Source organism: Pseudomonas sp. MWU12-2319 (genome assembly GCF_023242525.1).
In the GTDB taxonomy this organism is placed as follows: Bacteria; Pseudomonadota; Gammaproteobacteria; order Pseudomonadales; family Pseudomonadaceae; genus Aquipseudomonas; species Aquipseudomonas gingeri_D.
Map to the genome: position 1 here is coordinate 57,672 of NZ_JALJES010000005.1, position 110,325 is coordinate 167,996.

The window sequence follows — 110,325 nt, forward strand, 5'->3', positions numbered from 1 at the left end:
GGCAAGCCGGCGCAGTTGAGGGCCATCAACGGCGCCTGTCCCCGCGGGCTGGCCAGGTGGCAGGCCCGCGCCAGCAATTCCTTGCCGGTCCCGGTCTCGCCTTCAATCAGCAGCGGTGCATCCAGCGGTGCCATGCGCCGGGCCTCGCGAACCACCGCGGCCATGACTTTCGAGCTCTGGAAAATACTGTCAAAGCCGCGCAACTCCTGCTTGCGCACGTTGTAGATGCGCTCGCCGACCTGGTCGGCGCGATGCAAGGTCAGCACCGCGCCGGCCATCGCCTCGCTGTCATCGTGTTCAGACTGCAAAGGCGCGATATCCGCCAGGAAAACGTCACCCTTGATCTTGACCCGCAGGCCATTGATCCGCGACTGGTTGGCGCGCACCAACTCCGGCAGGTCGAAATCCGGTGCATAACGCGCCAGCGGGATGCCCGGCACCTCGTCAACCCTGACCCCGAGCAACTGCGCCGCCGCGCGGTTGGCCGCGACAATCGAGCCGCCCATGTCGATGGACAGCACCGGAAACTCCAGGGCCCCGAGCAAGGCGTTGAGCTCCATATGCCGACGCTCGCTGGGCATCAGGCCGACGCGTTTGACGCCGAAAACCCCGGCGATGGTTTCGAACTTCGGCCGCAGGGCCTGGAACTGCAGGTTGATCAGATTCGGGCAGTGCAGGTAGATGGCATTGCCCTGATCACCGCCGACTTCGCCACGGGCGACGTTGATGCCGTAGTCCACCAACAGATTGAGAATGTCGCGAAGAATGCCGATGCGGTTCTGGCAGTGCACTTTGATACGCATGGAAAGGCTCGAAAAGGGTGATAGCCGGGCCCCATGGGCCCCTGCGGAGCGGGCACTTTTTTCAGTACGCCGCAGTTAGTCGTAAAGATTATGTGACGAAAACCCGCTTGATCGCCACGTAAAAACGCCTTACGCAGCAGCAAAACGCCATTTCGTAACGATTTCTTTACGAAATATCGGCATGCATCCTACCCCTTCGCGCTTTGCCCTGGATGCGCACACCCCCTCAACGGGTTAACACTAAGCCCATCGCAGCACATAACAAGAACGAATCCCCCAGCAGGAGAGCGGTATGAAGCAGACGCACTACGTGGCTCGCGAGCCCGATGCGCAAGGTTTTATCGACTACCCGGCCGCCGAGCATGCCGTGTGGAACACCCTGATCACTCGCCAACTGAAAGTGATCGAAGGCCGCGCGTGCCAGGAATACCTCGACGGCATCGAAAAACTGGCCCTGCCCCACGACCGGATTCCGCAACTCGGCGAAATCAACCAGGTCCTCGGCGCCACCACCGGCTGGCAAGTCGCCCGGGTGCCGGCGCTGATTCCGTTCCAGACTTTTTTCGAACTGCTGGCCAACAAGCAGTTTCCGGTGGCGACCTTCATTCGCACCGAAGAAGAGCTCGACTACCTGCAAGAGCCGGACATTTTCCACGAGATCTTTGGCCACTGCCCGCTGCTGACCAACCCCTGGTTCGCCGAATTCACCCACACCTACGGCAAGCTCGGCCTGCAAGCCAGCAAGGAGCAACGGGTGTACCTGGCGCGCCTGTACTGGATGACCATCGAATTCGGCCTGGTGGACACCCCGCAAGGTCGGCGCATTTATGGCGGCGGCATTCTCTCCTCGCCGAAGGAGACCGTGTACAGCCTGTCCAACCAGCCCGAGCATCAGCCCTTCGATCCGCTGGAAGCCATGCGCACGCCGTATCGCATCGACATCCTGCAACCGCTGTACTTTGTCCTGCCGAACCTCAAGCGCTTGTTCGACCTGGCCCACGAAGACATCATGGGCATGGTCGAGCGCGGCATGCAGCTGGGTCTGCACGCCCCGAAATTCCCGCCCAAGGCCGCCTGATCCGCGACATTGAGCGCTACGTGCGTCTTTCTCGAACCGACGTTTTCGAATAGCGTATTCGAACGGCGTCCTTGAATAAAAAAACGATTTCAGGAATCCATCATGAACACCTTGAACCAAGCCCACTGCGAAGCCTGCCGCGCCGATGCCCCCCAGGTCAGCGACGAAGAACTGCCGCTGCTGATCAAACAGATTCCGGACTGGAACATCGAAGTGCGGGACGGCATCATGCAGCTGGAGAAGGTCTTCCTGTTCAAGAACTTCAAGTTCGCCCTGGCCTTCACCAATGCCGTCGGCGAGATTTCCGAAGCCGAAGGCCATCACCCGGGTCTGCTGACCGAGTGGGGCAAAGTCACCGTCACCTGGTGGAGCCATTCGATCAAGGGCCTGCACCGTAACGATTTCATCATGGCGGCACGCACCGACGAGGTCAGCCACGCCGCCGAGGGCCGTAAATAATGCATTTCGACGCCATCGCGCGTGTACCCGGCGACCCGATCCTCGGGTTGCTGGAGGCTTATGCCCAGGACACCAATCCTCGCAAGTTCGACCTGGGCGTAGGCGTCTACAAGGATGCCCAGGGCCTGACCCCGATCCTGCGGTCGGTCAAGCTGGCTGAACAGCGGCTGGTGGACGAGCAGCGGACCAAGTCCTATATCGGTGGCCACGGCGACCTGCGCTTTGGCAGCCTGCTCAACGAGCTGGTGATGGGTGCGGACTCGCCGCTGATCGCCGCCCAACGTGTCGGCGCGACCCAGACCCCGGGTGGCACCGGCGCCTTGCGCCTGAGTGCCGACTTTATCGCCCACTGCCTGCCGGGTCGCGGCATCTGGCTCAGCGATCCGACCTGGCCGATCCACGAGACCATCTTCGCCGCCGCCGGTTTGAAGATCGGTCACTACCCTTACGTCGACAGCGATAACCGCCTGAACGTCGAGGGCATGCTCGCCGCCCTGGAGCAGGTGCCGCAGGGTGATGTGGTGCTATTGCACGCCTGCTGCCACAACCCGACCGGTTTCGACCTGTCCCACGACGACTGGTACAAGGTGCTGGACATCGTCCGTCGCCGCGAACTGCTGCCGCTGATCGACTTCGCCTACCAGGGCTTTGGCGATGGCGTGGAGCAGGATGCCTGGGCAGCGCGGTTGTTCGCCCGGGAATTGCCGGAAGTGCTGATCACCAGTTCCTGCTCGAAGAATTTCGGCCTGTACCGCGAGCGCACCGGCGCACTGATCGTCTGCACCGGCGATGCTGAAAAACTGCTGGATGTGCGCAGTCAACTGGCGGCGGTGGCCCGTAACCTGTGGTCGAACCCACCGGATCATGGCGCGGCGGTGGTCACCACCATTCTCGGCACCCCAGAGTTGAAGAGCCTGTGGGCCGATGAAGTGGAAGCCATGCGTTTGCGTATTGCGCAACTGCGCAGCGGCCTGGTGGAAGCCCTGCAGCCCCATGGCCTGGCCGAGCGCTTCGCGCATATTGGCGTACAGCGCGGCATGTTCTCCTACACCGGTTTGTCACCGGCCCAGGTCAAACGCCTGCGCGACGAGCACAGCGTGTATATGGTCAGCTCCGGCCGGGCCAACGTGGCGGGGATCGACGCGACGCGCCTGGATGCGCTGGCGCAGGCGATTGCCGCGGTCTGCAAGGACTGACACAAACGACACGTGCTGGCTGGACATGGTCCTGTAGGAGCTTGCTAGCGATGAACGATAACGCGGTCTGTCTGAGACACCGCAGCGTCTGAATCGCCAGCAAGCCCTACAGGTTTTGTTGTGCGCTCACGATCAGATCAGACACTTACCCACCCTTCTCGATCAACTGCCCGAACCCCTCGAGCTCGCCCTTCTCCAGGTCTGAGACCAGGATGAAACGCAGGTGATCACGCCGCCACGACACCACGTTGTAGCCCCGCAAAGACAAGCTCTCCCGAGCCCGATCAGCTTCGGCCGTCGGCAGGATAAACAGGTTGATGGTGTGCTTGGCATGCCGATACGCCAATGCTGCGGCGGTCTGGTGTTGCAGATAATCCAATCGCCCGCCCAACAACGGGTAACCCTGCGCCGCATAATCGAAGACCGGCGGCGCGAAATCGAGCTTGCCGGTAAACCAGGGTTTCACCGTATGCCGGTCGGACGACACCACATCGTTCAAATGCTCGGCCATCAGCGAACGCACATGACTGGACACCGCCTCATCCAGCCAGGGTTGTTCGGCGGACGGCGTCACCACATAGAGCATGACCGCCAGGCTCAACGCCAGGGTTGAAAACGCCGGCGCCCACCAGCGCCCCGATAGCGCCCGCAACCCCTGCATGAAACCCGCCATGGCCGAAGATCGCTCTGGGGCAGCGCCCAACAGGCTCAGGTTCAGGGCCTCGGGCGCGCGGTAATAGGGTGCGCGATTTTTGACGTCGTCGATCAATTGACGGGCCTGCTCATACCGGCGTGCGCACTCCGCGCAGCCCGCCAGGTGCCCGGCCACCCGCGCCCTGGTCGCCGCGTCCAGCTCATGGTCGAGGTAGCCATGGATCAATTCATCACAGGTCTTGCAGTCGAGGTCATTCATAAGGGTGCAACTTCAGCAGTTCGCGCTTGAGCATCGCGCGGGCCCGGGCCAGCCGCGACATGACGGTGCCCAAGGGGATATCGACGATTTTCGCTATGTCCTTGTAGGGCATGTCTTCCAACTCCTTCAGGACGATCACTTCGCGAAACGCCGGCGCCAACGCCAGCAGTGCCAGGCGGACCTGCTCGGCCGCCTGGGCGCGGATGATCTGTGACTCGGGTGTGCACACATCGGCCATTGCCGGGTCGTCCTGCAACCACTCCTCATCAAGGGTCACCCAACGCGATCCCATCGAGGCCTTGAGCCAGTTGTAGCTTTCGTTGCGGACAATGGTCAGGAACCAGGCCTTGGCATTGCCGTCGACAAAACGGTGCTGGAACTTGAAGGCCCTGAAGGCACTTTCCTGGACCACATCCTGCGCGGCGCTCTCACTGTCGGTGAGCCAGCGCGCGAGGTTATAGGCCGCATCCAGATGCGGCGCAAACAGCGCCTCGAATCGCTTCATAGTGGCTCCGATACCTTTGTTCCTATAACGGTGAAAGGTCCTGTTTTATTCCCGAAAGAATTTTTTTATTTCCTGGAATAAAGACCCGCGCCGCCCGGTTTTACAGATGTGAGCTCAATCACTGTAGACCGCCAGCGAGGGCGTTCCCATGGACCTGCACCCAACACCCCACGACAAACGTACCGACGGCCCGCTCGACCCCGACCGCCGGACCCTGCTCAAATGCTCGGCCTGGGCCGGCGCCGGGGTCCTCTGGGCCCTGAGCGGCGGCATCCCGCGGGCCTTTGCCCTGGACCAGAATGGCCAGACCAGCGACCCGGCCGCGCTGGCCGCGAACTTTCACTTCGTGCAAATCAGCGATTCGCATATCGGTTTCAACAAGGAGGCCAATCCCGAACCGGTGAAGACCCTGCAAGTGGCCATCGACAAGGTCATCGCCCTGCCCAAGCGGCCGGCGCTGATTCTCCACACCGGGGATATCACCCACCTCAGCAAGCCGGAGGAATTCGACACCGCCGCACAATTGCTCAAGGCCCTGCCCGCCACCGTTCACTATGTGCCAGGCGAGCACGACACCCTTGACGAAGGCGGCGGCCAGCTCTACCTGCAGCGGTACGGCAAGGGCACCAAGGGCAACGGCTGGTACAGCTTCGACGACCACGGCGTGCATTTCATCGCGCTGGTCAACGTCTTCAACTTCCAGGCCGGCCATGAAGCCAACCTCGGCGCCGAGCAGATCGCCTGGCTGGCCGATGACCTGCGGGCGGTGTCGACGAGCACACCGATCGTGGTGTTTACCCATATTCCGCTGTGGACCATTTACCAACCCTGGGGCTGGGGCACGGAGGACGGCGACCAGGCCATTGCCCTGCTGCGCAAATACGGTTCGGTGACCGTGCTCAACGGCCATATCCATCAGGTGATCCAGAAGGTCGAAGGCAATATCACCTTTCACACCGCGCGCGGCACGGCCTACCCGCAACCAGCACCAGGGGCGGCACCGTCACCGGGGCCGATGACCGTGGCCGCCGATCAGCTACGCAATTACCTGGGGATTACCGATGTCCGCGCGACACAAGGCGATCACCCATTGGCACTGATTGATTCGACACTGATTTAGGAGAACATTCGAATGAAAAGACTTTTGCACGGACTGGCGCTGATTTGCCTGACGGTCTCGATCCCGGTGTGGGCGCAAGATGTGAAGATCGATATCAAGGAATTCATGTTCGGGCCCAAGGACCTGACCGTTGCGCTCGGTACCAAGGTGACCTGGGTCAACGACGACCAGATCCCCCATACGGTGGCCGAAACCCACAAGCTGTTCCGCTCGGGCGCGCTGGACACCAATGACAGCTTTTCCTATGAGTTCAAGACTGCGGGCACCTACGAGTATTTCTGTGCCCTGCATCCACAGATGATCGGGAAAATCATTGTCACACCTTGACCCTTGTAGGAGCCGGCTTGCCGGCGATAGCCTCCGTAAGATCGATGCAAGACTTGCCGGCCTCATCGCCGGCAAGCCGGCTCCTACAGATTTCGTACTCCAGTTTGAAAAGGTACCGGTCCTGACGAATGGCTGTCGAAGCCGGGGCGAAAAAATCTTTCTGTCATTTCCCCTGCTGTATCCTGCCCAGGCTTTTTAAAAGCGCGGATCTACCCAGCGATTTAAAAAACAGACCTTGCGAGGAGCGACGACGATGCATGAGATACCCAACTTCCCCTTCCCAAGCCTGCACGAGACTGAGCAGAAAAACCCGCCACAAGCCGCTGCCCAGCAGCCGGTAAACAACGAGGCCGCAGAAAGCCTCAAGGCCGACAGCGAAGACTGAACGCTTGCTCAACCGGTCGCGTGAAAAGCCCGTTCCCTGGTGTTTTTCACGCAACCGGATACAGGCGCCCGCCAAGCTTTTTTCGATTTAACTCCCCTGCAACCCACCTCGCACCGTTATCATAAGCCTCCTATCTTTTTTCTCCGCGGCAACGGTGGTTCTTGTCCATGTCTGATACCCAGCGCCCCCTGGCGGTCACGCTGCAAGTCGTTTCCATTGTCCTGTTTACCTTTATCGGTTACCTGAACATCGGCATTCCCCTGGCCGTGCTGCCCGGCTATGTCCACAGTGACCTGGGCTTCGGCACGGTGATCGCCGGGCTGGTGATCAGCGTCCAGTACCTGGCGACCCTGTTGAGTCGTCCCTATGCCAGCCGGATCATCGATAACCAGGGCAGCAAGCGCGCGGTAATGATCGGCCTGCTCGGCTGCGGCCTGAGCGGTGTGTTCATGCTGGTCTCGAGTGTTCTCCAGGCGATGCCGTTGCTGAGCCTGATCAGCCTGTTTATCGGCCGCCTGGTGCTGGGCAGCGCGGAAAGCCTGGTGGGCTCCGGGTCCATCGGCTGGGGGATCGGCCGGGTCGGTGCGGCGAACACCGCCAAGGTGATTTCCTGGAACGGCATCGCCAGCTATGGCGCGCTGGCCATCGGCGCACCACTGGGCGTGTGGCTGGTCGGTCAGTTGGGCCTGTGGAGCATGGGCGTGAGCATCCTGTTGCTGGCCACGCTGGGGCTGTTGCTGGCCTGGCCGAAACAGGCAGCACCGATTGTCGCCGGCGAGCGCCTGCCCTTCCTTCATGTACTGGGCCGCGTACTGCCCCACGGCACCGGCCTGGCCCTGGGCTCCATCGGTTTCGGCACCATCGCGACCTTTATCACCCTGTATTACGCCACCCAGCACTGGGCCAACGCGGTGCTCTGCCTGAGTCTGTTCGGCGCCAGTTTTATCGGTGCGCGGCTGCTGTTCGGCAACCTGATCAATCGCCTCGGCGGCTTTCGCGTGGCGATCGCCTGCCTGTCGGTGGAAACCCTGGGGCTGCTGCTGCTGTGGCTGGCACCGGATGCCCATTGGGCACTGGCGGGGGCGGCATTGAGCGGGTTCGGTTTCTCGCTGGTGTTCCCGGCACTGGGAGTGGAGGCGGTGAACCTGGTGCCGGCCTCCAGTCGCGGCGCGGCGGTGGGTGCCTACTCGTTGTTTATCGACCTGTCGCTGGGCATCACCGGGCCCTTGGCCGGGGCCATTGCCGCGGGCCTGGGCTTTGCCTCGATCTTCCTGTTCGCCGCCCTGGCGTCGTTTTCCGGGTTGCTGCTGAGCCTTTATCTCTACCGGCAGGCACCGAAGCAGCGAGCGTTGCGGGAAAAAACCTGAAGGCCTAAAAATCGATCTTGCCGCGCCCGGCCTTTATCGCACCACGCTGGGACTTGCCTTCCAGGCGGCGCTTCTTCGAGCCGAGGGTCGGCTTGGTCGGGCGGCGTTTCTTCTCCACCTTGGTGGCAGTGAGGATCAGTTCGACCAGGCGTTCCAGGGCATCGCTGCGGTTCTGCTCCTGGGTCCGATATTGCTGGGCCTTGATCACGATCACCCCTTCGCTGGTGATGCGACTGTCGCGCAGGGCCAGCAGGCGTTCCTTGTAGAACGGCGGCAGGGACGAAGCCGGAATATCGAAACGCAGGTGCACCGCGCTGGAGACCTTGTTGACGTTCTGCCCGCCCGCGCCCTGAGCACGAATGGCCGTCCATTCGATCTCGGCATCCGGCAGATGCACATTGTTGGAAATCACCAGCATTTGAAAAGCGTCCGACATCAGGGCGTTCAGGATACCTGATCTGTACCACGGCGAGCCGGTTCGCCCGTGTCCCGACCGTGCAGAAACGACAAACCCGGCGGCCGCCGGGTTTGTGCTTGCAACGGATAAAAGCCTACTTCACCGCCAGCAATGCCTGCTGGGCACTGCGCCGATTCTTGATGCCGTAGCAGACCCACATGAACGCCACCCAGACCGGAATCGCGTACACCGAGACCTGGATCCCCGGAATCATCAACATGACGCCAAGGATGAACACCACAAACGCCAGGCACACATAGTTGCCATAGGGGTACCACAGGGCCTTGAACAGCGGGCTCTGTTGGGTGCTATTCATGTGCTGGCGGAACTTGAAGTGCGAGTAGCTGATCATCGCCCAGTTGATCACCAGGGTCGCCACCACCAGGGACATCAGCAATTCCAGGGCCTGTTGCGGCATCAGGTAGTTCATCACCACCGCGATGAAGGTCACCAGCGCCGAGGCCAGGATCGAGCGCACCGGCACGCCGCGCTTGTCGATCTTGGCCAGCGCCTTCGGCGCATCACCCTGCTCGGCCATGCCCAGCAGCATGCGGCTGTTGCAGTAGGTGCCGCTGTTGTAAACCGACAGCGCCGCCGTCAGCACCACGAAGTTGAGGATATGCGCCGCCGTGTTGCTACCCAGCATCGAGAACACCTGGACGAACGGGCTGCCGCTATAGGAGTCGCCGGAAGCGTTCAGCGTGCTCAGCAGGCTGTCCCAGGGTGTCAGCGACAGCAGGATCACCAGGGCGCCGATATAGAAAATCAGGATCCGGTAGATGACCTGGTTGATGGCCTTGGGAATCACGGTTTTCGGCTGGTCGGCTTCAGCGGCGGTGAAACCGAGCATTTCCAGGCCGCCGAAGGAAAACATGATGATCGCCATGGCCATCACCAGGCCGCTGACGCCATTGGGGAAGAACCCACCGTGTTCCCACAGGTTGCTCACCGAGGCCTGCGGACCGCCGTGGCCGCTGACCAGCAGGTAGCTGCCCAGGGCAATCATGCCGACGATCGCCACCACCTTGATAATCGCGAACCAGAACTCCGCCTCGCCGAAAACCTTGACGTTGGCCAGGTTGATCGCGTTGATCAGGACGAAGAAGGCTGCTGCCGAGACCCAGCTCGGGACATCGGGCCACCAGTAGTGGATGTACTTGCCGACGGCGGTCAGCTCCGACATGCCCACCAGGATGTAGAGGATCCAGCAATTCCAGCCCGACAGAAAGCCGGCGAAACCGCCCCAGTACTTGTGGGCAAAGTGGCTGAACGAACCGGCGACCGGCTCCTCGACGATCATCTCGCCCAACTGGCGCATGATCATGAAGGCGATAAAACCGCAGATGGCGTAGCCGAGGATCATCGACGGACCGGCGGACTTGAGCACCCCGGCCGAACCGAGGAACAGGCCGGTACCGATGGCGCCACCGAGGGCGATCAATTGGATATGACGATTTTTCAGGCCGCGTTTAAGCTCGCCCGAAGCAAGGGGTGTATCAGGGGTCATGCGTCACCTGTTTGTTTTTATCTGTGACGAAATCGAACCCATCACGCTTATGACGCGATGGAGTGAACAAGGCGGGTAGCCTTGAGTGCACGGGCTTTCGGAGCATCGCAAGGCCGCCGTCGAAAGCCACAAAAATGCGCGGGTACGCAGTTGAGTCACAGGTAAAACGCCGCGCATTGTACACCGCCAGACCACCACTGGCAGGCATCCGCGCATCTCACCGCCCCCAGCGCGGGAGGACAAGGGGCCTTTTCGCCATAAAGAAAAATCCTACAGAGCCCCTCGGCAACTATTCCTTACGCCCATTCGAACCTCGGGTTTTCAGGCGCTTTTACTGTCCAGATCGTCAGGTTTTCCTGACAAAGTGTCACGTTTTCTTGCCAACAAAGCCGTATACGGCTCCCGTTCGAAAATTGACAGACAGACTGTTTAGCACGGGCTTTAGCGGGTGAATCGCTGTTTTTCCAGAAGAAGTTTTTTTGCTCTGCAAGGCTGAAAAAAATTTGAAAATATTTTTTTGCGCCTATCGAGATACTGCACTAGGTTTTCAGCCACTTGCCGAAGCCTACAGTCGGCAAGCCGGAGAATCGGTTTTTATGCATAGGAATTTTCCTAGCAAAAAGCCTTTTCGACCGTCCAGCAATAACATTCCCAAGGAGATTCACCATGCAAGTCTCGGATCAGGACGTGAGCACTGAACTGCAACTGGACGATTGGTTTGAAGCCCCGACCCACGACGCGGCCGTGGAAATGATGCAAGCCGATGCTGTCGTGCCCTTTGGCACTGCGATGTGGCCTTTCTAAGGCCTCCAGGTGGGTGCGGTTTACCGCACCTACCCTCTGTTGCCCCAGGAACGACGTCATGGACAAGACCCGCGCCCTCGAACACTTTCTCTACTACCTCGCCCGCCATCCGGCCCTGGAAGGGCTCGACCAGCCGAAAGTCCTGCTCGGCCATACCCCGGATTACAGCGAGATCACCGCGGCCATCATCGAGCAGGACGCCGAGCGCCGACAGTTCGGCTTCAGCGCGTTGCGCCTGGACCTTGAGCCAGCCCCGAGACTGATCGAGGCCATCAGCGACAGCGACCTGTATATCTTTTTCTACGACTCCTCGATGCTCTCCCCGCCTCGCCCGCAAGGCCCGGAGTTCCTCCACGCATTGCATGGGGTCATGGCCGAGCAATGGCGCAAATCGCTGCTGTTCAAGGATTACGGCGATTACTTCTACGACACCTTCAGTGTCAGCCCGCAACGCATTGCCGACCTCAACGACAGCCTGATCCGCCGCATGTCCCGGGCCACCACCCTGAGCTTCAAGGACCGCCACGGCTCGCACCTGCAGGCGCCGCTGAGCAGTATCCGCAAGTGGACCAATATCAATGGCGTGGGCAACCACGACCTGGCCCCGGGGGAGATCGCCACCCACAGCGACGCCATCAACGGTTGCGTGAAGTTTGTCGGGACCTTTCTCGGCACCATTCCCTTTGCCCGCAAGTACGGAGTGCTGGAGTCGCCGTTGGCGCTGTGGATCGAGGATTCGACCATCCGCCGCATTGCCACCGAAGTGCCTGGGCTGGAGGCGGATTTCAACAAGTACCTGAATGCCAATCCATCCAACCGTCGGGTCGAGGAACTGGGGATCGGTACGAATGAGGGGGTCAAGGCCCTGTATGCGCGCAACTCGGGTTTCGAGGAGCGCCATTGCGGCCTGCACCTGGGGTTGGGCGGTGGCGCCAAGGGCAGCCATCACCTGGACCTGATCTTTGCCAGCGGCGTGCTGGCGCTGGATGACAAGCCGGTGTTTGACGGGCAGTTTGCGTTTTGACGGTAACCGGTTAGACCTTGAGAACGCAACGGAACCTGTAGGAGCAGGGCTTGCCCGCGAAGCTTTTGGCGTCCTTGAGGGCGCCTTCGCGGGCAAGCCCTGCTCCTACAGGTTAGCGCCGTCCGAACCCCGGACGCTGGCCGGAACCGGCCGGGGCGCCACGACGCTTGCCCGACGGCGCGTCCTTGTCCAGGACCAGGCTTGGACGCTTGGTCTTGGGTGCCGGCTTGGCCGGACGCTTGCTGTCCGTCGGACGATCCGCCACTGGCGTACCACGGGTCGACTCACCACGACCGGCCGCCGGACGCGGGGCACGCGGTGCGCGCTCGCCATCCTGACGAGGAGCCGGCTTGCGGGCTGGACGCTCGCCTTCGATCCGCGGCTCGCGCTCACTGCGCTCGGCAGGTGCACCGGCGGCCGGACGCAGGGTCCGCACACGCTCGCCCTTGCCCACCGGACGAGAGGATTTGCGCTGCATACGCTCCAGCTTGTCCTTGCTCTTGGCATTGAGCTGCGGCATCGCTACCGGCGTCAGGCCGACCTCGGCACTGAGGATGTCCACTTCGTACTGGCTCATTTCACGCCAGCGGCCCATCGGCAGGTCGGAGTTGAGGAACACCGGACCGAAACGCACACGCTTCAGACGGCTGACCACCAAACCCTGGGATTCCCACAGACGACGCACTTCGCGGTTACGACCTTCCATCACCACGCAGTGGTACCAGTGGTTGAAACCTTCACCGCCAGGCGCTTCCTGGATATCGGTGAACTTCGCCGGGCCGTCTTCGAGCATCACGCCGGCCTTGAGACGGGCAATCATCTCTTCGTCCACTTCACCACGGACTCGGACCGCGTACTCGCGGTCCATTTCGTAGGACGGGTGCATCAAGCGGTTGGCCAGCTCACCGTCGGTGGTGAACATCAGCAGACCGGTGGTGTTGATGTCCAGGCGACCGATATTGATCCAGCGGCCTTCTTTCGGACGCGGCAGCTTGTCGAACACGGTCGGACGGCCTTCCGGGTCGTCACGGGTGCAGATCTCGCCGTCGGGTTTGTTGTACATGATCACGCGGCGAACCGATTCGGACGCCTCTTCGCGCTTGATCACCTTGCCATCGATGGTGATGGCGTCATGCATGTCGACGCGCTGGCCGAGGGTGGCGTCTTTGCCGTTGACCTTGATCCGACCTTTGCTGATCCAGCCTTCCACATCGCGGCGCGAGCCGACGCCGATACGGGCCAGGACCTTCTGCAGTTTTTCGCCTGCTGGGCCGATTTCCTGGTCGTCTTTCTGCTTGATATCACTCATCTGGGCACCTCCCGGTGTGTCGATTCAGGCCTTGGCCTGAAGAAATTGAATCTGTTGCCTGGGCGAAGGGATCGCCGCGGGGGCGCGAATCATACGCCGATGTTGGCCATTATGCACTCTCGCAATCAATCATCGAGCAAGCGGCGTTCCTGTTCGATCGCCTCGGCCAGGGCCAGGGCTTCGGCTTCTTCATCGGTCAGCTGCGGCCGGCCGGCGGCCTTGTCCAGGGCCGCGACCGCCGCGAGCAATTGTTCCCGGGCCTGCTGGGCACCGACGAGATCCGGCTCCGGTACTTCTGGCACTGCGGGTTCTTCGACTGTTTCCGGCTCTTCTTCGAGCACTTCGTCGGCCTCGACTGTCACAGCGGGCTCAACAGGTTCAGCTCTTTCAAGCCCAGATTCCTGCAGCGGCAACTCGCCCGTCGGCACCATTGCGCCGTCACGCAGCAAATCGTCAAAGTCGGTCTTGATCCCCTCTTCCATGGAGTCCAGCTCCAGCAACAGGGTATGGAAGCTGGTTTCCTCCTTCGGCGCCTCGGCCCCCTCCGGATCGAGACTGGCATCGGCCAGGGCCTGCAGGCTCGCGGGCACCGGCGCATCCTCGACATCGAACAGCGGCTCGGGCTCCATCTCCCGCAGTTCGGCCAGGGGCGGCAGGTCGTCGAGGTTCTTCAGGTTGAAGTGATCGAGAAACGCCTTGGTGGTGGCGAACATTGCCGGTTTGCCCGGCACCTCGCGGTAACCGACGACCCGAATCCACTCGCGCTCCAGCAAGGTCTTGACGATCTGGCTGTTGACCGCCACGCCACGCACATCCTCGATCTCACCCCGGGTGATCGGTTGACGATAGGCGATCAGCGCCAGGGTCTCGAGCATCGCCCGGGAATAACGCTGCGGACGTTCTTCCCAGAGCCGCCCGACCCAGGGAGCGAATTTCTCGCGCACCTGCAGACGATAGCCGGAGGCCACCTCCCGCAGCTCGAAGGCCCGCCCTTCGCAGGACTTGGCGAGGATCGTCAGGGCTTTCTTGAAGACCGGCGGCTCGGGCCGTTCGCCCTCCTCGAACAGCTCGAACAGCCGCTCCAGGGATTGCGGCTTTCCCGAGGCCAACAGAAAGGCTTCAAGCAGCGGGGCCAGCTCGCGGGGTTCACTCAGGTTCATGGATTGTGCTCGTTATTCAGCGCGCGCCCGCACATGGATCGCCGTAAAGGGTTCATTCTGCACCAGTTCGACCAGGGATTCCTTGACCAGCTCAAGAATCGCCATAAAGGTCACCACCACCCCCAGCCGTCCTTCCTCGGCGGTAAACAGCTCGACAAAGGGCACGAAGCCGCCGCCCTTGAGGCGTTCCAGTACATCGCTCATGCGCTCGCGGGTCGACAGTTGCTCACGACTGACCTGATGGCTTTCGAACAGGTCGCCACGGCGCAGGACCTCGGCCATGGACATCAACACTTCTTCCAGGCTCACGTCCGGCAACAGCTTGCGCGCCCGGGCCTCGGGGGCATCGAGCTTGGGCACCAGCACATCGCGGCCGACCCGGGGCAAGGTGTCGAGGCCCTCGGCGGCGCTCTTGAAGCGCTCGTATTCCTGCAGGCGACGGATCAGTTCGGCCCGCGGGTCGTCCTCTTCCGCCTCGATTTCGGCCGAACGCGGCAACAGCATCCGCGATTTGATCTCGGCCAGCATCGCCGCCATCACCAGGTACTCGGCGGCCAGCTCCAGGCGCACCGACTTCATCAACTCGACATAACCCATGTACTGGCGGGTGATTTCCGCCACCGGGATGTCGAGGATATCGATGTTCTGCTTGCGGATCAGGTAGAGCAGCAAGTCCAGCGGGCCCTCGAAGGCTTCAAGGAAGACTTCCAGGGCGTCCGGCGGGATATACAGGTCCAGCGGCATCTCGGTGACCGCCTGGCCATAGACCAGGGCGAACGGCAGTTCCTGCTGGGCATCGGCCTGGCTGTCGACGTTTTCCACGGCGGACATTCAGGCCTCGACCATGAACGGCGCGGGATCGCCACAGCCCACGCGGATCACTTCCGGCTCGCCGTCCGCCAGGTTGATCACGGTCGAGGCCTTGATCCCGCCGAAACCGCCGTCGATCACCAGGTCGACCTGATGTTCGAGCAACTGGCGGATCTCGTAGGGATCAATCATCGGATCGGTCTCGCCGGGCATGATCAGGCTGACGCTCATCAGCGGCTCGCCCAGTTCTTCGAGCAGCGCCAGGGCAATCGGATGGCTGGGGATGCGCAGGCCGATGGTGCGTTTTTTCGGATGCAGCAACAGCCGCGGGACTTCCCGGGTGGCATTCAGGATAAAGGTGTAGGGCCCCGGCGTATGGGCCTTGAGCAGGCGAAACAGGCCCGTGTCGACCTTGGCGAACAGCCCCAACTGCGACAGATCGCTGCAGATCAGCGCAAAGTTGTGCTTGTCGTCCAACTGCCGCAAACGGCGCACCCGCTCGACCGCATTCTTGTCGCCGATCTGGCAACCGATGGCATAGGACGAGTCGGTGGGATAGATCACCACCCCGCCCTTGCGAATGATTTCCACCGCCTGTTTGATCAGGCGCGCCTGCGGGTTTTCCGGATGAATCTGGAAAAATTGACTCACGTTTTCTACCTGTTCAGACGACGGCAGTAAGTTGCTCATGTTTGAAGCGACACCAGAGTGGCGGCAGATCTTCAGGAACCGGGCGGTATTCACCGATCTCGGACCAGCCTCCAGGACCATGGAAATCACTGCCGGCACTGACCAGCAGCCCGAACTCACGGGCAAGGATCGCCAGACTGCCTACCTGCTCGGCGGGTTGATGCCCATTGACCACTTCGATAGCGTGGCCACCTGCTTGAATATAGTCGCCAATCAGCTTGCGGCGCTTGCTGCGGGTGAAATCGTAGTGCCAGGGATGGGCCAGACTGACCCAGGCGCCGGACTCGCGCAGGGTGCCGACGGTGTCTTCCAGGGTCGGCCAGTGCAGCTTGACGTCCCCCAGTTTGCCCGCGCCGAGCCACTTGCGAAAGGCTTCGGCACGGTCCTTGACGAAACCGGCACGCACCAGGAAATCGGCGAAATGCGGACGCGCCGGGGCATTGCCGCTATCGCCCAGTTCCTGCTGGATCGCCCGCGCGCCTTCCAGCGCGCCGGGCATACCCTTGAGCGCCAGCTTGCGGCTGATTTCCTCGGAACGCAGCCAGCGGCCCTCGTGCAAGCGGGCGATGGCCTCGACCAGCGCCGGCGCCTCGACGTCGAAGCCATAGCCCAGCACATGGATGGTCGCGCCACCCCAGGTGCAGGACAATTCGACGCCGTTGACCAGCCGCATCCCCAACGCATCCGCCGCCGCACGGGCTTCGGCCAGGCCTTCGAGGGTGTCGTGATCGGTCAGGGCCAGGACCCGCACGCCTCTCTCGTGCGCACGGGCGACCAGGATCGCGGGCGCGAGGGCACCGTCGGAGGCCGTGCTATGGCAGTGCAGATCGATTTCCACGGGGATTGAATAACCTCTAGGCGGCGCTTTCGCTGGCAATGATGTTTGTTATTATGCCGTCACATCCTGCTTCTGGCTGCCACTGTGAAACAATTCATCGATTTCATCCCGCTCTTCCTGTTCTTCATCGTCTACAAAATCGAACCGCGGGTCATGGAGATCGCCGGCCACAGCCTGACCGTGGGCGGTATCTACAGCGCCACGGCCATGCTGATCATCAGTTCCCTGGTGGTCTACGGCACCCTCTTCATCACCCACCGCAAACTGGAAAAAAGCCAGTGGCTGACCCTGATCGCCTGCCTGGTATTCGGCAGCCTGACCCTGGCCTTCCACAGCGAAACCTTCCTCAAGTGGAAAGCCCCGGTGGTCAACTGGCTGTTCGCCCTGGCCTTTGCCGGCAGCCACTTCATCGGTGATCGCCTGCTGATCAAGCGCATCATGGGCCACGCCCTGAACCTGCCCGAGCCGATCTGGACCCGCCTGAACCTGGCCTGGATCGTGTTTTTCCTGTTCTGCGGCGGCGCCAACCTGTTCGTGGCGTTCACCTTCCAGCAGTACTGGGTCGACTTCAAGGTGTTCGGCAGCCTGGGCATGACCCTGCTGTTCCTGGTCGGTCAGGGCATCTACCTGTCCCGCCACCTGCACGACACCGACCCGACCATCCCGAAAACCGAGGACTGACATGCTCTACGCGATCATCGCCACCGACGTCGAAAACTCCCTGGACAAACGCCTGGCCGTGCGCCCGGCGCATCTGGAACGGCTGCATCAGCTCCAGGCGCAAGGGCGCCTGGTCCTGGCCGGCCCGCACCCGGCCGTGGACAGCAACGACCCGGGCGCCGCCGGTTTCAGCGGCAGCCTGATCGTCGCCGAGTTCGACAGCCTGAGCGCGGCGCAAGCCTGGGCCGAGGCCGATCCGTTCGTCGCCGGCGGGGTCTACGCCCAGGTGCTGGTCAAGCCGTTCAAGCAAGTCCTGCCATAAATTTCTCCCCTCGCGATGAACCTTCAGGGTTCATCGCGGCCCAATCGCTCATTATTCTCGTTCAGCAGCCGACAACCTGCCCAATGCCGATTGGAATCAGGAGTTTGCGATGCGCCAGGGTCCGTTGTTGCTGCTAGTGGTCATCTTGTCGATAGGGGCCGCCGCCCACGCCGAAGAGAGTCAGGGGTCGAGTAATTCCACCCCCCTGTCCTTGAGCGCCGGTAGCCAGATCACCGATTTGCAGCAACGCTTGAAAGAAAGCGAGCGACAACGAGAAGAGTTGAGCAAACAATTGCAGAGTGCCGACGCCGAGCGCGAAAGTGCCCAGTTGAGCCGCCTGCGCCAGGAAAACCAGCGCCTGAAGCTGCAACTCAAGGAAGCCCAGGCCAGTGCCGGACCGCGCCTGCTGACTGATCAGCAGCAATGGTTTGTCACTGGCGGGGGAGTTGCACTCGTGGCCCTGCTCTGCGGTATCTTCGCCAGTGGCGGACGTAGACAACGTCGGCAATGGCTGAATTGAGCGGCCAATAGCGATCCGTAATCGAGAGAGTCATGAGCGACCTGTTACTGATAGACGATGACCAGGAGTTGTGTGAACTCCTGACCAGTTGGTTGAGCCAGGAAGGCTTCCAGGTACGCGCCTGCCACGATGGCCAGAGCGCGCGCAAGGCCCTGGCGGACAGCGCCCCGGCCGCCGTGGTGCTGGATGTGATGCTACCCGATGGCAGCGGCCTGGAACTGCTCAAGCAATTGCGCAGCGATCACCCGGAGTTGCCGGTCGTAATGCTTTCGGCCCGTGGCGAACCCCTGGACCGTATCCTCGGCCTGGAGCTGGGCGCCGATGACTACCTGGCCAAACCCTGCGATCCCCGGGAACTGACCGCGCGCCTGCGCGCCGTACTGCGCCGCAGCCACCCGACCGCGACTCCGAGCCAGATGGAGCTGGGTGACCTGTGCTTCAGCCCGGTGCGTGGCGTAGTCACCATCGACCAGCAGGACTTCACCCTCACCGTCTCCGAAAGCCGCCTGCTCGAAGCCCTGCTGCAGCAACCCGGCGAACCCCTGGACAAACAGGAACTGGCGCAGATCGCCCTGGGCCGCAAGTTGACCTTGTACGATCGCAGCCTGGACATGCACGTGAGCAACCTGCGCAAGAAGATCGGTCCGCACCCGGACGGCCGCCCACGCATCGTCGCCCTGCGTAGCCGCGGTTACTACTACAGCCTGTAAACCCCTGTGGGAGCTGGCTTGCCAGCGATGACTGACGCAAGAGCGATGCAGGATTCAACCTCATCGCTGGCAAGCCAGCTCCTACAAGGGTCGGCATTGCCAGTCAGGCAAGTGTCAACCCGGGGCAAAAACCTCTTTACTCAAGCTTTACCCTCCCCTGACCGCCGCTGACCTTGAACTCCTTAATCTGTACTCATCCGGACTGACCGGAATCGAGACAAGGAGAAACACCATGCGCAAGACCCTTATCGCCCTGATGTTCGCTGCTGCACTCCCTACCGTGGCCATGGCCATGCCTCAAGACGGTGGCCCGATGGACGGCCCGGCATACGGTCACGACCAGCATCACGGCAAAGGTGGCTTCCAAAAACTGGACCTGACCAAGGAGCAGCGCCAGCAGATCCGCAAACTGGTGGGTGAACAACGCCATGATCGCAAGGCAATCGCCATCAAGTATCTGGAAAAGCTCTCGCCTGCCGACAAGGCTGCCTTCAAAGGCGAACTGGATGCCGCTCACCAGAAGACCCAAGGCCAGATCCGCGCCCTGCTGACGCCTGAACAGCAGAAGACCTTCGACGAAATGCAGAAAAAGCAGGCCGAGCGCCGTGCCGAATGGACCGAATTCAAAGCCTGGAAGGCGCAGCAGGCGCAAAAAGCGCAATAATCCGCTTATGCTCCAGCCCGACGGCCAACGCCGTCGGGCTTTCTTCGTTTGTACCGTTTGGTTGAGGACTTGCTGTGCGATCACTGTTCTGGCGCATCCTGGCCAGCTTCTGGCTGGCCATTGCCCTTGTCGCGGGCCTATCGATTCTGCTCATGCACATCCTCAACCAGGACAACTGGATTCTCAGCCGTCATCCGGGGTTGAACACGCTGGCCGAAGAGTGGACGCAAACCTACGAAAGCCAGGGCGAAGAAGCCGCCCAGGCAATTCTGGAACAGCGCAAGCAGCGTTATCACATTGATGTGCAAGTGCTCAACGAAGGCGGCGATCCGCTGGTCCGCGGAACCTTTCCACGTCGGGCCGCGGCCTTTGAAGCACGCCAGAACAACGATGACCGCAAGCTGCCCTGGCGGCGCCTGACGGTCGAATACACCAGCCCGAAAAGCGGCGAAACCTACCTGCTGATCTACCGTATTCCCCACCCGGAACTGGACGCCTGGCACCGCGAAAGCCTGCTACGCCCCCTCAGTGCCTTGGGCATTGCCCTGGTGGTGCTGACCTTGTTCAGTTTGCTGGTGACCTTGTCCATCACCCGCCCCCTGAGCCGTCTGCGCGGTGCCGTGCATGACCTGGGGCAGACCACCTACCAGCAAAACAGCCTGGCGAAACTGGCGGGGCGGCGCGACGAATTCGGTGTGCTGGCCAAGGACTTCAACCTGATGGGCGCGCGCCTGCAAAGCCTGATCAGCAGCCAGCGCCAATTGCTGCGGGATGTCTCCCACGAATTGCGCTCACCACTGGCACGCCTGCGCATTGCCCTGGCCCTGGCCGAACGCGCCGGTCCCGAGGAGCGCGAACGACTCTGGCCACGCCTGACCCGCGAATGCGACCGGTTGGAAGCGCTGATCAGCGAGATTCTCACCCTGGCCCGGGTCGACTCCGACCAGGCCAGCGCCGAAGAGGTCGACCTCACCGAGCTGATCACCACCTTGCAGAAGGACGCCAACCTGGGCTGCCCGGAACAGCCGGTGCACTTCGACGGCGAACCACCGTTGAGCTTCAAGGGCTGGCCGACCATGATCGAACGGGCTGTGGATAACCTGCTGCGCAACGCCCAGCGTTTCAATCCCGAGGGCCAGGCCATCGAGCTGACCGCGCAACGTCAGGGTGAGCGCATCGAAATCAGCGTGCGCGACCATGGCCCCGGCGTGGAGCCCGACCATCTGGCACAACTGGGTGAACCCTTCTACCGGGCGCCCGGGCAAACCGCCCCGGGCCATGGCCTGGGACTGGCCATTGCCCGGCGGGCGGCGGAACGGCATGGTGGCAGCCTGGTGCTGGCGAATCACCCCGAGGGTGGGTTTATCGCAAAACTGGATCTGCCTTTGGAGCCTGGGGCACTGGTTTAAGTGGCTATCAGGGATACTCTTGCCGGGCGTGCAGCACGGTGACTATCTCGATGAAATCTGTAATGCGGTAAACCACCAGATAGTTTGGATGCACGATGATTTCACGAGTGCCAGGCACACGACCAAACCGATACAAGCAGGGGTGTCGAGGAAGAGCTGAGGTCGCTGCCTCAATGGCGTCGTTTAAATTCTCGGCCGCCACAATATTTCGATCAGCGATGTAATTCAGGATCTCACGGAGTTCGGCCCGAGCTTCGGGCCGCCACTCAACCCGCATCGTTCCGATTGCGCTTCGAAGCGATCAAGGCACGCATTTCCGCCATCACATCATCATGTGGAACGTTAGGACGAGGGTCATCCAGGGAAGCCTGCACCTTGGCACGAAACCAACGGTCATAGCTGGCTGCCTGCTCTTCAGTCTCGAATTCCGACACTATGGGGGATAGTTGGGCGCTCATAAGGGCCTCCGGTGTAGATGCAAACCAGTTTACGCCCTATGAACGCCTGCTGTCTCAGCCTGAAGCTTCAGAAAACATTTCAAGCCGACCAGGCGCTGACAAACTGCGTCAGATCGACCTTCGGTGGCTGGCGCAGTTCGTTCTGCGGCGTGCCCAGGTACAGGAAGGCGATCACTTCCTCGTCATCGCCAAGCCCCAAACCCTTGGCCACATGGCGTGAATAGGACAGCTCGCCGGTGCGCCACACCGCGCCGATCCCCTGGGCATGGGCCGCCAGCAGGATGCCGTGGGCCGCACAACCGGCGGCCAGCAACTGCTCGGACTTCGGGACCTTGAAGTGCTCCTGCAAACGCGCCACCACCACAATCACCAAGGGTGCGCGCAAAGGCATGGCGTGGGCCTTGTCGATGGCCGCGGGGTTCGCATCACCCTCTTGCAGGCGCACGGCTTCAGCCAGCAGGCTGCCCAATTGCTCGCGGGCCGCTCCCTCAACGGTCAGGAAACGCCAAGGCCGCAGTTGCCCGTGATCCGGTGCGCGCATGGCGGCGGCGAAGAGGATATCGCGCTGGGCCTGGGTCGGTGCCGGATCGAGCAGGCGCGGTGCGGATACACGGTTGAGCAAATTGTCGAGAGCCTCCATCGGCCACCTCCTCTGGAAAATGATCGGGCTATTCTAGCCAGATCCCAGGCGGCCGTGCCGGTTTACATGATCGGGGTCACAGGTAAAATGGCGCCCGTCCCCCTTTCCCGAGCCTATTTCATGGCGATGCCGACCCTGCGCATCATTGGTTTCATCATCGGCATTTTCCTGATCACCCTGGCTGTCAGCATGGTCATCCCCATGCTGGTGCTGGTGGCTTTCGAACGCACCGGCGACCTGCCGGCCTTTCTCTGGGCCAGTACGATCACCTTCCTCGCCGGCCTGGCACTGGTGATCCGCGGTCGCCCGGAACAGGTACAACTGCGCCCCCGGGATATGTATCTGCTCACCGTCTCGAGCTGGGTGGTGGTGTGCATTTTCGCCGCGCTGCCCTTCGTGCTGACCCTGCACACCAGCTACACCGACGCCTTTTTCGAAAGCATGTCGGGGATCACCGCCACCGGTTCGACCGTGCTCAGCGGCCTGGACAGCATGTCCCCGGGCATCCTGATCTGGCGCTCGCTGCTGCATTGGCTGGGTGGGATCGGCTTTATCGGCATGGCGGTGGCGATCCTGCCGCTGCTGCGCATCGGTGGCATGCGCCTGTTCCAGACCGAATCCTCGGACCGCTCGCAAAAGGTCATGCCGCGTTCGCACATGGTGGCGCGCCTGATCGTCACCGCCTACATCGGCATCACCCTCCTCGGCAGCCTGGCGTTCTGGTGGGCCGGCATGAGCCTGTTCGATGCGATCAACCACGCCATGTCGGCGATTTCCACCGGCGGTTTCTCCACCTCGGACCAGTCCCTGGCCAAGTGGAGCCAACCGGCAGTGCACTGGGTGGCCGTGGTGGTGATGATTCTCGGCAGCCTGCCATTCACCCTCTACGTGGCGACCCTGCGCGGTCACCGCAAGGCACTGATCAAGGACCAGCAGGTGCAGGGCTTGCTCGGCCTGCTGCTGGTCACCTGGCTGGTACTCGGCACCTGGTACTGGTGGACCACCCAGCTGCACTGGCTCGATGCCCTGCGCCACGTCGCACTGAACGTGACCTCGGTGGTCACCACCACCGGCTTTGCCCTGGGCGACTACAGCCTGTGGGGCAACTTCTCGTTGATGCTGTTTTTCTACCTGGGCTTCGTTGGCGGCTGCTCGGGCTCGACGGCCGGCGGGATCAAGGTGTTCCGCTTCCAGGTCGCCTATATCCTGCTCAAGGCCAACCTCAACCAGTTGATCCATCCCCGGGCGGTGATCAAGCAGAAATACAACGGTCACCGTCTCGACGAAGAGATCGTGCGTTCGATCCTGACCTTTTCGTTCTTCTTCGCCATCACCATTTGTGCTATCGCCCTGGCCCTGTCGCTACTGGGCCTGGACTGGATGACCGCGCTTACCGGTGCCGCCAGTACCGTCTCCGGCGTGGGGCCGGGCCTGGGCGAGGTAATCGGGCCATCGGGGAATTTCTCCACCCTGCCGGACGCTGCCAAGTGGATCCTGTCCCTGGGCATGCTGCTCGGCCGACTGGAAATCATCACGGTGTTCGTTCTGTGTATCCCCGCATTCTGGCGTCATTGATCGAGGCCACCGCCCCCAACATCCGCGCCCGGTATTCGCCGGGCGTGACCTCGAACCAACGGCGGAAGGCGCGAAAAAAGTTGCTCGGGTCAGCGAAGCCCAGCAGATAGGCGATTTCCAGCAAGGTCATGCGCGGCTGCGCCAGGTATTGTTCGGCCAACTCACGGCGGGTGTCGTCGAGCAGCGCCTGGAAACTGGTGCCCTCCTCCTGCAAACGGCGCTGCAGGGTGCGCTGGGACAGGTGCAGGGTCTGCGCCACCACCTCGCGCTTGGGCTCGCCCTGGGGCAGCAGGCGACACAACACCTGGCGCGCCTTGTGGGTCACCCGGCTTTCCGAGAAGCGTGCCAGATATTCGCCGGCAAACCGGTCGTGGAGCAAGGCCATGGCCTCATTGGCGGTCGGCAACGGCGCTTCCATGTCGGCCTGCTCGAAGATCAGCGCATCGTAAGGTGCGTTGAATACCAGCGGCGCATGGAACACTTCCTTGTAAGGACCGAGATCCTCCGGCTCCGTCCCCTGCAGCAACACCTTGCGCGGCTGCAAGGTGCGCCCGGTCAGCCAGCCGCACAGCGCCAGGGCACAGGCCAGGGACGCCTCGGCGCTCTGGCGGGTGGGCGGCAGATGGTCGCCGTGCACCGTCAGGATCAATGCATAACCCTCGGGCAAGAGGCGAAAGCTCAAGTCGGCGCTTTCGGCGATGATCCGCTGATAACGCACCAGGCGCCGGAAACCCTCGGCCAGGGTCTGGCTGGACATCAGCGCGTAGCCGGCAACATGAAAGGACGCCGGGCGTACCACCCGGCCCATGTTCAAACCAATCGCCGGGTTGCCGGAAAGCTCCACCGCGCGCTGCCAGAGGCGCGTCATCGAATCCTGGGGAAAACGCGCATCGGGGTCGTCCAGGGCTGCATAATCGAGCCCCAGCTGCCGGAACAGGACGCGACAGTCCAGGCCATCCATCTCCAGCGCCTTGACAATCCCCATCGCCCAGCTTGCAGAAGTCGTTCTCTCGCTCATGGCCTTTTCTTGCATGATAAGTCGTATAGGACGACTAATGGCCTAAGGATACTAAAGTGGCGTCTATTGTCACTGGTCGCCGCTGCCAATCACTCTAGACTCAAATAAGCTCCCCGTGGAACCCTCCATGGGCGAGGTCGCCAACGCGGAGAGTACCCCGTGGAAAACATCAGAAAATTCAACAGCTTCGCAGAGTTCTACCCCTACTACCTGAGTGAACACGGCAACAGTACCTGCCGTAGGTTGCATTTCGTCGGCACCAGCCTGGTGATCTTTTTCCTGGCATTGGCCATCGGTCGCGCCTCGGGAGGGTTGCTGCTGGCGGTGCCCGTGGCCGGTTATGGCTTCGCCTGGGTCGGCCATTTTTTCTTCGAGAAGAACCGTCCGGCCACCTTTGAACACCCCTTCTACAGTTTGCTCGGCGATTTCGTCATGTTTCGCGACATGATCCTCGGCAAGGTACCGTTTTAGGCCCGGGGGGCCAGCAAAGCGTCCTGCGCAGCCACTGCCAGGACGCGGGCAAGCCCTAGACTGAGTCCGGCAGCGATAAAAACCACAAGAGGACAGCCGATGACCGGACAAGCCCGCTTTACCCATATGCAGGACGGCACCCAGGAGGATTGGGCGGTGATTGCCGCCGACTTCAGCGCCTACGCACGACAACTGCCGGCACGGATCCTGACTCACCTGAAGCTGCTGGAGGGTGATTTCGGCGGTTTCCCGGTGGATCGCCTGACCCATTCGCTGCAAACCGCCAGCCGGGCCTGGCGCGACGGACGGGACGAGGAGTACGTGATCTGCGCGCTGCTCCACGATATTGGCGACACCCTGGGTTCCTATAACCACCCGGACATCGCCGCGGCGATCCTCAAGCCCTTCGTCAGCGCGGAAAACCTGTGGATGGTGGAAAAGCACGGAATTTTCCAGGGCTACTACTTCTTCCATTACCTGGGAATGGATCGCCATCTGCGCGAGCAGTTTCGCGAGCACCCGCAGTATCTGGCGACCATCGAGTTCTGCGCCAAATACGACGCGGCGGCCTTCGACCCGGACTACGAGAGCCTGCCCCTGAGCTTTTTCGAACCTATGATGGAGCGCGTATTCGCCCAACCCCGGCAGTCGATCTACAAGGCCGCGATGGCGCAGAACCAGACGGCCTGATAGGGGCTAACCCGGCTCGGCGACTTTTTCCAGCTCCAGCTTGAGCTGCGCCTCTTTCGCCTGGGCATCCGCCAGGCGATACAGCTCGATGGTGCCATCCCAGTGTTCGATCAGGGCGGTGCAGGACTCGACCCAGTCACCGCAGTTGAGGTAGTCCACTTCGCCGACCTTGCGGATCTCGGCATGGTGGATATGCCCGCACACCACCCCATCGAGCCCGCGCTTCACGCATTCGTGGGCGATCGCCTCTTCGAAGTCGCTGATAAAGCTGACCGCGGTCTTGACCTTGTGCTTGAGGTAGGCCGACAACGACCAGTAGCCATAACCGTAGCGGGCCCGCCAATGGTTCAGCCAGCGATTGAGGGTCAGGGTGAACTCGTAGGCCGAATCGCCGAGGAACGCCAGCCAGCGGTGATACCGGGTGATCACGTCGAACTGGTCGCCATGGATCACCAGCAGCTTGCGCCCGTCGGCGGTCTGGTGCACCGCTTCGTCGACCAGCTGGATATTGCCCAGGATCAGTTTGGAGTAACGGCGCAGGAACTCATCGTGGTTGCCGGTGACATAGACCACCTCGGTGCCACGCTTGCTCATGGTCAGCAGCCGGCGGATCACGTTGGTGTGCGCTTGCGGCCAGTACATGCCGCCACGCATCTTCCAGCCGTCGATGATATCCCCCACCAGGTAGATACGGTCGGCCTGATAGCCCTTGAGAAACTGCGACAGGTGTTCGGCCTGGCAGTCGCGGGTCCCCAGGTGCACGTCGGAAATCCACAGGGTTCGCACACGCTGCTTACGGCTGGGTTTGGCAAGCTCCGCACGGGTCATGGGCATTCTCCGGATTTTTCCTGAGCTTGCACCGGGGCAGTTAATAGTCCATGACAGCTACATGGCAGTCCGATGACAACCGCCCGAACGGCAAGCGGTGTAGACTGCGACGATGCCAAGGAGACCGCGATGGGACCGATCCTGACCCTGCGCCACTACAGCCCCGACCTGATCAACCACAGCCATGCCCATGCGCAGCTGGTGTTTGGCCTGTCCGGCCGGCTCGACTTCGAGATCGAGGGGCACGGCAGCCAGGTGGTACAGCAAAGCGTCGCGGTGATTCCCTGCGATGCCCATCACGTCTGCGCCAGCCCCAACGGCAGCCGCTGCCTGGTGCTGGATGTGCCCGACGAACGCTGGTTGCTGAACACCCTGGGCGACCATGCCGAGGCCAGCCGGCGTCTGCTCGACACCGCCGGGCCACGCACCCTCGACGCCGCCCAGGGCCAACTGGTGCAGTGGCTGGCGGCCAGTCCCGTGGACGACCCGTTGATCGCGCAACAGGGCGCCGTGCTGCTGCTTGCCAGCCTGAACAGCCCCGGCAACCGCCCATTCGCTGGCAAGCGCCTGCCCCTGGCCGCCCTCAACGCGCACATCGATCGCCATCTGGCCCACCCGCTGCAGGTGACGGACCTGGCGCGTATTGCCGACCTGTCCAGCGCCCGCCTGCATACGCGCTTTGTCGCCGAATGCGGGCAGACGCCCATGGACTATGTGCGCAGCCGTCGCCTGCATATCGCCCTGGGACTGCTGCGCGAGTCGACCCTGCCGATTGGCGAGATCGCCAGCCGCGTCGGCTACCAGTCGCAAAGTGCCTTTGCCGCCGCCGTGCTCCGCGAGTTCGGCCGCACACCCGGCGCGTTGCGACGCGAGTCCTGAGACAAACGACAGCAGGCACGCGACAGACAGGCACACTGGCCGCCCTCTAGACTGCGGCTCTGTCTGTCAGCGTTTTCAAGGACCACCATGACTCCCCGTTCCGCCCTGGGCGCCCTGCATATCGGCGCATTGATGTTTGGCCTGACCGGCGTGTTCGGCAAACTCGCGAGCGCCGCCCCGGCGATCATCGTTTTCGGCCGTGCGGTCTTTGCCGTGCTCGCCCTCGGCCTGTTCGCCCGCCTGGCCCGCAATCATCACTGGCAACCGCTGCAGGCACAGGACTGGCGGCGCCTGCTGCTCAGCGGCCTGCTGCTGGCCGGGCACTGGGTCAGCTTCTTCATTGCAGTAAAAGTCGCCGGTGTGGCCGTGGCGACCCTGGGTTTCGCCAGCTTTCCGGCCTTCACGGTGATTCTGGAAGGCGTGATCTTTCGCGAGCGCATCCGCTTCAATGAAATCCTCCTGGTGGTGCTGGTCAGTATCGGCCTGGTGCTGGTCACGCCCGACTTCAACCTTGCCAGCCAGGCCACCGGCGGTTTGCTCTGGGCCGTACTGTCCGGCCTGCTGTTCTCATTGCTGTCACTGGCCAACCGGGCCGGCTCCGGGCGGATTCCCGCCGTACAGGCAGCGTTGTGCCAGAACCTGGTGGTCGCCGCCTGCCTGCTGCCCTGGGCCGCCCCGGATCTTGCGCAAGTACCAAAGCTGGACTGGGTCTGGATCGGCCTGCTCGGGGTGTTCTGCACAGCCGTGGCCCACAGCCTGTTCGTGGCCAGCCTCGCGGTGATCAAGGCGCGTACCGCGGCGGTGGTCTTTGCCCTGGAGCCGGTGTACGGGATCACCGCGGCCTGGCTGCTGTTCGGCGAAAACCCGACCCTGCGCATGTTGATCGGCGGCGCCCTGATCATTCTCGCCATCGTGGTGTCCAGCCGCCTGGGCGCCGCGGCGGCACCGCGGGAACACCAGGAAGCCGCGTCAGTTCATTGACGAAAACCCAATCCGCCTATACTGGTGACATCCGCAACAGTTTGCTGTCGTTCACGGAGATCAGGGTTTCTCGACGACAGCTGCAGTGATTCCCCCCCTGAATCGACTCGATTCGAGCGGCCCTCCCCATCAACATGTTGGAGGGTTTCATCCATGGACATCGTCAGTCTTTTGATTCAAGCCATCAGCGGCGCCGTGGGCGGTAACGTGGCCGGGTCGGTCCTGCAGAAATACAACCTGGGCCCGGTCATCAATTCCATCCTCGGCATACTCGGCGGCGGTCTCGGCGGGCAGTTGCTCGATCTCTTCACCAACGGCAGCGTGGGCAGCGGTAGCGGCGCACTGGACCTGACCTCGATCCTCGGCAGTATTGCCAGCGGTGGCGTGGGCGGTGGGGTGCTGATGGTCATCGTCGGGCTCATCAAGTCGAAGCTGAGCCCGTCGTAAGTCCGCGCCTATCGGGGCCGGTCGTTGTGCCCGAGGTCGCGCTCGGGATCGATCCGGTCCCGTACCCGCTGCTTGAGTACCTTGGCTTCGGGAAAGCCGCCGTCTTCCTTGCGCTCCCAGATCTGCACCTCGTCGCAGGTGATCCGGAACACTCCGCCGGTCCCCGGCTCCAGGGCCACCTGGCCGAGATCATCGGCGAAGGTGCTGAGCAGTTCCTGGGCCAGCCAGGCGGCACGCAGCAGCCATTGGCACTGGGTGCAGTAGGTGATGACGATATGCGGTTTACGTGTGGTCATGATTGCATCCGGCTGTGGAAGGAAAGGTCGTCGCTATAATAACGACCTTTTTATCGCCCCTCCCGAGATCATGATGCGCCGCCTGTTGTCCTGCCTGCTCCTCTGTCTACTGCCCCTGGCGCTGCAAGCCGCCGAACCGCCGCGACCGAAGATCGGCCTGGTGCTGTCCGGCGGTGCCGCCCGTGGCCTGGCCCATATCGGCGTGCTCAAGGCCCTGGAAGAACAGGGCATCAAGATCGACGCCATCGCCGGCACCAGCATGGGCGCGGTGATCGGCGGGCTCTATGCCTCGGGCTACAAGATCGACGAGCTGGAAAAGCTCGCCCTGGGCATCGACTGGAAACAGGCGCTGTCCGACGCCCCGCCACGGGAAGACATCCCGTTTCGGCGTAAACAGGATGACCGCGATTTCCTGGTCAAACAGCAGCTCAGCTTCCGCGACGACGGCAGCTTGGGCCTGCCGCTGGGAGTGATCCAGGGCCAGAACCTGGCCTTGCTGCTGGAAAGCACGCTAGCCCATGCCAGCGGCACCCGTGACTTCGACAAGCTGCCGATCCCCTTTCGCGCGGTTGCCACCGATATCGCCAGTGGCGAAAAAGTCGTGTTCCGCCGCGGCCACCTGCCCCAGGTGGTCCGCGCCAGCATGTCGATCCCGGCGGTATTCGCCCCGGTCGAGCTGGACGGGCGCCTGCTGGTGGATGGCGGCATGACCGACAATATTCCGCTGGATGTGGTGCGCGAAATGGGCGTCGACATCGCCATCGTGGTGGATATCGGTACCCCGCTGCGCTCACGCAAACAACTGGCGACCGTGGTCGACGTCCTCAACCAGTCGATCACCCTGATGACCCGGCGCAACTCCGAAGAACAGCTGGCCACGCTGCACCGCAATGACATCCTGATCCAGCCGGCGCTGGCCAGTTACGGCAGCACCGACTTCGGCCGCGCCCAGGACATCATCGACGCCGGTTATCGCGCCACGCGCATTCTCGACGCGCGCCTGGCCGGCTTGCGTTCGCCGCCCAATCCCGACGCCGAACTGGTCGCCGCCCGTGCGCCCGAACAGCGCACCCCGGTGATCAATACGATCAGGATCGAGAACGACTCCAAGGTCAGCGACGCAGTGATCCGCTATTACATCCGCCAACCCCTCGGCGAGCCGCTGGACCTCGAGCGCCTGCGCATCGACATGGGCACTCTCTACGGCCTGGACTACTTCGAGCAGGTGCAATACCGGGTCGCGCGCAAGGGCCAGGAACACACCCTGGTCATCAGCGCCCGGGGCAAACGCAGCGGCACCGACTACCTGCGCCTGGGCTTGAACCTGTCGGATGACATGCGCGGCGACAGCGCCTTCAATCTCGGCGCCAGTTATCGGGTCAACGGCATCAACAGCCTCGGCGGCGAGTGGCTGACCCGGGCCCAGATCGGCGATCAGCAGGATCTCTACAGCGAGTTCTATCAACCGCTGGACACCGGCTCGCGCTACTTTGTCGCGCCCTATGTGAACCTGCAAACGCAGAATGTGGAAGCGACCCTGGATAACGATCCGATTGCCGAATACCGCCTGGAACGTTATGGCTTCGGCTTGAACATCGGTCGCCAGATCGCCAACAACGGCGAGATCCGTCTCGGTATCGGCGAAGCCTGGGGCCAGGCCGACGTGAAGATCGGCGATCGCAGCCTGCCGCGGGTGAGTTTCAGCGAAGGTTTCTACGCGCTCAAATACTCCTTCGACTCGCTGGACAACGTCTACTTCCCGCACACGGGGGAAAACATCAACCTGACCCTGCGCGAGTTCGACCCGAGCCTGGGTTCGACCCAACGCTACCGGCAGTGGGAGCTCACCCTGGACAAGGCCCTGAGCCAGGGACCGAATACCTGGATCCTGGGTGGGCGCTACGGACGTACCCTGGACGACGCCGAAGTGGTCACTTCGAGTTTCCTGCTGGGGGGCGCACGGCAGCTATCGGGGTTCCGCCAGGATTCGATTGCCGGGCAGAACATCAGCCTGATGCGCGCGGTCTATTACCGCCGGCTGACACCCCGGGCCTACCTGCCACTGGATTTCCCCCTGTACCTCGGCGCCTCCCTGGAACGCGGGCGGGCCTGGAACAACGACAATCAATTCGACACCGGCTACATCAACGCCGCCAGCGTGTTCCTGGGCTTCGATACGCCACTGGGGCCGTTGAACTTCAGCTATGGCCTCAATGACGACAATCAGAAGGCGCTGTACCTGAATCTGGGACAGACCTTCTGATGTTCGCAGGGGCGAGCCGTATCAGCGAATACTGGCGAGCAAGGTGCGCGCCGTCTGCTTCAGGGGTTCATCGCCTTCGCGCAGCAGCTCGAGGAGCAGTTGACTGGCATGGTCCAGGTCGCCGACATTGATGCAGGTTTGCGCCTGCTCAAGCTTGCTGGCCGAAGCCTGCTCGCGCTCCAGGCTGTCGAAGTCGACTTCCAGGGGCTCGATGTCCAGGGGCTCGGAATCACTCATGAAACCATCGAGAAACGCGTCGTCCAGTGAGTCCCCGTCGTCGGGCAGGCTCAACTCCACTTCGCCCACAGGCGCAGGCACAGGCTCTGACTCAAGCTCGGAAAAATCGCTGAGGAACTGCTCGTCCGGCATCTCGAACACTTCCGGCAGCTCATTGAAGCTCTTGGTGAAGATCGGCTCGGGCTCAGGCTCCAGCTCGACAGGCAAAACCGGCTCTTCGGCGGTCTTGCTGCGGGGATGGGGCGTATTGTCGAACGGGCTGACCAGGTCCCAGTCGGCATCCATGGACAGATCATCGAGGTTGAGCTGGAATTCGTCCTCCAGCGGCTTGTCCGCTACAGGGGCGGTTGCAGTCGTCTCCTCAGCCGGCTCTTTCCAGTGTGCCGCCAGTACTGGCGCGACCGCTGCCACGGCGCCGGCCGCCGCCAGAACGGCGACCGGGGACGCAGCGGCTGGAGCTTGGGCTGGCGTGGCGGCAGCGCTTTGCAGTTTCGGATACTTGGCGCGCAATTCCTGCAGGGCCGACTCACTGAACCCGGCCTCCAGCAGCTTGCGCTCCTCCGTTGCGTAAGCCGCACTGTCGCCCTGCTGGGCCAGCACATCGAGCAAGCGCAGGTGCAAGTCCGTGCGCTCGGGTTCCTTGAGCATGGCCTCGCGCAGAATGCCCGCCGCTTCGCTGAAGCGACCATAGGCGATGTAGATACTCACGCCTTCAAGGGCATCAGGCACTTCGCTGGACTGACGCGAGGCCACTGCGGCCACCGGCGCCACCACCGGCTCGACCCGCGTCGACGCGGGCGTTGCCGGCTTGGTCGGCGGGGCCGGCGTTACCACTCGGCTGACCATCGGCTCCGGAACCGGAGCCACCGGAGGTACCGCCTCGGGCACCTGTTCAGCCTGCTGGCGGTTGCGGCGCAGGATAAAGGCCACGGCCAGCAGCGCGATCAGCAACAGCACCGCCCCCCACAGCAGCCAGTTCGGGCCATCGGCAGTCTCGGCGGCCGGTGTCGGCGCTACCACTGGCGCGGCCACCACGGCGGGGGCCGGCGCAACAGCCTTGGTCTTGAGTTCCGCGAGTTGTGTCTGCAGTTCAACGGCCTGTTTCTGGCTGCTGGCAATCATCTCGTCCTGCGCCTTCAACCTGACCTGCAGATCCTCGACGGTCTTCTGCAACTGCTGGTTTTCCAGGGCGGCCTTGGCCAGCTCCTCGGCGTTTTGCGCTGTCTCGGTCACGGCAGCAACCGCATTCTGCGTGGCGGCAGCCGCGGTGGCCGTAGCCGCGGCGGCCAGGGTCGGGGCAGCGGAAGACGCCGGGGCCGCAACCACTGCGACGTCCGGCAACAACAGGCTCTGGCCGACCCGCAAACGGTCGCTGCCCGGGTTCAGCGCACGAATGCCCTGGGACAATTCATTGACCGACGCCTGACTGCCGGCTTCGCGCAGTCGCTTGGCAATAACCCAGGGGTTATCCCCCTTGACCACGGTGTAGTGTTTGCCTTGCAGCGCAGGCGGCGGTGGGATATTCGCCACCGAAGCCGGTTGCTCAAGGGCAGCGCTGCGAGCAGGCAGGTTGTAACCGGCCGGCAGGTTGCCCGGCGGATCGAGCAGCACGGTGTATTCGCGCAGCAGGCGCCCGTTGGGTCGGTTGACCTGCACCAGGAAATTCAGAAAAGGTTCGCTGACCGGCTTGTTGGTCTGCACCTGGATAACACTGCTGTTGCCCCGCAGCACAGGGGTAAAGCGCAGGTCATTGAGGAAGAACACCCGCTCGACGCCCGCCCGGGCGAACTCCTCGGGTGTTGCCAGGCTGACCGACAGTTCGCCGTCGGCCAGGTCGCCCGGCTCGATCAAGGCGATTTCCGCGTTCAACGGCTGATTGAGCGCCGAATGCAGGGTGATATCCCCCAACCCCATGGCCGGGGCCAACGCCGAATACAACAACCCGCCGGCCAGCACGGCCAACAGGCGAGCCCGGTTCAGGGTGGATTTTCCAATGGAGCACCGCAACGCGGACTGCAAACTCTCGAGCATGAGCATCCCTTACTGGCGTGACGGCCCGCGCACGCGGGCCGGACACCGACACAATACACAGAACCAGTAACTCTTATAGTCTGCGGCGCAAAGACTATCAAAATTCGTTGAAGGCTTTACAAACTCGCTGAGGACTGCCAAGCCCGGCGGCCTGGGAATGCCTCAAGATTTTTCCAGGTTCGCCAGGATCCGGCTATGGACCCGCATGCAGATCCTCAGTTCTTCATCGTCGACACCGACGAACAGCTCATGGCGCAACGCAGTGGCGATGGTCTCGATCTGTTCAATCAGGGGCCGTGCCGAGGGACTCAGGACGATTTTCTTCGCCCGCCGGTCTTCCAGCACGGCCTGGCGCTGGACCAGCCCCTGGGTTTCCAGGCTGTCGAGCAGACGGGCCAGGGTCGGCCCTTCAACCCCCACACTCTGGGCCAGCTCGCGCTGGGTCGGGGCCTCGGTAAAACGCGCCAGGTGCAGCAAGACCAGCCAGCGCGCCTGGGACAAGCCCAGGCCCGCCAGACGGCGATCCAGTTCCGCACGCCAGCCTCGCGACATGTGCGCCAACTGCATGCCAAAACGGTGTTCATCGGTCAACGGCATAAAACACTCAGGGTTAGACTTAAAATAGACAAAACTAATTATTAGTCAGCTAAGCATGACCCATGCCCGGAGGCAAGGCTTGCTCAGCGCTGAATCGTTACTTGTCGTGAATAAGACAGTGACCGGGGACAATACCGACCTCACATTTCAAATTCCGCCTGCAAGGCGGCCCGCACGCAGTACAGCACCCCTTCCGGCACACGGCCGGCAAACAGTTCGGCAATCGCGGTCACCGGAGGCAATTCGCCTTCGCCGTCGAGGAAGGCGTCCTGGATTTCCCCCAGCAGATCCTCCGGCAAGTCCAGCGCCTGCTCCAGCGACAGTTGCTGGCGGCCGACGGCCTCGGCCAGCAAGGTATAGACATTCTTTTCCGAACACTGCAACTGGCCGGCGATCTGCAACGGCGTCATACCGGCCCGGGCCAGGCTGATCAGTTCGTGGCGGATATCGGCCACGGTTTTCGGGGTTTCTGCCTCGCCGCCGAGGACTTCGAGGAACGCCTCGCCATAACGCTCCAGCTTGCGCGCGCCGATACCGCTGACCTTGGCCATTTCCGCCAGGGAAGTCGGCTGGCTGCGGAGCATTTCCAGCAAGGTGGAGTCGGGGAAGATGACATAGGGCGGCACGCCATGTTCCTGGGCCAGCTTGCGCCGCAGGGCACGCAGGGCTTCCCACTGTTCGCGCTCCTCGCCACGCACCAGCTGGCTGGCAGGGCTGGCGGAGACACTTTTGGCCGTGGTCTGCGGCTTGAGGTCGCGGCGCAGCTCCAGGCTCACTTCGCCCTTGAGCAGGGGCCGGCAGCTATCGCTCAGACGCAGGCCGCCGTAGCCTTCCAGGTCGATATCGGCCAGCCCGCGGGCCACCAGCTGGCGGAACAGGGTGCGCCATTCGCCTTCGGCCAGCGCCTTGCCGACACCGAATACCGTCAGGTGCTGATGACCGAAACTGCGCACCTTGTCGTTTTCCTTGCCCAGCAGCACATCCACCAGGTGTCCGACGCCATACCGCTGGCCGGTACGAAAAATCGCCGACAGCGCCTGGCGCGCCGGTTCGGTGGCGTCCCAGGTCTGCACGCCATCGACGCAGTTGTCGCAATGCCCACAGGGTTGCGGCATGTCTTCATCGAAATAGGCCAGCAGGGTCTGGCGACGGCAGCGGGTTTCCTCACACAAGGCCAGCATGGCGTCGAGCTTGTGGTGCTCCAGGCGCTTGTGCCGCTCGTCACCTTCAGAGTTCTGCAGCATCTGCTTGAGCATCACCACATCCTGCAAGCCATAGGCCATCCAGGCATCCGCCGGCAGGCCGTCGCGGCCGGCACGACCGGTTTCCTGGTAGTAGGCTTCCAGGGACTTGGGCAGATCCAGGTGGGCGACAAAGCGCACGTTGGACTTGTCGATGCCCATGCCGAAAGCAATGGTCGCCACCATGATCAGCCCTTCCTCGTTGAGGAAGCGCTTCTGGTTGGCGGCACGCACATCGCTGGCCAGCCCGGCGTGGTAAGGCAACGCCGGATAGCCTTGCTCGCAAAGCATCGCGGCCACTTCATCGACCTTCTTGCGCGAGAGGCAATAGACAATCCCGGCATCGCTGCGGCGCTGCGAAAGGAACGCCAGCAGCTGTTTGCGCGGCTGCTCCTTGGGCACGATGCGGTAGAAGATGTTCGGCCGGTCGAAGCTGGAGAGAAAGCGCTCGGCATTCTGCAGGTGCAGGCGATTGACGATTTCTTCGCGGGTCCGCTTGTCGGCGGTAGCGGTCAGGGCGATACGCGGTACATCCGGGAACAGCTCGGCCAACTGGCCGAGTTGCAGGTACTCGGGACGGAAGTCGTGACCCCATTGCGACACACAGTGGGCTTCATCGATGGCGAACAGGGCGATCTGGAGGTTCTGCAGGAACGACAGCATGCGCGGCTGCACCAGGCGCTCGGGGGCCAGGTAGAGCATTTTCACTTCGCCGCGACGAATCCGCGCCGCCAGGTCACGTTGCTGTTCGGCGCTCAGCGTGGAGTTCAAGGCCGCGGCAGCGACGCCCAGTTCCTCGAGGGTCGCCACCTGGTCGTCCATCAGTGCGATCAAAGGCGAGACCACCACCGTCAGGCCCTCGCGCAGCAACGCCGGAACCTGGAAGCACAGGGACTTGCCGCCGCCGGTCGGCATCAGCACCAGGGCGTCGCCACCATTGGCCACGCGCTCAATAATGGCACCCTGGCGACCACGGAAGCTGTCGTAACCGAAGATGTCCTTGAGGACGCGTTGAGCCTGTTCGAGCATAACCACTCCAAAAATCATCGAAACGCTTGTTCAAAGGCTGGCTGAAGATTCACCGTTTTCACGAAAAAAACCGTAAGCAGGCATTTCCCAGCGGCCCCGAGGGTCAGCAGCGCATCACAAAACGCGGCAGTATACCCGAGCGTCCGACGGCAATGGGCGGTGCCGGTCGGTTAAGGGAATTCAGTGCTTGCTGGCCTGAGGGCTCAAGAACGCCTAGAATTGTTTATCGTTTATTCCCAAGGTAGCCCCTCAATGTCCTTCGCTGAGCAACTCACCCGCCTGCAAGCCTTCCTCGACGCCGACGAGCTGCACGAAGAGGCGCTGGACTATGTCGCCGCCCACGGCTACCTGACCGCGTTGTCGATCTGCGCCGAGATCGTCCCCGATCGGGAATGGATCGACGCCCTGTTCGCCGAGGAGCCGCACTACAGCGACGCCGCCCAGCGCGAAGAGATCGAAGCCACGCTGATCCAGCTCAAGGCCCATATCGCCCGCCAGCTGGCGTCCGATGAAGAATTCGAGCTGCCGTGCGACCTGGACCTGGGCGACGACCCGGACGACTCCGAGCTGCGCGGCTGGTGTATCGGCTTCATGGAAGGCGTGTTCCTGCGTGAAGAGGCCTGGTTCGAAACCGCCGAAGACGAAGTCAGCGAAATGCTCCTGCCGATCATGGTCGGTTCCGGCCTGTTCGACGAACAACCCGAGTTCGCCGATATCGCCGCCGATGCCAACCTGATGGACGACATGATCGTGCAGATCCCGGAAGCCCTGACCGCGCTGTACCTGCTGTGCAACGCCCCGGACGAAAAACCGGCCATCCTCAAGCCACGTCATCACTGAGTCGGCTGACGACATGAACTCAATCGCCCGGCACTGCCGGGCGTTTTTTTTCGTGGTTGCGCAGGAAAGTCTCTTCACCCATCGCCCGAATCTGCCCTTCGATCAGTGCTTCGAATGGCCGCAGCAACGCCGCGAACGAAACCGGTGCCTCCAGGGTTTCGAGCGCCTGGACAATCGCCTCCAGCGTCGACAAGGCGCCCGGCTCCGGCGCCTTGCGCAATCGGTAGCGCGACACCGCCCCCGCCTCCAGCGTCACCCGTGGCAACGCCGCCAGCAATGGATTGAGGTAGAGCATCTTGCGCGCCTTGCGCCAGGTGCCGTCGGGTACCACCAGCAACAGCGGCAATTCACTCGGTGCGGCCGCATAAACCTGCAAGGGCTGTGCATCCTCTGCCGGGAACAGCAATTTCGCCTGGTAACCGGGCTGTTGCAGCAACTGGGGCAGGTCCTCGAAAACCTCACCCACCCGCAACTCGGCATTGGTCAACCCCAATGCCGCCAGCCGGGCGGTGTTCAAGGCATGGTTGACCTCGCTGGGATGCTGCAACAGCAGCACGCGGGTGCGGCTGTCCAGCTGTGGGATCAGTGCGCACAGGCAGTGGCTTTCGGGACGCAGGCAGCGTTCACAACGGGCTCTGGACATTGAGTTATACCGATCAGGGCTGGTTGAGCTGGGCTTTGAGCAGGTCGCGAAACGTCTGGATCAACGGCTCGCGACTGCGGCCCCGGCGCAGGATCATGGAAAACGGCGCCTGGTAGCCGAAGGTCGCCGGCAGCAATACCCGCAGGTCACCCTTGTCGGCCCAGGGCTGGGCGTAGTGCTCCGGCAGGTAGCCGATATAGGCGCCGGACAGCACCAGGATCAATTGCGCCTCCATACTTTCCACGGTCGCCGCGCTGTGCTTGAAACCATGGCGCGCCAGCTCGGCCTGGCTCCAGTAACCGCGTCCGACCATGCGTTGCTGGGTAATCACCTGTTCCGGGATACGCCGTTCGTTGTACAGCGGATGCCGGTTGCTGCAATACAACCAGTGCTGCTCACGGTACAGCGGCTGGTAGACCAACCCGCTCATGCGCGTGGAAAAGGCGCCGATGGCCAGGTCGAGACGATTGTCCTGCACGCCGAGCTGCAATTCGTAGGGACTCATCACCGACAGGTGCAGGTGCACGGCCGGGTGCTCCTGGCTGTAGGCGCCGATGGCCTCGGCCAGGGGCAAGGCCGGCTCGCTGACCGTGGAATCGATCACCCCCAGGTTCAAGGTGCCGCGCAACTCACCCTTGAGGGCCGCGGCGTATTGCTCGAAACCTTCGAGCTCGCCGAGCAGACGCAGGGTTTCCTGGTGGAACAGTTCGCCCTTGCTGGTCAGGCTGAAGCCGCCGCGCCCGCGATGACACAGGACCAGGCCCAGGGACGCTTCCAGCTGGCTCATGTAGGTGCTGATCGCCGAGGTCGATAGATTGAGCTCCTGCTGGGCGTTGGCGAAGCCCTGGTGCCGGACCACGCTGACGAAGATGCGCAATAGTTTGAGGTCGGGTAAAGCGTTGGCCATGGGAGTTCCTGGGGAAAGTCTGCATTGCCGGAAACAATTCTGTCCGCCCAGTTTCCCATTAGTTTAGAAAAATCTGAACTAACTATTTGCCGTCAGCGATTCTTCCCGCCCGGCACCTTTCGCAGAATCGCCCCCTGATAACCAAAATAAATGATGAGGCTTACCCGTGGACAAGATTCTTCACCAACCACTGGGCGGTAACGAAATGCCGCGCTTCGGCGGTATCGCCACCATGATGCGCCTCCCGCACCTGCAATCGGCCGCCGGCCTCGACGCCGCGTTCATCGGCATCCCGCTGGACATCGGCACCTCGCTGCGCGCCGGGACCCGTTTCGGCCCGCGGGAAATCCGCGCCGAGTCGGTGATGATCCGCCCCTACAACATGGCCACCGGTGCCGCGCCCTTCGATTCGTTGTCGGTGGCCGACATCGGTGACGTGGCGATCAACACCTTCAACCTGCTGGACGCCGTACGCATCATCGAAGAGTCCTACAACGCCATCCTCGAACACCCGGTCATCCCGCTGACCCTGGGCGGCGACCACACCATCACCCTGCCGATCCTGCGCGCCATCCACAAGAAGCACGGCAAGGTCGGCCTGGTGCACATCGACGCCCACGCCGATGTCAACGATCACATGTTCGGCGAGAAAATCGCCCACGGCACCACCTTCCGCCGCGCCGTGGAAGAAGGCCTGCTGGACTGTGACCGGGTGGTGCAGATCGGCCTGCGCGCCCAGGGCTACACCGCCGAAGACTTCAACTGGAGCCGCAAGCAGGGTTTCCGGGTGGTCCAGGCCGAAGAGTGCTGGCACAAATCCCTCGCTCCGCTGATGGCTGAAGTGCGCGAAAAAGTCGGCGGCGGCCCGGTGTACCTGAGCTTCGACATCGACGGCATCGACCCGGCCTGGGCGCCCGGTACCGGCACCCCGGAAATCGGCGGCCTGACCACCATCCAGGCGATCGAGATCGTCCGCGGCTGCCAGGGCCTGGACCTGGTCGGCTGCGACCTGGTGGAAGTCTCGCCACCCTACGACACCACCGGCAACACCTCGCTGCTCGGCGCCAACCTGCTGTACGAGATGCTCTGCGTACTGCCCGGCGTGGCCCACCGCTGAGGAGTCGCCATGAACGACCGTGACCAGGTACTCGAGGCCGCCGCCGAGCTGGTGGCCGCCTTCGCCGCCAATGATCGCGAAGCCTACTTCGGCGCCTTCAGCGCCGATGCCAGCTTCGTTTTCTACACCCTCGAACAGCCCTTGCTGTCACGCGATGCCTATCAGGCGCTGTGGGACAACTGGCGGGCGGAGGACGGCTTCGAGGTGATTTCGTGCACCTCAAGCAACGCTTTCGTCAGCCTGCAGGGCGATGTGGCGATTTTCATCCATGACGTGGCCACCGAGCTGCGCATGCAAGGGGAGCTTCTCTTTAGCCAGGAGCGCGAAACCATTGTGTTTCGCAAACAACGAGAATCAGGCCCATGGCTGGCCTGCCACGAGCATTTGTCAGCGAAACCCCAGGGAATGCCCTCCCCTTAGCCAACCCCGGTAGCCCTCGCGGAAGACGAAGGCACCGCAGTGATCGGAGCGATCATGAATAAAAACAACAATGAAAAAAGCCTTGGCAGCATTGAAACCAACGGGGTCGAACAGATCCCCGACCACGAACGCGATGCCCGACCCAGCGACCTGTTTCGCCTGATCTTCGGCGGTGCGAATACCTTTGCCACCGCCGTGCTCGGCAGTTTCCCGGTGCTCTTCGGCCTGTCCTTCCAGGCCGGTGTCTGGGCGATCGTCCTGGGCGTTGTACTAGGCGCGCTGATCCTCGCGCCCATGGGCCTGTTCGGTCCGATCAATGGCACCAACAACGCCGTGTCCTCCGGGGCGCACTTCGGTGTGCACGGGCGGATCGTCGGCTCGTTCCTGTCGCTGTTGACCGCCATCGCGTTCTTCTCGCTCTCGGTGTGGAGCTCGGGGGATGCCCTGATCGGCGGCGCCAAGCGGCTGGTCGATATGCCGGAAACCGACCTGACCCTGGGCCTGGCCTACGGCCTGTTCGCGATCCTGGTGCTGACGGTATGCATCTACGGCTTCCGCTTCATGCTGTGGGTCAACCGCATCGCCGTATGGGCCGCAAGCCTGTTGTTCCTGCTGGGGATCTTTGCCTTTGCACCGGCCTTCGACAGTCACTTCGCCGGAACCGTGGCGATGGGTCAGGCCGGTTTCTGGGCGGCCTTTATCGGCGCCGCGCTGGTGGCCATGAGCAACCCGATTTCCTTCGGGGCGTTTCTCGGCGACTGGTCGCGTTATATCCCCCGCGAAACCTCGAAAGTCCGGATCATGCTGGCGGTGATCGCCGCGCAGATCGCCACCTTGATCCCCTTCCTGTTTGGCCTGGCCACCGCGACCATCGTGGCGATCAAGGCACCGGACTACATCACCGCGAACAACTATGTCGGCGGCCTGCTGGCCGTCTCGCCGACCTGGTTCTTCCTGCCGGTGTGCCTGATCGCGGTGATCGGCGGCATGTCCACCGGCACCACCTCGCTGTATGGCACCGGGCTGGACATGTCCAGCGTGTTCCCACGGCTGCTGTCGCGGGTCAAGGCGACCCTGCTGATCGGCGTGCTGTCGATTGCCTTTATCTTCATCGGACGCTTCGCGGCGAACCTGGTGCAGAGCGTGTCGACCTTCGCCGTGCTGATCATCACCTGCACCACCCCGTGGATGGTGATCATGATCATCGGCCTGCTGGTACGTCGTGGTTACTACTGCCCGGATGACCTGCAAGTCTTCACCCGCGGCGAAACCGGCGGGTGCTACTGGTTCAGCCACGGCTGGAACTGGCGCGGCCTGGGCGCCTGGATCCCCAGCGCGCTGGTGGGCCTGTGCTTCGTCAACCTGCCGGGGCAGTTCGTCGGCCCGCTGGGCAACCTGGCCGACGGCATCGACATCAGCCTGCCGATCACCCTCGGGCTGGCGTCGCTGATGTACCTGGCGCTGCTCAGCCTGTTCCCGGAGACGGCAGAGGTTTATGGACCGCGGGATGCGCGCAGCCGGGATGGCAAAACATTGAAGCCCGGGATGCGCCAGGCGGCCTGATAGTGCCGTGGCGAGCCCCCTCGCCACAGCATGTGCCTTGAACTTTGCTCGACCATAAAAAAGATAATCGGAGACACGCCGTCATGGCTTTGGATTTATTGGTTGTACTCATTTATGCCGCCGGCATGCTCGTGCTCGGTTACTACGGCATGCGCAAGGCCAAGACGCACGAAGACTACCTGGTGGCCGGACGCAACCTGGGCCCGACGCTGTATATGGGCACCATGGCCGCCACGGTACTGGGTGGTGCCTCCACCGTCGGCACCGTACGCCTGGGCTATGTCCACGGCATTTCCGGCTTCTGGCTCTGCGCGGCCCTGGGTTTCGGCATCATCGCGCTGAACCTGTTCCTCGCCAAACCGCTGCTTAAACTGAAGATCTTCACCGTGACCCAGGTCCTGGAGAAGCGCTACAACCCCATGGCCCGTCAGGCCAGCGCGGTGATCATGCTGGCCTACGCGCTGATGATCGGCGTGACCTCGATCCTCGCCATCGGCACCGTGCTGCAAGTGCTGTTCAACCTGCCGTTCTGGCTCTCGGTACTGCTGGGCGGCGGCGTGGTGGTGGTTTACTCGACCATCGGCGGCATGTGGTCGCTGACCCTGACCGATATCGTCCAGTTCGTCATCAAGACCGTGGGCCTGATGTTCATCCTGTTGCCGATCTGCCTCTACCGCGTCGGCGGCTGGGACCAACTGGTGAGCAAGCTGCCGGCAAGCAGCTTCAGCTTCACCACCATCGGCTGGGACACCATCATCACCTACTTCCTGATCTACTTCTTCGGCATCCTGATCGGCCAGGACATCTGGCAACGGGTGTTCACCGCCAAGGACGAGAAAGTCGCGAAGTATGCCGGCAGCGTCGCCGGGGTCTACTGTATCGCCTACGGCCTGGCCTGTGCCCTGATCGGCATGGCCGCCCATGTGCTGATTCCCGACCTGGCCAACGTCAACAACGCCTTTGCCGCCATCGTCAAACAGTCGCTGCCCGATGGCATTCGTGGCCTGGTGATCGCCGCGGCCCTGGCGGCCATGATGTCCACCGCCAGTGCCGGCCTGCTGGCCGCCTCCACCGTGCTGACCGAAGACCTGCTGCCGAAACTGCGCGGCGGCAAGCAGTCGAGCCTGGGGATCAACCGCCTGTTCACCTGCCTGACCGGGATCGTCGTGCTGGGTATCGCCCTGGTGGTCAGCGACGTGATCAGCGCCCTGACCCTGGCCTACAACCTGCTGGTGGGCGGCATGCTGATTCCGCTGATCGGCGCAATCTTCTGGAAGCCCGCCACCACCAGCGGCGCCATTACCAGCATGGCCCTGGGCTTCATCACCGCCCTGGTGTTCATGATCAAGGACGGCCTGGACGCCAATACCCCAATCTACTACAGCCTGGCCATCGGCCTGATCAGCTTCGTCGTGGTCAGCCTGTTGTCTCCGCGCCCGGCCAGCGTCGCCAGCGCCATCTGATACCGCGGTTACTTCAGCGGGTGCGACGTCGGTTGTCGCACCCGTTTTTTTTGCCTGCCGCCTTCCCCCATTGAGCGCCCTGCGCACGCTCAGGGAGATGAACGGTCAGGTCCCGCGCAAAACTTGTGCTGTACTGGCCTATAGCGACTACCTTTTTGATTAACCGGAAGGTACAAGGATCGCGGGTGTCGTAGTTTGGCCACTATCGCAATGCCCCAGGAAAGGGTCGAACAATAAGAAACCCTTCTTCGAGGCTCTTATGAACAGACTCGAGATTCATCAGCAAATCTGCCATTCCATTGAAGAACAACTGTCGCTGAAATGGTCGCAAGATCCGTCAAAGGCCACGGACAACACCTGTTCCCTTGATCTCGTCGAGTTGTTCCACAACCTTGAGTGCCTGTTCGATGTGCGGCTGGATCTGAACCGCGACCTGATAGGCATCACCACCCTTGGCGATCTCAGTCAATTTATCTATGAAAAAACCCGGCCTGCCGAACCCGCCGGATTCCCTCCCCCAGGCACACTCCCGCGGCCCTGCCCGCAAAGGCAACCGGGGAGACCGGGCGCATGAAAAGAGCCGATATTCGCAAGAGCGTGCATGATTTCGTCAGCCAACGGCTCGACGACCACCAGGCGTTCGCTGACGATCAGAGCTTGCAGGGATTGGGATTCGACACCCAGGACATTGAAGACCTGATGTTCCATCTTGAAGATGAGTTTGATTTGACGGCGTTTACCGAAGAGGAAGACCGCTTGCTCAAGGAAGCGGTCACGGTCAACGACTTGAGTCGTTTCCTGGAGAAAATCGCCAGGCATTGAACTTCGCCAACACGGCACGGCGAACAGCGCTGAACCCTGTTGCCGGCCCGTGGGCGCTTAGCGACGCGGCTGACGGCGACGGCGATCATCGTCGGTACGAATAGGTACCGGCTGCAGTGGCGGTTCGATCAGACCCAGGGCAACACCGAGGTCATGGAGCCAGGTTTGCAGTTTGTCTTTCATATAGCCCCCTTCAGGGTAATGCGAGCGACGGGATTCTGTAGCCGCTTCACACAGATCATAGCCCTAAGTCCTACGCAATGCTGTCCCTTGCAGCAGGATCTTTGATTTAAATCATGGCAAAACGCTTCAAGCCGACGCACGGAGCCCTTCGGCACTGTCCGCCAGGGGCAGCAAGGCGCTTTTCTGCAGCTCGATCCAGGCCGCCAGGTTGGCGCCGACCATGCCTTTGCGCCACATCAGCCAGGTGGTGGCGCTGGCAAAAGGCTCGACCAGCCGATGCACCGACACGCTTTCCCGCCCGGGCAGGCTGGCCAGCATCGACTCGGACATCATCGCCACGCCGGAGCCGGCGGTGACACAGGCGAGCATTCCGGGATAGGACTCGATCTCGATGGCCCGGCCCATGGCCGCGTGATAGTGGCCGAACCAGGCCTCCAGGCGCAGACGGTAGGCACAGCCGCGGCGGAAGGTGAAAACCGGCTGCCCCTGCACCTCCAGGGCACTGCGCACCGGCGGGTGATCGGCCGGTGCGATCAGCACCAGGGTTTCATCGCAGAATGCAAGGCCGTCGAGCCCCGCCAACTGCAGCGGGCCATCCACCAGGGCGGCATCCAGGCGCCCGGAGACCAGCCCTTCGAGCAATTCGCCGCTGGGCGCGGACTGCACCTGCAGGTTCACTTCGGGATAGGTGCGGTGATAACGCGCCAACATCGACGGCAGGTAAATCGCCGCGGTGCTGTACATGGTGCCCAGTACGAAGTCCCCCGCCGGTTGCCCGCCACGCACGGCCGCCTGGGCCTCGTCATGCAGCGAAAACAGCCGGTTCGAGTAATCGAGCAGGACCTTGCCGGCCGGAGACAATTGCAGGCGCTGGCGTTCACGCAGGAACAGTTCGACCCCCAATTGCTCCTCGAGCTGCCTGATGCGCGTGGACAGGTTCGACGGCACCCGGTGCAGGCGCTCGGCGGCGCGAGTGATGGAACCCTCCTCGGCGACCGCGTGGAAGATCCGCAATTGGCTGAACTCCATGACCCTCTCCAAAACTGAACAAGTTACTCACTATTATTCATTTTTAAAGAAAGTCAATCGATCCTAGCCTGACGGTCATAGTCCTCTGTCGGGAAATGACGCCATGTCACCTCTGATTCGTTTAACCGCCTGCTTTATCGCCCTGATGATGGCCATGGGGGTGGGCCGCTTTGCCCTGACCCCGCAACTGCCGCACCTGATCAGCGAAGGCCAGATCGACCTGACCGCCGGCGGCCTGATCGCCGCCGCCAATTACCTGGGCTACCTGCTGGGCGCGGTGGACGCCATGTTCGCCCGGCGCGCGCACCATGTCCGCCTGCGCCTGCTCGCCGGCCTGTGGTTATGCGTGCTGTTGACCCTGGCCTCGTACTGGGCCCATGGGTTCTGGTCACACTGGCTGCTGCGCTTCGGCACCGGGGTGGCGAGTGCCTGGGTAGTGGTCATGATCACCAGCCTGAGCCAGCCGCTGGCCCATGCCGTCGGCCGTCCGCGCCTGGGTGCCTGGGTGTTTGCCGGTCCCGGCCTGGGCATCGTGCTCACCGGCTTGCTGGCGCTGGGCTCGAACCTGCGGGGAGAGAACTCGTCGACCCTGTGGCTGGTGTACGCTGGCGTCGGCCTGCTGATGTTGCTGTTGATCCTGCCCTTCCTGCCGCTGCCGAGCGCCACACCCGTGGCCACAACCACGGCCGACCCCGTGATCGTGGACACAGAACAGCAGTCCATCGGTCATCTGGGCCTGGTCTATGCCTTGTACGGCCTGGGCTACATCATTCCGGCGACCTTTCTTTCGCAGATGGCCAGTGCGCGCTTCCACGGGCAATGGCAGGCCGATCTGTTCTGGCCCGGCTTCGGCTTGGTCGCGGCCCTTGGCGTGGTGCTGGTGAGCCTGCGGCGCGCCAAACCCGACAGTACCCGTCGCTGGTTGATGGTGACGCTCTGGCTGCAGGCCGCCGGGGTCTTCGCCTGCCTGTTGTCGAGCGGCCTGGGGCTGGTGCTGGGGGTGATTCTCTGCGGTACGCCGTTCCTCGCCTGCATGCAGTTGGTCATGCAGCGCTCGCGGGAACTGGCGCCGCACGCCACCCATCGCAATGCCGGGTGGCTGACCGCCTGTTTCGCCATCGGCCAGCTCTGCGGGCCGTTGCTCGCGGCCTTGAGCAGCCACTTCAGCGGTGGCCTGCAACCGGCCTTGATCGTGGCGGGCAGCGGCCTGGTACTGGCGGGATTGGTGGTGTTGCGGCCGGTGGCGGCCGCAGCGCCCGGGGTGGCCCTGGTACGACGCTGAGCCTTGCAGGGTTGCGACAGGCAGGACAGCTACGCAGTCCATCGCCAGCAAGCCGGCGCCTACAGAATCACGCTGAAACGCGATTATTGTGGGAGCTGGCTTGCCGGCGATGACGTCAGCCCGGGCAACATCCACACTCAGCTCAATTCGATGCGATCGGCATGGATCACAATCTGCCCTTGCTTGTAGAGCGCGCCAATGGCTTTCTTGAAGTTGCCTTTGCTGACCCCGAACAAACCGCTGATCACGGTCGGATCGCTCTTGTCGCTGACCGCCAGCACCCCGTTGTTTTCACGCAACTTGGCGAGGATCTTGCTGTTCAGGCTACCGGAAGCCTCTTCGCCGACGGGTTGCAGGCTCAGGCTGATCTTGCCGTCGGCGCGGATCTCCTTGATAAAGCCCTTTTCCTCTTTGCCGGCCCGCAGGAACTTGAACACTTCGTTCTTGTGAATCAGCCCCCAATGCTTGTTGTTGATGATCGCCTTGAAGCCCATGTCGGTGGCTTCGGCCACCAGCAGGTCGACTTCCTGTCCGGGCGTGTAGCTGGCCGGAGTCTTGTCCAGGTAGCGATCCAGGCGGGCCGTGGCGGTAATACGACGGGTATGCTTGTCGAGATAGACATGCACCACGCAATAGTCGCCGGCGCTCAACTGGCGCTTCTCTTCGGAATACGGCAACAGCAGATCCTTGGGCAATCCCCAATCGAGGAACACACCAATACTGTTAACTTCCTTGACTTTGAGACTGGCGAACTCACCGACCTGAACTTTGGGTTTTTCCGTGGTGGCAATCAACTTGTCAGCACTGTCCAGATAAATGAAAACATTCAGCCAGTCTTCATCTTCACTGGGAATATCCTTGGGGATATAACGGTTGGGAAGAAGAATCTCGCCGTCCGCGCCGCCGTCCAGATACAAACCGAAATTAGTGTGTTTAACCACTTGCAAGCTGTTATAACGCCCGACTAAAGCCATTTCCAATACCCTCATTGCGTGGCTGGCATTCTACCCGAGTTTGACGACGCTGTTTCACAGCCCTTGCCCCCGGCTGAAAAGCCCGCTGCAAGGCTTGATTTTCAAGGGGTTGCCGACAGAAACAGGTCCGTTCGTCAGACCGACGACTGTGCTCGCCCTCGAAATTCGACCCTCGCGTGGAAAATATCGAGGCCGGGTTACGAGTCAAAACAGTAGCTTAGCCAATAATAACAAGGCCCCCACCACGTCTTGGCGAACACCCCACTACCTTTGCCCTGGATATTTATCAAGCAATTGTCAAGTCTTTCAGGTAGAATAATCGATCCAGTTAATATCTACACAGGTTAATGGCCGCCATGCGCGTAAAAGCATCGAACAGCAAAGCAAAGCCCGCTCCAGCCGTTGAAACCAGCGATTCGATCAACGAGCAAATTGCGGCTTTCCTGAAATCCGGCGGCGAGATCCAGCAAATTGCCAAAGGCGTCAGCGGCCAGACTTTCGGCCCGTCGAAACAGATCACCCTCGGCAAAAAGTAATTCCCCCCGCGCAACACCCAAGCCACTCTGCGCTTTGAACCTCAAGGCGCAGGGCTGAAGCAACACTCCCGCCCCCATTGCAGATACCGCGCCGATCACCCGTGCACAAGTCCCCTTGCGCCCGTATCAGCCGCCATGGTCATCGATGGAAACCATTGAGCGGTTGAACCACTGGCCGCAGAAGCGTTCCATGGAGAGATGTCCCCATCAGGATTCATCCATGTCGTACCGGCTGACCTCCCTCTTCTGGTTGCTGCTCCTGAGCCTGACCATCGGCGCCTGCTCGCGGGCAGGCCTGGCCTACCGCAACCTCGATGTGATCATTCCCTGGACCCTCGGCGACTACGTGGACATGAACCGCGGGCAGAAAGACTGGTTCCGCGAACGCCTCAAGGAGCACCTGCACTGGCATTGCACCACGCAACTGCCGGACTACCTGGACTGGCTCGAGCGCGTGCAGCAGATGGTCGAAACCCGTCAGGTCACCGATGCCAACGTGCAGGCCCGCACCGCCGAGGCCCGCCAGGCGATTGCCCAGGTCACGCGCACCGTCACGCCCTCGGCGGTCGAGTTGCTGCGGGGCCTGAGCGATCAACAGGTAAGCGAGATGAGCCAGGCTTTTGCCAAGGATCAGCGTGAACATCGAGCGGAGTACGTGACCCCGCCCGTCGACGAACAGATCCGCGACCGCGCCGAGCGCATGAGCAAGCGCCTCAAGGGCTGGCTGGGGCCATTGAGCCTGAGCCAGCAACAGCGCATCACCACCTGGTCCACCAGCCTCGGGGAACAGAACCGGCTATGGGTGGCCAACCGGATGAACTGGCAGATGCAATTGAGCGAGGCGGTCGAACAGCGCCAGCGCGCGGACTTCCCGCAACGGATCGAACAGCTGCTGCAAGATCAGGACAGCCTGTGGACCACCGAGTACCGCCAGGCCCACGAGCGTGCGGAGCAGGCCACCCGCAGCCTGCTGGTGGCGCTGATGGCCGAGAGCAACGCCGACCAACGGACGCGGCTACTGAAGAAGATCGACGAAATGCGCCAGGACTTCTCGCAGCTCAAATGCCTGAAAACCGCTCAGGGCGGTTGAGCAAAAGCCGTCGTCTGTTGGCCCAGGGCTCAGGCGATCTGCACCTTGGCGGCCAACTGATCGAAGGTGGCCGGGTCCAGCGCATCAACCTGCTCGTCGAGTACCTGCAAAGGGTGATCGTTGCCGGGAATGCTGCTGTCAAGCAGGCTCAACAGGGCAGAGCCACGCGGCGTAAGGATAAAGTTCTCGCCATTACCGCCCTCGTCCTCCGGGCGGCTCTCGATATAGTCGTGCTTGAGCAGCAGCCGTTCGTAATCGGCCGCCAGCACCTTCAGGTCATCGAGATTGCCCGTCGCCTGTCCCTGCGCGGCCTGGGCCGTGGCGTGCTCCTCGGCGTAGGCCCGGGGGGCGAAGCTATGACCGGCGCTGTTCTGCACCTCATGGAGCAAACGTTCGATCAGTTCCCAGTTGTAAGTCGTCATCCTGATTAACCCTTCACGTGTGAGAGTGAGAAGCCCTGCATAAGGATAGAGTAGTGTCGGCCATGACGGTTCAGCCGGTTTGCACCCACGGATGACCATTGGGCGGAAACCGCCCGACGCCTGGCCGATCGAGCCCGGGAGAAACGACACGGGGCAGCCTGCGCTGCCCCGTCCTTGTTCCGTCAGACCTTTCGATCTAGAGACTGTCGCTGGTGGAGAACCCGCCGCCACTCCCTGAGCTGGAAGAACCGGACGAGCTAGCGGAACTGGAACCGCCCGACGAACCGCCCCCAAAGAAGCTGCCCGAACTGCTGTGCGAACCGCGGCTCCGACTGCTGCTCGAACGGGCACTGCTGCTCGGGCTGGGAGCAACCCTGATGAACTCGCGGTTATTGTCCACCTCACTCACCACCTGGGAGAGCGACAGGGCGCCCCGCATGAACCCGACGAGCAAGCCATCAAGATCCACGTTCTGATAGTCGTAGCGGGAACTGATGAGTCCCCCTGACTGCAACGTACGCTCCAGTTGCTTGGCCAGCTCATAGCTGGCCTCGGCGTCCCGGCACTGCCGCTCCAGAGAAGGCACGCGCAACCGCAACACCTCCAGCTCAGCGCGCAGATCACGTACCCTGCGCACCAGCTCGTCATCCTGCGCACCCTGGGTCTGTCCGGCCAGGTGCTCCAGGGTCAGGTCATTCATCTCGGCCAGTTGCCGGGACAACAGCTCGGAGGCCTTGGCGAAACCCTCGTCACGCTTGCTGACGTAGGGCGCCAGGCGCTGATGGAGCGCATTGGCCTGCGCCTTGCCCGCTTCCAGCGCCTGCTGCGCTTGCCGCTGACGCTCTTGCAAGACCGGCAGATCGCTGGCGGACAGGGCACGTTGATGCAGCCGCGCGCGCTCGGCCTCCTGGGCCGCCCGATTTGCCTGACGCTCCTTGCCAACTGCTTCATTGGCCCGCTGCATGGCCAGCAGCGTGCGCTCGGCGGCACTGTTCTGGGTGAAATTGCACAGTCGCGCCACCCAACGGTCCAGCCCGCGCCAGACAAACCGACCGACATAACCCTCGGTACCGAATCCGCGGTCGCGCAGATAGACATAAAGCGGGTCGGCCTGGAATGCCTGGAGCTTGAGCCGACATTCATCGCGCAGTTCCTTGTAGGACTGCTCGTCGGCCTCGCTGATCAAGGCGGCCTGCTGCTGGTCCCGGAGGTCCTGCTCGACTTGCTGATCAAGGTCCGCCACCTGGGTCTCAAGCGCCTCGGCCAAGCCCGAGATCACCTGCAACTGCCCGGCAATGCCCTCCTCCACCTGCGCCAGCTCCTGACGCAAAGCGGCCTCCGCCTGCTCGCGCTGGTCGAGCAAACGCTGAACCTCGACAGACAGCGGGGCACCGCCGGACAGCTGATAATTGGCGATATGCGGAAAGGCGTTGCCGAGCCCCTGCTGCAGGCGCAACTCCTGATCGTGGGCAGCGGACAACTCGAGCTGCAGTTGGCGCAGCTGTGCCTCCAGGTTCCGGGAGTTGTCGCGGATGGAAGCTTCTATGCGGCTCGCGTTCATTACCACTCCAGGATGTAATCAGGTTTGGTTTTGACCGGTCCTTTGACGAACGTAAAGGACAGCGAGTTGGCCGCCTTTTTCCCCATCAGGCGATCATCGACAAGGCCATCCGCCTGCTTGTCATTCTTGGCCGCCTGGTAGGTGGCCTGATTGACCCGCACGCCAAATATCGAGGCATAACGCCGCTCCCCGGTCTCGACACTGGTGATGGGCAACGGGACGACATTGCCCGAGGCGTCGAGCGCCTCGGCCAGCAGGTACCAGGACTTGCCCCCGGTCGGATCGAAATTGCGCTCAACCATCGACTTCTCGCCGGTACGGCTGACCACTTCCAGGGTCAAGGGTGTCGCCGCTATCGCCCGCAGTTGCTCAACCTCCTTCAATCCCTGTTCGGCGGCCGTCGCATCCATGACCTTGACGGCCTGATCGACCTTGGCAAACAGCGGTTGGAACTGCCCGGCATCGGCGTTGCTCAAGCCCATCTTGCGCACTTGTTCCTGCGCATCCTGCAGCTTCGTCAACCAGGGCCTGATCGTGTCCGTTTGCGCGCTCAGCGTATCCAGCTGAGTCGCCAGTGCCTTCATGTCGGCACTGTCCTTCTTCAGGCTCTTGACCGCCGAGGCGGCCAGCTTGGAGTCCTCTTTGTAACTCTGTTCCGTGACGTGCACCGGCAGCGTGATCCGTTCTGCTGCACGCGCGGTCTCCAGCACCGGCCCGGTCTGTTCAAATACCTGCCGCGCCGCCGGCAAATTCGCCACAAGCCCATCGGCCTTCAGCGTGGAGACACGCTTTTCCAACTGCTCACGCTGCCCGGCATGGCTTGCAACCAGCGCCCTAGCCTCATCCACTCGACCCTGTGCTGCGCTCAGCGACGCCTGAGCAGAAAACTCCGAGACCGACGGCGCAACCAACAGCACCCACAACCCAACTCCCAGGACACCTACCGTAGGCAGCAGCCAGCGTCCACGAGTGATATAGACCCGTGCCAGCAGCCGGGTCATCGAGCCGAAAGTTGCCGGAGCCTGATACGTCAGGCGGTTGGCGAAGAAGTTGCGAACGCCCTCTTCGACCAGGGCATCCTCCACCTCGATGCCCTTGGCCCGGTAAAACTCACGAATCTGCTCTGCCACCCGCAGGCGATGCTTGGGGAGGTCCAGCTGTTTCTGCAGTTCGGCCTGGCTGAAACGCATCTCGTCGATCAGCGCCATGGCCCCCATCTGCTCGGTGAGGGAAACAACGTTGCTCACTTCAGATCCCCTTTTGCAGGAGCGCGCTGAAGCGACGCTTGCTGTCCTCGGTGATCGACTCGATTTCCGCCGCCGCCGCGGAAGACTCCTTGCGCAACTCCTGGATCAGGCTCAGGCTGCTGGCCTGGAAATCCACCACGGCATCGGCCAGGGCCTTGACCGAACTGGCCTTCAGGGTCGAGCCATAGCCGGCCTTCAACGCTGCATTCAACTGCTCGCCGCCGACCTTGGCCTGGATCTCCAGGCTGGAGTTGATCCCCTGGTTCATCGCATTCAGGGTGTTGGTCACCTCGGCCAGCCCGCCAGACGAGGTAAAGCCCGCCGCCAGGCCGGTCAGGACGATTTCGTTGGTGGCGAAAAAGCTCACGGCACGCTGGTACAGCCGCTCTTTGACGCTGTGGTACTGGCTCAGGCGCGCAAACACCAGCTCGGCCGCGTTGTAGGCGGTCTTCAACTGATCGGCGATATCGGTGATGATCTGGTAACGCTTGTCCTCGTCCTGCAGGTCGCGCAAGGCGACATCCCGTGCCAGTTCGAGCTTGGCCCGTTCGGTCGCTTCCAGCTCGGCACCCTCCAGGGCCGCGCCAGCCTCGGTCAGGCCCTGGCGCCCGCTATCCATCTTCGCCTGGGCGATTTTCTGCACTTCGCAGGCATCTATCTCGGCCGTTTTCATCGCCAGGCGATAGTCCTGATAGGCTTCGAGAATCAGGGTTTCCAGCTGTATCTGCTCATTGGCCGACTTCGCCACATCCAGGTAGTTCTTGCGAATGCTCTCGAAGCGATCCGGGATCGAACCGCGGCGCATATTCATCCAGCCCAGTTGGATGCGCTCGGAGAACTGCAGCTTGCCGTCGGCCATCCATTCCATCATCTGCCGGGCATCGGCCTGGATCGAATCGAAGCTGGCGGCGATATCGGCATAACGGGTGCTGACGTCCATGCTCTGCAACTTGTCGCGGACCACGGCATTGAACACCGTGGACTGTTGCAGCGTGGCGGCGATGGCGGTGACGCGGGTGGCGTCATACACCGACACCTGGTCCAGCAGTGCCAGCACGGGAGCATTCTGGTCCGGGAAAGTGATGCCGATGGAGCGCAAGGCAGACATGGAGCGTTCGAGGTAGTTCATGAGCATATTCCCTATACGGAGCCTTCCAGGGCTCCATCATCCTGCCAACGTGAGCGCGAAATAATACCAGAGCGTCGTTGTTGAAGTTCCCATCTGACTGCCGTTTTTTAGCAAAGTGCCACTACCGCCCTTCACTATTTGAAGGGCAGCTGCGCAAGCATCGCCCCACAAAAACGCCAATGCCCCGACAAGTCGGGGCATTGGTGGGAGAGCAACCGCTTCACTGCGTTTTCACGCAACCGATAGCGGGTTATTCGGCAGCCGGGGCTTCCGGCTTGCGGCGCTTGAGCGGCGCCATGCCGTCCTTGCTGACCAACGACAGGGCATCGGTCTTCGGCCGGTTGGCGATCTTGCGTTTGGTCGGTGCCTTGGCGGCCGACTTCTTCTTGTCGCCCTTGGCGTCGGTCTTTTTCTTCTTCACGCCGACAGCCTTGCCCGAAGCCTTGACCTTCTTCGGCCCGCCATAGGTGCCCTTGACTTCCTTGATGGTGCGGCGCTCGAAGCTCTGCTTGAGGTAGCGCTCGATGCTCGACATCAGGTTCCAGTCGCCATGGCAGATCAGCGAGATCGCCAGGCCGTCGTTACCGGCACGCCCGGTCCGACCGATACGGTGCACGTATTCGTCGCCGCTGCGCGGCATATCGAAGTTGATCACCATGTCCAGGCCGTCCACGTCCAGGCCGCGAGCGGCGACGTCGGTGGCCACGAGGATCTTCACCCCACCCTGCTTCAGGCGGTCGATGGCCAGCTTGCGGTCCTTCTGGTCCTTCTCGCCGTGCAGGACGAAAGCCTTGTATTCCTGAGCCACCAGGCGGCCGTAGATACGGTCGGCCATGGCCCGGGTGTTGGTGAAGACAATGGCTTTCTGATAGGTCTCGTTGGCCAGCAACCAGTTGAGGATCTGCTCTTTATGCTGGTTGTGGTCGGCGGTGATGATCTGCTGGCGCGTGGTGTCGTTCAGCTGGCTGACCGCATTGAGCTGCAGGTGCTCAGGGTTGTTCAAGACCTTGGCGATCATGTCGCGCAGGCCGGAACCGCCGGTGGTGGCGGAGAACAGCATGGTCTGCTGGCGGTTGGTGCATTCGTCCACCAGGCGCTGCACGTCTTCGGCAAAACCCATGTCGAGCATGCGGTCGGCTTCGTCGAGCACCAGCACTTCGACTTCTTTCAAGTCCAGGTTGCCGGCGTTCAGTTGCTCGATCATCCGCCCCGGGGTGCCGATCAGGATATCCGGCACCTTGCGCAGCATGGCGGCCTGGACCTTGAAGTCTTCACCACCGGTGATCAGGCCGGACTTGATGAAAGTGAACTGGGAGAAACGCTCGACTTCCTTGATGGTCTGCTGGGCCAGCTCACGGGTCGGCAGCAGGATCAGGGTCTTGATGCTGACGCGAACCTTGGCCGGGCCGATCAGGCGATTGAGGATCGGCAGGACGAACGCGGCGGTCTTGCCACTACCCGTTTGCGCCGTCACCCGCAGGTCACGCCCCTGCAACGCCAGTGGAATGGCCGCGGCCTGCACGGGCGTAGGCTCGACAAATTTAAGCTCGGCCACGGCTTTGAGCAGGCGTTCGTGCAGGGCGAATTCGGAAAACACGGGTGCTACCTCGAAGAAATACAAAATATCAGCGGCATAGGGTAACGGTTTCGAGCGCCGAGGCCGAGTTTCTTTGTGAAAAGCGCGACAAACAGCTCTGTTTTTGTGAGTGGATTTGTCTGTAACAGTCATCTTTGAAGTGTTAAATGCTCTAATCCCCCAGTTATTTCCTTCAGAAGATTCGTCATCCCCCATGGATATCAAACAGCTCTGGCTGCGCGCCCAGGACTTTTTCAGCGCCCTCGATCAACATCCCCTGCTGCAAACCGGGCTGGGCCTGGCCTTGTTGCTGATCGTGGCGCTGGTGCTCGGCCGGGTGGCGCGTTATGTGATCCTGCATACCGCCCGTCTGCTCGGGCGCCAGCCGGCGCTGCACTGGGTCAATGACCTGCTGCAGAACAAGGTCTTCCATCGCCTGGCGCAGACCACGCCCTCGCTGGTGATCCAGTTCGGCCTGCACCTGGTACCGGAACTGAGCAAGAACGGCCTGATCTTCTTCGGCAATGTCGCGCTGGCCTTTACCTTCCTGTTCCAGGTACTGGCCATGAGCGCCCTGCTCAATGCCCTGCTGGATATCTACGCACGCACCGAACATGCGCGCACGCGCTCGATCAAGGGTTATGTGCAGTTGGCGAAGATGGTGCTGTTCGTATTCGGCGCCATTGTGATCGTCGCCACGCTGATCGACCGTTCGCCGCTGTTGCTGCTCTCGGGCCTGGGCGCCATGTCGGCGGTGATCCTGTTGGTCTACAAGGACACCCTGCTGTCCTTCGTCGCCAGCGTGCAGTTGACCAGCAACGACATGCTGCGGGTCGGCGACTGGATCGAGATGCCCCAGGTCGGCGCCGACGGCGATGTGGTGGACATCACCCTGCACACGGTCAAGGTGCAGAATTTCGACAAGACCATCGTCTCGATCCCGACCTGGCGGCTGATGTCCGAGTCGTTCCGCAACTGGCGCGGCATGCAGCAATCCGGTGGCCGGCGGATCAAGCGCAGCCTGTTTATCGACGCCGGCGCCGTGCGTTTCCTCCACGATGACGAAGAACAGCGGCTGAGCCGGGTGCGCCTGCTCACCGACTATATCGCTCGCAAGCAGGCCGAGCTCAAGGCCTGGAACGAAGCCCAGGGCAATGTCGCGGCGATGGCGGCGAACCGTCGACGCATGACCAACCTGGGGACCTTTCGCGCCTACGCCCTGGCGTATCTGAAGAGTCATCCGGAAGTACAGCCGGACATGACCTGCATGGTCCGCCAGATGCAGACCACGGCCCAGGGTGTACCGCTGGAGATCTACTGCTTCACCTCCACCACCGCCTGGGCCGACTACGAACGTATCCAGGGGGATATTTTCGATTACCTGCTGGCGGTGCTGCCGGAGTTCGGCCTGAGCCTGTACCAGCAGCCGAGCGGCAACGACCTGCGGGTCGGGATGTTGCCGGCGCTGTTGGGCGCCAGCCATATTCCCGAGCCGCAGGAGCACGCGCTCTAGGCTTTGAGCGGACGCGCGCCCAGGCGGCTGATCCAGACTGCCGCAAGAATCACCAGGCCGCCGAAGAACAATCGCCCCAAGGGTTCATGCTGGTTCCAGATCAACAGGTTGATCAGCAGCCCCACCGGCACATGCAGGTTGTTCATCACCGCCAGCGTGGCGCCATTGACCAGGCACGCGCCCTTGTTCCACCAGTACATCCCCAGCGCCGTGCTGACCAGTCCGAGGAACACCAGCACGCCCCATTGCAGCGGCCCCTCGGGCAGGTAATTAGTCTTGCCGAACAACAGGAACGCCGGCAATGCCACCGCCAGCGCGCCCAGGTAGAAATAGCCGAAACGCCGGTAATGCGGCAGGTCGCTGGGATGACGCGCCACCAGGTGCTTGTAGAGCACCTGTCCGGCGGCATAGGTGAAGTTGGCCAATTGCAGCAGCAGGAAGCCCATGAAGAAATCCGGATTGATCCGGTCGTAGCGGATCACCGCCGCACCGGCCACCGCCACCAGTGCCGCGAGCAAGGCCCAGGGATTGAAGCGTCGGTTCAAGGCATCTTCGATCAGGGTCACGTGCAACGGTGTAAGGATGGTGAACAGCAGCACCTCCGGCACCGTCAGCACCCGGAAGCTCAGGTACAGGCAGACGTAGGTGACGCCGAACTGCAAGGCGCCGATCAGCAGCATGCCGCGCATGAACGCCGGCTCCACCTGGCGCCAGCGGGTCAAGGGAATGAACACCAGCCCGGCCAGCAGCACCCGCACCAGCACGGCAAAGTAGCTGTCGACATGACCGGCCAGGTATTCACCGATCAGGCTGAAGGAAAACGCCTGGAGCAGCGTGACGAAAAGTAGATAACCCATAAGCCCTCACATATTGCCGCCCATCCCACAAAATGAACGGGCCTGCCATCGAATGGCCGCGACCTTAGCGACTTTCTGCCGCACAAGGAATCCGAGGCGAAAAAAAACCCGATCGGGCTGGGCGGCCGGATCGGGTTGCATGCACTCAGGGAGCAACCAGTGCAAAGGGAGGTTCTGCGCGTACAACTTGAAGGGGTTACTTGAAGAACTGTTGCTACTAAAACAATCGGCGATTAGCTGAACATTAAGCCCTCAAGCAACTTGGGCAATCCGCGCCTTGGCCTGGTTCAGGCCTTTTTCCTGGAAGTCGCCGCCCATGTTCAGGCCTTCGGCATGAATGAAGGTGACGTCGTGGATACCGATAAACGCCAGCACCTGGCGCAGGTAGGGTTCCTGATGATCGTTGGTGCCACCGGCATACAACCCGCCGCGCGCGGTCAGGACATAGGCTCGCTTGCCGACCAGCAGCCCTTGCGGGCCGGTGTCGGTGTACTTGAAGGTCAGGCCGGCCCGCAGCACATGGTCGAGCCAGGCCTTGAGGGTGCTCGGGATCGCGAAGTTGTACATCGGCGCGGCCAGCACCAGCACGTCCGCCGCCAGCAGCTCGTCGGTCAGCTGGTTGGAGCGCTCCAGCGCCGCCTTCTCGATGGCCGTACGTTGCTCGACGGGTTTCATCCAGCCGCCCAGCAGGTGGCTGTCCAGATGCGGCACCGGATCGGTTGCCAGATCACGGACAGTGATCGGATCGGCCGGGTGAGCGGCTTGCCATTGACCGATGAATTGCTGGGTCAACTGGCGGGAAACCGAGTCTTGCTGGCGGGCGCTGCTTTCGATGATCAGTACGCGGGACATGGGATGTAGGCTCCATCGCTAGGGGCTGTAAGTCGATGGAGTGAAGATTAAACAGCACTTAGCCGATAAAAAAGCCGAAAAAATGACTACAACCTATCTATAAATTTGTTGATAGGCGGAGCATGCTTGGCAGAATGCTCCTGGAGGGTCATTTCGCTACGCAAGTCAGTCCCAGGCTCAACCGGATGATGCTGCGGGTGAATTTGGCGCTGGCATTCTTGCTCTTCCCGGCCGGCAGATCGAGCTTGCGGGTCCGTGGGGCCTCGGGGCCGTTACGGAACACCACGGTGCACAACGCGTCGGTTTTCCCGTAGTTGTTCACCTGGATGGAACCGATATCCGTATCGGTATCGAAGGTCGTGTAGTCGATGCTCAGGCCGTTGAGTTGTTTTTCGACCTCGATGGGATAGGCGAATGCCGTCAAGGGCAGCATGGCCAGCAACACACAACAGATTTTTCTCATTCGGCGGTCTCCATTAGGGACCGCCAGCTTAGGACAAGAGGAACCCAACTTGAAAGCGCCACGCGTGACCCTTGATCAATGGCGAACGCTGCAGGCCGTGGTCGATCACGGCGGCTTCGCCCAGGCCGCCGAAGCCCTGCATCGTTCGCAGTCGTCCGTCAGCTATACCGTGGCCCGCATGCAGGATCAGCTCGGGGTGCCACTGTTGCGCATCGATGGGCGCAAAGCCGTGCTCACCGAGGCCGGCGGCGTGCTGCTGCGGCGCTCCCGGCAACTGGTGAAACAGGCCAGCCAGCTGGAAGACCTGGCCCACCATATGGAGCAGGGCTGGGAAGCCGAAGTGCGCCTGGTGGTGGACGCCGCCTACCCCAATGCCCGTCTGGTCCGGGCGCTGACCGCGTTCATGCCGCAAAGCCGCGGTTGCCGGGTGCGCCTGCGCGAAGAAGTGCTGTCGGGGGTGGAGGAAGTCCTCCTCGAAGGCGTCGCGGACCTGGCCATCAGTGGCTTCAATATCCCCGGTTACCTGGGCACCGAGATGAGTGCGGTGGAATTCGTCGCCGTCGCCCACCCGGAACACGCCCTGCACCGCCTGCAACGCACCTTGACCTTCCAGGACCTGGAAAGCCAGCTGCAGGTGGTGATCCGTGACTCCGGCCGCCAGCAACCGCGCGATGTCGGCTGGCTCGGTGCCGAGCAGCGCTGGACCGTCGGCAGCCTGGCCACCGCCGCCACCTTTATCGGCAACGGCCTGGGCTTTGCCTGGCTGCCGCGGCACATGATCGAACGGGAAATCCGGGAAGGTCTGCTCAAGGTGCTACCGTTGGATCAGGGCGGCAGCCGCCATCCGACGTTCTATCTGTACTCGAACAAGGACAAACCCCTGGGGCCGGCCACGCAGATTCTCATCGAACTGCTGCGCACCTTCGACACCGCGCCGCTGGACGCCCCCTTCGCTGCTCCCCAGCAAGCCTGACAGGACGTTGACCGATGGCCTATTTCGAACACGAAGGTTGTACGCTGCACTATGAGGAATACGGCCAGGGCACACCGGTGCTGTTGATACATGGCCTGGGGTCCAGCACCCTCGACTGGGAAATGCAGATACCGGCATTGTCAGAGCAGCACCGGGTAATCGTCATGGACATGCGCGGCCACGGTCGCTCCGACAAGCCTCGCCAGCGCTACAGCATCGCTGGGTTCAGCGCCGATGTAACGGCCCTGATCGAACACCTGAAACTGGACCCTCCGCACCTGGTGGGCCTGTCCATGGGCGGGATGATCAGTTTCCAACTGGCAGTGGATCAGCCGCAAATGTTCAAGAGCTTGTGCGTGGTTAACAGCGCGCCCGAAGTCAAGGTCCGCAAGCCCGGCGACTACCTGCAATGGGCCAAGCGCTGGAGCCTGGCCCGGCTGCTGGGTCCGAAGCGCATCGGCAAGGCCTTGAGCGTGATGCTGTTCCCAAAACCCGAGCAGGCAGAATTGCGGCGCGAGATGACCGAGCGCTGGGCAAGAAACGACAAACGTGCTTATCTCGCCAGCTTCGACGCCATCGTCGGCTGGGGTGTCCAGGAACAACTTTCACGGATTGCCTGTCCAACCCTGATCGTCAGCGCCGACCATGACTACACACCGGTCGCGTTGAAGGAAAGCTATGTCAAACTGATTCCCGATGCGCGTCTGGTGGTGATCGCCGACTCACGCCACGCCACGCCGCTGGATCAACCCCAGGTCTTCAACCAAACCCTGCTTGAGTTTCTAACCGCAGTCGAAACCACCACCCAGGATCACTGAACCATGCTGAAAAAAATCGCCCTGTTCACCGGCTCCGTCCTCTTTGCCGCCAACCTGATGGCCGCCACCGATGCCGCCAAGGCGCCCCATGTGGAACTGGTGACCACCAACGGCACCATTGAAATCGAGCTGGACCCGGTGCATGCGCCGATCAGCACCAAGAACTTCCTCGCCTACGTGGACAGTGGTTTCTATAACAACACCATCTTCCACCGGGTGATTCCGGGCTTCATGGTCCAGGGCGGCGGTTTCACCGCGCAAATGTCGCAGAAGCCGACCCAGGCGCCGATCAAGAACGAAGCCAGCAACGGCCTGCACAACGTGCGCGGCAGCTTGTCGATGGCGCGGACCTCGGACCCGAACTCGGCCACCAGCCAATTCTTCATCAACGTGAAGGACAATGACTTCCTCGACCCGGGCCGTGACGCCGGCTATGCGGTCTTCGCCAAGGTGGTCAAGGGCATGGAGGTGGTCGATATCATCGTCAACTCACCGACCACCACCAAGCAGGGCATGTCGGACGTGCCGTCGGACCCGGTGTATATCAAGTCGGCCAAACGGATCGACTAATGGCAGGCGCAAGCTTCAGGCCGGATGCCCGTGGCTTGCGCCGCTTCATCTTCAAGGAGAGCCCGCCTGACGGGCGTCAGAACCCATGCTCTATCGTCGTTTTGAACAACTGATCGATATTTTCCGCGACGCCCCCACTGCCGCTCCGCCAAACACTGTCCTGCCCTTCTACCTGTATTACCTGCGCCAGGTCTGGCCAAGCTTCGCCGCACTGTTGATCGTCGGCTTGTTCGCCGCGCTGATCGAAGTGGCGCTGTTCAGCTACCTGAGCCGGATCATCGACCTGGCCCAGGGCACGCCCAATACCGAATTCTTCCAGGTCCATGGCCGCGAACTGCTGTGGATGGCCGTGGTCGCCCTGATCCTGCGGCCGATCTTCTTCGGCCTGCACGACCTGCTGGTGCACCAGACCATCAGCCCGGGCATGACCAGCCTGATTCGCTGGCAAAACCACAGCTATGTACTCAGGCAGAGCCTCAACTTCTTCCAGAACGATTTCGCCGGACGCATCGCCCAGCGCATCATGCAGACCGGCAACTCGCTGCGTGACTCCGCCGTCCAGGCCGTCGATGCCATCTGGCATGTGCTGATCTACGTCATCAGCTCCCTGGTGCTGTTCGTCGAAGCGGACTGGCGCCTGATGATCCCGCTGCTGATCTGGATCGCCTGCTACATCGGCGCGCTGTACTACTTCGTGCCACGGGTGAAGGCGCGCTCGGTGATTTCCTCCGAAGCCCGTTCCAAACTCATGGGCCGGATCGTCGACGGCTACACCAACATCACCACCCTGAAGCTGTTTGCCCACACCCGTTTCGAGCAGCAATACGCCCGTGATGCCCTGGTGGAGCAGACCGAAAAAACCCAACTGGCGGCCCGCGTGGTGACCAGCATGGACGTCGTCATCACCAGCCTCAACGGCCTGCTGATCGTCACCACCACGGGCCTCGCGCTGTGGCTGTGGACCCAGTCGCTGATCTCGGTCGGCGCCATTGCCCTGGCCACCGGACTGGTGATCCGTATCGTCAACATGTCCGGTTGGATCATGTGGGTGGTCAACGGCATTTTCGAAAATATCGGCATGGTCCAGGACGGTCTGCAGACCATCGCCCAACCGGTCAGCGTCACCGACCGCGAGCAGGCGCCGCGCCTGCGGGTCACCCAGGGCGAGGTGCGCTTCGAGCATGTGGACTTCCACTACGGCAAACGCAGCGGGGTGATCAGCGACCTCAACCTGACGATTCGTCCCGGGGAGAAAATCGGCCTGATCGGTCCGTCGGGGGCCGGCAAGTCGACCCTGGTCAACCTGCTGCTGCGGCTCTATGACCTGCAAGGCGGGCGGATCCTGGTGGATGGCCAGGACATTGCCGAAGTCGCCCAGGAAAGCCTGCGCGAACGCATCGGCATGATTACCCAGGACACTTCGCTGCTGCACCGTTCGATCCGCGACAACCTGCTCTACGGCAAACCCGATGCCAGCGACGCCGAACTCTGGGAGGCGGTGCGCAAGGCCCGGGCCGATGAGTTCATCCCGCTGTTGTCGGATGCCGAGGGCCGCACCGGCTTCGACGCCCATGTCGGCGAGCGCGGGGTGAAACTCTCCGGTGGCCAGCGCCAGCGCGTCGCGATTGCCCGGGTCCTGCTCAAGGACGCGCCGATCCTGATCATGGACGAAGCGACCTCGGCCCTGGATTCGGAAGTGGAAGCGGCGATCCAGGAAAGCCTGGAAACCCTGATGGAAGGCAAGACCGTGATCGCCATTGCCCACCGTCTGTCGACCATTGCCCGCATGGACCGCCTGGTGGTCCTGGAAAATGGCCGGATCGCCGAAACCGGCAGTCATGCCGAGCTGTTGGCCCATGGCGGCCTATATGCACGCCTGTGGCAGCACCAGACCGGCGGGTTTGTCGGTATCGATTGAACGTCACCGTCGCCCCCGGAAGGGGGCGGTTGCCCCATCAGGCCTGCCGGTAAGGCAGTGCCGCCTTCGCCTCTTCGGCATAGGCCAGAATGCCCACCCGTTCCTGTGCAAGGAAATCCTTCACCGCCGTGCGCAACCCCGGATGACGCAGGTAATGCCAGGAGTGGGTGATCACCGGCTCGAAACCGCGAATCAACTTGTGCTCGCCCTGGGCACCGGCATCGAAGCGTTGCAAACCCTGGGCGATGGCGTAGTCCATGCCCTGGTAGAAGCAGGTCTCGAAATGCAGCCGGTCGAACTCCGCCAGACAGCCCCAGTAACGTCCGTAGAAACTGTCGCCGCCGATCAGGCTGAAAGCCATCGCCACGGGCCGCCCGCCCTGCTTGGCCAGGACCACGCGGATCGACTCGGGCATGCGCTCGGCCAGCAGGCTGAAGAATTCCCGGGTCAGGTAGGGCGTCTGGCGTCGCACCGCATAGGTATTGGCATAACAGGCGTAGACGAAGTCCCACTGGGCCTCGCTCAACTCGCGCCCTTCCAGCCATTGGAAATCGAAGCCCTGTCCGGCGACCTGCTCGCGCTCCTTGCGCATCTGCTTGCGCTTGCGCGAACTCAGGGTATCGAGGAAGTCCTGGAAATCCCGGTAGCCGCGGTTCTGCCAATGAAACTGGCAACCGTAACGCAGCAGCCAGCCGGGTTGTTCGCCCAGGGCGGCATCGGCCAGGGCATCGGTGAAGTTGATATGGGCGCTGGAAAGCTCTTCGATCTCCAGATAACCCGGCAAGGCGGCCAGCAACTCGAAACCGTCCTCGGCCTTGGCCGCCAGCAATCGCGCGCCGCCCACCGGACTGAACGGTACGGCGGTCAACAGCTTGGGGTAGTAGGCGATGCCCGCGCGCTCGCAGGCCTCGGCCCAGCCGTGATCGAACACATATTCGCCATAGGAATGCCATTTGCGATAACTCGGCAGGGCCGCCAGCAGACGACCGTCCTCCACATGCAACAGATGCTCCGGCTGCCAGCCCGAGTGCGGACCGAGGCTGCCGCTGTCTTCCAAGGCACTCAGGAACCCATGGCTGAGGAATGGCTGGCCGTCGGGTACCAGCGCATCCCATTGCTCGGCAGCGACCTCAGAAAGGCTTTGCAGACGTTGTAACGGCATCGATATCCCCAGGCAGGTGCAACATGCAGAGCGAGTATCGCGCATGTGTGGCAGGAAGGGCGACAGGTAGAACGGAAAACCGATAGCGGTCTGAAAGTCCGCCGGGAAGGGAATCTTAAAAACTATTTCATTGGACTTGAAAGTCGCCTGGGAACACCATTCCAGAAGGTTACAGAACAGCGGCCGGGCTGTTCGACCGAGGGCTTTGAGGGCAGGTATCGCGCACGGACAGAACCCCTGGGCGCGTCCAAAAGCCAGACAAAAAAACGCCCCGCGCGACAGAGCGTCGAGCGGGGCGCCAAAAGAGCGGAGCTTACAACAGTGGAATCGAGTAGCTGACGATCAGACGGTTTTCGTCCTGGTCGCCGCTGGAGGCAACAATGGTGTTGGTACGCCACATGGCGTTTTTCCAGGCGAAGCCGAGGTTCTTGAGGGGGCCTTCAGGAATCACGTAGGACAGGCTGATATCGCGTTCCCACTCGCTCTGGTTGCCTGCGGTGTTCTGAATATTGTCGCCATGCAGGTAGATGATACCGGCGGTCAGGCCAGGTACGCCGACCTTGGCAAAGTCATAGGCGTAACGAGCTTGCCAGGTACGCTCGCCAGCACGGGCGAACTTCTGGATCTGCATGTCGGTGATGGTGCTGTTGGACGAGCCGTCACCCTGGTTCAACCATGGGAAGTCGCTGTCGCCTTTGGTGTACTGATAACCAGCGCCGAAGGTGTGACCGGAAACCGAGTACAGGGCCAGGTAGCTGTACAGGTCATTATCGACCTTGCCCTTGGTCACAGGTGCGTTATCAGGGAAGTAACCAGTGGTGTAGTAAGCAGAGGTGTTACCGTTGGCACCGTTGTCGCGGCTACGATAGTAACGCAGGTCGCTTTTCAGCACGCCCGGACCGATGGCCCAGTTGTGTACCAGACCCAGGAAGTTCTGCGAGTAGAAATCTTTCAGCTCGCCGAAGTAGTACGAAGCGACCAGGTCTTTGGTGATCTTGTAGTCGGCACCGGCGTACTGGAACTTGTTGCTGAACCGACCCGCAGTACCCTGGGAGTAGTTCGAGCTGGCATTGGCACCGGCAATCGACAGATCTTCGTCGTTGCTCGAGTTACGGCCCTTGGCTTTCTCGACCTGACCGAGGGTCAGGGTCAGATCCTTGATCTCGTTCGAAGTGATCTGGCCACCGGTGAAGGTTTGTGGCAGCAGACGACCATCGTTGTACTTGATCACCGGGTTGTTCGGCAGCAGGGTACCGATCTTCAGTTCGGTCTGCGAAACGCGGACTTTACCGGTCAGGCCCAGGCTACCGAAATCATTGACTGCCTTGGCATTGTTGCCGTTGGTGGCTTCGGTCGGGAATACCGTGCCGCCAGCAGAGGTTTTGCTCGCGCCGTTGGTACCACCACCGGTGTCCAGACGAATACCTTCCAGGGCAATAACATCAAGGCCGAAACCTACGGTACCTTGTGTGTAACCAGAGTTGAAGCGCAGATCGAAGCCTTGGCCCCATTCCGAGTTCAGGTTCTGAGCGGGCTTGCCGCTACGGTTATCGGTGTTGATGTAGAAGTTACGCAGACCCAGGGTCGACGTAGCGCCTTCGATAAAACCTTTCGCATCAGCTTGCCCATCGGCGTACGCCTGCTGGGACAAAACCCCTACGGCCACTGCCAGGGCCAAGGTGCACTTGTTCATTGTTTCGCTCCTCTGGATTCAAACTTTTTCGGGTCTATTTGTGGCGTCCGTTGCCATCACGCGGGTGCGCAGCCATTGCCGGGGCCTGACCTGCTTTGTTGGGAGGGAATCTTGGCGTGGGGTTATTTCAGAGCGGTTTCTGGTCGATTAAGGTTTTGTGACAGCGGAACTTTTTCCGACAGGCACAAATAATCGCAAAGCCCCGGTTTACGGGGCTTTGGCAGAAAAATAGTGGCTTTTTAGAACTATGGTTTTCCAGCATCCTGGCGCTGAGCCGCCAACTGGGCGGACAAGGCCTCGAGATTTTCGACCGGCGGTTCGGGCATATGCTTCAGGGTGGCCTGCATCAAGCGCATCTGACGGATAAAACGCCGGCAGTTGGGGCAGAACATCAAGTGATGGCGCACCATCAGGCGCTCCCGAAAGCTCAGCTGGCCATCGAGATAGTCGCTGGAACGTGCCACTTGTTCCTTGCAGGTCAGCATTCGCCGGTCTCCTCAAAATGCTCCACGGTCGCGAAAACTTTCAAGCGTGCCCTGTGCAGCAGCACCCTGACATTGGAGAGCGAGATCCCCAGAAGATTACAGATCTCCTCCAACTCCAACCCCTGGCGTTCGCGCAACAACAAGACACTGCTCTGCAACTCGGACAAACTCAACAGCGTGTGCTCCAGGCACTGGCGCAGTTCATCCTCGCTGAGCAGGGCCTCGGGAGTGTCCTCATGCCAGGCGTGGGGGGCCAGTGCCCAGTGGCCGTCAGCGGCAAAGCGTTCGTCGCCGATGGTGCCGTGGGGCGACGGCAGGTCATCGAGCAGCACTTCGCGGCGGTTCTGCTTGTAGCGATTCTTCGCCGCGTTGGCGGTGATGGTCAACAGCCAGGTCTTGAGACTGGAGCGTCCCTGGAAGCCCGCCAGGTTGCGCACCACGGCCAGCCAGGCATCCTGGACCGCTTCATCGGCCTGGCGGCTGCCGACAATGGCATAGGCCACCGCGCGCATCGCGCTCTGGTAGGTGCTGACCAACTCCTTGTAAGCCCGTTGTTCGCCTGCCAGCAAGCGTTCGAGCAGTTGACTATCGTCCATTGCCGCCATTCACAACCTCGCGTTCGGATTTCCGGGACGTCATAGAGCATCAGTTTTTTTGCCGCTGCTCCATCCCCATGTTCAACACGAGAATAGCGATCGCTCCCTGAAACGCATCGGAACAAGGAAGCCCCCCTTCCCGCCTGGCGCGCACACGATGCCAGACGGGAGGGCGCCGATCAACGCTTGCGCAGGATCACGCTACCGATCGAATAACCGGCGCCGAACGAACTGAGCACGGCCAGCGAACCCGTCGCCAGATCGTCCTGGTTCTTGTGGAACGCAATCACCGAACCTGCAGAGCTGGTGTTGGCGTAAGTGTCGAGAATCACCGGCGCCTCTGCTTCCGTGGCCTCACGGCCCAGCAGCTTCTTGACGATCAGATGGTTCATGCTGAGGTTGGCCTGGTGCAGCCAGAAGCGCTTCACATCGCCGATGTTCAGCTGGTTTTCCTGCAGATGCGCGGCAATGAGTTCGGCCACCATCGGGCAGACGTCACGAAACACCTTGCGACCTTCCTGGACAAACAGCTTGTCCGGAGCACCGATGCCCTCTTCCGCCGCGCGGTTGAGGAAACCGAAGTTGTTACGGATGTTGTTGGAGAACTGGGTCAGCAGCTTGGTGCCGACAATCTCGAACTGATAAGGCGAGGTCGCCAGGTCAGCCCGCTCCACCACCACCGCCGTCGCCGCATCACCGAAAATGAAATGGCTGTCACGGTCGCGGAAGTTCAGGTGACCGGTGCAGATTTCCGGGTTGACCATCAGGATCGCCCGGGCCTGGCCCAGTTGAATGCTGTTGCTGGCGGTCTGGATACCGAAGGTCGCCGAGGAACAGGCGACGTTCATGTCGAAACCGAAGCCCTGGATACCCAGGGCTTCCTGGACCTCGATGGCCACCGCAGGGTAGGCCCGTTGCAGGTTCGAGCACGCCACGATGACGCCGTCGATGTCCGCGGCGGTCTTGCCCGCGCGTTGCAGGGCCTGTTCGGCGGCACCGATGGCCATCTGGCAGAGAATCGACCATTCGTCGTTGGAACGCTCGGGCAGGCGTGGGCGCATGCGCTGGGGATCGAGAATGCCATCCTTGTCCATGACAAAACGGCTCTTGATACCGGACGCTTTCTCGATGAACGCGGCACTCGACTCGATCAGGGCCTGAACTTCGCCGCGCTCGATGGCAGCGGCGTTTTCGACGTTGAACTGCTGCACATAGCTGTTGAAAGACTGCACCAGCTCCTCGTTGGAAATGCTGTTGGCCGGGGTGTACAGGCCGGTGCCGCTGATGACGACGTTATGCACGCTCGTTCCTCTATTCTGTTCAGGCAGAAGGCATTGGCACATTCGTACCAATACGTAAAAGGGCCAATCCCGTCAAAACGGCAAAGGGCCTGGAGTCGTTTTCTTCCGTCCTGGTCGGGCAAGCAGCGCTCAAACCATGGAATCGGCATTTATAGCCGCCAAGTGTGCCATAAACATTGGGATTTGGCCCTAGGGCCGAGATCAAAGGAGCACAACCGGGCCCCTGGGAGCCCGGCCATAAAAACCTGCATCAGGCTTCCACCTGGCTCCATTGCTTGCTCAGGCGCTTGTCCGAAATCGGTGCCTTGGTCCCCAACTGCTGGGCAAACAGCGACACCCGATACTCTTCCAGCCACCAGCGATACAGCTCCAGTTGCGGATCGCGCTTGCCTTCCTGGGCATGCTTGGCCGCGCGCGCCTGGTATTGGGCCCAAAGTCCAGCCAGCTCAGTGCTCCAGACCCGGTCCTTCTGCACCTGGGACGGCAATTTTTCCAGGCGCAGCTCAATGGCCTTGAGGTAACGCGGCAGCTCCTTGAGCCAGACACCCGGCGTCTGCCGGACGAAACCGGGATAAACCAGCTGGCTCAGTTGCTGCTTGATGTCATTGAGTGCCACTGCCTGGGCCAGGTCGATCTTGCCCTTGAAGCGTTTTTGCAGACCGTGCCAGAGCTTGAGGGTCTCCAACGTCAGGCGCGCCAGGCGTTCGGCATGCTCGGTCCAGGCACCGCGCTTGCGTTCGGCCAGGGACGCCAGCCCGACGCCATCGCGCGGCAGGTTGTCCTCACCTTCCAGCACGCAGCTGTCGAGGCTCGCCAGCAGGATATCTTCGACCAGCGCCTCGACCCGACCCAGTTCGCGATAGAGCAAACCCAGTTCGGTCAGGCCCGGCAACTTGCCACGAAGAAATTTCGCCGGCTCGGCCAACTGCTGCAACAGCAGGCGCTGCAAGGCCCGGCGATGCTGGAACTCGGCTTCGGCCGGGGTGGAGAAACGCCCTTCCTTGACCGTACCACCCTCTTCAACCAGCGCCGGGTATACCGTCATCGACAGCCCGGCGATCTTCTGCTGGGTGCTCTGGGCCACCGCGGCGAATTCCTTCGCCTGCACCGGCTGCTGGCTTTTCGCCGTCTGCGGCACGGCCAGGGCCGCCTGGCTGGCTTCGGCAAAGCGCGCCGTCAGCTCGGCCAGATCACGACCTTCGCCGAGGAACTTGCCCTGGGCGTCGACGATTTCCAGGTTCATCCGCAGGTGGCTTTCCACCTGCTGCGCCGCTTCGGCCCAGGCTTCATCGCTGACCCGCGCGCCGGTCATGCGCAGCAGCTCGCGGCCCAGGGCCTGGGGCAAGGAGCCCTCGGCAAACTCGATCCGTTGCAACGCCGCCTTGACGAAATCCGGCACCGGCACGAAGTTCTTGCGCAAGGCCTTGGGCAGGTTGCGCACCAGGGCGATGCACTTGGCTTCGATCACCCCCGGCACCAGCCACTCCAGACGCTCGCCGGGCAAGGCCGGCAGCAGCGGCGCCGGCACCCGCAAGGTCACACCGTCACGCGGATGGTTGGGCTCGAAGTGATAACTCAAGGCCAGGGCCAGGTCGCCCAGGTGCAGGGTATCCGGATAGTGCGCGGCGGTGACTTCACTGGCTTCGCGGGCGAGCACATCCTCTTCGCGCATGATCAACAGTTGCGGGTCTTTCTGGCTGTGGACCCGGTACCAACTGTCGAAGGTCGCGGTCTGGTGAATCTCCGCCGGCAGGCGCGCGTCGTAGAAGGCGAACAGGGTTTCTTCATCGGCCAGGATATCGCGACGGCGGGCCTTGGCCTCCAGCTCGTCGAGTTGTTCGAGCAATTGCTGGTTGGCGCTCAGGCACCGGGCTTTCGATTGAATCTCGCCGCGCACCAAGCCTTCGCGGATAAACAGCTCGCGGGAAGCGACCGGCTCGATGGGACCGAAGTGCACCGGACGGCGGCCGACCACGATCAGGCCGAACAGGGTGATCTGCTCGAAAGCCACGACCTGGCCGCGCTTCTTCTCCCAATGGGGCTCGAAGTGGTTCTTCTTGATCAGGTGCCCGGCCAGGGGCTCGATCCAGTCCGGCTCGATCTTGGCGACCATCCGCGCATAGAGCTTGGTGGTTTCCACCAGTTCGGCGGCCATCAGCCATTGCGGACGCTTGCGGCCCAGGCCCGAGGACGGGTGGACCCAGAAACGCCGCTGGCGGGCGCCCAGGTAGTCGCCGTCTTCGGTCTTCTGGCCGATCTGGCTGAGCAACCCGGACAACACCGCCTTGTGCAGCTTGGGATAGTCCGCTGGCTCCTTGTTGACGCTCAACTGCAGGTCGCGGCAGATCAGGCCCAATTGCCGATGGGAATCACGCCATTCGCGCATCCGCAGGTAATTGAGGAAATTCTTCCTGCACCAGTTGCGCAGCGCACTGGCGCCCAGGGCCTGGCGCTGTTCCTCGAAACCGCGCCAGACATTGATCAACCCGGCGAAATCCGAATCCACGTCCTTCCACTGCGCGTGGGCCTGGTCGGCGGCCTGCTGGCGCTCGGGCGGACGCTCACGCGGGTCCTGCACCGACATGGCGCTGGCGACGATCAACACTTCCTGCAGACTGCCGAGGGTGGCCGCCTCCAGCAACATGCGACCCATGCGCGGGTCCACCGGCAGGCGCGCCAGTTGACGGCCCAACGGGGTCAGCTGGTTCTCGCGGGTGACCGCCGAGAGCTCCTGCAACAGGTTGAAACCGTCGCTGATGGCCTTGCCGTCCGGCGGCTCGATAAACGGAAACGCCGTGATCTCGCCGAGCCGCAGGTGCAGCATCTGCAGGATCACCGCCGCAAGGTTGGTGCGCAGGATCTCCGGGTCGGTAAATTCCGGACGGCCGTTGAAGTCGTCCTCGCTGTACAGGCGGATGCAGATACCCGGCTCGACCCGGCCGCAACGGCCCTTGCGCTGGTTGGCGCTGGCCTGGGACACCGCTTCGATCGGCAGGCGCTGGACCTTGGCGCGGTAGCTGTAACGGCTGATGCGCGCCGTACCGCTGTCGATCACATAGCGGATACCCGGCACGGTCAGCGAGGTTTCCGCGACGTTGGTCGCCAGCACGACCCTGCGCCCCGGATGGGACTGGAAAATCCGCTGCTGCTCGGCCGGCGACAGGCGCGCATATAAAGGAAGGATTTCAGTGTGCTTGAGCTGGGCCTTGCGCAGCATGTCCGCGGCGTCGCGAATCTCCCGCTCGCCGGGCAGGAACACCAGCACATCGCCCGGGCTCTTGCGCTCGCTGCGCTCGAAGGCGGCGATCTCGTCGAGGGTGGCGATAATCGCCTGGTCGACGCTCAAGTCTTCCTCGACGCTGTTGCCCTCTTCATCCTGTTGCGAGGTCAACGGGCGATACCAGGTGTCCACCGGGAAAGTCCGTCCGGACACTTCGACAATGGGTGCATCGTTGAAGTGTTTGGAAAAGCGCTCCAGGTCGATGGTCGCCGAGGTGATGATGACCTTCAGGTCCGGGCGCCGGGGCAGCAGGGTTTTCAGGTAGCCCAGCAGGAAATCGATATTCAGGCTGCGCTCGTGGGCCTCGTCGACGATGATCGTGTCGTAGCGTTCCAGGTAGCGGTCGTTCTGGGTTTCCGCCAGGAGGATACCGTCGGTCATCAGTTTGACCAGGGTATTGGCCTCGCTCTGGTCCTCGAAGCGCACCTGATAACCGACCAGTGCGCCCAGGGGCGTGGCCAACTCGTCGGCGACCCGGCTCGCGACACTGCGCGCGGCAATCCGGCGTGGCTGGGTGTGGCCGATCAGACCATGCTGGCCACGGCCGATTTCCAGGCAGATCTTCGGCAACTGGGTGGTTTTACCCGAGCCGGTTTCGCCGGCGATGATCAGCACCTGATGCTTGAGCAACGCTTCCTTGATCTCGTCACGCTTGGCGGCGATGGGCAGGCTGTCGTCATAACGAATCAACGGCACGCTCTTGGCCCGGGCCGTGACCTGGGCACAGGACGCCTGCATCCGCTCGACCCACTGGGCCAACTTGCTTTCGTCGGGCTTTTTGCGCAACTCGAGCAACTGCCGCCGCAACCGGTGGCGGTCGGCAATCATGGCCTGGTCGAGGTTTTTCAGCAGCTGGTCGATAGCGGGCGATTCGTCAGTCATCAGGTACGCAAAGGTCGTCTATTTTAGGCAGGCGCGGATTGTCGCAGATTTGCGCCGAAAAATGATGCCAACTGCGTTGCCGAACCACCCCAACGGGTTATTCGTTGCTCCAATCCTTGCGCCGATAGGGAAACACGTCGATCACCTTGCCCGCCCGGATCGCCTCTTGCAGGCCTTTCCAGTAGTCGGCGTTGTACAACTCGCCATGCAACTGGTCGAACAGTCGGCGCTGCGCCATGTCGGCAAACAGGAAGGGCGGGAACTCCTCGGGGAACACGTCCAGTGGCCCGATGGAATACCAGGGCTCCGAGGCCATTTCATCCTCGGGCGTGCGCGGCGCGGGAATGTGCCGGAAGTTGACCTCGGTGAGGAAGCAGATTTCGTCGTAGTCGTAGAACACCACACGGCCATGGCGGGTGACACCGAAGTTCTTCAGCAGCATGTCGCCGGGAAAGATATTCGCTGCGGCCAGTTGCTTGATCGCCTGGCCATAATCCTCCAGCGCCTCGCGAACCTGGGCGTCATTGGCGTTTTCCAGGTACAGGTTCAGCGGGGTCATGCGCCGCTCGGTCCAGCAGTGGCGAATCAGCACCGTGTCTCCTTCGACCTGCACCGTGGACGCGGCCACCTCCAGCAACTCTTCCAGGCACGCCGGCTCGAACTTGCTCAAGGGAAAGCGGAAGTCGGCGAACTCCTGGGTGTCGGCCATGCGCCCGACCCGGTCGACGCTTTTCACCAGACGGTACTTTTCGATCACCGTGGCGCGGTCGACGTTCTTCGACGGTGAAAAGCGGTCCTTGATGATCTTGAACACAGTGTTGAAGCCCGGCAGGGTAAACACGCTCATGACCATGCCGCGCACGCCCGGGGCCATGATGAAACGGTCGTCGGTGTTGGCCAGGTGATTGATCAGTGCCCGGTAGAACTCGGACTTGCCGTGCTTGTAGAAACCGATGGAGGTGTACAGCTCGGCAATATGCTTGCCCGGCAGAATGCGCTTGAGAAAGCCGACGAACTCCGCCGGCACCGGCACATCCACCATGAAATAGGAGCGGGTGAAGGAAAAGATGATCGACACCTCGGCTTCGTCGGTGATCAGCGCGTCGATCTGGATGCCATGTCCTTCGCGGTGCAACAACGGGATCACCAACGGCCATTGTTCATCATGGGTGTAGATGCGCCCCACCAGGTAGGCGCCCTTGTTGCGGTAGAGCACCGAGGAGAACAGTTCGACGCCCAACTCCGGGTCCTTGCACACCCAGTCCGGCAGGTTCTCCCGCAACCGGGCTTCCAGGCGCCGCAGGTCTCCCGGCAAATCGGCGTAGGCCTCGCTGAAGCTGTAGTCGGCGAAGATCTGTTCGAGCATGCCGGACAATTCGCCCTGGGGCCGATAGATCCGGGTCTGCGCCGCCCGCGCCCGGCGTAGGGAGGGCCGGGTGGTGTGGATAAACATGCAGCCGTCGCTGATCAGGTCGTGGCTGAACAGGCCGCAAAAGGTCGAGTTGTACCAGGTCTCCGCCAGTTCGTCGTCGAAACGCAGGTCGATCAGGCTGATATAGGCGCTTTTCACCAGGGGCCAGAGCGTGACATCGAGCAAGGTACTTTCATCGAAACCGGCGCGCAGCCGGGCGTTGACCTCGCCGACCTTCTCTTCATACAGATTGATTCGCGCCGCCGAAGCCACCTGCCCCTCCTGCCAGCGCGCGCCTTCGAAACGGCTGCGGGCACCATCGGTGATCTGGCGAAAGTGCTCGCGGTAATCATCGAAGCCATCGAGGATCATGCGGGCGATATCAGCGGCCGGCCATGGCTGCGGCATAGTGGAACCCCTGCGCTGTTTGTTCGAAGTTGTTCTGTTCGCGACTCGCTTGAGCTTAGAGGCCAACCCTCGGGCAACGCAACCATTGCCTTGCCAGTGACATGCGGTGACACTTGCCCGCCCTACCCTGCCAAGGAAGCCACCGTGAGACCCGTCGATATTCTACGCATGTTGATGCTGGCCGCTGTCTGGGGCGCCAGTTTCCTGTTCATGCGGATCATTGCTCCGGTGCTCGGGGCCTTTCCCACCGCCTTTTTCCGTGTTTCGATTGCCGCGCTGGGTTTGCTGGTGATGCTCACGCTGATGCGCGTCAACTGGGACTTCAAAGGCAAGTTCAAGGTTTGCCTGATGCTCGGCGTGATCAACTCCGGGTTGCCGGCGACACTGTATTCGGTGGCGGCGCAAGTGCTGCCGGCCGGCTATTCGTCGATCTTCAACGCCACCACCCCGCTGATGGGCGTGCTGATTGGCGGCTTGTTCTTCCATGAAAAACTGAGCCTGAACAAGCTGGTGGGGATCTTCCTCGGGTTGTTCGGGGTGGCGGTACTGACCCGTGCGGGCCCGGTGACCTTCAACCTGGAATTGCTGATGGGGGCTGCGGCGTGCCTGCTGGCCACCACCAGTTACGGTTTCGCCGGTTTCCTGACCCGTCGCTGGCTCGACCATCAAGGCGGCCTCGATCCACGGCTTTCGGCCATGGGCAGCATGTTCGGCGCGACCCTGGTGATCCTGCCGTTCTTCGGCTACAGCGCCATCACCCATCCGCCGGCCAACTGGGGCGGGATAAGTGTCTGGCTGTCGCTGCTGGGGTTGGGCCTGGTGTGTACGGCGTTTGCCTACATCATGTATTTCAAGCTGATCAGCGATATCGGCCCGGTCAAATCGATGACCGTGACCTTCATGATCCCGGCGTTCGGGGTGTTGTGGGGGGCGCTGTTTCTCGATGAACCGCTGTCGATGGCCCATGTGTATGGCGGGGTGTTGATTGCGCTGGCCCTTTGGCTGGTGTTGAAACCAGGGGCAGCGTTGAAAGCGGTCAGTGTGGCTGACCGTTAGTTATCTGGCGGCCTCCAGGCCTCCTTCGCGGGCAAGCTCCGCTCCCACAAGTTCTCTGTTATACACACATCATGCGTACGACTCGGACACTGTGGGAGCGGAGCTTGCCCGCGAAGGGGCCATAACCGGCGCAGCAGCACTCGGCTACTGCACCGACTCTCAGCGTTTAGCCAGCCTTGCGAAACACAAACACCAACCCGACGATAATCAGCCCCATCCCCAGCATACTCAGCGCCGCCAAGCGATTACCGAAGATCAGGTAATCCATCACCGCCGTCACCGCCGGCACCAGGTAGAACAGGCTGGTGACATTGACCAGATTCCCCCGGGCAATCAGCCGATACAGCAACAAGGTCGCCAGCACCGAGACCACCAGCCCCATCCACAGCACCGGCAGGATAAAACCGCTGCCGGTTTCAAAGTGGAACGGCTGGAACGGTACGAAAGCCCCGCACAGCAGTAACCCGGCCAGATACTGCACCGGCAGCGTGCCCAGAGGGTTATCGGTGATACGTTTCTGCATGATCGAGCCCAAGGTCATGCTGGCCAGGGCCAACAATCCGAACAGCATCCCGGCCAGGGACATCCCGGCCAAACCGATCCCCTGGTAAACCACCAGGATCAGCCCCGCCAACCCCAGCCCCAAGCCGAACATCCGGCTCCAGGAACGCTGCCGCTCCATCAGCACCGCGGTCAGGATCGGCTGTACCCCCATGATCGTCGCCATGACCCCGGGCGTGACCTTCAGGTCCAGGGCCAGCAGATAGAAAATCTGATAGGCCCCCAGCAGTACCAGCCCGGTTGCCGCCGCGTAGAACAACGGCTTGCCCATCCGCGGCAGCTTGAACTTGAGCAATGGCACCAACACCACCAACCCCAACAGGGCGATGGAAAAACGGATCAACAGAAAAGCGAACGGCGAAGCATGCGCCAGACCCCATTTGGAGAAGATCGCCCCGCTACTCCAGAGCAGGACAAACAGACTCGTCGAGGCCGCCGCGGTTGCGGATTGTTTGGAAAAAGCCAACATGGATACCACCCGTGATTCAGGCAAAAGCCGATTCAGCCCAAGGCTGAACATTCAGTAGTTTTTTCAGGCGGGCACAGGGGAACAGCAAACGCTGCTGATCAGCCCGAAACGCCAACATCCGGCGGTGATACGACTGCGTACACCGGCGTGCTACTGACAGGTGGGGGGTAATGACTGATCTGCGCAGGCTGTTGGTTCCCGCACGGCACGACCACAGCGTTGAGCGCTGAATCGACTACCGCATTGAGAAAGGAAACCGGCATGGGCTGATCTTTTGCTGAGGGAGGTGAATCGGTTGAAACACCGAGCGCCGACTATAACCAGCGCCCGGTCGCAATTGCAACAGGTCAGCCGAACAGCCAATAGCCGAGGGCGGCGAACACCACTACCGCCAGCACTGGGCGCATGGCGCGATAAGCCTTCGGATTGGCACGCTTGAAACGCTTGACCACACCGCTGATGCTGTCGCTGAAGCGCTTGCTCCAGGCATAAGCCTGGTTGATCCCGCCGACCCGCTCATCATCGAGGTTCTGCGGCGCGGTGGCGCGGCCGAGGAAGGCGCTGACCCGGCGGTTGACCGCAGTCATGAAGCGGCTGCTCAACGGACGCTCGATATCGCAGAACAGAATAACCCGGGTCTGCTCGGTTTCATTCTTGACCCAGTGCACGTAGGTCTCGTCGAACATCACGTCTTCACCGTCGCGCCAGGCGTAGACCTGACCATCGACGAAAATCCGGCAATCGTCAGAGTTCGGCGTGGACAACCCCAGGTGATAACGCAGGGAACCGGCAAACGGGTCACGGTGCGGGTTGAGGTGACTGCCACCCGGCAACAGGGCGAACATCGCGCCCTTGACGTTGGGGATCGAGTTCACCAGTGCCACGGTTTTCGGGCAAAGCAGTTCGGCCGACGGCAGGGCCTTGTCGTACCACTTGAGATAGAAGCGCTTCCAGCCCTTCTTGAAGAACGAGCCGAAACCGGCGTCGTTGTTCTTCTCGGCGGCGCGGATATAGCCCTCATCAAACAGATGCATGGCCTCTTCGCGGATCACTTCCCAGTTGTCCTTGAGCACATCCAGCTCGGGAAACTTGCTGCGGTCCAGGTAAGGCTTGGACGGTACGCTGGAAAACAGGTACATCAAGGCGTTGTACGGCGCGAACGCGGCGGAATGGTTGACGAATTGGCGCAACAGGGGCAACCGCGCCTTGCCGCGCAGATGCACGTAAAGCGTACTGCCCAGGAACAGCAGCAGGACTGCGGCCTTGGCGGCAAAGGAAAAGGTCATTCAACACTCCTCGAAAATGGGCAACGCACGCGTGGCCTGTACAACTTGACTCACCCGACGTGGCAGCCGGCCATGATAAACATTACCGGCGCCGGGAAAAACCCATGCCTTCACAGATTCAACGTTGCCGATCCGGCAATAAAGCATCTGTTTAACAGGAAACCGCTGAACGGTAGCTGATCCAGATCAGCGGATTCTGCCCTGTCCTCCAAGCCTGAAGCGCCGCTACCCGGCTTACTGCTGAATTTCCTGCTCGCTGAACAGATCGCTGAACAGCATGCTCGACAGGTAACGTTCACCGGAGTCCGGCAATACCACCACGATGGTCTTGCCCTGCATTTCCGGCGTCTGCGCCAGCCGCACGGCAACGGCCATGGCCGCGCCGCAGGAAATCCCGCAGAGAATCCCCTCTTCCTGCATCAGCCGCAGGGCCATGGCCTTGGACTCTTCATCGGTGACCAGTTCCACCCGGTCGACCATCGCCAGATCGAGGTTTTTCGGCACGAAACCGGCGCCGATGCCCTGGATCTTGTGCGGGCTGGGCTTGACCTCGGCCCCGGCCAGGGTCTGGCTGATCACCGGCGAGGTGGCCGGCTCCACCGCCACCGAGAGAATCGGCTTGTGTTTGGTCAGCTTGATATAACGGGAAACCCCGGTAATGGTCCCGCCGGTGCCGACACCGGCCACCAACACATCCACCGCGCCGTCGGTATCGTTCCAGATTTCCGGGCCGGTGGTCTTTTCATGAATGGCCGGGTTGGCCGGGTTGTCGAACTGCGCCGGCATGAAGTACAGGGCCGGATTGCTGGCAACAATCTCCGTAGCCTTTTCGATCGCGCCTTTCATGCCTTTGGCCGGCTCGGTCAACACCAGCTCGGCGCCCAGCGCCTTGAGCACCTTGCGCCGTTCCAGGCTCATGGAGGACGGCATGGTCAGCAGCAGCTTGTAGCCCCGGGCGGCGGCGACGAAGGCCAGGCCGATGCCGGTATTGCCGGAAGTCGGTTCGACAATGGTCATGCCTGGCTTCAATTTTCCGCTGCTTTCCGCGTCCCAGATCATATTGGCGCCGATCCGGCATTTCACCGAATAGCCTGGGTTACGCCCTTCGATCTTGGCCAGGATCGTCACACCACGAGGCGCGATACGGTTGATCTGAACCAGGGGCGTATTACCGATGGAATGGGCGTTGTCGGCGAAAATACGGCTCATGACGGGGTCCTTTGGGCAACGGTGAGTTGGCTTTCAAGGGTATGCCCCGAGCTGGCGGGCGTCCAGTCATGGCGAACGTATAGCGTTGCCGGGGGTCCATCGCCTATAGACAACCTTCGGGACACCACCATGAAACGTCGTTACAGCTGGCCATTGTGGGGACTGGCGAGCCTGGCCCTGCTGCTGGTGGTCCTGGACCTGGCCCTGCCTTCCCTGGTGCGTCACTATTTGAATGAAAAACTCGCCGATATGGGCGATTACCGCGGCCAGGTGACGGATGTCGACCTGGCCCTGTGGCGCGGCGCCTACAAGATCAACGGCCTGGAGATCGTCAAGGTCACCGGCAAGGTGCCCGTGCCGTTCGTCAAGGCGCCGTTGATCGACCTGTCGGTGAGCTGGAAATCCCTGTGGGAGAACCATGCGGTGGTGGCACAGGTGCTGTTCGTCAAACCGGAACTGAACTTCGTCGACGGCGGCGCCAACAACAAACAGGCATCCCAGACCGGTCAAGGCACCGACTGGCGGGCTCAGTTGGGCAAACTGCTGCCCATCACCCTCAATGAGGTGCGCATCACTGACGGGCATATCACCTTCCGTAACTTCAATTCCAAACCGGTGGTCAACCTGCAGGCCACCCAGGTCAATGCCAACCTCTACAACCTGACCAACGTCGTCGATCTCAAGGACCACCGCGACGCCCGCTTCGAGGGCAAGGCCTTGTTGCTCGGGCAAGCGCCCCTGGAAACCAACGCCACCTTCGATCCGTTGAGCAACTTCGAGGATTTCGAATTTCGCCTGCGGGCCACCGGCATTGAACTGCGGCGCGTCAACGACTTCGCCTCGGCCTACGGCAAATTCGATTTCAACGCCGGCAGCGGCGACCTGGTGATCGAGGCCCAGGCCCATAAAGGCCAGCTCACCGGCTATATCAAGCCATTGCTGCATGATGTCGAGGTATTCAACTGGCAACAGGACGTCGAGAACCCGGACAAGAGCATCTTGCGCTCGGTGTGGGAGGCTCTCGTCGGTACCGGCGAAACCCTGTTGAAGAACCAGCAGAAAAACCAGTTCGCCACCCGCGTGGAACTCAGTGGTAGCGTTCACCAGCAGGATATCAGCGCGTTCCAGGCCTTTTTGCAGATTTTGCACAATGGATTTATCCAGGCCTTCAATGCTCGTTACGAACAACCGCAGCCGACGACTGGCCAGAAGCCCTGACCGAGTCAGGATCTGACGCCCCATTCAGAGACTGAATAAGCCGTCTGCGTTCACACTCGACCGGGCGCCGCGTTATAGTCAGGGATGATTTTTTTCCGCTCGCCCCAAACCGGCCGGCGTTATCGTCCGAGGAATTGCAGATGAAGTTCGAAGGCACCCAGGCCTACGTTGCCACCGATGACCTGAAGCTGGCCGTGAATGCCGCCATCACCCTGGAGCGTCCGCTGCTGGTCAAGGGCGAACCCGGCACCGGCAAGACCATGCTGGCCGAGCAACTGGCCGAATCCTTTGGCGCCAAGCTGATCACCTGGCACATCAAGTCCACCACCAAGGCGCATCAGGGGCTGTACGAGTACGACGCGGTCAGCCGCCTGCGCGACTCGCAGCTGGGCAATGAAAAGGTCCACGACGTTCGCAATTACCTGAAAAAGGGCAAGCTGTGGGAAGCCTTCGAATCCGAAGAGCGGGTGATCCTGCTGATCGACGAAATCGACAAGGCCGACATCGAGTTCCCCAACGACCTGCTGCAAGAACTCGACAAGATGGAGTTCTACGTCTACGAGATCGATGAAACCATCAAGGCGAAAAAACGCCCGATCATCATCATCACCTCCAACAACGAGAAAGAGCTGCCGGACGCCTTCCTGCGCCGCTGCTTCTTCCACTACATCGCCTTCCCGGACCGCGTCACCCTGCAGAAGATCGTCGACGTGCATTATCCGAACATCAAGAAGGACCTGGTCAGCGAAGCCCTCGACGTGTTCTTCGACGTGCGCAAGGTCCCGGGCCTGAAGAAAAAGCCCTCGACCTCGGAACTGGTGGACTGGCTGAAACTGCTGATGGCCGACAATATCGGCGAAGCGGTGCTGCGCGAGCGTGATCCGACCAAGGCCATTCCGCCCCTGGCCGGTGCCCTGGTGAAGAACGAACAGGACGTGCAACTGCTTGAGCGCCTGGCCTTCATGAGCCGTCGCGGCAGCCGCTGAGTACGCTTTTTTCAACAAAAGCGGGGGCGATTGCCATGCTGCTCAACCTGTTCAATGAAATGCGCGCCGCCAAGGTTCCGGTGTCGGTGCGCGAACTGCTCGATCTGATCAACGCGCTGAAACAGCGCGTGACCTTCGCCGACATGGACGAGTTCTACTACCTCGCCCGGGCGATCCTGGTGAAGGACGAACGGCATTTCGACAAATTCGACCGGGCTTTCGGCGCCTACTTCAATGGTCTGGAAAAACTCGACGACCATCTTCAGGCCTTGATTCCCGAAGAATGGTTGCGCAAGGAATTCGAACGCTCACTGAGCGCCGAGGAACGCGCGCAGATCCAGTCCCTCGGCGGCCTGGACAAGCTGATCGAGGAGTTCAAGAAGCGCCTGGAAGAACAGAAGGAACGCCACGCCGGCGGCAACAAATGGATCGGCACCGGCGGTACCAGCCCGTTCGGCTCGGGCGGCTTCAACCCCGAAGGCATTCGCGTCGGCGACGCCGGCCAGCGCCAGGGCAAGGCGGTCAAGGTCTGGGACCAGCGCGAGTACAAGAACCTCGACGACCAGGTCGAACTGGGCACGCGCAATATCAAGATCGCCTTGCGCCGCCTGCGCAAGTTCGCGCGCCAAGGCGCGGCGGAAGAACTGGATATCGATGGCACCATCGACCACACCGCTCGCGATGCCGGATTGCTGAATATCCAGATGCGCCCGGAGCGACGCAACACCATCAAGTTGCTGCTGTTGTTCGATATCGGCGGCTCGATGGACGCCCATGTGAAGATCTGCGAGGAGTTGTTCTCGGCCTGCAAGACCGAGTTCAAGCATCTGGAGTACTTCTACTTCCACAACTTCATCTATGAGTCAGTGTGGAAGAACAACCTGCGCCGGGGTTCGGAAAGCACGTCGACCCAGGACCTGCTGCACAAGTACGGGGCCGACTACAAAGTGATTTTCGTCGGCGATGCGGCCATGGCCCCCTATGAAATCACCCAGGCCGGTGGCAGCGTCGAGCACTGGAACGAAGAAGCCGGTTATGTGTGGATGCAACGCTTCATGGCCAAGTACAAGAAGCTTGTCTGGATCAACCCTTATCCCAAGGACACCTGGAATTACACCGCGTCGACCGGGATCGTTCGGGATCTGGTGGAGGACCAGATGTATCCGCTGACCTTGCGCGGGTTGGAGGAAGGAATGCGGTTTCTGTCCAAGTAGAACCGCATCGACCGGTCCGACGCACGATCCCTGTAGGAGCGAGCTTGCTCGCGATGGCCGTTAACGATGACGCGGGGCACCTGATCCCCCACGGTGCCTGGGCTACCATCGCGAGCAAGCTCGCTCCTACAGGGGGGCGGTGTCAGGCGAACCGGCGCATGAATTCGACCTGCTGCCGATGCGCCGTCTCCTGCACCACCGGCGCCAGCCTGATCTGGGTCCCTGGCAGACATTGCGCCAATCGCGCCAGCGACAATGGCGTCAACGCCCCCAAACGTGGATAACCACCAATGGTCTGCCGGTCGTTGAGCAATACAATCGGCTGCCCATCCGGCGGCACCTGGATCGCTCCCAGGGGAATGCCCTCGGAAATCATCGGCTCGCCCTGGTACTTCAACTCCGGCCCCAACAGCCTAATCCCCATGCGATCGGCGCGACTGTCCAGGGTCCAGACACTGTTGAATGCATCGAACAGACTTTGCCCGCTGAACTCACCGATCTGCGCCCCGAGCACCACCTGCAACGGTGCGCTGGAGCTGAAATCCGGCACCTGCGCCCCTGACAATCCTCTCGGCGTCGACGCCTCCCCGCGATACTCCAAACGCCCGCCCTTGGCCAAGGGCCGCCCCATACCATCCAGCCCACCGAGTTCCTCACGAACCACACAAGCAGCACTGCCAAGGACCTGCGGCGCGATAAAACCACCCGGCGCCGCCAGATACGCCCGCGCCCCCGACAACGGCTGCGTCAACTGCAGACGCTGGCCTTTCCTCAAGACAAAACTGCACCAGGGTGCCAACGCCTGACCATCCACCCGCGCGCCGAGATCGGCACCGGCCAGGGCCAGGCAGCAATCCTCCTCAGCCACCAGCGTCAGCCCGCCCAAGGTCACTTCCACCACCGCGGCGTCCGGCGCATTGCCCAGCAGATGGTTGGCCCAGAACATCGAGACCCAATCCAGCGCACCGCCCTGGGTCACGCCCAGATGACGCACGCCAAACCGCCCCGCATCCTGCAACAGGCACAGAGGCGTACTCGCCTCGATCGACAGATAGCTCATGCCAAGCCCTCCAATGGCGTGTCATCACCGCCCAACGTAATGAATTCAGCATGATCGATCGCGGCAAAACGCACCGTATCGCCCGGCTGCATCAGGCTATAACCGTCACGTTCACGGTCGAACAGTTTGCTCGGCGTCCGCCCGATCAGGTTCCAGCCCCCCGGGGAAACCACCGGGTAAGCTGCGGTCTGGCGCTCGGCAATGCCCACGCTCCCCGCCGCCACCCGCTTGCGCGGCGTGCTGATCCGCGGCACGGCCAGTCGTTCGTCGACCAATCCCATAAAGGCGAACCCCGGGGCAAAACCCAAGGCGAACACTTGATACTCGCGCTCGCTGTGACAGCGAATCACTTCGCTGACCGACCAGCCGCTGCGTTCGGCCAACAAGCCCAGCTCCGGACCGACACTCGGGTCGTACCACACCGGCAACACATGGCATTGACCGCCAGCCCCGGTGCTCGGGGTCAGGTCGGTCAAGGCCTCGGCAATCAGCTCCCGGGCCTGGGACGGGCTCAACGCCAGCAGGTCGTAATGCACCATCAAGGTGGTATAGGACGGCACCAGGTCGATCAGGTGTCCGGCAAATCCAGCCCGCAAACGCTCACCGGCGGCAAGCATCCACGGCATGTTTTCTTCGGCGATCACCTCGAACAGCCGCACCATCAGACAGTCGATCCCGACCACTTCGATCCGTGGCTTCATACGGCGGGCTGCCGATCCAGGGCCTCGCGGATACGCTGCACCGCAGCCACCGAACTGGCGTTGTCGCCGTGCACGCACAGGGTATTGGCCTGCAGGCGCAGCGCACTGCCATCGCTGGCAATGAGGTTGTCACCACGGGCAATGGTCAGGGCCTGTTCGACGATCCGTTCAGCCTCGTGATGCACGGCACCGGGCAACTGTCGCGAAACCAGGCGCCCCGCACTGTCGTAGGCACGATCGGCAAAAGCCTCGAACCACAACTCGACGCCGTACTCATCACCCAGGGCCTGGGCCGCGCTGTTGTCGCGCATCGCCAGCAGCATCAACGGCAGGTCCCCACCGTAGGCGGCAATCGCCTGGATCACCGCCCGCAGTTGCTCGGGATTGGCCATCATGTCGTTGTACATCGCGCCGTGGGGCTTGACGTAACTCACCCGGGCGCCCTGCGCCCGGCAGATACCGTCCAGCGCGCCGATCTGGTAATGCAGCAGATCCTGGATTTCCTGGGGCGTGCAGGCCATGGAGCGGCGGCCGAACCCCACCAGATCGGGATAGGCCGGGTGGGCACCGATACGCACATCGTTGGCCAGGGCCAGCGTCACCGTCTTGCGCATGATGCTCGGATCGCCCGCGTGATAACCGCAGGCCACATTGGCGCAATCGATAAACGGCATGACCTGCGCATCCAGACCCATGGTCCAGTTGCCATAGCTTTCGCCGATATCGCAATTCAATAACAAGCGGCTCACGGTGGTTGCTCCTGTGGGCTTTTAACTTTTCTTAATGTGGGACTTTTCGCAAATACCCACAGATTACTGCGCTTCGAGTTCCTTGCCACGGGTTTCCGGCAGGCTCAGGGCCGCGAGAATTACCACGCCGTAGGACACGGCGGCAAAAGCGCCGATCCCCAGGCTCAAGGACACTTTCTGGCTGAGCAGGCCGATCAGCAGCGGAAAAAACGCCGCCAATGCCCGCCCGATGTTGTAGCAAAAACCTTGGCCCGAACCGCGAATCCGCGTAGGGAACAGTTCGGTGAGAAACGCGCCCATGCCGCTGAAAATCCCCGAGGCGAAAAAGCCCAGGGGCAAGCCCAGCCAGAGCATGACTTCGTTGCTGACCTGCAGCTGGGTGTACAACAGCACGATAATGAAGGAGCCGACGGCGAACAGGATGAAGTTCTTCTTGCGCCCCAGCAGATCGGTCAGGTACGCGCTGATCACATAACCGATGTAGGAACCGGCGATCACCATGGCCAGGTAACCGCCCGTGCCGAGTACGCTCAGGCCGCGCTCGGTCTTCAGATAGGTCGGCAACCAGGCGGTGATGGCGTAATAACCACCCAGCGCGCCGGTGGTCAACAGGGAAGCCCGCAGGGTCGTACTGAGCATGCCCGGGGCAAAGATCTCGTAGAAGTGCGTCGGGTTGCTCGGGGCTTCCTGGTTCTTGGCCTGGCGATAGACCTCCGGGTCCTTGACCAGGCGCCGAACGAAAATCACAAAGATCGCCGGCACGATGCCCAATACGAACAGGGCACGCCAGGCGTCCTCGGGCGGCAGCAGGGAAAACAACAATGCATAGAGGATCGCGGTCAAACCCCAGCCCAGGGCCCAGCCCGATTGCACCATGCCGACCGCCTTGCCGCGATCCTTGGCGCGGATCACCTCGCCCATCAGCACCGCACCGGCGGTCCATTCCCCGCCGAAACCGAAGCCCATCAAGGTCCGGGCCACCAGCAACTGGTGGTAGTTCTGGGCAAAGCCGCAGAGAAAGGTGAACACGGCGAACCAGAGCACCGTCAGTTGCAGGGTGCGTACCCGGCCGATGCGGTCGGAGAGAATCCCGGCGATCCAGCCACCAAGGGCCGAGGCAATCAGGGTACTGGTGGAAATCAGCCCGGCCTGGCCGGTGGTGAGGCCCCAGAGGGCGATCAGCGTCGGGATGACGAAACTGAGCATCTGGGTGTCCATGCCATCCAGGCCGTAACCGATCTTGCAACTCCAGAACGTACGACGCTCCTGCTGATCGAGGTTGCGATACCAGGTGAAAGGACCGGGTGGGCCCTCGGCTTGGGTGACGTCCAGCGAGCCTGGCGTAGTCATGGGGGGAAGTTCTCCGCATAAAACTTATTGGTATTGTTCTGGCGACCAGCGGGGCATAGGCTTATCGTGCCTGACCGGTCGAAGGCCATTTTTCGTTGGCCGTGCCCTCTGCGTCCAACTAATTAAAGTCCTGCCCTGGCATAAGAAAAAGTTGATTGCATGAACCTCAAATTTCTCGAGACCTTCGTCTGGGTCGCACGACTGAAGAGTTTTCGCCTGACGGCGGACAAGCTCTTCACCACCCAGGCGTCCATTTCCAGCCGTATCGCGGTGCTCGAAGGTGAGCTCGGGGTGAAGCTGTTCCTGCGCGATTCACGCGGCGTCAGCCTGACTCCCGAAGGGCTCAAGGTGCTCGACTATGCCGAGCAGATGATGGACACCATGCAGGCCCTCAAGCATGCCATCGAGATCAGTTCGACCAAGGTCGGGCGCCTGCGCATCGGGGTGATGGACACGGTCATCCATACCTGGCTCAGCCCGTTGGTGGCGCAGATGTCGGATCGTTTTCCACTGGTGGAAATCGAGCTGGTGGCCGATACCGCGCTGAACCTCTGCGATCAGCTGCAAAAAGGCTTTCTCGACCTGGTGCTGCAAACCGACCTGTTGCGCCAGGAATCGATTCGCAGCCTGAAGCTGATCAGCCACCCGATGGGCTGGGTGGTGGCCAGCAACTCGATCTATAACCGCGAATACGCAAGCCTGGCCGAGATCGCCCGGGAGCGCATCGTGACCTTCTCGAAAAACTCGCGGCCGCATCAGGAAATCCTGGGCCTGATGCAGGTCCATGGCGTGCCGACGCCGCGGCTGAACTGCGTCAACTCGGTGTCGGCGATTACCCGGCTATTGCGTGATGGTTTCGGTATCGGCGCCCTGCCGTCGGTGCTGGTGCGCGAAGAGCTGATGCGCGGCGAGTTGACCTTGCTGGCCTTGGACGTCCGCCCGCCGAACCTGGAAGTGGTGGTGTCCTGGCGGGTCGGCGTGGAGTTGGTGGAGGAAATTGTCGCGCTGTGCCAGGAGGTCTTGCACAGCTATGCGGACAAGATGGGCGAGCAGTATGTGGTCCTGAGCAAGCCCGCCCTCCCCGGTCAATAACCTCGTTCGCGCCGCGCCAGGCGTTCACGCTGGCGCTTGCCGCCCAGCACCACCCAATCCACCAGGCGGAAGAAGCCTTCGATTACGAACGAGAACAACAGCGCCGCGCCCATCGCCCAGCCGATCGCCTCGGGCGACAGCAGGACCTGGTAGGTGTAGCCCTGCAAGGTTTCCTGGCGGATATCCGGATCGGCCGCATACGCCACCTGCAACGCGCGTTTGTACCAGGGCCCCTGCATCGCCTGGAACTGGTCGTCCAGCAGGCGCTGACGAGTGAGCAAGTTGCCGAGGCTGTCGGCATCGCTGCGGAACACCGGATCGTCACTGGCACGATAATGCGCCACCAGGGCCTGCAGATCACCGTTGAAGAACTGCTCGGCGGTCTTCTGGAAACCCTGGAGGTTGGTCTGCGCTTCAATCAGGTGCGCTTCGACCCGCTTGGCGTAGTCATTGATAAAACCCGGTACCTGGACACCGATCAACAGCCCCAGGGTAAACAGAATCAGCCGCAGGTAACTCAACCACATAACGGACTTCCTTATTCGGTTTGGCCCTGGCTGACGCATTCACCGCGTCGCCACAGACTCCATTGGCCCGGTTCGTAGCGGGTCCAGGTTTCGTTTTCGGTCAAAGGTTCGGTGGCGATCACCGTCACCACGTCATTGGGCGTGGTTTCGGCCTGGAAGTCGACGATCACATCGACATCCTTCAACCGTGCCGGCCCGAACGGCGCGCGCCGGGTGATTTGCGCCAACTTGGTCGAGCAATAGCAGAACAGCCAGTCACCGTCGCTGAGCAGGCAGTTGAACACGCCCTTAGCGCGATATTCGGCACAAGCCTGGACCAGGGACGGCAGCAGTACTTCGATGTCCACCGGCTCCGGAAAGGCCTGGCGCACGCGGTTGAGCAGGTCGCAGAAGGCCGCTTCGCTGTCGGTATCGCCTACCGGACGATAAAAGCTGGTCGGCGGTTGGAAGTCCGCCAACTGGCCATTATGGGCGAAACACCAGTTGCGGCCCCACAGTTCACGGACAAAGGGATGGGTATTGGACAGGCAGACCTTGCCGACATTGGCCTGGCGGATATGCCCGATCACCACTTCGCTCTTGATCGGGTAACGCTGCACCAGGTTCGCGACCTCGGACTCGCAGCTCGCCGCCGGGTCCTGGAACAGCCGCAAGCCACGGCCTTCGTAGAAGGCGATGCCCCAGCCGTCACGATGGGGGCCGGTACGCCCCCCGCGCTGCATCAGGCCGGTAAAGCTGAAAACGATATCGGTCGGTACATTGGCGCTCATGCCCAACAATTCACACATGCTCGGACTCTCGCTTCAATGCAGTGACACGCTTACAGACGCGGTTCGACCCGCGGGCGACCATTGCCACCGGTCGGCGGCTGACGGCCAAAACGCTCGTTGCGCTCGGCTGCGGTGAACGGTTGATCGTCTTCCTCGGGCTCGGTCGCCGGGACAGTGCCAGCCGCAACGGGCTGCGGACGACGGGCCTTGATGGAGCGCTCGATGGGCCAGCGGATCAGCGCGAAGAGCAGATAGACGCCCACGGCGATCATCAGGTACATGAACAGATCGGAAACCGCGCGCCAGGCGTTGTTGCCGACCTTGAACATCAGGTCCAGGGCTGTAATGGCCACCGCCGGGGCGAATTTTTCCTTCACCGGGTCGATAATGGTCGGGCTGAACAGCAGCACCGCCATCACCACGCGCAGCGGCTCGCGCAGCCAGCGCCAGATCCAGCGGGTCAGGCGAAACCACACCAACAAGCAGCCCAAGGCGGCGAAGGCGTAGCAGCCCCAGGCGATCAAATAGTCGTTCTCGGTCATGGTGTCCATGGCAAGGCTGGCAAGTAGACGCTTATGATAACGGCTTTTCGCCGGTCCGGCTGCCCCGCCGTCAGCGATCAGCCAACAGAGAGTTGCCCATGTCCTTCGATAGCAACGTCAACAGCGCCCCGATTGCCCGCCGCGACGCGGGCGCGGACCCTTACGCCTGGTTGCAGGAACGCGACAGCGATGCCGTGCTCGACTACCTCAAGGCCGAAAACAGCTACCAGGAAGCGCAACTGGCCGATCAAGGCAAACTGCGCGAAAGCCTGTTCGAGGAGATCAAGGCGCGGATTCTCGAAACCGACCTGTCCCTGCCATCGCCCTGGGGACCGTTCCTGTACTACACCCGCACCACCGCCGGCGACGAATACCCGCGGCATTACCGCTGCCCGCGTCCGGCCGATGACAGCCTGACGGTGGATGAAAGCGCCGAAACCCTGCTGCTCGACCCCAACATACTGGCCAAGGGCGGCTTCTTCTCCCTCGGTGCCTTCAGCGTCAGCCCGGATCACCAACGCCTGGCCTACAGCCTCGACACCAGCGGCGAAGAAGTCTATCGCCTGTACGTCAAGGAGCTCGACAGCGGCGCGGTCAGCGAACTGCCGTTCGAGGACTGCGATGGCAGCATGACTTGGGCCAACGACAGCCAGACGCTGTTTTTTGCCGAACTGGACGACACCCATCGGCCCCACAAGCTGTACCGCCACCGCCTCGGCGACAGCACGGCCGAGGAAGTCCTGCACGAAGCCGATGGGCGCTTCTTCCTGCACTGCTACCGCAGCAGTTCCGAACGCCAACTGGTGGTGCTGCTCAATAGCAAGACCACCAGCGAAGCCTGGGCCCTGGACGCCGATACCCCGACCCAGGCCTTTACCTGCCTGGCGCCACGGGTCGAAGGCCACGAGTACTTCGTCGACCACGGCCAGCACCAGGAACAGTGGAGCTGGTTTATCCGCAGCAACCAGGACGGCATCAACTTCGCCCTGTTTCATGCCCCGGACCACGGTGTGCCGGGCCGCGACGACTGGCAATTACTGGTGCCCCACGACGACCAGGTGATGCTCGAAGGCCTGACCCTGAACGCCTCGGCCCTGTGCCTGAGCCTGCGTGAAGGTGGCTTGCCGATCATCGAGGTGCGCCCCCAGGGCCTGCCGAGCTATCGCGTGCAACTGCCGGATGCCGCCTACAGCCTCTATGTGCAGGACAGCCTGGAATTCACCAGCCAGACCATCCGCCTGCGTTACGAGGCCCTCAATCGGCCGGCCCAGATCCGCCAACTGACCCTGGCCAACGGCGAACAGAGCGTCCTCAAGCAGACCCCGGTGCTGGGCGATTTCGACCCCGACGCCTACGTCAGCCAGCGTCTCTGGGCCACCGCCGCGGACGGCACCCAGGTGCCCATCAGCCTGGTGGTCAAGCGCGAACTGCAAGGCCAGGCCACCCCGCTCTATCTCTACGGCTACGGCGCCTACGGCGAAAGTCTCGATCCGTGGTTTTCCCACGCCCGCCTGAGCCTGCTGGAACGCGGCATGGCCTTCGCCATCGCCCATGTGCGTGGCGGCGGCGAACTGGGTGAAGCCTGGTATCGCGCCGGCAAGCAGGCGCACAAGCAGAACACCTTCGACGACTTTATCGCCTGCGCCGAGCACCTGATCGCCGAAGGCCTGACCACCTCGAAACAACTGGCCATCAGCGGCGGCAGTGCCGGCGGCCTGTTGATCGGTGCCGTGCTCAACCAGCGCCCGGAGCTGTTCCAGGCCGCCATCGCCGAAGTGCCGTTCGTCGATGTGCTGAACACCATGCTCGACCCGGACCTGCCGCTGACCGTCACCGAATACGACGAATGGGGCAACCCCGAGGAGCCCGAGGTGTACGCGCGGATCAAGGCCTACGCACCGTATGAAAACGTCCGCGCCCAGGCCTACCCGGCCGCCCTGGTGATCGCCGGCTACAACGACAGTCGCGTGCAATACTGGGAAGCGGCCAAGTGGGTGGCGAAACTGCGCGCCACGAAAACCGACGAGCATCTACTCTTGCTCAAGACCGAACTGGACGCTGGCCATGGTGGCATGAGCGGTCGTTATCAGGGATTACGTGACGTAGCCCTCGAATACGCCTTCGTGTTCAAGGTTCTCGGCCTGGTCTGAGGAACTCTGCCCGGCCCCCTTGTCTTAACCCTGGGCCGCCGGGCTTTAATGCCCGCACAGAACAACAGGCAACAAGAAAAGACCGTGAGCCATGTCAGAACCGACCTTACTGAATAACGAAATCCGCGACATGCTGATGGACAGCGGTTTGTTCGCCAGCCTGCTGCCGGCGGATTGCCTCGCCGCTGCCGGTTATTTCAGCATCAGCAGCGTCGCCAAGGGCGAAGCCATCTTCAATGAGGGGGATGCCGGGACCTTCATGTGCATCATTCACTACGGCAGCGTGAATGTGCAGAAGAGCAACGCCGAGGGTCAACCGGTGGTGATCGCCACCCTGCGCGCCGGTAGAGCCTTTGGCGAGATGGCGGTGCTCGATGGCGAGCGGCGCTCGGCCAGTTGCGTGGCCGCCAGTGATTGCCAGTTGCTCAACCTGGGCAAGGATTCCCTGGAAAAGATGCTCAACGATGCGCCGAAGATCGCCGCCAAGATCATCCGTGCCATCGCCATTGCGCTGTCCAGGCGACTGCGCATGGCGGACGGCCAACTGCTCTCGCAACAGATCTAGCTGGAGGTCTCCTTCGCCTTATCCGTCTTGTCGCTTTTATCGTTCTTGTCCGTCTTGTCGTTCTGTTCCGGACCCGGTTGGGTCTGGTCCTTGGGCGGCTGCGGCAACTCGATGCTGGGCAGCGGCTCGCCGGGTTTTGGCGGTGTGCGCGGGGTGATCTGCGGGGACGGCGTCGGGGTGGCCGTGCTCGGCGCTCCCGGTTTCGGCGTGACCGGTATCGGCGAAAGATCCTCGGCCCGTACCGTGGTAATGGTAAGCGCGGTCAATGCAATGACCGCTACAATAGCGCGTTTCATCAATGGCTCCGTTGCCAGACTTCTCTGTCTGCCATCAGGCTACTCGCAACGCGGCTATTTTGCCCCTCCCAATGAGATTTCCATGAAACGTTTCGTTCTGCTGGACACCGCTCCGATTCCTGAAAACGGCGGTGCCCTGTGCCTGTTCGAGTATGGCGAAGACTTCGTGATCAAGATCCAGGGCGGTGACGGCGGGCAATTGATGAACACCCGCATGCACGGCTCCGAAGATGCCCTGGCGGAAATTCCCTGCCGCAAGGTCGCCGGCCGGCCGCAATCGCGGGTGCTGATCGGCGGCCTCGGCATGGGCTTCACCCTGGCCGCGGCCCTCAAGCACCTGGGCAAGACCGCCGAAGTCGTGGTCGCGGAACTGGTGCCCGGCGTCGTCGAATGGAACCGCGGCCCGCTGGGAGAAAAAGCCGGCCGGCCGCTGGATGACCCGCGCACGGTGATCCGCCTGGAAGACGTGGCCAAGGTCCTGCAGGCCGAGCCCAATGGCTTTGATGCGATCATGCTCGATGTCGACAACGGTCCCGAAGGCCTGACCCAGAGAGCCAACAGCTGGCTCTACTCGGCGGGAGGCCTGAGCGCCTGTGCCAAGGCCCTGCGGCCCAAGGGCGTGCTGGCGGTGTGGTCGGCCAGCGCCGACAGCCACTTCAGCGACAAGCTGCGCAAGGCCGGCTTCAAGGCCGAGGAAGTCCAGGTCTATGCCCACGGCAACAAGGGCACGCGCCACACCATCTGGATCGCCGAGAAGCTCAAGAACTGAGCTAAACTTTGCCGCATAACCGTCATTAACCTATTCGACAAGGTGACCCCATGAGTTCGGCCAACCCTCCCTCCCATACCGCCAAGCTGGACCGCATCCTGGCCGATGCGAAACGCGATAAAGAGATGGGCTATCGCGACAAGGCACTGAAGATGTATCCACACGTGTGTGGTCGCTGCGCCCGTGAATTTTCCGGCAAGCGCCTGAGCGAGCTTACCGTGCACCACCGCGACCACAACCATGACAACAACCCGCAGGACGGTTCCAACTGGGAACTGCTGTGCCTGTTCTGCCATGACAACGAGCACTCGCGCTACACCGACCAGCAATACTTCGGCGACGGCTCCCTGAGCAGCCCGAAGATCGCCAAGGCCACCCACAACCCGTTCGCGGCGCTGGCCGGGTTGATGAAGAAAGACGAGTAAAAGCTACACCGTGAATCGCTGAACCAGTACGTTCAGGTCGCCCCCCAGGCGCGACAGTTCGAGGCTCGCCGTCGCCGTGCGGGCACTTGACTGCGCCGATTCGTCGGCGATATCGCGGACACGCGCCAGATTGCCGCTGATCTGTTCGCAGGCGCGGGTTTGCTGATCGGCAGCCGTGGCAATCTGTGAGTTCATCGACTGGATCAACGACGCCGACTGGCGAATTTCACTGAGCACGCCACCGGCCTCACGGGCCAGGACCACACTGGAAAGGCTCATGTCCTGGCTCTGGCGCATGATCGCCGTGGCCTGTTCGGTACCGCCATGCAGGGCCGCGATCAACCCCTCGATTTCCTCGGTGGAACGCTGGGTACGCTGGGCCAGCGCCCGCACCTCATCGGCCACCACTGCAAAGCCCCGCCCGGCGTCACCTGCGCGAGCCGCTTCGATGGCGGCGTTGAGGGCCAGTAGATTGGTCTGCTCCGCCACCTCGCGGATCACCCCGAACACCCCGCCGATACGTTCACCGTCTTCACGCAGACGCTCCATCGCCAGGGCGGAACGATCGACGTTGAGTACCAAGGCTTCAAAGTGCTCGATCGCCTGGGTCACCACGCGGTTGCCCTCGACGCTGCGCCGCTCGGCCGCCTGCGCCGCCTCCGAGGCCTGCTGCGCGTTACGGGCGATATGCTGGGCACTGTCGACCATTTCACCCATGGCGCCGGCAACCTCTTCGGTCTGCTGGCGCTGCTGCGAGACTCCCGCGCTGCTATGGGCGGTGATCGTCGACAAGCCTTCGGCGGCCTGGGTCAGTTGACGCGTGCCTGCGCCGATGCTGCCGATCAGTTGGCGTAGGTGCCCGGCCATTTCCCGCATGGCCGTCATCATCTGCCCCAGTTCGTCACGCCGATGGCTTTCCAGGTTACCGGTCAGGTCGCCCGAGGCGATCTGCCGGGCCAGGGTCAGGGTCCGCTTGAGCGGCGGAACGATCTGCCGGGTCATGGCCCAGGCGGACAGCAAGCCCAGCAACAGCGCCAACCCGCCCGCCAGCAGCAGCTCGCCACGGGCCATCCGTACATCGTGAGCGCGTCCCTGTAGTTGCAGTTGATAGACCGCCGCGCTCAGTTGCTGCAAGTCACCCGCCTGCGCCAGCATCGCCTGCTTGGCCTGCTGGCTCTTGAGCACGCTGGCGCTGAAGTCCACGACCCGATCCTGGTAGATCACCGCCGCCTGCAACGCGCCCAGCAAGGGTGTCTGCAAAGCATCACCCGGCAGTTGCCCGTACAAGTCGTTGCCCTGCACGCGAATGCGGTCGGCCATCTGCGAAACGCGCAACTGCGCCTCGGGTTGTGGATCGGCGATATACAAACGCACCTGATCGCGCAATTGCGCCATCAGCCATTGCAGCTCGGCCACCGCCTGCGCCTGATCGATGGTGACCGCCGGATCGCTGCGCATCTGCTGGAAGAGTTGGGTACGCAAACGCGTCAACTGCTCGGCGATAGTCTCCATCACCGGCACCATGGCCTTCTCCGCCTCCCGGGCCTGGCGCCGGGCCGCGACGAACTCGGCAAAACTCTGTTGATAGGCCCGGGCCACCTCGCGGATACGTGTGAGAGTCGTCTGTGCGTCGGTTTCCAGGCTCATCTGCAGCTTGTCGACACCGGCATACAACGCCTGCATCTGCCCGGCATAGGCGTCGACCGCCGCGCTTTGCCCGGTGCGGTCGAATTCGTTTTCCTGCAAGCGCACGGCGGCGATCTGGGTGTCCAGCGAGACACTGTCCACCAACGCCTCGCTGCGCATTGTCAGTTGCCCGATGCTGTACCAGGCAATCGCACTCAGCAGCGCCGTGAGCAGCAACACGATGCCAAACCCCAGGGTCAACTTGCGACGTACCGAAGCGCCCATCAACCAGTCAGCGACCATAACGAACTCTCCTGTGAAGCCGTCAACCGGCGAGGCAATGCGCCAAATGCCTTGAGGCACGTCGAGATGCCAGGCATTCTAAATCGAACGATCTAAAACACAAGGCCAAGATTTTTTCAAACGTTTGTAATTTAAAGCCCTATACCTTCTCAACAGGGCAAAGTACCAGTGTATGCGACTTCCTCCTTTATTCCTGTACCGAGAGCGTCTTCGATGAAACTGAACCAACTGATTCAAAATCTGCTGGGCGCCCGCCAACCGGCGCAGGTTTCGCGTCCGGAACAGGAGTTGTTGTCGAGCCTGTTGGTGATGGCCTGGGTGGTGGAGGCGCGTGATCCCTATACCGGCGGACATCTGTGGCGAGTGGCGCAGTTTTGCGAGTTGCTGGCGAAAAAAGCCGGCTTCGCGGCGGAGGAAGTGGCGCGGATCGCCCTGGGCGGTTTTGTCCATGACCTGGGCAAGGTTGGTATTCCCGACGCAGTGCTGCGCAAGCCCGGCCCCTTGAGCGACGAGGAGTACGCCGTGATCAAGACCCACCCCGATATCGGCTTCAGGCTGCTGCATGCCCACCCCCTGGCCACCCTGGTGGAAGATGCCGTGCGCCTGCACCACGAAATGCCGGATGGCCGGGGTTATCCCCTGGGGCTCAAGGCCGGCGAGATTCCGCACCTGGCGAGCATCGTCGGCATCTGCGACGCCTTTGACGCCATGACCAGCACCCGCCCCTATCGTGCGGGCATGCCGCAGGCACAGGCATTGCAGATCATCGGCAAGAACCTGGGGAGCCAGTTCGATGCGCACTTCGGCGCCTTGTTTATCGAGTTGGGGGAGTCGGGTGTCTTGAGCCCGATCATCGGCCATACCGACCAGGGCATTCCCCTGCGACACTGCGGCATGTGCGGGCCGACGGTAGTACTCAAACGCGCGCACCGCGCAGGCGACCATGTGTTCTGCGGCAATTGCGGCGCCGACTATCTGCTGCTGCAGAAGACGCCGGACAGCCTGCTGGAACTGGAGGCCACCGGCACCTCTGGCAGCGCGAAAGACCTCAGCCCCGAGGCCGATGTCGAATTGATCGAGCGCCTGGTGCAACACCAATTCGTCCCGGTACTGCGCGAGCAAGCGAGCTCTCGCCCGCACTAACCGGGTTGAGCCTCAGGCGGCCGGGCCCTTGGCGGTCTGGCCGAAGAGGATTTTCTTGCCGTCTTCCGTCTCCGTGGCACGCCGCGAATACGGCTCCCCCCGGGCATAGGCGCGCAATGTCGCCGGACGTTGTTCGATAGCGTGGAGCCAGCGACTCAGATCCGGGAAATCCTCGATATTCTGTTGCTGACGCTGCCACGGCGCTACCCAGGGATAGCAGGCCATGTCGGCGATCGAATAATGCTCGCCAGCAATGAACTCACGCCCTTGCAACCGACGATCGAGCACACCGTAGAGACGGTTGGTCTCATTGACATAACGGTTGATGGCGTAGGGTATTTTTTCCGGCGCATACAGCCCGAAATGGTGATTCTGCCCGGCCATCGGCCCCAGGCCGCCCATCTGCCAGAACAGCCACTCGGTCACGGTCTTGCGCCCACGCACATCGGAGGGCAGGAACTGCCCGGTCTTTTCCGCCAGGTACAGCAGGATCGCCCCCGACTCGAACACCGTGATCGGCTCGCCGCCATCGGCGGGCGCGGTGTCGATGATCGCCGGCATGCGGTTGTTCGGCGAAAACGCCAGGAACTCCGGCTTGAACTGGTCGCCGGCGCCGATATCCACGGGATGGATACGGTACTCAAGACCGGCCTCCTCCAGGAACATTGTGATCTTGTGGCCGTTTGGCGTAGCCCAGTAGTAGAGCTCAATCATGCGATTCCCCTCGTAGACGCACTATTTCAATAATCCAAAGACCGGTCGTACCAGCCCTTCCAGCAATTCCCGTTCCGGCCTTGAGCGGGCCAGCACCCGCAGTCCCATCAGCACCGCCAGGCACATACGCGCCAGATCCTCCGCCGGCTGTGACGCATTGATGCTGCCCTGGGCCTGGCCGGCACTGATACAGCGCCGGAAAAAGCTCTCCATCCCCTCCTGGACCTTGGCCAGTACCGCCTTGAACTCCGGATCGTGAGGGGCCACCTCAAGGGCCGCGTTGACGATAAAACAGCCCTTGTGCTCAGGATCGCTCAGGGACAGTTCGATGATCTCGTTGAAGAACGTCTGGATGGCTTCGCGGGGCGGCAGTTGCTGCTCCAGGCGCACGGAACGCTCGCAGAAGCCGCGCTTGATGTAGTGATCGAGGGCCAGGCCGAAGAGCGCGCGCTTGTCACCGAAGGCGTTGTACAGGCTGGCCCCGGTAATCCCCATGGCCAGCGCCAGATCCCGTACGGAGGTGGCCTCGTAGCCACGGGCCCAGAAGCAGCGGATCGCCGCCTCCATTGCCCTGGCCTCGTCAAATTCTCTTGGTCGCGCCATAACTCACACATGAATTCAAATTGAAGTGGCGCAGATATTCGTTGAAACAAACGACGATTGCCACGCGCCAGCGTTTCGTCCTATTTTATAACACTCGATCCAAAACATCTGCCAGGACCTTTCGACATGATCCGTTTCTTTTTCCACCCGACGCCCAATCCGGCCAAAGTCGCCCTGTTTCTTGAAGAAACGGCGCTGCCCTACGAGCTGGTTCCGGTCGATACCAGCAAGGGCGAACAGCACAGCCCGGAGTTCCTGGCGATCAATCCCAACGGCAAGGTTCCGGCAATCCTCGATACCGAAGGCCCGAACGGCCGCGAAGTCCGGGTGTTCGACTCGAACGCGATCCTGCTGTACCTGAGTGAAAAGACCGGACTGCTCGGCGGTGAACCCGGCGATCGGGGCGAACTGCTGTCGTGGATGATGTTTATCGGCACGGGCCTGGGACCATTTTCCGGCCAGGCGGTGCACTTCCAGCACTCGGCCCCGGAAAGCATCCCTTACGCCATCAATCGTTATCGCCGTGAAGCCGAGCGGCACTACCGGGTACTTGACCGGCATCTGGCCGGGCGCAGCTATATCGTCGGTGACAGCTATACGATTACCGACATCTCGGCCTGGGGCTGGATCGATCGGGCGGCCCGCGTACTCAAAGGCGAAGAATCGCCATTGGCGGCCTACCCCCATCTGTCGGCCTGGTTCCAGCGCATCGACGCGCGGCCAGCCGTGGCCCGCGCCCGCCAAGTGGGCAAGAGCCACGCCTTCAAGCAAGTCAACGACGAGCAAACCCGACGGGCGCTGTTCCCTTCGAACTATCCCGACACCACGAGCTGACGGAGATGCCGGTATAATCGCGTCTTTTTCCTGGAAGGCACCCGGCTCGTGGCAAACAAAAGGTACAGCTGCATTGGTTTGTATAACCCCAAGTCACCGGAGAACGTCGGCTCGGTGATGCGTGCGGCTGGCTGCTACGGCGTGGCTTCGGTGTTCTACACCGGCAAACGCTACGAGCGGGCGCGGGACTTTGTCACCGACACCAAGAAAGTCCACCAGGACATTCCGCTGATCGGTATCGACGACCTGAAGAAGATCCTGCCCCTGGGCTGCGTGCCGGTGGCCGTCGAGCTGGTGGAGGGTGCGCGTTCTCTGCCCGAATACACCCATCCGGATCGGGCGCTGTATATCTTCGGCCCGGAAGACGGTTCGCTGGACAAGGACATCCGCGACTGGTGCGAAGACGTGGTGTATATCCCGACCACCGGTTGCATGAACCTGGCGGCGACGGTCAATGTGGTGCTGTACGACCGCCTGGCCAAGGGTAACAACACCCGTTCCGGTCCGAAGTTCTAGGCTTTACTTCAGCAGCCCGCTCGCCAGCACCTTTGACGGCTCACCCATCACGCTTTCGCACAGCTGGATAAATTCCTCGGTGCTGACGGTATCCAGGCGCATCGCCGCCCGGCTGACATCATCGAGGGAACGCTTGCCATCGGTCTGCTGGCGAATCTCGCGATCCAGCGCCTGCAACAGCAACACCGCCCGTGCCACCGTCGCCCTGTCCACCTGCTCACCACGCAATGTGCCGACCTTGCGACTGAGCCGGGTCAAACGCACCTGCAACGCCTGGTAACGTTCCTCGCTCATCCCACCGGCACGGCGCAACAACTCGATCGCGTAATACTGAGCCAGGCCTTCGCCGACCCAGTCACTGCGCTGGCTGTCATTGATCCGCCCGAACACATGAACCAGCTCGCGCACCAAGGCACTGTCCCCGGACTCGCTGATCAGCGGGGCGGTGCTGTGCAGGTAGATCGAATCGCGGCCCGCCTGGCTGCCATGGGCCATCGACTCCCCGGCCCCGACCACCAGCAACTTTCCGGGATTGCGCGGAAACACTTCCTGCAGCTTGGGCCAGACGAAGGTCAACAGCGTCAGCACATCCATGCGCCGCATGCCTTCGCCCCGAGGCGCCGCGACCGTGACATCGGTTTCACCCAGGCGGGTCCGCCGGCTGCCCAGGTCGCCGGCCAGTATCCAGCCGACCGGCCGGTCGAACAGGCGTGAGACGTTGTCGATACGAAAGCGCTGCTTGCCGATACGCGGCCAGGCGGTCTCGACACTTTTCCAACCGCCGGGCAATTCGAATTCCAGGCGCGAGACCAGTTCGGTGCCGTCGCGCTGATCCAGATGGGCCGGCGGTACCAGGTCCTCGCCTCGCAACAGTGCCCAGGTCGGCGTCATCCGCGTCTCGAACGTGCCGTTGCTACGTGGATGGTTGAGACTGACCCGATAGCTCAGGCTGGCCTTGCCCGATGCCGGATGCCAGACACCACGGCGGCTGTCCGGCGTAGACCCGGAGCTCAGCTGCCACTGCCCGTCGGCCATGAAGTCACTGTAGTAACCCTGGTTGCCGAGATCGAAATCCAGGCTGCGCACCGCCGAACCCTGCGCCAGGGTCAGGCGCACCTCAGCCTGGTTGCTCTGGGGCAACAGGCGCACCCGATAGTCCAGGTCGACTTTTTTCCCGGCCCAACCCAGCCCGCTGAACACCATCAGCAGCAGGAACGCCGGCAGCCTGCAAGGTAACGACATGGAGTTCCTCGGGGTTGGCGGACATCAGCCGGCGCGGAAAATCAGATGATCTTCCCAGTCCTCTTCCGGCACGCTGCCTTCGGCAAGCATGCGCCCGGACTGGGAAATCCGCTCGTGGTGCACTGCGTCGCGGTCACCGCAGACCAGATGGTGCCAGAGCGGCAGGTCCTTGCCTTCGCTGACCAGGCGATAACCACAGGTCGGCGGCAACCACTTGAACTGGTCGGCCTGGCCCGGGGTGAGCTGGATACAGTCCGGCACCGAGTCGCGACGCTTGGCGTAGTCGGTGCACTGGCAGGTTTTCAGGTCCAGGAGCTTGCAGGCAATGCGCGTGTAATAGACGCTGTTGTCGTCTTCGTCCTCGAGCTTTTGCAGACAGCACAGACCGCAACCGTCGCACAGCGACTCCCATTCCTCCTGATCGAGGTGCTCGAGGGTCTTGCGTTTCCAGAAGGGTTCGACTTTCGCGGCCATGGTTCAGACATCTGCATCGGGGAGTGAAAAGGCCGCCAGTCTAGTGCGCCAAGCCTTTGCGGCCAAGCGTCGGCGACTATCGGTTGAACAAGGCTTGTCAGGCCGCCTGCGGCGCAGTAGCTTTCTCGCTAATTTTCCCCAGTCAGGACTGTGCCATGAGCATCAACCCACGCATCGCCGATCACCCGATCGATCCTCAGTTCACCCAGCGCTGGTCGCCGCGCGCCTTTACCGGCGAGAGCATCCCGGAACAAACCCTGCTGAGCTTTTTCGAAGCGGCCCGCTGGGCGCCTTCGGCCTATAACTCGCAACCTTGGCGCTTTCTCTACGCCCGCCGCGACACGCCGAACTGGGAACGTTTCCTTGGCCTGTTGAACGAATTCAACCGTGGTTGGGCGCAACACGCCTCGGCCCTGGTGATCGTGATTTCGAAAACCACCTTCACCGCTCCCGGCGCCAGCGAAGAAACCCCGGCGCTGTGGCACACCTTCGACACCGGCTCGGCCTGGGGCCATCTGGCGTTGCAAGCCAGCAACAGCGGCTGGCACAGCCACGGCATGGCCGGCTTCGATCAGGAACTGACCCGCCGCGAGCTGAAGATTCCAGAAGGTTATGCACTGCATGCGGCAGTGGCCATCGGCAAGCTGGGCGACAAGGCGAGCCTGCCGGATTACCTGCAGGCCCGCGAAACCCCAAGCCCACGCCAGCCGCTGAGCACGCTGGTGGCTGAAGGCGATTTCAGCCTGTAACCCTCGCAGTTCCGCTCCACCGCGGACTGTAGGAGCAGGGCTTGCCCGCGAAGCTTTTAGCGATCTTGAAGGCCCCTTCGCTGGCTGGCCATGCTCCTACAAGGTGCCTGGCCAGCCCTGCAAACCGGGACCATCAATACCCGCGCTCGAAATCCACTTCCCCGCGCAACGCTTCCCCGGCCTGATAGGCCCGCAGGTTTTCGACAAACAACTGCACCATCATCCCCGGCGAAGTCGGTGCCGAACTGTGCCCGGTCAACAACAACCCCCAGGCCGTCCAGAACGGATGACGCTGCGGTAACGGCTCCTGCCGGCAGACATCGATCACTGCCCCCGCCAGATGCCCTTCCTTCAAAGCCTCCACCAGGTCCGCATCGACCACCGCCACGCCGCGCCCGACGTTGATAAACAGGCCGGTAGGCTTGAAGCGCTTGAACAACGCCGCATCGTACAGATCATGGGTATTGGGCGTGTTCGGCAACAGGTTGATCACATAGTCCACCTTGCCAACCCACTCACCCAGGGCTTCGAGCGCCGCCACCTCGATAAACGGTGCCTGCTCCCGCGCGGTACTGGCAATACCATACAACTCGACCCCAAAGGGTTGCAGGAACTGCGCAACGCTCTGGCCGATATCTCCGGCGCCGACAATCAGCACCTTGCGCCCCGCCAGGCTCTGGCCCATGCGGTTGTCCCACTTGCGCTCGACCTGGCTGACCAGGCGGGCCAGGACCTCACGCTCATGCCCCAGCATATAGGTCAGCACATACTCGGCCATCACCTGGCCAAAAATCCCCACCGCACGAGTCAGTCGGTAGTTCCGTGGCAGGCCCTCGGCCAGCAACGGGGTGACACCGGCCCAGGTCGATTGCAACCACTGGGGGGAGTGCCCCTGACGCAGCAGGGTCGCCAACAGGTCCGGCTGCCCCAGCCAGACCGGGCAATCGGCCGCCATGCTCGACAGCGTGGCCGAATCGCTGCTGGTCATGACTTCAAGTTCCGGGGCCATCTGCTGCAGCAAGCTGGCATAGAGGGCGTGGTCGTGTTCGGCAATCAGAACGCGCATGGTTCAAACCTTTCAAAAACAGTGCAGGCAGCCGCCGACGGAGTTCGCTCCATCGTCATCGGCCACTGCCAGAAAATACAGTCCATTTGAGTCGAGCACTCCGGACAGAGCACTCAGAGATGTCCGTCAGATCGGATCATTGCGCCGCAACAGCTCTTCGGGCAAATGTTCGATGTATTCGTCTTCGGCCGGCGGCATCTGCAGGTGATAGCCCTGCTTCTCGAGGTTCTCCAGCACCTGGTGGATATCTTCGCGCGACAGCGTGCGCTCGGGTGTCAGGACCAGGTCGAAGGCATGATGCGGTTTACCGAAGGCCAGCAGCAGATTTTCCGGAACGCGCTCCAGAGCATCGCTCTTGAGCACGTAGAGGTACATCTCGTTGCGGCGCGGGCTTCTGTAGATGGAGCAAATACGTTTCAAGGCTGTTCTCCGGCAGTGGCCAGGCTGTCGAGCAGCGCCTGGCCCATCAACTCGCGGCGCCAGCCACGCAGCGAATCGGGCAATTGGTAAGGTCCATGGGGAAAGCCGCTCTTGATCAGCGCTTCCAGGGTTTTCTTGCGCAGCATCAATTCCGGCGCAACGCCCAGGCGTTCGGCTTCGGCCTGACCGAGGGCACGCAGGCGCTTGACCAGCGCCGAGGCTTCGATCGGCAAGGGCTCGGGCACCGCCGGTGGCCATTGGTCCATCGGCGCGCTACCGGCCTGCTTGATCAGCTCCAGCAGGAACTCGCCGTCCTGGCGCACGGTACGCGGGTGCATGTCCTCTATGCGGGCCAATGCCACCAGGTTGTCCGGCTGGCTCTTGGCCAACGGCCACAAGGAGTGCTCGCGGATGATCCGGTTACGCGGCAGATCGCGGGCGCGGGCTTCGCGTTCGCGCCAGGCGCACAGCTCGCGCAGCACGACCAATTGCGCACGGGACAGCTTCCAGGCCAGCTTCGCCTCGCGATAGACCTCGTAGGGGTCGACCTCGCGACGCAGGTTGGCCACCAGTTCCGCGCCGTCTTCCAGGACCCAGGCGTACTTGTCGTCCGACAGCTTCGGGCGCAGGCGGGTGTAGACCTCGGCCAGGTGCACGGCGTCTTCGGCGGCGTAGCTGACCTGGGTTTCCGACAGCGGACGCTGCAACCAGTCCGAACGGGTCTCACCCTTGGGCAGCTCGATACCCAGGACTTCCTGCACCAGGCGCGAATAGCCCATGGAAAAACCGAGGTTCAGGTAGGCGGCGGCAAGCTGGGTGTCGAACAGCGGCACCGGCAGGCTGCCGGTCAGGCGCAACAGCACTTCGAGGTCTTCACTGCAGGCGTGCACGACCTTGACCACGGCCGGGTCTTCGAGCAACGCCGCCAGGGGTTGCCACTGGTCGATGGTCAGGGGGTCGATCAGGTAGGCACGCTCGCCGTCACCGATCTGGATCAGTCCGGCAATCGGATAAAAGGTGTCGACCCGCATGAATTCGGTGTCGAGGGCAACAAAGGGTAACTGTTGCCATTGGGCGCAATGCCGACCGAGGCTATCGTTGTCGCGAATCCAGTGAATATCGATGGCCACACGGCTCTCCCTTGAAGAATGGCACGCAGTATATCTCGCCACCGGGGTTTGCGAGCACTCACTCTGCAAGTGCCGAGACGAAAGAGCTGACTGAACGAAAAGAATAGTCTTACTTAGCGATTTGAAGTGTTCACGCCAGGATCAACCGTTCTTGCGCAGCACATAGAGGCGACGCATGGCGTAACCCGGAAAGAAGTCGCGGTGACCAATGATGTCAAAGCCGGCTTCGCGGAATTCCCCTTCGACCAGCGCCTTGCCAAACAGCACGCGTTGCGAGTCCTGGCCATACGCCTGAGCCTGACGCCGCCGATGCCAGGCCATGACCTTGCCGTCCATCCATAACGAGAGGATCACAGTGTCGCGGCTGACCCGGTGGAACTCACGCAGGATCACCAGCCGGTGCTCTCTGTCGCCCAGATGCTGGAACAACGGCATACAGAAAATGCAGTCCACCGCATTCTCAGGCAAGCCGATGGCAAACACCGAGCTTTGAAAGGTCCTGACCCGTTGGAGCAGATCGACGGGATGATGGACCGCGCATTGATCCAGTATTTCCTGCGAAGGGTCGGCCGCGAGGATCACCCGGTTGCCGCGCTCGGCCAGCACCGGCCAGAAACGTCCGGTACCGCTGGGCAGATCGAGGACCAAGCCGGGCTCGCCGGCCAGCTTCAGCGCCTGGCGCACCCACTGTTTTTCCCGCGCCAACCCCAGGCGCCGGATCAGGCCGTGGGGAGACTTCTCCAGGCGAGCCCGGGCATGCTCGCGTGCATGCTGGCGGGCAAGTTCAAGCTCATCGGTTGAGGGTGGCTGCGCAGGCATGACTTGCAAACTCTCGGGGGTGGACCTGTGCCGGGCGGGTCGAACACACGGGATCGGTTTGAGGGGGTGCCGGGAGCCCAAAACACTCGCTCGACAACGCTTCGAACCTTAGTCAGGCACGCATCAATATTTCGTGAAAAATTCCCGCCCTTATTGTTCAACAGATTACCGGACCGTCATTCACGCCTGCTGCAAATACCAGCGCCAGTCCTGCTCACCGACCTCGCCCATGAACTGCCGGTATTCGGCGCGCTTGACCGCCAGGTAGACCCCGAGGAACTCACGGCCAAACGCTTCCCGTGCCCAGGCGGATTCTTCCAGGGCGCGCAGGGTGGTCAACCAGTCGGTGGGCAGGCGCTTGCCGGCCTGGGCGTAGCCATTGCCTTCGACCGGCGCACCGGGGTCAAGGCGCTCGCGAATCCCGCTATGAATCCCCGCGAGAATCGCCGCCGCTGCCAGATAGGGGTTGGCATCGGCGCCGCAGATGCGGTGCTCGATATGCCGCGAAAAGGCCGGTCCGCCCGGTACTCGCAGGCTCACGGTGCGGTTGTCGACACCCCAGGTCGCCGCCAGCGGTGCATAGCTGTTGCTCTGGAAACGCCGGTAGGAGTTGGCATTCGGGCAAAACATCAGCAACGCATCGAGCAGGGTCGCAAGCATGCCGCCCACCGCCTGTTTGAGCAGCGGCGTGCCGTCGCCGGCTTCGCTGGCGAACAGATTGTTACCCGCCGCGTCCGCCAGGCTGACGTGCATGTGCATACCGGTGCCGGCCAGATCGTCGAACGGCTTGGCCATAAAGCAGGCAATCATCCCGTGTTTGTGCGCCACGCCCTTGACCAGGCGCTTGTAACGCACCGCCTCGTCCATCGCCTGCAAGGCATCGGTGCGGTGTTCCAGGGTAATCTCGACTTGGCCTGGAGCGTACTCGGAGATCGCCGTACGCGCCGGAATACCCTGGAGTTTGCAGGCACTGTAGAGGTCGGCGAGGAACGGCTCGATCTGCTCCAGCTCCCGCAGACCGTAGACCTGGGTAGTGCTCGGACGTCCACCGTCAGCGTCGCGGGCCGGCTGCGGCCGACCCTGGCTGTCACGCTTCTGGTCGAGCAGATAGAACTCCAGCTCCGCCGCCATCACCGGGTGGTAGCCGTCGGCCTTGAGCCCATCGATTACCCTGGCCAGCAGATGCCGCGGATCGGCTACCGTCGCCGGCAGCCCCTCGCTGGGGTGCATGCTGACCTGCACCGCCGCGGTCGGGATCAACCGCCAGGGCATGCGCTGCAAGCTGCCACTCAAGGGATAGGCACGGCAATCGATATCCCCCACCTCCCAGACCAGACCGGAGTTTTCCACATCGTCGCCGTTGATGGTCAGACCGAGAATGGTGCTGGGCAGCGGGCGGCCATTGGCATAGACCGCCAGCAGTTCGTCGCGGTGCAACAACTTGCCGCGGGGGACGCCGTTGTTGTCGAGGATGAACAGCTCGAACATCTCGATATCGGGGTTGAGCTCCAGAAAACTCAGGGCTTCTTCGGTACAGGCAAAGGCTGGGCAGGCAACACTCATGGGATTCTCGTCTTCCGCGTCGGGCAGGCGCGCACGCGCCCACCAGGTCGATCGCAACGGCCAGGGCAGGCCAATGGCGATCAATGAAAAAACTCAACGGGGAAAACCGACATCCGGCGGGCGCGCGTGACGGCAATGCCACAGCGCCCAGAAGGCCAACTCGGAAGGCAAGGCCACCAGGCTCGGAGAGGCACGCAACAGCGGACGCCGCCGCGAGCGGACACCAGACGTCGAGGCGCCCGTCTCTGCTGCGTAGCCGATCCCGCCGAGCCAATCGTCCATATACCTGCCGCGATAAACCTGAGACCGCCAGCCTCACACGAGCACCCGGGTGATTAAATTCAGTTTTGAAGAAGCTTGCATGTGCAATGACTAAACATTGCGCCACTGCCCCGCCAGCCTCGCGAACGCCTGGCAGGCCGCACTGCGCCAGGCCCCCCGGCGACTGAGCAGGGCCACCGTGCGTTGTGGCAACCCCGGCGTCAGCTCAAGCGCCACCAGCCCCGGCTGTTCGAGGGCAATGGCCGCCGGCAGGATCGTCGCCAACTGACCGCGACGGACCAGTTCAACAATCGCACTGATGGAGTTGGCCTCGATGGCGATGCGCGGCACGATACCGTGCTGACGGCAATACAGGTCGATGTGCTGGCGCGTGGCGAAATCCTGGCTGAGCAGGACCAGCGACTGCCGCTCCAGCTCATCGGCAGTGAGGGTCTTGCCCGTCGCCTGCGGATGAGCCGCACCCACCATCAGGCTCAAGGTTTCGCTGAACAGCGCTTCACCCTGGATATCCGCCAGGTGCATCCCGGTAAAGGCAATGCCGATATCCAGCCGGTCCTCGGCCAACGCGGCCTCCAGGCGATCCTGGGTCATTTCCTCGACACTCAGGGTGATGCCCGGGTAAAGACTGTGGAAGCGATGCAACAGCGGCGCAATGAGGTACGCCGTGAAGGTCGGCGTCATGGCCAGGCGCAGACTGCCGCGACTCAGATCCTGCACATCGTGCATCGCCCGCTTGCCCGCCTCCAGGTCCTGCAGGGCCAACCGGGCAAAACGCACATAGGCCTCGCCGGCATCGGTCAGACGGATGCTGCGTCCCGAGCGGTCGAACAGCGCCGCCCCGAGGCTGTCCTCGAGTTGCCGGATCTGCTGGGACAAGGTCGGCTGGGAGACATGCAGGGCCTCGGCGGCCCGGGTGAAATTGCGATGTTCGGCGACGGCCAGCAGGTAACGGATATGACGCAGCAGCATCGGGCACTCAACTATAGGTAGGACTTATAGCTTTCATAATAAGCCGGTCTTGGACGCTATGCCTGAAAACTTCCATCCTTGCCCCATCAGCCACACGCAAGGAGACACATCATGCAAGCCATCATCGACGGATTCCTGAAGTTCCAGCGCGAAGCCTTTCCAACCCGCAGCGCCCTGTTCAAGCAACTGGCAACCACCCAGAGTCCCGCTACCCTGTTCGTCACCTGCTCGGACAGCCGGGTGGTACCGGAACTGCTGACCCAGCAGGAACCCGGCGATCTGTTCGTGATCCGCAATGCCGGCAATATCGTGCCGTCCTACGGCCCGGAGCCGGGCGGCGTCTCGGCCACGGTGGAGTACGCGGTGGCGGTACTGGGAGTGCGCGATATCGTGATCTGTGGCCACTCCGATTGCGGTGCGATGACGGCGATCTCCACCTGCAAATGCCTCGATCACCTGCCGGCGGTGGCCAACTGGCTACGTCATGCCGAGTCGGCCAAGGTCATCAACGCCGCCCGCAACCATGTCTCGGCCGAGGCGCGACTGGATGCCCTGGTGCGGGAAAACGTGATAGCCCAGCTGGCCAATCTGAAGACTCACCCGTCGGTCGCCCTGGCGCTGGAACAAGGTCGGCTGAACCTGCATGGCTGGGTGTACGACATCGAGAGCGGCTCCATCGCGGCTCTCGACGGCAGTACCGGTCGTTTTGTCTCACTTGCCGAACAGCCGCAAGCCTGCGCGCTATCGACACAACCGCCACAAGTTGCCTGACCTGAATCCTACTGACGAAAGCGAGGAAATCACCATGTTGCAGTCCCAATTCGCACAAGCTCCACGCCTGGCCCTGGCCGACACCATCATCGACGCCAAGCAGCGCCTGAACCTGTCCTGGCAGGACCTGACCGACGGCACCGGCCTGAGCCTGGCCTTCGTCACCGCCGCCCTGCTCGGCCAGCACCCGCTGCCGGCCAGCGCCGCCAACGTGGTCTGTGAAAAACTCGGCCTGGACCAGGACGCCAGTCGCCTGCTGCAAAGCGTGCCGTTGCGCGGCAGCATTGGCAATGGCGTCCCGACCGACCCGACGATCTATCGTTTCTACGAAATGATCCAGGTCTACGGCAGCACCTTGAAGGCCCTGGTCCACGAACAGTTCGGCGACGGCATCATCAGTGCCATCAACTTCAAGCTGGATATCAAGAAGGTCGATGACCCGGACGGCGGCTCGCGCGCGGTCATCACTCTGGATGGCAAGTACCTGCCAACCAAACCGTTCTGATAAAACGACAAGGCCAGGGCTGAATGCAGCCCTGGCCTTTTCACAGGCTCACACCCGCAATGGGTTTTATCGCCTGATCAGATCGCAACCTTGGCGTAGGACTCGCGATCCAGATCCACCACTTCCACCGAAAGCTGTACTTCAATACCTTCCGGCCAATCACCAAGATCCTTCAATCCCGCCAGCAGGCTCTCGGAAAGTTGTTTCTTGATCTGTGCCGAGCGCCCGCTCAACAGCGCCAACTTCACATGCACGAAGCCGCGCTCGCCCAGCCCTGTCCCCACGCGAAACGCCCCCAGTTCCATGGCCCGGCTCTTGATATCGAACTCGGCGCCGAACTGCCCGGAGGCCACCAGCGCATGGTTGATACGCAGCAACGCCTTGTCGGCGTCGAATTCAGTCAGGTTGGGGGTGTATTCCAGGAAAACGTGAGGCATTTACAGGCTCCAAAACAGCGGAATAGGAAGGCACACAGATATAGCACGCGGCCTTCGGGAAAGATCGTGAAACGATAGCGCATTGGCGCGCCGGCTGCTCCTGGACCAAATACAGAAGGGTCAAGGTAAAAAAACGGCGTAAAGACTTTGAAAATCGTATCCGAACTACTACACTCGAAACCAACACACACCCTGGTCACTACCGAGGTGTTTGACGATTGGCTGCGGCGATTGAAAGACCCCATCGCCAAGGCACGCATCCTCTCCCGCCTGATCTCGGCGCAATTCGGCGCGCTGAGCGATACGAAGAGGGTCACCGACGGGGTCAGTGAAATGCGTATTCATACAGGTCCTGGCTATCGCGTTTATTTCGCTCGCCGGGGTGAAATTCTGATTCTGCTGTTGTGTGCGGGCGACAAGTCATCGCAAAAACGCGACATCAAACACGCCAGGCTGATCC

At 62.0% G+C, this 110,325-nt stretch carries 115 protein-coding genes (2 of these 115 running past the window's edge); 53 read left to right on the forward strand and 62 right to left on the reverse strand.

All coding sequences use genetic code 11. From position 1 onward, the window contains the following. Window positions 1–803: the 5' portion of a sigma-54-dependent transcriptional regulator gene (locus tag M5C01_RS09855; RefSeq protein WP_103496528.1), read on the reverse strand. Its footprint begins 757 nt before the window's first position; only the first 803 of its 1,560 coding nucleotides appear in the window; it begins with the start codon at window positions 801–803; its stop codon lies beyond the left edge, outside the window. A gap of 292 nt (window positions 804–1,095) precedes the next feature. Between M5C01_RS09855 and phhA the strand changes: the two genes are divergently transcribed. The 3 genes from phhA (at window position 1,096) to M5C01_RS09870 (ending at window position 3,536) form a co-directional block, all read left to right on the forward strand. Then, entirely contained in the window at window positions 1,096–1,881 is a 786-nt protein-coding gene (gene phhA / locus M5C01_RS09860) for a phenylalanine 4-monooxygenase (RefSeq protein WP_152738441.1), read from the forward strand. 102 nt (window positions 1,882–1,983) lie between these two features. Continuing rightward, a complete protein-coding gene (locus M5C01_RS09865) occupies window positions 1,984–2,340 on the forward strand; it encodes a 4a-hydroxytetrahydrobiopterin dehydratase (protein ID WP_100938979.1) in 357 nt (118 codons plus the stop codon). Further along, complete coding sequence (locus M5C01_RS09870; protein WP_178129822.1) at window positions 2,337–3,536, forward strand: amino acid aminotransferase; 1,200 nt, start codon at window positions 2,337–2,339, stop codon at window positions 3,534–3,536. Before M5C01_RS09865 ends, M5C01_RS09870 begins: the two co-directional genes overlap by 4 nt. A gap of 145 nt (window positions 3,537–3,681) precedes the next feature. On the opposite strand, the gene M5C01_RS09875 is transcribed toward M5C01_RS09870, so the two are convergent. Then, window positions 3,682–4,449, reverse strand: coding sequence for an anti-sigma factor (locus M5C01_RS09875; protein WP_152738435.1), 768 nt, complete (start codon window positions 4,447–4,449; stop codon window positions 3,682–3,684). Beyond that, window positions 4,442–4,954: a sigma-70 family RNA polymerase sigma factor gene (locus tag M5C01_RS09880; RefSeq protein ID WP_103496524.1), complete on the reverse strand. Its 513-nt coding sequence runs from the start codon at window positions 4,952–4,954 to the stop codon at window positions 4,442–4,444. The genes M5C01_RS09875 and M5C01_RS09880 overlap by 8 nt, the downstream gene beginning before the upstream one ends. Window positions 4,955–5,102: 148 nt before the next feature. On the opposite strand from M5C01_RS09880, the gene M5C01_RS09885 reads away from it, so the two are divergent. The 4 genes from M5C01_RS09885 to M5C01_RS09895 all read left to right on the forward strand — a co-directional run bounded on the left by M5C01_RS09885 (window position 5,103) and on the right by M5C01_RS09895 (window position 8,153). Then, complete coding sequence (locus M5C01_RS09885; RefSeq protein WP_152738432.1) at window positions 5,103–6,074, forward strand: metallophosphoesterase; 972 nt, start codon at window positions 5,103–5,105, stop codon at window positions 6,072–6,074. A gap of 12 nt (window positions 6,075–6,086) precedes the next feature. After that, window positions 6,087–6,401 (forward strand): cupredoxin family copper-binding protein, encoded by a 315-nt coding sequence (locus M5C01_RS09890; RefSeq protein WP_103496522.1) that lies wholly within the window; start codon window positions 6,087–6,089, stop codon window positions 6,399–6,401. Between the two features lie 253 nt (window positions 6,402–6,654). Beyond that, window positions 6,655–6,786, forward strand: a complete 132-nt coding sequence (locus tag M5C01_RS32860; protein WP_255916937.1) for a hypothetical protein — start codon at window positions 6,655–6,657, stop codon at window positions 6,784–6,786. A gap of 167 nt (window positions 6,787–6,953) precedes the next feature. Continuing rightward, window positions 6,954–8,153, forward strand: coding sequence for an MFS transporter (locus M5C01_RS09895; RefSeq protein WP_103496521.1), 1,200 nt, complete (start codon window positions 6,954–6,956; stop codon window positions 8,151–8,153). A gap of 4 nt (window positions 8,154–8,157) precedes the next feature. Here M5C01_RS09895 and arfB read toward each other — a convergent pair whose 3' ends face one another. Further along, window positions 8,158–8,571, reverse strand: coding sequence for an alternative ribosome rescue aminoacyl-tRNA hydrolase ArfB (gene arfB / locus M5C01_RS09900; protein ID WP_152738606.1), 414 nt, complete (start codon window positions 8,569–8,571; stop codon window positions 8,158–8,160). A 133-nt stretch (window positions 8,572–8,704) separates the two neighbouring features. Then, entirely contained in the window at window positions 8,705–10,117 is a 1,413-nt protein-coding gene (locus M5C01_RS09905; RefSeq protein ID WP_152738426.1) for an amino acid permease, read from the reverse strand. A gap of 666 nt (window positions 10,118–10,783) precedes the next feature. Between M5C01_RS09905 and M5C01_RS09910 the strand changes: the two genes are divergently transcribed. Both M5C01_RS09910 and M5C01_RS09915 read left to right on the forward strand, forming a co-directional pair. Further along, complete coding sequence (locus M5C01_RS09910) at window positions 10,784–10,921, forward strand: hypothetical protein (protein WP_177100072.1); 138 nt, start codon at window positions 10,784–10,786, stop codon at window positions 10,919–10,921. A 58-nt stretch (window positions 10,922–10,979) separates the two neighbouring features. Further along, the gene (locus M5C01_RS09915) at window positions 10,980–11,945 is read left to right on the forward strand and encodes a leucyl aminopeptidase (RefSeq protein ID WP_152738423.1); all 966 of its coding nucleotides are present in this window, start codon (window positions 10,980–10,982) and stop codon (window positions 11,943–11,945) included. A 112-nt stretch (window positions 11,946–12,057) separates the two neighbouring features. Here the strand turns inward: M5C01_RS09915 and rluB are convergent, their stop codons facing one another. The 5 genes from rluB to M5C01_RS09940 all read right to left on the reverse strand — a co-directional run bounded on the left by rluB (window position 12,058) and on the right by M5C01_RS09940 (window position 16,752). After that, window positions 12,058–13,254 (reverse strand): 23S rRNA pseudouridine(2605) synthase RluB, encoded by a 1,197-nt coding sequence (gene rluB, locus M5C01_RS09920; RefSeq protein WP_152738420.1) that lies wholly within the window; start codon window positions 13,252–13,254, stop codon window positions 12,058–12,060. Between the two features lie 125 nt (window positions 13,255–13,379). Next, entirely contained in the window at window positions 13,380–14,414 is a 1,035-nt protein-coding gene (gene scpB, locus M5C01_RS09925) for an SMC-Scp complex subunit ScpB (RefSeq protein ID WP_152738417.1), read from the reverse strand. 12 nt (window positions 14,415–14,426) lie between these two features. Further along, window positions 14,427–15,125, reverse strand: coding sequence for a ScpA family protein (locus M5C01_RS09930; protein ID WP_177093350.1), 699 nt, complete (start codon window positions 15,123–15,125; stop codon window positions 14,427–14,429). Window positions 15,126–15,245: 120 nt separating this feature from the next. After that, complete coding sequence (locus M5C01_RS09935) at window positions 15,246–15,875, reverse strand: L-threonylcarbamoyladenylate synthase (protein WP_103496514.1); 630 nt, start codon at window positions 15,873–15,875, stop codon at window positions 15,246–15,248. Window positions 15,876–15,888: 13 nt separating this feature from the next. After that, on the reverse strand, window positions 15,889–16,752 hold the full coding sequence (locus M5C01_RS09940; protein WP_178129816.1) for a PHP domain-containing protein: 864 nt from the start codon (window positions 16,750–16,752) through the stop codon (window positions 15,889–15,891). An 84-nt stretch (window positions 16,753–16,836) separates the two neighbouring features. Between M5C01_RS09940 and M5C01_RS09945 the strand changes: the two genes are divergently transcribed. From M5C01_RS09945 to M5C01_RS09970, 6 genes are all read left to right on the forward strand, one after another. After that, the gene (locus tag M5C01_RS09945) at window positions 16,837–17,433 is read left to right on the forward strand and encodes a septation protein A (protein WP_103496512.1); all 597 of its coding nucleotides are present in this window, start codon (window positions 16,837–16,839) and stop codon (window positions 17,431–17,433) included. A 1-nt stretch (window position 17,434) separates the two neighbouring features. Continuing rightward, entirely contained in the window at window positions 17,435–17,734 is a 300-nt protein-coding gene (locus M5C01_RS09950) for a YciI family protein (RefSeq protein ID WP_152738403.1), read from the forward strand. A gap of 109 nt (window positions 17,735–17,843) precedes the next feature. Further along, complete coding sequence (locus M5C01_RS09955) at window positions 17,844–18,254, forward strand: translation initiation factor 2 (RefSeq protein WP_152738399.1); 411 nt, start codon at window positions 17,844–17,846, stop codon at window positions 18,252–18,254. Between the two features lie 32 nt (window positions 18,255–18,286). Continuing rightward, a complete protein-coding gene (locus M5C01_RS09960; RefSeq protein WP_103496509.1) occupies window positions 18,287–18,964 on the forward strand; it encodes a response regulator transcription factor in 678 nt (225 codons plus the stop codon). Window positions 18,965–19,196: 232 nt separating this feature from the next. Next, a complete protein-coding gene (locus M5C01_RS09965) occupies window positions 19,197–19,628 on the forward strand; it encodes a Spy/CpxP family protein refolding chaperone (protein ID WP_103496508.1) in 432 nt (143 codons plus the stop codon). 74 nt (window positions 19,629–19,702) lie between these two features. Next, window positions 19,703–21,037 (forward strand): HAMP domain-containing sensor histidine kinase, encoded by a 1,335-nt coding sequence (locus tag M5C01_RS09970; RefSeq protein ID WP_177100064.1) that lies wholly within the window; start codon window positions 19,703–19,705, stop codon window positions 21,035–21,037. A 7-nt stretch (window positions 21,038–21,044) separates the two neighbouring features. Here M5C01_RS09970 and M5C01_RS09975 read toward each other — a convergent pair whose 3' ends face one another. The 3 genes from M5C01_RS09975 to M5C01_RS09985 all read right to left on the reverse strand — a co-directional run bounded on the left by M5C01_RS09975 (window position 21,045) and on the right by M5C01_RS09985 (window position 22,135). Next, complete coding sequence (locus M5C01_RS09975) at window positions 21,045–21,314, reverse strand: type II toxin-antitoxin system RelE/ParE family toxin (protein WP_152738397.1); 270 nt, start codon at window positions 21,312–21,314, stop codon at window positions 21,045–21,047. Beyond that, the gene (locus tag M5C01_RS09980; RefSeq protein WP_103496505.1) at window positions 21,304–21,495 is read right to left on the reverse strand and encodes an antitoxin; all 192 of its coding nucleotides are present in this window, start codon (window positions 21,493–21,495) and stop codon (window positions 21,304–21,306) included. Before M5C01_RS09980 ends, M5C01_RS09975 begins: the two co-directional genes overlap by 11 nt. 79 nt (window positions 21,496–21,574) lie before the next feature. After that, window positions 21,575–22,135, reverse strand: coding sequence for a nitroreductase family protein (locus tag M5C01_RS09985; protein WP_152738395.1), 561 nt, complete (start codon window positions 22,133–22,135; stop codon window positions 21,575–21,577). A gap of 120 nt (window positions 22,136–22,255) precedes the next feature. On the opposite strand from M5C01_RS09985, the gene M5C01_RS09990 reads away from it, so the two are divergent. Beyond that, the gene (locus tag M5C01_RS09990) at window positions 22,256–23,710 is read left to right on the forward strand and encodes a TrkH family potassium uptake protein (protein WP_152738394.1); all 1,455 of its coding nucleotides are present in this window, start codon (window positions 22,256–22,258) and stop codon (window positions 23,708–23,710) included. Here M5C01_RS09990 and M5C01_RS09995 read toward each other — a convergent pair. Next, window positions 23,667–24,728 carry an AraC family transcriptional regulator gene (locus M5C01_RS09995; protein ID WP_152738392.1) on the reverse strand — a complete coding sequence of 354 codons (1,062 nt, stop codon included), beginning with the start codon at window positions 24,726–24,728 and terminating at the stop codon, window positions 23,667–23,669. The genes M5C01_RS09990 and M5C01_RS09995 overlap by 44 nt on opposite strands. 159 nt (window positions 24,729–24,887) lie before the next feature. Here M5C01_RS09995 and M5C01_RS10000 point away from each other — a divergent pair, with 159 nt between their 5' ends. Together M5C01_RS10000 and M5C01_RS10005 are read left to right on the forward strand one after the other, a co-directional pair. Beyond that, complete coding sequence (locus tag M5C01_RS10000) at window positions 24,888–25,199, forward strand: DUF962 domain-containing protein (RefSeq protein WP_103496501.1); 312 nt, start codon at window positions 24,888–24,890, stop codon at window positions 25,197–25,199. A gap of 99 nt (window positions 25,200–25,298) precedes the next feature. Next, window positions 25,299–25,889, forward strand: a complete 591-nt coding sequence (locus M5C01_RS10005; RefSeq protein WP_152738389.1) for a phosphohydrolase — start codon at window positions 25,299–25,301, stop codon at window positions 25,887–25,889. Between the two features lie 6 nt (window positions 25,890–25,895). Here M5C01_RS10005 and M5C01_RS10010 read toward each other — a convergent pair whose 3' ends face one another. After that, window positions 25,896–26,717 (reverse strand): UDP-2,3-diacylglucosamine diphosphatase, encoded by an 822-nt coding sequence (locus M5C01_RS10010; protein WP_152738386.1) that lies wholly within the window; start codon window positions 26,715–26,717, stop codon window positions 25,896–25,898. A 129-nt stretch (window positions 26,718–26,846) separates the two neighbouring features. Here M5C01_RS10010 and M5C01_RS10015 point away from each other — a divergent pair, with 129 nt between their 5' ends. From M5C01_RS10015 to M5C01_RS10025, 3 genes are all read left to right on the forward strand, one after another. Then, window positions 26,847–27,596 carry an AraC family transcriptional regulator gene (locus M5C01_RS10015; protein WP_152738383.1) on the forward strand — a complete coding sequence of 250 codons (750 nt, stop codon included), beginning with the start codon at window positions 26,847–26,849 and terminating at the stop codon, window positions 27,594–27,596. An 87-nt stretch (window positions 27,597–27,683) separates the two neighbouring features. Continuing rightward, the gene (locus M5C01_RS10020) at window positions 27,684–28,577 is read left to right on the forward strand and encodes a DMT family transporter (RefSeq protein ID WP_152738381.1); all 894 of its coding nucleotides are present in this window, start codon (window positions 27,684–27,686) and stop codon (window positions 28,575–28,577) included. Window positions 28,578–28,730: 153 nt separating this feature from the next. Further along, window positions 28,731–29,024, forward strand: a complete 294-nt coding sequence (locus M5C01_RS10025) for a hypothetical protein (protein ID WP_152738378.1) — start codon at window positions 28,731–28,733, stop codon at window positions 29,022–29,024. Between the two features lie 8 nt (window positions 29,025–29,032). Here the strand turns inward: M5C01_RS10025 and M5C01_RS10030 are convergent, their stop codons facing one another. Then, entirely contained in the window at window positions 29,033–29,320 is a 288-nt protein-coding gene (locus M5C01_RS10030; RefSeq protein WP_152738375.1) for a SelT/SelW/SelH family protein, read from the reverse strand. 73 nt (window positions 29,321–29,393) lie between these two features. On the opposite strand from M5C01_RS10030, the gene M5C01_RS10035 reads away from it, so the two are divergent. Continuing rightward, a complete protein-coding gene (locus tag M5C01_RS10035; RefSeq protein ID WP_152738372.1) occupies window positions 29,394–31,583 on the forward strand; it encodes a patatin-like phospholipase family protein in 2,190 nt (729 codons plus the stop codon). 21 nt (window positions 31,584–31,604) lie between these two features. Here M5C01_RS10035 and M5C01_RS10040 read toward each other — a convergent pair whose 3' ends face one another. From M5C01_RS10040 to recQ, 3 genes are all read right to left on the reverse strand, one after another. Beyond that, complete coding sequence (locus tag M5C01_RS10040; protein WP_152738369.1) at window positions 31,605–33,851, reverse strand: FimV/HubP family polar landmark protein; 2,247 nt, start codon at window positions 33,849–33,851, stop codon at window positions 31,605–31,607. A gap of 162 nt (window positions 33,852–34,013) precedes the next feature. Then, window positions 34,014–34,448 (reverse strand): MarR family transcriptional regulator, encoded by a 435-nt coding sequence (locus M5C01_RS10045; protein WP_103496492.1) that lies wholly within the window; start codon window positions 34,446–34,448, stop codon window positions 34,014–34,016. A 140-nt stretch (window positions 34,449–34,588) separates the two neighbouring features. Beyond that, on the reverse strand, window positions 34,589–36,718 hold the full coding sequence (gene recQ, locus M5C01_RS10050; RefSeq protein ID WP_152738366.1) for a DNA helicase RecQ: 2,130 nt from the start codon (window positions 36,716–36,718) through the stop codon (window positions 34,589–34,591). Window positions 36,719–36,970: 252 nt separating this feature from the next. Between recQ and M5C01_RS10055 the strand changes: the two genes are divergently transcribed. Beyond that, the gene (locus tag M5C01_RS10055; RefSeq protein WP_103496490.1) at window positions 36,971–37,558 is read left to right on the forward strand and encodes a YecA family protein; all 588 of its coding nucleotides are present in this window, start codon (window positions 36,971–36,973) and stop codon (window positions 37,556–37,558) included. A 19-nt stretch (window positions 37,559–37,577) separates the two neighbouring features. On the opposite strand, the gene M5C01_RS10060 is transcribed toward M5C01_RS10055, so the two are convergent. Both M5C01_RS10060 and M5C01_RS10065 read right to left on the reverse strand, forming a co-directional pair. Further along, window positions 37,578–38,201 carry a DTW domain-containing protein gene (locus tag M5C01_RS10060; protein WP_152738363.1) on the reverse strand — a complete coding sequence of 208 codons (624 nt, stop codon included), beginning with the start codon at window positions 38,199–38,201 and terminating at the stop codon, window positions 37,578–37,580. A 13-nt stretch (window positions 38,202–38,214) separates the two neighbouring features. After that, window positions 38,215–39,108 carry a LysR family transcriptional regulator gene (locus tag M5C01_RS10065; RefSeq protein WP_040065200.1) on the reverse strand — a complete coding sequence of 298 codons (894 nt, stop codon included), beginning with the start codon at window positions 39,106–39,108 and terminating at the stop codon, window positions 38,215–38,217. Window positions 39,109–39,274: 166 nt separating this feature from the next. On the opposite strand from M5C01_RS10065, the gene speB reads away from it, so the two are divergent. The 6 genes from speB to M5C01_RS10095 all read left to right on the forward strand — a co-directional run bounded on the left by speB (window position 39,275) and on the right by M5C01_RS10095 (window position 44,493). Further along, on the forward strand, window positions 39,275–40,225 hold the full coding sequence (gene speB / locus M5C01_RS10070) for an agmatinase (protein WP_103496488.1): 951 nt from the start codon (window positions 39,275–39,277) through the stop codon (window positions 40,223–40,225). Between the two features lie 9 nt (window positions 40,226–40,234). Beyond that, complete coding sequence (locus M5C01_RS10075) at window positions 40,235–40,645, forward strand: nuclear transport factor 2 family protein (RefSeq protein WP_103496487.1); 411 nt, start codon at window positions 40,235–40,237, stop codon at window positions 40,643–40,645. 54 nt (window positions 40,646–40,699) lie between these two features. After that, window positions 40,700–42,208 carry a cytosine permease gene (locus M5C01_RS10080; RefSeq protein WP_152738360.1) on the forward strand — a complete coding sequence of 503 codons (1,509 nt, stop codon included), beginning with the start codon at window positions 40,700–40,702 and terminating at the stop codon, window positions 42,206–42,208. Between the two features lie 83 nt (window positions 42,209–42,291). Then, a complete protein-coding gene (locus M5C01_RS10085; protein WP_103496485.1) occupies window positions 42,292–43,671 on the forward strand; it encodes a sodium:solute symporter in 1,380 nt (459 codons plus the stop codon). 259 nt (window positions 43,672–43,930) lie between these two features. Beyond that, window positions 43,931–44,245, forward strand: coding sequence for an acyl carrier protein (locus tag M5C01_RS10090; RefSeq protein WP_152738357.1), 315 nt, complete (start codon window positions 43,931–43,933; stop codon window positions 44,243–44,245). Then, window positions 44,242–44,493, forward strand: a complete 252-nt coding sequence (locus tag M5C01_RS10095) for an acyl carrier protein (RefSeq protein ID WP_152738354.1) — start codon at window positions 44,242–44,244, stop codon at window positions 44,491–44,493. Before M5C01_RS10090 ends, M5C01_RS10095 begins: the two co-directional genes overlap by 4 nt. Before the next feature lie 57 nt (window positions 44,494–44,550). Here the strand turns inward: M5C01_RS10095 and M5C01_RS32865 are convergent, their stop codons facing one another. Beyond that, entirely contained in the window at window positions 44,551–44,676 is a 126-nt protein-coding gene (locus tag M5C01_RS32865; protein WP_017903325.1) for a PA1414 family protein, read from the reverse strand. A 126-nt stretch (window positions 44,677–44,802) separates the two neighbouring features. Beyond that, on the reverse strand, window positions 44,803–45,705 hold the full coding sequence (locus M5C01_RS10100; RefSeq protein WP_103496482.1) for a LysR family transcriptional regulator: 903 nt from the start codon (window positions 45,703–45,705) through the stop codon (window positions 44,803–44,805). Between the two features lie 103 nt (window positions 45,706–45,808). Between M5C01_RS10100 and M5C01_RS10105 the strand changes: the two genes are divergently transcribed. Continuing rightward, a complete protein-coding gene (locus tag M5C01_RS10105; protein ID WP_152738351.1) occupies window positions 45,809–46,987 on the forward strand; it encodes an MFS transporter in 1,179 nt (392 codons plus the stop codon). A gap of 137 nt (window positions 46,988–47,124) precedes the next feature. Here the strand turns inward: M5C01_RS10105 and M5C01_RS10110 are convergent, their stop codons facing one another. Beyond that, on the reverse strand, window positions 47,125–47,961 hold the full coding sequence (locus tag M5C01_RS10110) for a S1-like domain-containing RNA-binding protein (protein WP_100938929.1): 837 nt from the start codon (window positions 47,959–47,961) through the stop codon (window positions 47,125–47,127). Between the two features lie 347 nt (window positions 47,962–48,308). On the opposite strand from M5C01_RS10110, the gene M5C01_RS10115 reads away from it, so the two are divergent. Together M5C01_RS10115 and M5C01_RS10120 are read left to right on the forward strand one after the other, a co-directional pair. After that, a complete protein-coding gene (locus M5C01_RS10115; protein ID WP_176987101.1) occupies window positions 48,309–48,497 on the forward strand; it encodes a hypothetical protein in 189 nt (62 codons plus the stop codon). Between the two features lie 220 nt (window positions 48,498–48,717). Next, entirely contained in the window at window positions 48,718–49,587 is an 870-nt protein-coding gene (locus M5C01_RS10120) for a DUF6279 family lipoprotein (protein ID WP_152738348.1), read from the forward strand. A 29-nt stretch (window positions 49,588–49,616) separates the two neighbouring features. Here the strand turns inward: M5C01_RS10120 and M5C01_RS10125 are convergent, their stop codons facing one another. The 5 genes from M5C01_RS10125 to M5C01_RS10145 form a co-directional block, all read right to left on the reverse strand. Further along, a complete protein-coding gene (locus tag M5C01_RS10125) occupies window positions 49,617–50,009 on the reverse strand; it encodes a transcriptional regulator (protein ID WP_152738345.1) in 393 nt (130 codons plus the stop codon). Between the two features lie 196 nt (window positions 50,010–50,205). Beyond that, on the reverse strand, window positions 50,206–51,570 hold the full coding sequence (locus M5C01_RS10130; RefSeq protein ID WP_152738342.1) for a hypothetical protein: 1,365 nt from the start codon (window positions 51,568–51,570) through the stop codon (window positions 50,206–50,208). Beyond that, complete coding sequence (locus M5C01_RS32960) at window positions 51,570–52,817, reverse strand: DUF6384 family protein (RefSeq protein WP_178129815.1); 1,248 nt, start codon at window positions 52,815–52,817, stop codon at window positions 51,570–51,572. The genes M5C01_RS10130 and M5C01_RS32960 overlap by 1 nt, the downstream gene beginning before the upstream one ends. Before the next feature lies 1 nt (window position 52,818). After that, window positions 52,819–53,946, reverse strand: a complete 1,128-nt coding sequence (locus M5C01_RS10140; RefSeq protein ID WP_152738339.1) for a merozoite surface protein 3b — start codon at window positions 53,944–53,946, stop codon at window positions 52,819–52,821. A 250-nt stretch (window positions 53,947–54,196) separates the two neighbouring features. Beyond that, entirely contained in the window at window positions 54,197–55,543 is a 1,347-nt protein-coding gene (locus M5C01_RS10145) for a DEAD/DEAH box helicase (protein ID WP_177100033.1), read from the reverse strand. Window positions 55,544–55,736: 193 nt separating this feature from the next. Here M5C01_RS10145 and M5C01_RS10150 point away from each other — a divergent pair, with 193 nt between their 5' ends. Next, the gene (locus M5C01_RS10150; RefSeq protein ID WP_152738333.1) at window positions 55,737–57,035 is read left to right on the forward strand and encodes a mechanosensitive ion channel family protein; all 1,299 of its coding nucleotides are present in this window, start codon (window positions 55,737–55,739) and stop codon (window positions 57,033–57,035) included. On the opposite strand, the gene M5C01_RS10155 is transcribed toward M5C01_RS10150, so the two are convergent. The 3 genes from M5C01_RS10155 to M5C01_RS10165 form a co-directional block, all read right to left on the reverse strand. Next, on the reverse strand, window positions 57,032–57,892 hold the full coding sequence (locus M5C01_RS10155; protein ID WP_103499817.1) for a carboxylate/amino acid/amine transporter: 861 nt from the start codon (window positions 57,890–57,892) through the stop codon (window positions 57,032–57,034). The genes M5C01_RS10150 and M5C01_RS10155 overlap by 4 nt on opposite strands. Before the next feature lie 252 nt (window positions 57,893–58,144). Next, the gene (locus M5C01_RS10160) at window positions 58,145–58,744 is read right to left on the reverse strand and encodes an FMN-dependent NADH-azoreductase (protein WP_103499816.1); all 600 of its coding nucleotides are present in this window, start codon (window positions 58,742–58,744) and stop codon (window positions 58,145–58,147) included. 148 nt (window positions 58,745–58,892) lie between these two features. Next, complete coding sequence (locus M5C01_RS10165) at window positions 58,893–59,207, reverse strand: 3-phosphoglycerate kinase (RefSeq protein ID WP_103499815.1); 315 nt, start codon at window positions 59,205–59,207, stop codon at window positions 58,893–58,895. 49 nt (window positions 59,208–59,256) lie between these two features. Here M5C01_RS10165 and M5C01_RS10170 point away from each other — a divergent pair, with 49 nt between their 5' ends. The 4 genes from M5C01_RS10170 to M5C01_RS10185 all read left to right on the forward strand — a co-directional run bounded on the left by M5C01_RS10170 (window position 59,257) and on the right by M5C01_RS10185 (window position 63,486). Beyond that, window positions 59,257–60,180 (forward strand): LysR family transcriptional regulator, encoded by a 924-nt coding sequence (locus tag M5C01_RS10170; RefSeq protein WP_100938915.1) that lies wholly within the window; start codon window positions 59,257–59,259, stop codon window positions 60,178–60,180. A gap of 14 nt (window positions 60,181–60,194) precedes the next feature. Then, window positions 60,195–60,998 carry an alpha/beta hydrolase gene (locus M5C01_RS10175; protein WP_248764305.1) on the forward strand — a complete coding sequence of 268 codons (804 nt, stop codon included), beginning with the start codon at window positions 60,195–60,197 and terminating at the stop codon, window positions 60,996–60,998. Between the two features lie 3 nt (window positions 60,999–61,001). Next, window positions 61,002–61,568: a peptidylprolyl isomerase gene (locus M5C01_RS10180; RefSeq protein WP_103499813.1), complete on the forward strand. Its 567-nt coding sequence runs from the start codon at window positions 61,002–61,004 to the stop codon at window positions 61,566–61,568. Window positions 61,569–61,653: 85 nt separating this feature from the next. Continuing rightward, window positions 61,654–63,486, forward strand: coding sequence for an ABC transporter ATP-binding protein (locus M5C01_RS10185; RefSeq protein WP_103499812.1), 1,833 nt, complete (start codon window positions 61,654–61,656; stop codon window positions 63,484–63,486). Between the two features lie 37 nt (window positions 63,487–63,523). Here M5C01_RS10185 and M5C01_RS10190 read toward each other — a convergent pair whose 3' ends face one another. The 7 genes from M5C01_RS10190 to aceK all read right to left on the reverse strand — a co-directional run bounded on the left by M5C01_RS10190 (window position 63,524) and on the right by aceK (window position 74,704). Next, window positions 63,524–64,648, reverse strand: a complete 1,125-nt coding sequence (locus tag M5C01_RS10190; RefSeq protein WP_152738326.1) for a GNAT family N-acetyltransferase — start codon at window positions 64,646–64,648, stop codon at window positions 63,524–63,526. 313 nt (window positions 64,649–64,961) lie between these two features. Further along, on the reverse strand, window positions 64,962–66,341 hold the full coding sequence (locus M5C01_RS10195) for an OprD family porin (protein ID WP_152738323.1): 1,380 nt from the start codon (window positions 66,339–66,341) through the stop codon (window positions 64,962–64,964). Window positions 66,342–66,586: 245 nt separating this feature from the next. Beyond that, complete coding sequence (locus M5C01_RS10200; RefSeq protein ID WP_121137776.1) at window positions 66,587–66,826, reverse strand: zf-HC2 domain-containing protein; 240 nt, start codon at window positions 66,824–66,826, stop codon at window positions 66,587–66,589. Then, the gene (locus M5C01_RS10205) at window positions 66,820–67,431 is read right to left on the reverse strand and encodes an RNA polymerase sigma factor (protein WP_103498704.1); all 612 of its coding nucleotides are present in this window, start codon (window positions 67,429–67,431) and stop codon (window positions 66,820–66,822) included. The genes M5C01_RS10200 and M5C01_RS10205 overlap by 7 nt, the downstream gene beginning before the upstream one ends. A 170-nt stretch (window positions 67,432–67,601) precedes the next feature. After that, on the reverse strand, window positions 67,602–68,723 hold the full coding sequence (locus M5C01_RS10210) for a beta-ketoacyl-ACP synthase III (RefSeq protein WP_178129814.1): 1,122 nt from the start codon (window positions 68,721–68,723) through the stop codon (window positions 67,602–67,604). A 250-nt stretch (window positions 68,724–68,973) separates the two neighbouring features. Beyond that, window positions 68,974–72,885: an ATP-dependent RNA helicase HrpA gene (gene hrpA / locus M5C01_RS10215; RefSeq protein ID WP_152738317.1), complete on the reverse strand. Its 3,912-nt coding sequence runs from the start codon at window positions 72,883–72,885 to the stop codon at window positions 68,974–68,976. A gap of 97 nt (window positions 72,886–72,982) precedes the next feature. Continuing rightward, the gene (gene aceK / locus M5C01_RS10220; RefSeq protein WP_152738314.1) at window positions 72,983–74,704 is read right to left on the reverse strand and encodes a bifunctional isocitrate dehydrogenase kinase/phosphatase; all 1,722 of its coding nucleotides are present in this window, start codon (window positions 74,702–74,704) and stop codon (window positions 72,983–72,985) included. A gap of 144 nt (window positions 74,705–74,848) precedes the next feature. Between aceK and M5C01_RS10225 the strand changes: the two genes are divergently transcribed. Beyond that, complete coding sequence (locus M5C01_RS10225; RefSeq protein WP_178129813.1) at window positions 74,849–75,760, forward strand: DMT family transporter; 912 nt, start codon at window positions 74,849–74,851, stop codon at window positions 75,758–75,760. 166 nt (window positions 75,761–75,926) lie between these two features. On the opposite strand, the gene M5C01_RS10230 is transcribed toward M5C01_RS10225, so the two are convergent. The 3 genes from M5C01_RS10230 to cysK form a co-directional block, all read right to left on the reverse strand. Continuing rightward, the gene (locus M5C01_RS10230; protein WP_152738310.1) at window positions 75,927–76,790 is read right to left on the reverse strand and encodes a DMT family transporter; all 864 of its coding nucleotides are present in this window, start codon (window positions 76,788–76,790) and stop codon (window positions 75,927–75,929) included. A gap of 347 nt (window positions 76,791–77,137) precedes the next feature. Continuing rightward, complete coding sequence (locus tag M5C01_RS10235) at window positions 77,138–78,076, reverse strand: aspartyl/asparaginyl beta-hydroxylase domain-containing protein (RefSeq protein ID WP_103498698.1); 939 nt, start codon at window positions 78,074–78,076, stop codon at window positions 77,138–77,140. 234 nt (window positions 78,077–78,310) lie between these two features. Further along, window positions 78,311–79,285, reverse strand: coding sequence for a cysteine synthase A (gene cysK / locus M5C01_RS10240; protein WP_152738307.1), 975 nt, complete (start codon window positions 79,283–79,285; stop codon window positions 78,311–78,313). A 129-nt stretch (window positions 79,286–79,414) separates the two neighbouring features. Here cysK and M5C01_RS10245 point away from each other — a divergent pair, with 129 nt between their 5' ends. The 3 genes from M5C01_RS10245 (at window position 79,415) to M5C01_RS10255 (ending at window position 82,703) form a co-directional block, all read left to right on the forward strand. After that, on the forward strand, window positions 79,415–80,503 hold the full coding sequence (locus M5C01_RS10245) for a DUF748 domain-containing protein (protein WP_103498696.1): 1,089 nt from the start codon (window positions 79,415–79,417) through the stop codon (window positions 80,501–80,503). A gap of 140 nt (window positions 80,504–80,643) precedes the next feature. Beyond that, window positions 80,644–81,489 (forward strand): MoxR family ATPase, encoded by an 846-nt coding sequence (locus M5C01_RS10250; protein ID WP_100938900.1) that lies wholly within the window; start codon window positions 80,644–80,646, stop codon window positions 81,487–81,489. Window positions 81,490–81,524: 35 nt separating this feature from the next. After that, window positions 81,525–82,703, forward strand: a complete 1,179-nt coding sequence (locus M5C01_RS10255) for a VWA domain-containing protein (RefSeq protein ID WP_103498695.1) — start codon at window positions 81,525–81,527, stop codon at window positions 82,701–82,703. Window positions 82,704–82,845: 142 nt separating this feature from the next. Here M5C01_RS10255 and M5C01_RS10260 read toward each other — a convergent pair whose 3' ends face one another. The 4 genes from M5C01_RS10260 to M5C01_RS10275 form a co-directional block, all read right to left on the reverse strand. Then, the gene (locus M5C01_RS10260; protein WP_152738305.1) at window positions 82,846–83,763 is read right to left on the reverse strand and encodes a biotin-dependent carboxyltransferase family protein; all 918 of its coding nucleotides are present in this window, start codon (window positions 83,761–83,763) and stop codon (window positions 82,846–82,848) included. After that, entirely contained in the window at window positions 83,760–84,464 is a 705-nt protein-coding gene (locus M5C01_RS10265) for an allophanate hydrolase subunit 1 (protein WP_152738302.1), read from the reverse strand. Before M5C01_RS10265 ends, M5C01_RS10260 begins: the two co-directional genes overlap by 4 nt. Beyond that, a complete protein-coding gene (locus M5C01_RS10270; protein WP_178129812.1) occupies window positions 84,461–85,213 on the reverse strand; it encodes a 5-oxoprolinase subunit PxpA in 753 nt (250 codons plus the stop codon). The genes M5C01_RS10265 and M5C01_RS10270 overlap by 4 nt, the downstream gene beginning before the upstream one ends. A 63-nt stretch (window positions 85,214–85,276) precedes the next feature. Then, window positions 85,277–86,563, reverse strand: coding sequence for an MFS transporter (locus tag M5C01_RS10275; RefSeq protein WP_103498691.1), 1,287 nt, complete (start codon window positions 86,561–86,563; stop codon window positions 85,277–85,279). Between the two features lie 159 nt (window positions 86,564–86,722). On the opposite strand from M5C01_RS10275, the gene M5C01_RS10280 reads away from it, so the two are divergent. Then, window positions 86,723–87,655 carry a LysR family transcriptional regulator gene (locus M5C01_RS10280; protein WP_103498690.1) on the forward strand — a complete coding sequence of 311 codons (933 nt, stop codon included), beginning with the start codon at window positions 86,723–86,725 and terminating at the stop codon, window positions 87,653–87,655. Here M5C01_RS10280 and M5C01_RS10285 read toward each other — a convergent pair. Genes M5C01_RS10285 through M5C01_RS10295 form a run of 3 tightly spaced genes read right to left on the reverse strand, consistent with a single transcriptional unit; the run spans window position 87,649 to window position 89,494 of the window. Then, window positions 87,649–88,182: a DUF2937 family protein gene (locus M5C01_RS10285; RefSeq protein ID WP_103498689.1), complete on the reverse strand. Its 534-nt coding sequence runs from the start codon at window positions 88,180–88,182 to the stop codon at window positions 87,649–87,651. The two genes, M5C01_RS10280 and M5C01_RS10285, sit on opposite strands and share 7 nt — an antisense overlap. A gap of 11 nt (window positions 88,183–88,193) precedes the next feature. Then, on the reverse strand, window positions 88,194–88,970 hold the full coding sequence (locus tag M5C01_RS10290; protein WP_103498688.1) for a class II glutamine amidotransferase: 777 nt from the start codon (window positions 88,968–88,970) through the stop codon (window positions 88,194–88,196). Between the two features lie 32 nt (window positions 88,971–89,002). Continuing rightward, a complete protein-coding gene (locus tag M5C01_RS10295; RefSeq protein WP_248745052.1) occupies window positions 89,003–89,494 on the reverse strand; it encodes an MFS transporter in 492 nt (163 codons plus the stop codon). 98 nt (window positions 89,495–89,592) lie between these two features. Between M5C01_RS10295 and M5C01_RS10300 the strand changes: the two genes are divergently transcribed. After that, entirely contained in the window at window positions 89,593–91,644 is a 2,052-nt protein-coding gene (locus M5C01_RS10300) for a S9 family peptidase (protein ID WP_152738296.1), read from the forward strand. 91 nt (window positions 91,645–91,735) lie between these two features. Beyond that, window positions 91,736–92,209, forward strand: a complete 474-nt coding sequence (locus M5C01_RS10305) for a cyclic nucleotide-binding domain-containing protein (RefSeq protein WP_152738293.1) — start codon at window positions 91,736–91,738, stop codon at window positions 92,207–92,209. Here the strand turns inward: M5C01_RS10305 and M5C01_RS10310 are convergent. Then, entirely contained in the window at window positions 92,206–92,505 is a 300-nt protein-coding gene (locus M5C01_RS10310; protein ID WP_152738290.1) for a hypothetical protein, read from the reverse strand. The two genes, M5C01_RS10305 and M5C01_RS10310, sit on opposite strands and share 4 nt — an antisense overlap. Before the next feature lie 82 nt (window positions 92,506–92,587). On the opposite strand from M5C01_RS10310, the gene M5C01_RS10315 reads away from it, so the two are divergent. Then, window positions 92,588–93,274, forward strand: coding sequence for a hypothetical protein (locus M5C01_RS10315; RefSeq protein ID WP_152738287.1), 687 nt, complete (start codon window positions 92,588–92,590; stop codon window positions 93,272–93,274). 50 nt (window positions 93,275–93,324) lie between these two features. After that, the gene (locus tag M5C01_RS10320; RefSeq protein WP_103498682.1) at window positions 93,325–93,699 is read left to right on the forward strand and encodes a YajD family HNH nuclease; all 375 of its coding nucleotides are present in this window, start codon (window positions 93,325–93,327) and stop codon (window positions 93,697–93,699) included. Between the two features lie 3 nt (window positions 93,700–93,702). Here the strand turns inward: M5C01_RS10320 and M5C01_RS10325 are convergent, their stop codons facing one another. Next, on the reverse strand, window positions 93,703–95,628 hold the full coding sequence (locus tag M5C01_RS10325; protein ID WP_152738284.1) for a methyl-accepting chemotaxis protein: 1,926 nt from the start codon (window positions 95,626–95,628) through the stop codon (window positions 93,703–93,705). Between the two features lie 213 nt (window positions 95,629–95,841). On the opposite strand from M5C01_RS10325, the gene M5C01_RS10330 reads away from it, so the two are divergent. Beyond that, window positions 95,842–96,771 carry an HD-GYP domain-containing protein gene (locus M5C01_RS10330; RefSeq protein WP_152738281.1) on the forward strand — a complete coding sequence of 310 codons (930 nt, stop codon included), beginning with the start codon at window positions 95,842–95,844 and terminating at the stop codon, window positions 96,769–96,771. Between the two features lie 12 nt (window positions 96,772–96,783). On the opposite strand, the gene M5C01_RS10335 is transcribed toward M5C01_RS10330, so the two are convergent. After that, entirely contained in the window at window positions 96,784–97,485 is a 702-nt protein-coding gene (locus M5C01_RS10335; protein WP_152738278.1) for a glutathione binding-like protein, read from the reverse strand. A gap of 21 nt (window positions 97,486–97,506) precedes the next feature. Continuing rightward, window positions 97,507–98,088: a TetR/AcrR family transcriptional regulator gene (locus M5C01_RS10340; RefSeq protein WP_152738275.1), complete on the reverse strand. Its 582-nt coding sequence runs from the start codon at window positions 98,086–98,088 to the stop codon at window positions 97,507–97,509. A 126-nt stretch (window positions 98,089–98,214) separates the two neighbouring features. On the opposite strand from M5C01_RS10340, the gene M5C01_RS10345 reads away from it, so the two are divergent. Further along, window positions 98,215–98,922, forward strand: a complete 708-nt coding sequence (locus tag M5C01_RS10345) for a glutathione S-transferase C-terminal domain-containing protein (RefSeq protein ID WP_152738272.1) — start codon at window positions 98,215–98,217, stop codon at window positions 98,920–98,922. A gap of 48 nt (window positions 98,923–98,970) precedes the next feature. Continuing rightward, window positions 98,971–99,438, forward strand: coding sequence for an RNA methyltransferase (locus M5C01_RS10350; RefSeq protein ID WP_007926908.1), 468 nt, complete (start codon window positions 98,971–98,973; stop codon window positions 99,436–99,438). A 3-nt stretch (window positions 99,439–99,441) separates the two neighbouring features. On the opposite strand, the gene M5C01_RS10355 is transcribed toward M5C01_RS10350, so the two are convergent. Continuing rightward, complete coding sequence (locus M5C01_RS10355) at window positions 99,442–100,680, reverse strand: hypothetical protein (RefSeq protein ID WP_152738267.1); 1,239 nt, start codon at window positions 100,678–100,680, stop codon at window positions 99,442–99,444. 24 nt (window positions 100,681–100,704) lie between these two features. Beyond that, the gene (locus tag M5C01_RS10360; RefSeq protein WP_103498675.1) at window positions 100,705–101,154 is read right to left on the reverse strand and encodes a YcgN family cysteine cluster protein; all 450 of its coding nucleotides are present in this window, start codon (window positions 101,152–101,154) and stop codon (window positions 100,705–100,707) included. 155 nt (window positions 101,155–101,309) lie between these two features. On the opposite strand from M5C01_RS10360, the gene M5C01_RS10365 reads away from it, so the two are divergent. Then, the gene (locus M5C01_RS10365) at window positions 101,310–101,903 is read left to right on the forward strand and encodes a nitroreductase family protein (RefSeq protein WP_103498674.1); all 594 of its coding nucleotides are present in this window, start codon (window positions 101,310–101,312) and stop codon (window positions 101,901–101,903) included. Window positions 101,904–102,036: 133 nt separating this feature from the next. Here M5C01_RS10365 and M5C01_RS10370 read toward each other — a convergent pair whose 3' ends face one another. The 6 genes from M5C01_RS10370 to cynR form a co-directional block, all read right to left on the reverse strand. After that, window positions 102,037–102,969: a D-2-hydroxyacid dehydrogenase gene (locus tag M5C01_RS10370; RefSeq protein WP_103498673.1), complete on the reverse strand. Its 933-nt coding sequence runs from the start codon at window positions 102,967–102,969 to the stop codon at window positions 102,037–102,039. Window positions 102,970–103,095: 126 nt separating this feature from the next. Beyond that, the gene (locus tag M5C01_RS10375) at window positions 103,096–103,389 is read right to left on the reverse strand and encodes a YcgL domain-containing protein (RefSeq protein WP_103498672.1); all 294 of its coding nucleotides are present in this window, start codon (window positions 103,387–103,389) and stop codon (window positions 103,096–103,098) included. Next, window positions 103,386–104,519 (reverse strand): ribonuclease D, encoded by a 1,134-nt coding sequence (gene rnd / locus M5C01_RS10380; RefSeq protein ID WP_103498671.1) that lies wholly within the window; start codon window positions 104,517–104,519, stop codon window positions 103,386–103,388. The genes M5C01_RS10375 and rnd overlap by 4 nt, the downstream gene beginning before the upstream one ends. 141 nt (window positions 104,520–104,660) lie before the next feature. Beyond that, a complete protein-coding gene (locus M5C01_RS10385; RefSeq protein WP_152738260.1) occupies window positions 104,661–105,338 on the reverse strand; it encodes a class I SAM-dependent methyltransferase in 678 nt (225 codons plus the stop codon). Window positions 105,339–105,518: 180 nt separating this feature from the next. Further along, window positions 105,519–106,901 carry a glutamine synthetase family protein gene (locus tag M5C01_RS10390; RefSeq protein ID WP_152738257.1) on the reverse strand — a complete coding sequence of 461 codons (1,383 nt, stop codon included), beginning with the start codon at window positions 106,899–106,901 and terminating at the stop codon, window positions 105,519–105,521. 372 nt (window positions 106,902–107,273) lie between these two features. After that, complete coding sequence (cynR, locus tag M5C01_RS10395; RefSeq protein ID WP_152738251.1) at window positions 107,274–108,152, reverse strand: transcriptional regulator CynR; 879 nt, start codon at window positions 108,150–108,152, stop codon at window positions 107,274–107,276. A 111-nt stretch (window positions 108,153–108,263) separates the two neighbouring features. Between cynR and M5C01_RS10400 the strand changes: the two genes are divergently transcribed. Together M5C01_RS10400 and cynS are read left to right on the forward strand one after the other, a co-directional pair. Then, complete coding sequence (locus tag M5C01_RS10400) at window positions 108,264–108,923, forward strand: carbonic anhydrase (protein WP_103498668.1); 660 nt, start codon at window positions 108,264–108,266, stop codon at window positions 108,921–108,923. Between the two features lie 34 nt (window positions 108,924–108,957). Further along, window positions 108,958–109,428, forward strand: a complete 471-nt coding sequence (gene cynS, locus M5C01_RS10405) for a cyanase (RefSeq protein WP_152738248.1) — start codon at window positions 108,958–108,960, stop codon at window positions 109,426–109,428. Between the two features lie 77 nt (window positions 109,429–109,505). Here cynS and M5C01_RS10410 read toward each other — a convergent pair whose 3' ends face one another. Continuing rightward, window positions 109,506–109,865, reverse strand: coding sequence for a 5-carboxymethyl-2-hydroxymuconate Delta-isomerase (locus M5C01_RS10410; protein WP_152738245.1), 360 nt, complete (start codon window positions 109,863–109,865; stop codon window positions 109,506–109,508). A gap of 153 nt (window positions 109,866–110,018) precedes the next feature. Here M5C01_RS10410 and M5C01_RS10415 point away from each other — a divergent pair, with 153 nt between their 5' ends. Next, window positions 110,019–110,325 carry the 5' portion of a type II toxin-antitoxin system RelE/ParE family toxin gene (locus tag M5C01_RS10415; RefSeq protein ID WP_103498709.1) on the forward strand. It continues 32 nt past the right edge of the window, so only the first 307 of its 339 coding nucleotides appear in the window; its start codon is at window positions 110,019–110,021; its stop codon lies beyond the right edge, outside the window.

What these genes read in the sequence shown, in the direction of transcription:
- phhA (WP_152738441.1), top strand. Translation starts at nt 1,096, where the DNA reads ATGAAGCAGACGCACTACGTGGCTCGCGAGCCCGATGCGCAAGGTTTT.
- M5C01_RS09865 (WP_100938979.1), top strand. Translation starts at nt 1,984, where the DNA reads ATGAACACCTTGAACCAAGCCCACTGCGAAGCCTGCCGCGCCGATGCC.
- M5C01_RS09875 (WP_152738435.1), bottom strand. Translation starts at nt 4,449, where the DNA reads ATGAATGACCTCGACTGCAAGACCTGTGATGAATTGATCCATGGCTAC.
- M5C01_RS09880 (WP_103496524.1), bottom strand. Translation starts at nt 4,954, where the DNA reads ATGAAGCGATTCGAGGCGCTGTTTGCGCCGCATCTGGATGCGGCCTAT.
- M5C01_RS09885 (WP_152738432.1), top strand. Translation starts at nt 5,103, where the DNA reads ATGGACCTGCACCCAACACCCCACGACAAACGTACCGACGGCCCGCTC.
- M5C01_RS09890 (WP_103496522.1), top strand. Translation starts at nt 6,087, where the DNA reads ATGAAAAGACTTTTGCACGGACTGGCGCTGATTTGCCTGACGGTCTCG.
- M5C01_RS32860 (WP_255916937.1), top strand. Translation starts at nt 6,655, where the DNA reads ATGCATGAGATACCCAACTTCCCCTTCCCAAGCCTGCACGAGACTGAG.
- M5C01_RS09895 (WP_103496521.1), top strand. Translation starts at nt 6,954, where the DNA reads ATGTCTGATACCCAGCGCCCCCTGGCGGTCACGCTGCAAGTCGTTTCC.
- arfB (WP_152738606.1), bottom strand. Translation starts at nt 8,571, where the DNA reads ATGCTGGTGATTTCCAACAATGTGCATCTGCCGGATGCCGAGATCGAA.
- M5C01_RS09905 (WP_152738426.1), bottom strand. Translation starts at nt 10,117, where the DNA reads ATGACCCCTGATACACCCCTTGCTTCGGGCGAGCTTAAACGCGGCCTG.
- M5C01_RS09910 (WP_177100072.1), top strand. Translation starts at nt 10,784, where the DNA reads ATGCAAGTCTCGGATCAGGACGTGAGCACTGAACTGCAACTGGACGAT.
- M5C01_RS09915 (WP_152738423.1), top strand. Translation starts at nt 10,980, where the DNA reads ATGGACAAGACCCGCGCCCTCGAACACTTTCTCTACTACCTCGCCCGC.
- rluB (WP_152738420.1), bottom strand. Translation starts at nt 13,254, where the DNA reads ATGAGTGATATCAAGCAGAAAGACGACCAGGAAATCGGCCCAGCAGGC.
- scpB (WP_152738417.1), bottom strand. Translation starts at nt 14,414, where the DNA reads ATGAACCTGAGTGAACCCCGCGAGCTGGCCCCGCTGCTTGAAGCCTTT.
- M5C01_RS09950 (WP_152738403.1), top strand. Translation starts at nt 17,435, where the DNA reads ATGCTCTACGCGATCATCGCCACCGACGTCGAAAACTCCCTGGACAAA.
- M5C01_RS09955 (WP_152738399.1), top strand. Translation starts at nt 17,844, where the DNA reads ATGCGCCAGGGTCCGTTGTTGCTGCTAGTGGTCATCTTGTCGATAGGG.
- M5C01_RS09960 (WP_103496509.1), top strand. Translation starts at nt 18,287, where the DNA reads ATGAGCGACCTGTTACTGATAGACGATGACCAGGAGTTGTGTGAACTC.
- M5C01_RS09965 (WP_103496508.1), top strand. Translation starts at nt 19,197, where the DNA reads ATGCGCAAGACCCTTATCGCCCTGATGTTCGCTGCTGCACTCCCTACC.
- M5C01_RS09975 (WP_152738397.1), bottom strand. Translation starts at nt 21,314, where the DNA reads ATGCGGGTTGAGTGGCGGCCCGAAGCTCGGGCCGAACTCCGTGAGATC.
- M5C01_RS09980 (WP_103496505.1), bottom strand. Translation starts at nt 21,495, where the DNA reads ATGAGCGCCCAACTATCCCCCATAGTGTCGGAATTCGAGACTGAAGAG.
- M5C01_RS09985 (WP_152738395.1), bottom strand. Translation starts at nt 22,135, where the DNA reads ATGGAGGCTCTCGACAATTTGCTCAACCGTGTATCCGCACCGCGCCTG.
- M5C01_RS09990 (WP_152738394.1), top strand. Translation starts at nt 22,256, where the DNA reads ATGGCGATGCCGACCCTGCGCATCATTGGTTTCATCATCGGCATTTTC.
- M5C01_RS09995 (WP_152738392.1), bottom strand. Translation starts at nt 24,728, where the DNA reads ATGAGCGAGAGAACGACTTCTGCAAGCTGGGCGATGGGGATTGTCAAG.
- M5C01_RS10005 (WP_152738389.1), top strand. Translation starts at nt 25,299, where the DNA reads ATGACCGGACAAGCCCGCTTTACCCATATGCAGGACGGCACCCAGGAG.
- M5C01_RS10010 (WP_152738386.1), bottom strand. Translation starts at nt 26,717, where the DNA reads ATGACCCGTGCGGAGCTTGCCAAACCCAGCCGTAAGCAGCGTGTGCGA.
- M5C01_RS10015 (WP_152738383.1), top strand. Translation starts at nt 26,847, where the DNA reads ATGGGACCGATCCTGACCCTGCGCCACTACAGCCCCGACCTGATCAAC.
- M5C01_RS10020 (WP_152738381.1), top strand. Translation starts at nt 27,684, where the DNA reads ATGACTCCCCGTTCCGCCCTGGGCGCCCTGCATATCGGCGCATTGATG.
- M5C01_RS10025 (WP_152738378.1), top strand. Translation starts at nt 28,731, where the DNA reads ATGGACATCGTCAGTCTTTTGATTCAAGCCATCAGCGGCGCCGTGGGC.
- M5C01_RS10030 (WP_152738375.1), bottom strand. Translation starts at nt 29,320, where the DNA reads ATGACCACACGTAAACCGCATATCGTCATCACCTACTGCACCCAGTGC.
- M5C01_RS10035 (WP_152738372.1), top strand. Translation starts at nt 29,394, where the DNA reads ATGCGCCGCCTGTTGTCCTGCCTGCTCCTCTGTCTACTGCCCCTGGCG.
- M5C01_RS10040 (WP_152738369.1), bottom strand. Translation starts at nt 33,851, where the DNA reads ATGCTCGAGAGTTTGCAGTCCGCGTTGCGGTGCTCCATTGGAAAATCC.
- M5C01_RS10045 (WP_103496492.1), bottom strand. Translation starts at nt 34,448, where the DNA reads ATGCCGTTGACCGATGAACACCGTTTTGGCATGCAGTTGGCGCACATG.
- recQ (WP_152738366.1), bottom strand. Translation starts at nt 36,718, where the DNA reads ATGCTCGAACAGGCTCAACGCGTCCTCAAGGACATCTTCGGTTACGAC.
- M5C01_RS10055 (WP_103496490.1), top strand. Translation starts at nt 36,971, where the DNA reads ATGTCCTTCGCTGAGCAACTCACCCGCCTGCAAGCCTTCCTCGACGCC.
- M5C01_RS10060 (WP_152738363.1), bottom strand. Translation starts at nt 38,201, where the DNA reads ATGTCCAGAGCCCGTTGTGAACGCTGCCTGCGTCCCGAAAGCCACTGC.
- M5C01_RS10065 (WP_040065200.1), bottom strand. Translation starts at nt 39,108, where the DNA reads ATGGCCAACGCTTTACCCGACCTCAAACTATTGCGCATCTTCGTCAGC.
- M5C01_RS10075 (WP_103496487.1), top strand. Translation starts at nt 40,235, where the DNA reads ATGAACGACCGTGACCAGGTACTCGAGGCCGCCGCCGAGCTGGTGGCC.
- M5C01_RS10080 (WP_152738360.1), top strand. Translation starts at nt 40,700, where the DNA reads ATGAATAAAAACAACAATGAAAAAAGCCTTGGCAGCATTGAAACCAAC.
- M5C01_RS10085 (WP_103496485.1), top strand. Translation starts at nt 42,292, where the DNA reads ATGGCTTTGGATTTATTGGTTGTACTCATTTATGCCGCCGGCATGCTC.
- M5C01_RS10090 (WP_152738357.1), top strand. Translation starts at nt 43,931, where the DNA reads ATGAACAGACTCGAGATTCATCAGCAAATCTGCCATTCCATTGAAGAA.
- M5C01_RS10095 (WP_152738354.1), top strand. Translation starts at nt 44,242, where the DNA reads ATGAAAAGAGCCGATATTCGCAAGAGCGTGCATGATTTCGTCAGCCAA.
- M5C01_RS32865 (WP_017903325.1), bottom strand. Translation starts at nt 44,676, where the DNA reads ATGAAAGACAAACTGCAAACCTGGCTCCATGACCTCGGTGTTGCCCTG.
- M5C01_RS10100 (WP_103496482.1), bottom strand. Translation starts at nt 45,705, where the DNA reads ATGGAGTTCAGCCAATTGCGGATCTTCCACGCGGTCGCCGAGGAGGGT.
- M5C01_RS10105 (WP_152738351.1), top strand. Translation starts at nt 45,809, where the DNA reads ATGTCACCTCTGATTCGTTTAACCGCCTGCTTTATCGCCCTGATGATG.
- M5C01_RS10110 (WP_100938929.1), bottom strand. Translation starts at nt 47,961, where the DNA reads ATGGCTTTAGTCGGGCGTTATAACAGCTTGCAAGTGGTTAAACACACT.
- M5C01_RS10115 (WP_176987101.1), top strand. Translation starts at nt 48,309, where the DNA reads ATGGCCGCCATGCGCGTAAAAGCATCGAACAGCAAAGCAAAGCCCGCT.
- M5C01_RS10120 (WP_152738348.1), top strand. Translation starts at nt 48,718, where the DNA reads ATGTCGTACCGGCTGACCTCCCTCTTCTGGTTGCTGCTCCTGAGCCTG.
- M5C01_RS10125 (WP_152738345.1), bottom strand. Translation starts at nt 50,009, where the DNA reads ATGACGACTTACAACTGGGAACTGATCGAACGTTTGCTCCATGAGGTG.
- M5C01_RS10130 (WP_152738342.1), bottom strand. Translation starts at nt 51,570, where the DNA reads ATGAACGCGAGCCGCATAGAAGCTTCCATCCGCGACAACTCCCGGAAC.
- M5C01_RS10140 (WP_152738339.1), bottom strand. Translation starts at nt 53,946, where the DNA reads ATGAACTACCTCGAACGCTCCATGTCTGCCTTGCGCTCCATCGGCATC.
- M5C01_RS10150 (WP_152738333.1), top strand. Translation starts at nt 55,737, where the DNA reads ATGGATATCAAACAGCTCTGGCTGCGCGCCCAGGACTTTTTCAGCGCC.
- M5C01_RS10155 (WP_103499817.1), bottom strand. Translation starts at nt 57,892, where the DNA reads ATGGGTTATCTACTTTTCGTCACGCTGCTCCAGGCGTTTTCCTTCAGC.
- M5C01_RS10160 (WP_103499816.1), bottom strand. Translation starts at nt 58,744, where the DNA reads ATGTCCCGCGTACTGATCATCGAAAGCAGCGCCCGCCAGCAAGACTCG.
- M5C01_RS10165 (WP_103499815.1), bottom strand. Translation starts at nt 59,207, where the DNA reads ATGAGAAAAATCTGTTGTGTGTTGCTGGCCATGCTGCCCTTGACGGCA.
- M5C01_RS10175 (WP_248764305.1), top strand. Translation starts at nt 60,195, where the DNA reads ATGGCCTATTTCGAACACGAAGGTTGTACGCTGCACTATGAGGAATAC.
- M5C01_RS10180 (WP_103499813.1), top strand. Translation starts at nt 61,002, where the DNA reads ATGCTGAAAAAAATCGCCCTGTTCACCGGCTCCGTCCTCTTTGCCGCC.
- M5C01_RS10185 (WP_103499812.1), top strand. Translation starts at nt 61,654, where the DNA reads ATGCTCTATCGTCGTTTTGAACAACTGATCGATATTTTCCGCGACGCC.
- M5C01_RS10190 (WP_152738326.1), bottom strand. Translation starts at nt 64,648, where the DNA reads ATGCCGTTACAACGTCTGCAAAGCCTTTCTGAGGTCGCTGCCGAGCAA.
- M5C01_RS10195 (WP_152738323.1), bottom strand. Translation starts at nt 66,341, where the DNA reads ATGAACAAGTGCACCTTGGCCCTGGCAGTGGCCGTAGGGGTTTTGTCC.
- M5C01_RS10200 (WP_121137776.1), bottom strand. Translation starts at nt 66,826, where the DNA reads ATGCTGACCTGCAAGGAACAAGTGGCACGTTCCAGCGACTATCTCGAT.
- M5C01_RS10205 (WP_103498704.1), bottom strand. Translation starts at nt 67,431, where the DNA reads ATGGCGGCAATGGACGATAGTCAACTGCTCGAACGCTTGCTGGCAGGC.
- hrpA (WP_152738317.1), bottom strand. Translation starts at nt 72,885, where the DNA reads ATGACTGACGAATCGCCCGCTATCGACCAGCTGCTGAAAAACCTCGAC.
- aceK (WP_152738314.1), bottom strand. Translation starts at nt 74,704, where the DNA reads ATGCCGCAGCCATGGCCGGCCGCTGATATCGCCCGCATGATCCTCGAT.
- M5C01_RS10230 (WP_152738310.1), bottom strand. Translation starts at nt 76,790, where the DNA reads ATGTTGGCTTTTTCCAAACAATCCGCAACCGCGGCGGCCTCGACGAGT.
- M5C01_RS10235 (WP_103498698.1), bottom strand. Translation starts at nt 78,076, where the DNA reads ATGACCTTTTCCTTTGCCGCCAAGGCCGCAGTCCTGCTGCTGTTCCTG.
- cysK (WP_152738307.1), bottom strand. Translation starts at nt 79,285, where the DNA reads ATGAGCCGTATTTTCGCCGACAACGCCCATTCCATCGGTAATACGCCC.
- M5C01_RS10245 (WP_103498696.1), top strand. Translation starts at nt 79,415, where the DNA reads ATGAAACGTCGTTACAGCTGGCCATTGTGGGGACTGGCGAGCCTGGCC.
- M5C01_RS10250 (WP_100938900.1), top strand. Translation starts at nt 80,644, where the DNA reads ATGAAGTTCGAAGGCACCCAGGCCTACGTTGCCACCGATGACCTGAAG.
- M5C01_RS10255 (WP_103498695.1), top strand. Translation starts at nt 81,525, where the DNA reads ATGCTGCTCAACCTGTTCAATGAAATGCGCGCCGCCAAGGTTCCGGTG.
- M5C01_RS10260 (WP_152738305.1), bottom strand. Translation starts at nt 83,763, where the DNA reads ATGAGCTATCTGTCGATCGAGGCGAGTACGCCTCTGTGCCTGTTGCAG.
- M5C01_RS10265 (WP_152738302.1), bottom strand. Translation starts at nt 84,464, where the DNA reads ATGAAGCCACGGATCGAAGTGGTCGGGATCGACTGTCTGATGGTGCGG.
- M5C01_RS10275 (WP_103498691.1), bottom strand. Translation starts at nt 86,563, where the DNA reads ATGACTACGCCAGGCTCGCTGGACGTCACCCAAGCCGAGGGCCCACCC.
- M5C01_RS10280 (WP_103498690.1), top strand. Translation starts at nt 86,723, where the DNA reads ATGAACCTCAAATTTCTCGAGACCTTCGTCTGGGTCGCACGACTGAAG.
- M5C01_RS10285 (WP_103498689.1), bottom strand. Translation starts at nt 88,182, where the DNA reads ATGTGGTTGAGTTACCTGCGGCTGATTCTGTTTACCCTGGGGCTGTTG.
- M5C01_RS10290 (WP_103498688.1), bottom strand. Translation starts at nt 88,970, where the DNA reads ATGTGTGAATTGTTGGGCATGAGCGCCAATGTACCGACCGATATCGTT.
- M5C01_RS10295 (WP_248745052.1), bottom strand. Translation starts at nt 89,494, where the DNA reads ATGACCGAGAACGACTATTTGATCGCCTGGGGCTGCTACGCCTTCGCC.
- M5C01_RS10300 (WP_152738296.1), top strand. Translation starts at nt 89,593, where the DNA reads ATGTCCTTCGATAGCAACGTCAACAGCGCCCCGATTGCCCGCCGCGAC.
- M5C01_RS10305 (WP_152738293.1), top strand. Translation starts at nt 91,736, where the DNA reads ATGTCAGAACCGACCTTACTGAATAACGAAATCCGCGACATGCTGATG.
- M5C01_RS10310 (WP_152738290.1), bottom strand. Translation starts at nt 92,505, where the DNA reads ATGAAACGCGCTATTGTAGCGGTCATTGCATTGACCGCGCTTACCATT.
- M5C01_RS10315 (WP_152738287.1), top strand. Translation starts at nt 92,588, where the DNA reads ATGAAACGTTTCGTTCTGCTGGACACCGCTCCGATTCCTGAAAACGGC.
- M5C01_RS10320 (WP_103498682.1), top strand. Translation starts at nt 93,325, where the DNA reads ATGAGTTCGGCCAACCCTCCCTCCCATACCGCCAAGCTGGACCGCATC.
- M5C01_RS10325 (WP_152738284.1), bottom strand. Translation starts at nt 95,628, where the DNA reads ATGGTCGCTGACTGGTTGATGGGCGCTTCGGTACGTCGCAAGTTGACC.
- M5C01_RS10330 (WP_152738281.1), top strand. Translation starts at nt 95,842, where the DNA reads ATGAAACTGAACCAACTGATTCAAAATCTGCTGGGCGCCCGCCAACCG.
- M5C01_RS10335 (WP_152738278.1), bottom strand. Translation starts at nt 97,485, where the DNA reads ATGATTGAGCTCTACTACTGGGCTACGCCAAACGGCCACAAGATCACA.
- M5C01_RS10340 (WP_152738275.1), bottom strand. Translation starts at nt 98,088, where the DNA reads ATGGCGCGACCAAGAGAATTTGACGAGGCCAGGGCAATGGAGGCGGCG.
- M5C01_RS10345 (WP_152738272.1), top strand. Translation starts at nt 98,215, where the DNA reads ATGATCCGTTTCTTTTTCCACCCGACGCCCAATCCGGCCAAAGTCGCC.
- M5C01_RS10355 (WP_152738267.1), bottom strand. Translation starts at nt 100,680, where the DNA reads ATGTCGTTACCTTGCAGGCTGCCGGCGTTCCTGCTGCTGATGGTGTTC.
- M5C01_RS10360 (WP_103498675.1), bottom strand. Translation starts at nt 101,154, where the DNA reads ATGGCCGCGAAAGTCGAACCCTTCTGGAAACGCAAGACCCTCGAGCAC.
- M5C01_RS10365 (WP_103498674.1), top strand. Translation starts at nt 101,310, where the DNA reads ATGAGCATCAACCCACGCATCGCCGATCACCCGATCGATCCTCAGTTC.
- M5C01_RS10370 (WP_103498673.1), bottom strand. Translation starts at nt 102,969, where the DNA reads ATGCGCGTTCTGATTGCCGAACACGACCACGCCCTCTATGCCAGCTTG.
- M5C01_RS10385 (WP_152738260.1), bottom strand. Translation starts at nt 105,338, where the DNA reads ATGCCTGCGCAGCCACCCTCAACCGATGAGCTTGAACTTGCCCGCCAG.
- M5C01_RS10390 (WP_152738257.1), bottom strand. Translation starts at nt 106,901, where the DNA reads ATGAGTGTTGCCTGCCCAGCCTTTGCCTGTACCGAAGAAGCCCTGAGT.
- cynR (WP_152738251.1), bottom strand. Translation starts at nt 108,152, where the DNA reads ATGCTGCTGCGTCATATCCGTTACCTGCTGGCCGTCGCCGAACATCGC.
- M5C01_RS10400 (WP_103498668.1), top strand. Translation starts at nt 108,264, where the DNA reads ATGCAAGCCATCATCGACGGATTCCTGAAGTTCCAGCGCGAAGCCTTT.
- cynS (WP_152738248.1), top strand. Translation starts at nt 108,958, where the DNA reads ATGTTGCAGTCCCAATTCGCACAAGCTCCACGCCTGGCCCTGGCCGAC.
- M5C01_RS10410 (WP_152738245.1), bottom strand. Translation starts at nt 109,865, where the DNA reads ATGCCTCACGTTTTCCTGGAATACACCCCCAACCTGACTGAATTCGAC.